Source organism: Pseudomonas sp. UW4 (genome assembly GCF_000316175.1).
Taxonomy (GTDB): domain Bacteria; phylum Pseudomonadota; class Gammaproteobacteria; order Pseudomonadales; family Pseudomonadaceae; genus Aquipseudomonas; species Aquipseudomonas laurylsulfatiphila.
This window is the reverse complement of the sequence record NC_019670.1, coordinates 3,143,123-3,257,749: the sequence shown is the minus strand read 5'-3', so window position 1 is coordinate 3,257,749 and position 114,627 is coordinate 3,143,123. Positions and strand designations below refer to the sequence as shown.

Below are 114,627 nucleotides of genomic sequence, written 5' to 3'. Positions count from 1 at the left end.
CGGCTGGCCAGAATTTCCAGTTGCGCATCACTCATGGACGCTCTCCATACGAACTAGCAAAGGGGCTGCGGCGGTGAGGCTGACGAGCGCGCAATACGGGGCAAGGATGCCCTGGTCCAGCAAATCGGCGCTCTGTGGCGGGTATTCGAACAACCGCGCAGCACCGGTCTGTGGTGTGTGGACTACGGGCTTGTCGCTGAGGTTCAGGTCAATGCGCAGCTCGCTGCCATCGCCCAGGCGCCAGGCGGCACTGACCGCGCCTTCGCCCAGCTCGTCAGCCCCCAGTGCCTGGGTGCCCGGCAAGCGGGGGATGAGGACTCGGTGACGGATCTGCAACAGCCGGCAATACAGCTCGTGCATCTCTGTATGGCCGGTCGAAGGCAGGACAGGGCGGGACGCTGCAAACGTCTGCGGATCGTTCGGGTCAGGAATGTGCTCGCGCAGGAGTGGGTCGGCAAACACGCTGAATGCCGCGAACTCGTTGCGCCGGCCGTCCCGTACCAACTTGGCCAACTCACCGTGATGGCTGGTGAAAAACAGGAAGGGTTGCTCGACGGCGAACTCGTCGCCCATGAACAGCAGCGGAATCATCGGTGACAACAACAGCAACACCGTGGCGGCCCGCAGCGCTTGCGGGTGGGCGAGTTGATGCAGGCGCTCGCCGAAGGCCCGGTTGCCGATCTGGTCATGGTTCTGCAGGAACAGGATGAAGGCGCCGGGTGGCAAGTGCCCGCTGGGTTCACCGCGCGCCACGCCATGGCGATTGACATGACCCTGGAACACGAAACCCTGACTCAGGCAACGCGCCAGTTGTTCGGTGGGGTTTTGCGCGTAGTCGGCGTAATAGGCCTCGGTTTCGCCGGTCAGCAACACATGCAGGGCATTGTGGCCGTCATCGTTCCACTGCGCGTCGTAACCCTGTTCGAGCAGGCCGGCCTGGTTATGTTCGTTCTCCACCATCAGCCACACATGTCGCGCCGGTCCCGTCTGCTGGCGCACCCGTTGCGCCAGTTCCTGGAGAAAATCCGGATCTTCGATGGCGTGCACCGCGTCCAGGCGCAAACCGTCGAAACGGTATTCGAGCAGCCACATCAAGGCGTTTTCAATGAAGAAGTCCCGTACTTCGCGGCGGCGGAAGTCGATGGCCGCGCCCCACGGCGTCTGTTTGTCTTCGCGAAAAAAACCCTTGGCATAACGATGCAGGTAATTGCCGTCCGGACCGAAGTGGTTGTAGACCACGTCGAGAATCACCGCCAGACCATGACCGTGGGCGGTGTCGATCAAGTGTTTGAGCTGCTCGGGTGACCCGTATGAAGCCTGGGGCGCGTAGGGCAGGACGCCGTCATACCCCCAATTGCGCTCACCGGGAAACTGCGCGATGGGCATCAGTTCGATCGCGGTGACCCCCAGTTCGACCAGGCGCGCCAGATGCTGCTCGACGGCACTGAAGCCGCCGAGGGCACCGACGTGCAACTCGTAGATCACCGCTTCGTTCCACGGCCGTCCCGACCAGGCACTGTGTTGCCAGGCATAGGCCAGCGGATCGACCACCACACTGTGCCGGTCGATATCGCCGTCCTGTGCGCGGGAAGCCGGGTCGGGCACTTCCAGTTCGCCGTCGATGCTGTAGCGGTAACGCGTACCCGCCGCGCATCGGGTGTCGCTCACGAACCAGCCGTCGGCCTGGGGCAGCAACGGCAAGGACTGTCCATGTTCCAGTTCGACACTGACGTAAAACGCATCTGGCGCCCACAACGCGAATCGCGTGTGCTCTGCGTCCAGCATGATTGCGCCGTGGGGCCAGGTCTCAAGGGTCCGTAACGGCATCTTGAAAGCCTCTTACTGTTTGTTCGATTTCCCCAACGCTTTTGCCACAAGCTGTTCATAGAGTTCGGCGTAGGGTTCGACCGCTTTGCACCAGTTGAACGGCGCTGCCATGGCCCGGCAGCGCATGGCGTGCAGCAGGTCGGGGAAGGCGAACACCTTGAACGCGCGGCTCAGGGCTTCCTGATAGCTCTGCACGGTGGATTCATCAAACAGGAAGCCGGTCACGCCGTTTTCGATGGTGTCGGCCAGGCCGCCGGTATTGCGCGCCACCGGCAACGAGCCGAAGCGCTGGGCGTACATCTGGCTCAGGCCGCAGGGCTCGTAACGCGAAGGCATCAGCAGGAAGTCGCTGCCGGCGAACATGCGCCGGGCATCGGTTTCGTTAAAGCCGATGCGCACGCCGATCTGCCCGGGGAAACGCAGGGCCAGTTCGCGCATCGACTGTTCTTCTTCCGGCTCGCCACGGCCGATGATCGCGATCTGCCCACCGGATTTGACGATGTACTCGGAGACCGCCTCGGTCAGGTCCAGGCCTTTCTGATAGACCAGGCGCGACACCACGGCGAACAGCGGCCCTTCGGAGTCTTGCAGGCCGAACAGCTCGCGCACATGGGCGGCGTTCACCGCCTTGCCATCCCAGTCGCCGATGCTGAACGGGCAGAACAGGTGCGGATCGGTGGCCGCATCCCAGCTTTCATCGATGCCGTTGGGAATCCCGCTGAGCAGGCCTTGCTGGGTCTTGGCGGCGAGGAAACCGTCGAGCCCGCAGCCGAAATCCGGGGTGGTGATTTCCTGGGCGTAGGTCGCGCTGACGGTGGTGATGTGGCTCGAATAGGCCATGCCGGCCTTGAGGAACGACATCTTGCCGTAGAACTCCATGCCTTCCTGTTGCAGTGCGTGATGGGGAATGCCCAGTTCGGGGCACGAACCCAGGCTGGTCACGCCTTGATAGGCCAGGTTGTGAATGGTGAACAGCGTTGGTGTGCGCTGCCCACGCCAGTGCATGTAGGCCGGGGCCAGACCGGCCGGCCAGTCGTGGGCGTGCACCAGATCCGGGCACCAGTGGATTTGCGCGAGGTTGGCGGCGATATCGGCCGCCGCCAGGCCCAGGCGGGCGAAACGGATATGGTTGTCCGGCCAGTCGCGGCCGTTGTTGGCGCCGTAGGGTGAACCTTCGCGCTCGTAGAGTTCGGGGCAGATCAGTACGTAGATGACCAGACCATCGGGCATGTCCATGCGCCCGATCTTGCACGGAGGCAACGCGGCATGACCGCCGAGCTCACCGATGATATGAATGGGGTTCTCGCTGTGCAGCACCTGCGGGTAACCCGGGATCAACACCCGCACATCGTGCAGATGGGCCATGGCCCGTGGCAGCGCCGCGGAAACGTCGCCCAGGCCACCGGTTTTCACCAGGTCGGCAATTTCCGAGGTCACGAACAACACTTTCTTACGGTTCGGATTCTGGTGGGCTGCCGGGGTCAGCGTCCTGGTGCCGGGCACGCTGACGGGTTGGGTGTTCGCGGCAGTTACGGCGCTCGATTCGCCGACCTGATGAGCACGTTCTCCCTGTATTTCCAAAGCCGTACTGATCATATGAATCTCCCGTGCTATTGATCTAATTCTTAGGTCTGGCAAACGGTGTTTCATGGCCAATTCCCGTGGCCGGGCAAAAAAACGCTGCGCATCAGTGAGCAAGCGCTGCCCGATGCGTCGAAGCAAAAGGGGTGAATGAGCCGTTGCAAGGATTGCACCAGTCGCAACGCACCTTCTTGTCAGAGGACCGATCGGGAATGGAAAAAGTTTCGACTGTTTTTCCACTTTATGACCGATCGGTTTCGCTTTGAGAAAATGAGTCTAGGCCAGAACTTAGAGCGGTAAAGGGCAGATGGCAAAATTGTTCGACAATCGGTTTGTAACGGTACGGACGTGCCTGATCGAGGTGCAAACGCCCCGACGAAGTGCATGTTTTTTTGCGTTTTTGCCGCAAAAAGTCACCGGGCCGTCACATCAATGTGCGACGTGATCGAGCGGTTGCGCACCAATGTGGTGCGCGTGCCAAGTCCCGGATTTGGCTGAACCGCTGCCTTACTGCCGGTCGCGATGCCTTGTTATAGTTCGGGCCTCGTTTTCTGCCCGCAAAAGGATCAATGGAATGTCTCAGTACAGCGCGTTCAACGTCGAACTGGTTGATAAAATCGCCCATGTGCAGATCAACCGACCGGAGAAGATCAACTCGATGAACGCTGCGTTCTGGAGCGAGATCGTCGAAATCTTCCAGTGGATCGACGACACCGATGAAGTGCGCGTGGTGGTCCTCAGCGGGGCAGGCAAGCATTTCTCCTCGGGTATCGACCTGATGATGCTGGCCGGTGTGGCCAATGAACTGGGCAAGGACGTCGGCCGCAATGCGCGGCTGTTGCGGCGCAAGATCCTTACCCTGCAAGCGTCGTTCAATGCCGTCGACAACTGCCGTAAACCGGTGCTTGCAGCGATTCAGGGCTACTGCCTGGGTGGCGCCATCGACCTGATTTCCGCGTGCGACATGCGTTATGCCGCCGAGGACGCACAGTTCTCGATCAAGGAAATCGACATCGGCATGGCCGCCGACGTGGGCACGCTGCAACGCTTGCCGCGAATCATCGGTGACGGCATGCTGCGCGAACTGGCTTACACTGGTCGCACCTTTGGTGCCGACGAAGCGCGGAGCATGGGCCTGGTCAATCGCGTCTACAGCGACAACGCCAGCCTGCTCGACGGCGTCATGGGCATTGCCTCTGCAATCGCCAGCAAGTCGCCGATCGCCGTCACCGGCACCAAGGAGATGATCAGCTACATGCGTGACCATCGCATCGATGACGGCCTCGAATACATCGCCACCTGGAACGCCGCCATGCTGCAATCCACCGATCTGCGCGTGGCCATGGCCGCCCATATGAGCAAACAGAAACCCGAATTTCTGGATTGATTAACCATGATTCCTCGCTGGACCACTGCAGTACTGGACACCGACCAACCCGGCGGCTGGGCCGTCGCGCGCAGCCCCGAAGGCTTTCTGTTCGATGACAATGGCGCACTGTTTCCACGCGAATGGTTGAAGCGTCAGGACCTGCCGATTCTTGCCGAACATGGCATCGGTCATCTCGATGGCGAGCCGGTCTACCTGCTGGAGCTGCGCAGTCACAGCGAGGTGTCGGGCTGCAACTGGAAGGGCTTGCGGGCGTTCATGCTCGAAGGCGATCACACGGTCTACAAGGTGCTTGGTTACGCCGCACAGATCGGCACCTGGGCCCGCGAGCACCGCTTTTGCGGTAACTGCGGTCAGGCCATGACCCAGGTGCCGCGCGAACGGGCGATGTATTGCCAGCCGTGTGATCTGCGCAGCTACCCACGGATTTCGCCGAGCATGATCGTACTGGTCACCCGAGGCGATGAAGTGCTGTTGGCACGCTCACCGCGTTTTGTCAGCGGTGTCTACAGCACATTGGCGGGGTTCGCCGAACCGGGCGAATCGGCCGAGGACTGCCTGATTCGCGAGGTTCGTGAAGAGGTGAGCATCGAGGTCAGGAACATCCAGTACATGGGCAGCCAGTGCTGGCCGTTCCCGCACTCGATGATGCTCGGCTTTCATGCCGAATACGCCAGTGGCGAGATCGTCTGCCAGGAAGACGAGATCGAGGACGCCCAGTGGTTCAACGTGCATGCGCTGCCGCCGTTGCCGGCGTCGCGCTCGATTGCCCGTTACCTGATCGATGTCTACGTGGCGCGGCGTTTAGGCCACGCTGAACCAGTGCTGCCAGGCTAGGCGCACGGTCAGGCCCAACACCACGGTGATGAACACCGGACGAATGAATTTCGCGCCGCCGCTGATGGCGGTGCGGGCGCCGAAGAAGGCGCCGACCATCAATGACGAGCCCATGCACAGGCCGATGATCCAGTCCACCTGACCGGAAAAGATGAAGATCGACAACGCCGCCGCGTTGCTGACGAAGTTCATGCTGCGCGCCACGCCGCTGGCTTTCACCAGGTCGATGGGGTAGAGCAACAGGCTGCTCACGGTCCAGAATGCGCCCGTGCCGGGACCGGCCACGCCGTCATAGAAACCGAGGCTGAAGCCCTGGGTCGACTGCCACGTTTTCTTGATCGGTGCGTCGCTGTCCGTCGGCGCTTTCGGCGTACCGCCAAACAATAGATAAACGCCGCAGGCGAAGACGATCACCGGCAGCATTTTGTTCAACCATTCCGCCGGCAGGTAATGCGCGACCACGGCACCGGTCAACGCGCCGACCAGGGTGCCGACGATGGCGTGCACCCATTGCGCGGGGTGGAACAGCTTGCGCCGGTAGAAGGTGAAACTGGCAATCGCCGAGCCGAAGGTCGAACTGAGCTTGTTGGTGCCCAGCACCAGATGCGGCGGCAGGCCGGCGGTCAACAGGGCCGGGGTGGTCAACAGACCACCGCCACCGGCGATGGCGTCGATGAAACCGGCAACAAAAGCGACAAGGGCCAGGATGGCCAGGGTGGAGAGGTCAACGCTGAGTTCGAAAGGCATGGGATCGGCTTATTCGGCGGGTGCAGAAAGAGGCTGCGGGGAAGGGCAGCATCTTAACCACCTGCACAGCACAAAACCAATGTGGGAGCGAGCCTGCTCGCGAAGAGGCCGTCAGATCCAGCATAAATGCTGGCTGACACACCGCTATCGCGAGCAAGCTCGCTCCCACAGGGATTAGTGTGGATTTAAATTACAGACCCAGATCCGACAGCCCCGGATGATCGTCAGGGCGACGTCCCAACGGCCAGTGGAACTTGCGCTCGCTTTCCTTGATCGGCATGTCGTTGATGCAGGCGAAGCGGCGGGCCATCAGGCCGTCCTCGTTGAACTCCCAGTTTTCGTTACCGTAGGAGCGGAACCAGTTGCCCGAGTCATCGTGCCATTCATAGGCATAACGCACGGCGATGCGGTTGTCGGTAAAGGCCCAGAGTTCCTTGATCAGTCGATAATCCAGCTCCTTGGCCCATTTGCGGGTCAGGAAGCCTTTGGCTTCTTCGCGGTTATAGGCGAACTCGGCGCGGTTTCGCCACTGGGTGTCCAGGGTGTAGGCCAGGGACACGCGCTCCGCATCGCGGGAGTTCCAGCCATCCTCAGCCAGGCGAACTTTTTCAATGGCCGATTCACGGGTGAAAGGAGGCAATGGCGGACGAACTTCGGCATTAGACATTTCAAGTCTCCGTATCAAGTTAAAGTTAAAACAATTGTCGAGCTTGATCTGGTTGCTACAGGTCCAATAACTTGCGCGCCATGCATTGCGCATTATCGGCGGCACTGTGATCACCCGTTACAAGCGCCACGGTAATGGCACCATCGATCAGGATCAGCAGTTGTCTGGCCAGCGTCTGCGGATCCTCGGCGCCATGTTCGGTACACAGCTCGCACAGGTAGTCGAGCAGTTTCTGTTTATGTTCTTTGGCGACCAGGCGCACCGGGTCTTGCGGGTCGCCGGTTTCGCCACTGGTGTTGATGAAGGCGCAGCCGCGGAAGCCTTCGCTGTCGAACCACGACTTGAGTACGGTAAACAGGTTGAGCAGCCGCCCGGCCGGGGTCTGTGCCTGGCCGACTTCGCTGCGATACCAGTGCATCCAGCGCTGATCGCGGCGTTGCAGGGCGGCCACGACCAGTTCGTCCTTGTTGGCGAAGTAGCGGTAAATGCTTTTTCTCGAGACACCGGCGGTTTTTACCAGGAGATCCATGCCAGTGGCGGCAATGCCACTTTTGTAGATCAACTTTTCGGTGACATCCAGAATGATGTCGCGTGTGTCATTGCTATTGATTTCGTTCATGCGGTTAACAGTAGAACGATCGTTCTCCTTGGTCAATCAGTTTTTTGTGGTGTGTGACAATAAGTCTTCGCGAGCAGGCTCGCTCCCACAGGGGGGAATGCATTTCAATGTGGGAGCGAGCCTGCTCGCGAAGAGGGCATTACAGACAGTAACAAGACCCGAACCCAGCGATGGTGTAAGCTCTCAGGTTCTTCGGATTCGACCCATTGCGAGCCCTATGCCGTCGCTTTTCAAACGCTCCCTGCTGCCCAAGCTGCGCAGTTTTCCGCTGACGGCCGATGCCGTCGGCATCCTCTCCGGCGCTGCCGAGTTCCGTCGTTGCCTGCTGGAAAAAATCGCCAGTGCGACCCGGCGCATCTACATCGTTGCGCTGTACCTGCAACAGGATGAAGCCGGCCAGGAAATTCTCGATGCCTTGCACGCGGCCAAACTGGCGCGTCCGGAACTGGACGTGGTGGTGGTCGTCGACTGGCTGCGCGCCCAGCGCGGTCTGATCGGTGCCGGCAAGCAACCGGGCAACTCGGCCTGGTACCAGGAGATGACCCGCACCCACGCAAGTGAGGTGCCGATCTATGGCGTCCCGGTACAAACCCGCGAACTGTTCGGTGTGTTGCACCTCAAAGGCTTCGTGATCGATGACTGCGTGATCTACAGCGGTGCTAGCCTGAACAACGTCTACCTGCACAAATTCGACAAGTACCGCTACGACCGATACCACGTGCTGCACAATCGCGAACTGGCCGATTCGATGCAGCACCTGGTGCAGCACGGCCTGGTGGCCTCCAAAGCGGTGCACCGCCTCGACCTGCCGAACCTGCCGACGACCCGTAGCCTGCGCAATGACATCGGCGACCTGCGCAGCCGGCTCAAGCACGCGGCGTACGACACCACGCGAGGCTCCACCGACCGGACCGGTCTGTCAGTCAGCCCGTTGCTTGGTGTCGGCAAGAACAATCCGCTGAACCGGGTGATCTGCGAGCTGATCGCCAGCGCCCAGCAGCAACTGACCATTTGCACGCCGTACTTCAACCTGCCGCTGGCGATCATCCGAGAGATCAACCGCGCGCTGGCCCGTGGGGTGAAGATCGATATTGTGGTCGGTGACAAGACGGCCAATGACTTCTACATTGCGCCGAGCGAACCGTTCCGGGTCATTTCGGCGCTGCCGTACCTGTACGAAATCAGCTTGCGCCGGTTTGCCAAGCGTCATCAGCGCAACATCGACAGCGGTCAGTTGAACCTGCACCTGTGGCTTGATGGTGACAACACCTATCACCTCAAGGGCATGTGGATCGACCGGCGCTATACCTTGCTGACCGGCAACAACCTCAACCCGCGGGCGTTCCGGCTCGATCTGGAAAACGCCTTGTTGATCGATGATCCACACGGCGAATGGCTGGAGCCGCGCCGTCAGGAACTGGCGGAGATTTTCCAGCACACCCGGCGGATCGAGCACTTCCAGAACCTGGAAACCCTCGCCGAATACCCGACGGGCGTGGCCAAGTTCCTCAAGCGCGTGAGTCGTGTGCGGATCGAGCGTTTGCTGTACCGGATTCTCTAAAGATTAAAATCAAAAGATCGCAGCCTGCGGCGACTGACGCCTTCGCGGGCAAGCCCGCTCCCACAAGGATCTTTGTCGTACACAAACTCTGTGTTCGCTGAATAACCTGTGGGAGCGGGCTTGCCCGCGAAGGCGTTTTCACTTTCAGTACATCAACGACAGGCACACTGCTTTCGCGAGCAAGCCCGCTCCCACAAGGGATCTGCGTTGAGGTAGCGGTTTCAGCTAATATGCCCCCCACTCGAACAAGAACAGGGCTTGCCGCAATCCATGTCGGAAAAAGACACCATCTCCATCCAACTGGTGCGTGAAGCACTGTTGCAAAGCTGTGCGCCAGGCATCGACAAGGACGAGGTGTTGATCAAGGTTGGCATCGATCCGCAGCTGTTGGGTAACGCCGGCGCCCGGGTTCCAGCCACCGCTTATGCGCGTCTGTGGCGGCTACTGGCGCGGCGTGGGGATGACGAGTTTTTTGGCATGGACCCACGCAAACTCAAATCCGGCAGCTTCGCATTCCTGTGTCGCAGCGCCATGCTCCAACCCAACGTGGCGGCGGGACTGGCTGGCGGCCTGGCGTTTCTGTCGTTGATCCTCGAACACCTGCCGGCGCAGTTGGTGCGTCAGCAAAGCCTGGCGGAAATCGTCCTGCTCGAAGACGACAAAGAGCCACGCCGGGCCTTCACCTATTTCACCTACTGGATGATCGTCCACGGCGTTGCCTGCTGGCTGGCAGGGCGGCGAATTCCGATTCTGGCCATTGAACTGCGCTGTTCGAAACCGGATTTCTGCGATGATTATCAGGTAATGTTTTCCGAGAACCTGCGTTTCGACCGTCCGCGCACGCGGATGATTTTCTCCGCCGATTGCCTGGATTTGCCGATCAAGCGCAGCCCCGAAGAGCTCAAGCGATTCCTGGCCCACGCGCCGGCGAACATTCTGGTGAGGTACCGTGATCCGCAGAGCCTGGCCAGCCGTATCAAACACGATCTGCGTCACCTGCCGGCCGAGCACTGGCCGGAAACCGAGGCCCTGGCGCAACGTCTGTGCATGTCGGCATCGACCTTGCGTCGCCGGCTGGCCGAAGAAGGGCAAACTTATCAAGGTATCAAGGACAGCGTGCGCAAGGAACTGGCGATCGTCTGGCTGGCCGAGCCGGCGATCAGCTTCAGCGAAATCGCCACGCGGCTCGGGTTCGCTGACACCAGTTCGTTCTACAAGGCCTTTCGCAAGTGGTCGGGGTCAAATCCGGGGCATTACCGCAGCCTGATTCTCAATGACGTCGAGTAAATTCAGCGCCAGCCTGACCCTCTCTCTCTAGCGACTGCCAGTGGTCGATCCCGGCAGATTGAGTGTGCCGCTGTCGACGAAACGCTTCGTGTTGAACACCCCGCCCGAGAGCTTGCCGCGCAGGATGTAAGGCATGTTGTTGAGGGTTTTCATCTGGCTGATGCCATAGGTCTGGCGGATGAAAGAAAATGCCGAAACGCTGACCGGCACGCTCACGACGGTGTCGGAAAAACGCCCGATCTCGCCCCTCTGATCGCTGACGCCCGAGGCGAATGGCTGGCCGTTGATGTCCAGATCCAGGGCCACGCCGCTGTAGGTGAGGTTGTTGTCATTGGGGTTCTGCACGCGGATTGTCACGGCAAAGCGTACTTCCATGCCCTCGCCCTGCAGGGGCTCGATACCCACGACGTTGATTTTCAGCGGGTCTCGATTGGGCAGCGAGGAACAGGCGCTCAGGCAGAGCAGGAGGGAAATCAGGACCGCGTGAACGCTGCGCATGGACGTGCTCTCATCTGAAAAGGGCTGTTCCGCTACCGGCTCAGCCCCTGAGCCCGTCCGGCGGTTCTACGGTGCGACCACCGCAGCTTTTGCGGGTTCATCCCTGGTGGTCACATCGGGGTTCTGCATCACTTGAAGCACAGAGGCTTCCGGATCGAATTCGTCCTCCTCCAGCTCGATGAACTCCTCAGGCAGGAAGATATTAAGAACGATAGCGCACAGCGCGCCGACAGTGATGGGCGATTCGAAAATGTTGTGCAGGGCCTTGGGCAGTTCACGCAAGACTTCCGGCACGGCGGCCACCCCCAGGCCCATACCGATGGAAATCGCCACGATCAGCATGTTGCGCCGATGCAAGCCGGCCTCGGCGAGAATCTTGATCCCGGCCACGGCGACGGTGCCGAACATCACCAGCTCCGCGCCCCCCAGCACCGGTTTGGGCATCAATTGCAGTACCGCGCCGATCATCGGGAACAGGCCCAGCACCACCAGCAAACCGGCAATGAAAAACGCCACGTAACGACTGGCCACGCCCGTGAGCTGGATCACCCCGTTGTTCTGGGCGAAGGTCACCATTGGCATGCTGTTGAACACCGCCGCCATGGCCGAGTTGAGACCATCGGCGAGCAGGCCGGACTTGATCCGGCGAATGTACACCGGGCCTTTGACCGGTTGCCGGGAAATCATCGAGTTGGCCGTGAGGTCACCGGCAGCCTCCAATGGCGAAACGAGGAAGATCACCGCCACCGGAATGAACGCCACCCAATCGAAGGAAAAACCGTACTTGAACGGCACCGGTACGCTCATCAGCGGGACGTCGGGCAGGCCGTTGAAATCCACCTGGCCCATGAGCCAGGCCGCCACGTAACCGAGGGTCAGGCCGATGACAATCGCCCCCAGGCGCAGAAACGGCACGTCGACCCGGTTCAACACCACGATGGTTCCCAGCACCAGCGCCGCCAGGGCCAGGTGACTGGCGGCCCCCAGGTCTTGGGCGCCGAAGCCTCCGGCGATGTCGGTCATGGCCACCTTGATCAGCGACAAACCCATCAACGTGATGATCGTCCCGGTCACTACCGGGGTGATCAGCATGCGCAGTTTGCCGATGAACTGGCTCAACACCACTTCAATGAACGCGGCAAAAAAACACACGCCGAAGATGGTCGAGAGAATCTCGTCGGTGCCGCCGCCCCGGGCCTTGACCATGAAGCCGGCGCTGAGAATCACACTGATGAACGAGAAACTGGTGCCTTGCAGGCACAACAGGCCCGAACCCACCGGGCCAAAGCGCCGCGCCTGTACGAAGGTGCCCAGGCCCGAGACGAACAGCGCCATGCTGATCAGATAAGGAATTTCGCTTTGCAGGCCCAGGGCGCTGCCCATGATCAGCGTGGGGGTGATGATGCCGACGAAACTCGCCAGCACGTGTTGCAGGGCGGCGAAGACGGTGGCGGTCAGGTGCGGGCGGTCATCGAGGCCGTAGATCAGGTCATTGTTACGTGGCGCGGGGGCTTTTTCGGAGGCGGTCATGGAGGTTTGCGTGCCAGTAGGCGGCCGGGTCAGAAAATGGAGGCGCAGGATGCCAGAACCGCCCGGCCACGGCAAAAGTTCCACCAGAACAGGGGCTTACGGACGCGGGGCGAACACCTCGGCGACGCTGCGGCGTTTGGCGTGCAATTGGCTGGCCTGGATCAGCTGTTCGAGGTCCTCGGGCGTGACGTCATAGAAGGCTTCCATGTCCGCCAGCGCCAGTTTCAGGTCTTCGGCGGTGATGGCCTGGCTGTCGATTGGCGGGTGATCGGCCGGGACCGTGACGGCCGGTTCGCTGCTGCCCTTGGGGTAACGAACGCGGGTCAGGTTGTTGTAGGCAAGGGCGCTGAGCAGCATCGTCGCTGCGCTGAGCATGACTGGCTCAATGGCTTTCCAGTCCATGGCAATGGTCACCGGATCGGCCAGTACCAGGGTCAGGGCCAATGCCCCGGCCGGTGGATGCAGGCAGCGCAACCAACACATCAGCAACACCGCCATGCCCGCCGCCAGACAGGCGCTACCGAGGGTTCGGCCCAACACATGGGCCACCAGCAGCGCAATCACTGCGGCGCACAGGTAACCACCCAGAATCGACCAGGGCTGGGCGAGCGCTCCCGAAGACACCGCAAATAACAGTACCGCAGACGCCCCCAGCGGGCCGATCAGGTGCTGGGCCACCTCAATGCCAAACACCAGGCTACAGAGCCAGACGCTCAGCAACGTGCCCAAGGCCATGCCGATGGCGGCGCGGCTCCATTCTGTGGGGCGGGTGTTGATGGCGACGGGCAACCAGCGGGCAAGCATTGCGAGAAAACTCCGGCAGAAAAAGTCGAGGTAAAAAAAGGGCTTAGCTGGCAAACCCAGAAAGCCCTTGAAGGTGTTCCAACTGTTGGGGGAGGAACAGGCACAGTGTGCCGTTCAATCCAGCTACTGACAAATTCATATTAATGAGCTTTCAGTGCATTAATTTTGCTTTAAGTGGCCCCGTCGGCCACTCATGTAACAGAGCAGGCCGCCCAGCGCAGCGAGCGCACTCAAGGCATAAAACATCGTCGGCGCCGGGGTGTGCATCAGCATGAAGCCGCAAATCACCGGGCTCACCGCGCCGCCAAGCGCCGCCAGGTTTTGCGCGCCGTAGTAACTGCCGCGCAGTTCTTCCGGAGCGAGGGTGTCGACAAAGAGAAACTCGGCCGGGTAAATGATGATTTCACCCAGGGTGAAGATGAACATTGCCACGCACCAGCTCACCAGGCTGTCCGCCAGGCTGAAACCGATCAGGCCGAGGATGAACAGGCCGGTGCCGGCCACAATCCACTGGCGCAATTGTTCACGTTTGAGAAAACGCCCGACCTGGTATTGCAACAGGATCACGCTGATGGCGTTGCAGGCGAGCAGGGCAGCCATGATTTCCATGGTGTGCTGGGGATTACTGGTCACCAGCAGGTACTGCGACAAGTAAAAGGTAAATCGCCCGTGCACCACGGTGCTGAGCAGGCAACCGGCGGTGAACATGATCAGGGTGCGGTCGTTTTTCAGGGTGATCAGGGTTTTCAGAAAACTCTGCGCTTGACCCGCAGGAGCCACTTTGGCCGGATCCGCGGGAATGCCGGTCATCAGGAAAATACTGAAAAAAGCGATGGCCGCCGCGATCAGGAATGGCGCACTGGCAAAGGCGCCGGCAATCAGCACGCCAAGCATCGGCCCGACCGCGTAGCCAATGTTGGTCAGCGTATAGCTCAAGGAAAACGCCTTGGCTCGCTGGCCCACGGGCAGATTGTCGCTGAGGATCGCTTTTGAACCGATCAGGAACAGCGCCGAGGCGGTTTCGGTGACGATCAGGGTGATCGTGGTCAGGTAGAGGTTTTCGGCAAAGGTCAGCAACACCAGGCCGACCGCGCTGGACGCCATCGACAGCACCAGCAATCGGCGTTTTTCGAAGCGATCGATGATGTAGCCGCCGTAGAGGGAGAGCAGGGTGGCGACGAACACCGCAATGCCGAGCAACAAGCCGACGTCCTGCTGGTCAAGGCCAAGCTTGTCGCTGACGAACAACGTGAGTAACGGGCTGGTGATGGCGCGGCTGACGACGATGGTCAACGAGCAGATCAGCAGGCGGCGGATGAGGGGGGAGTAGGTGGTCACAGCGTGAATATCCTTATTCGATCGGGTCGGCATCAGGCCAATCGTGCGCGCTACTCTAGCAGTCGGACACTCGCTCGTTGCTATGCAATTTACTGGCAGTTCAGCAACACCCAGTCATTCCCGTCGAAGCGCCCGCTACGCAGCATTGCAGCAAGCGCAAGGCGGGCCCGGTTTTCCGTGAGCCTGACAACGCAGCAGCGCCGATGCCGGCAATCCGAAGAAAAACAGCCGGGAGCATGAGGCTTAAGCGACCACTGACTCGGCCAGCCATTGCTGGTAAGGGATCGGCAACTTGTGCGACTCACCCCGACCGATCGGGAAGTAGGTAAAGCCGATGCGTGCCAGGCGGTCCGCGTCGTACAGGTTGCGGCCATCGAAGATCACCGGCGTGTTAAGGCGTTGGCGGATAAACTCGAAGTCCGGCGCCTTGAACTGTTGCCATTCGGTGCAGATGATCAATGCATCGGCGCCGGCCAAGACTGACTCAGGCGTACCCATGAGCATCAGTCTCGACTCATCCGGATACAGCTTCTGGGTTTCCTGCATGGCTTCCGGATCGAACGCACGGACATTCGCCCCGGCGGCCCACAACGATTCGAGCAACACCCGGCTCGGTGCATCGCGCATGTCGTCGGTATTGGGTTTGAAGGCCAGGCCCCAGACGGCAAAGGTCTTGCCGCGCAAGTCGCCCCGGTAGAACGCGTTGATGCGCTCGAACAGCTTGTGCTTTTGCCGCTCGTTGATGGCTTCCACTGCCTGTAGCAGGTCACTGGAGCAATGGGCCTCTTCGGCGCTGTGGATCAGGGCGCGCATGTCCTTGGGGAAGCACGAGCCACCGTAGCCGCAACCGGGATAGATGAAGTGGTAGCCGATACGCGAGTCGGCGCCGATGCCCAGGCGTACCGATTCGATGTCGGCACCCAGGTGTTCAGCCAGTTCGGCGATCTGGTTGATGAAGCTGATCTTGGTCGCCAGCATGCAGTTGGCGGCGTATTTGGTCAGTTCGGCGCTGCGCAGGCCCATGAACATGATGCGTTCGTGGTTGCGGTTGAAGGGGGAGTACAGGTCACGCATCACGTCACGCACTTCATCGCGTTCACAGCCGATGACGATACGGTCCGGGCGTCGGCAGTCGGCCACGGCCGAACCTTCTTTCAAGAACTCCGGGTTCGAGACAATATCGAACTGCAATACCCGCCCGACACTGAGCAGGCATTTGTCGATGTGCGCGCGCAAGGCGTCGCCGGTGCCGACCGGGACGGTGGATTTCTCCACCAGGATCGCCGGCTGTTCGCGATACCGTGCTACCGCTTCGCCCACCGACATCACGTAGCGCAAGTCTGCTGAACCATCGTCCCGGGACGGTGTGCCGACCGCGATGAACAGCACCTGGCCGTGCTGGACCGCTAATCTTTCGTCGCTGGTGAACTGCAACCGTTTGGCGTCAAGACCTTCGCGTACCAGGCTGGCCAGGCCGGGTTCGAAAATACTCACGTGGCCCTGTTGGAGCAGTTCGACTTTTTTCTCGTCAACGTCCATGCAGATCACGTCGTGGCCGACTTCCGCCAGTACCGCTGCCTGCACCAGGCCAACATAGCCGCTACCAAACACACTGATTTTCATGGGGCACTCCTTTGTTCGGGCGCACGAGAAGGTCGGGAATTGATGGTGATGACGCCGAGGATGACCAATGCCACGCCTGGGCTCTTTGTAAGGCTGGACGCTTCGATGAACAGCGGCACGCCGGCGACCAGCAGGCCCAGGCCCAGGCAGGTCAGCAGGATAGGCAAGGCCATATTTCAATTTGCTTATCGTGTTGAAAAAAGCCACGTGCGGCCGTGTCATCCGCCAGGACAACGTCGAAGCGGCGCCCAGGTCGTTGCTCGGCAATCTGACGCTCTGGTTGAGTGACTGCGGCGTGGGTAGCGTCTTGGATCACGGCAATGCCGTGTTTGTCGGCGAGGGCGTAAAGCGGATCGAGATCGAATGCCGCACCGGCGTAATGCACCGGGATGATGGCTTTGGTGCGCGGTGTGATCGCCGCTTCGATATCAGAACCTGCATCAAATCAAATAGTTACCGGTCGGCGGTAAAAAAGCTGCATCGATTGACTTTTTTCGCCGTGGGCGGCAGGTTGGACGTCCATTCGGGTTGCTTCGACTTCATGGGAGGTTATGCCCGATTTTGTGAAAGGGGCATGAAAAGCGGTGGGGGAATCGTTTATCTGAAGGCTATTTAATCTGCTGTTCAGACTTCCCGCGGTTATGGTGTTTTCAGGAAAAGTTCTACAGAACTGATGTCCTTTATATGATCGTTATTTCTCTTCTTGGTTGCTTCATTGACCTGTTTTCATTCAAGGCCGTTTCGTTTGATTGACTTACCTGTAGCTGATTCTCGCACGCCCCTCACCAATCCGCTGACCCTGTATCTGGCGCGGCTGGCACCCTCCAGCCAGCTGACCATGCGCTACGTGCTGCAGGACGCCGCCGACCGCCTGGGCTTCGAAGACTGCGATATCGAGGAGATACCCTGGCACAACCTGCAGCCCGAAGATGTGATCGCACTGGTGGCCACATTGCGTTCAGACGGCTATGCACCGAACACCTCTTCACTGTATGTCAACGCGGTGCGCGGGGTGATGAACGAAGCGTGGCGCATGAGCCTGATCTCGCAGGAGCACCTGTTGAAGATGCGCTCGGTGAAGGGCATCGCCGGTACACGGCTGTCCCAGGGACGCAACCTCAGGCGTACGCTGATCCAGGAGCTGATGGCCGTCTGCGCCGCCGATCCGCGGCCACAAGGCTTGCGGGATGCCGCGATCATCGGGATTTTGTACGGCTCGGGAATGCGCAAGTCCGAATCGGTGAACCTGGAGCTGAATCAGGTCGACTTCACCCAGCGCAGCCTGCAGGTGACGGCCAAGGGCAACAAGCAGTTGATCAAGTACGCGCCGGCCTGGGCTTTCGCCAAACTGCAAGCCTGGCTTGAACTGCGCCGCTCCCTGCTCAAGGAAGGCGAGTCGGACGATCCGTTCCTGTTCAATCGCATTCGCCGTGGCAGCCATATCACCCGTGAGCGCATCACCAAGCATGCGATCTACTACATCGCCCGGCAACGGGGGGCGCAGGTCGGAGTGAAAATCATGCCCCACGACTTCCGGCGTTCATTCATTACCCGGGTGATCGAAGAGCATGACTTGTCGATTGCGCAGAAACTGGCGCACCACAGCAACATCCAGACTACGGCCAACTACGATGTGCGCGACGACAACGAGCGGCGTCGGGCAGTGGATCGTTTCGACCTGTGAACGATTACAGCTCGCTCAGCACGTGGGCGTGGCCAATGGTCGAGACCTGAACCGCGCTGCCGGCGGGTGGTGCGTACATGCCGGAACTGCGCACCAGCAGTGATCGGCCCGGTTGCTCGCGGCTGGTCAATGACTGGAGTTCGACCGTCAGCGTGCAAGTGTTGCCGCTGAAATCCCGATCGGTGACCACGGCCCGGCAACCATCGGCTTGCGGGTCGCCGGGAAGGATACCGGCCAATTGCAGCTGTTCAGGGCGCAGCATGATCTGCGCCGAGTTGTTGTTGCGGTGGTTGTTGACCGGGATCCGCCCCAGGTCGCAATGAGCCCAACCGGCCTCGATGCGCGCCGGCATCACCACGGCATCCCCCAGGAACAGGGCGGTCTGTTCGTCTTCGGGATAGCGGTAAAGGTCCAGCGGATGCCCTGACTGTACCAGTCGGCCCTGGCGCATCACCGCCAGCTGGTCGGCGAACGACAGGGCTTCACTCTGGTCATGGGTGACCAGGATGGTGGTGACGCCCGCGTCTTCCAGCAGCCGCGCGACCATCTTGCGCATCGCGGCGCGCAATCCGGTGTCGAGCGCCGAGAACGGCTCGTCCAGCAGCATCAGCCGTGGTTGTTGTGCCAATGCCCGGGCCAGGGCCACGCGCTGTTGCTGGCCGCCGGACAATTCGTGAGGCCAGCGCTCGGCCATCTTCGCGTCCAGCGCCACGCTGTCCATCAGTTCGGCGACGCGCTGTTGTTTTTCAGTGCCCTTGGTCGATAAGCCGAAGCCGATGTTCGCCGCCACGGTCATGTGCGGAAACAGCGCGCCGTCCTGTGGCACGTAACCGATCAGGCGTTGATGGGCCGGCACTTCGTGGGTGCCGTCGACCAGTGTCTGGCCATTGAGCGACAGGCGCCCGGAATCGGGGAATTCGAAGCCGGCAATCATTCGCAGCAAGGTGGTTTTGCCGGAGCCGGACGGGCCGACGATGACCGTGCGACTGCCGCTTGGCACCGACAGGCTGACGTTGTCCAGCGCGCAATGGGCGCCATAGGACTTGTAGAGGGCATTGAGTTCAAGTGTGTTCATCGGCCAGCCGTTTTTTTCGATTGGTGATAAAGAAGTCCGGTCAGCGGCAGCGACAGCACAACCATCAATAAGGCGTAGGGCGCCGCGGCGGCGTAATCGATTTCGCTGGTCATGGCCCAGAATCCGGTGGCCAGAGTGCGCGTGCCGTTCGGGGCCAGCAGCAGGGTGGCGGTCAATTCGTTGGTGATCGCCAGGAACACCAGCGCCGCGCCGGCGGCGGCCCCGGGGGCGGCCAGGCGCAAGGTGATCAGCCACAGTGCCCGGGCTGGCGAACGACCAAGGCTGCGGGCGATGTTCTCCAGTTCCACCGGTGCCTGGGCAATGCCGGCGCGCAGGCTGACCAGGGCGCGGGGCAGGAACATCAGCAGGTACGCCAGCAACACGGTGAAGGTGGTCTGGTAAATCGGCCGGGCAAAATGGATCGTGACGGTGACCAGGGCCAACGCCACGATAATTCCGGGCAAGGAACTGGTGATGTAGTTGCAGCTTTCCAGCACGCGTTGCATTCGGCCGGGGTAACGTATCGACAGCCAGGCAATCGGGATCGCCGCGAAAGTTGTCAGCGCGGCACCTGCGACGCCGAGCAACAGGGTTTGTTCCAGAGCAGGCAACAACTCGGCCATGTCCCAGACTTCCACGCCGCCGGCGATCAGCCATTTGCCCAAGGTGATCAAGGGCACGCCCAGGGCCAGGGCACAGGTCACGATTTGCAGCGTCAACGAGAGCAGGGTGGATGCCGGTTTCAGGCACACGACCCGTTGCTCCCGGGCGCTCCCCGAACCGACGCGAGCGTAACGTGCCGAACCCCGGGCGGCGGACTCGGCCGTCAACATGGCCAGGCAACACAGCGCCAGCACACTGGCCAGCATGTGCGCCGCTGCGCCGTTGAAGGTCGATTTGAACTGGTCGAAGATCGCGGTGGTAAAGGTGTCGAAGCGGATCATGGCGTACAGGCCATATTCGGCCAACAGGTGCAGGCCGACCAGCAACGCGCCGCCGCAGATCGCCAGGCGCAATTGCGGCAACACCACACGGAAAAACACTTTCCAGGGTTTGAGCCCCATGGACTCGGCGACGTCTTCGATGGCCGGGTCGAGCCGACGCAACGTGGCCGCCACCGGCAAATACAGGAACGGGAAGTAGGCGATGACCGAGACCAGGACACCGGCAAACAAGCCGTGAATCGGTGGCACCAGGCTGACCCAGGCGTAACTGTGAACGAACGCAGGCACTGCCAGCGGTGCGGTGGCCAGCAACGACCACCAGCGCCGCCCCGGCAGATTCGTGCGTTCGGTCAGCCATGCCAGCGTCACTCCCAGTGCCACGCACAAGGGAATCGTCAGCAGCACCAGCAACACGGTGTTGACCAGCAGCTCACCGACCCGAGGGCGGAACACCAGGGTCACGACGGTTGACCAGCCTGTCTGCAGGGACACGCCAATAACGTAAGCGATCGGCAGCAGTGCCAGTAATGAAACCAGCACCGACAAACCGATCACCCATACACCGCCACGCCCGGCGAATAGTCCGCGGGATCGTCGACGCAATGGTGCGGGAGTCGCCTCGGCGACTCCCGCAGGCAGGGTTTCAGGCATCAATTAGAGCAGTCCGGCCTGTGTCATCAGCTCCACGGCTTTTTTGCTGTCGAGTTTTGAAGCATCGACAGTCGGCGCATCGAGCTGATTCAGAGGCACCAGTTTAGGGTTGGATTCAGCGCCTTTGCCGACGGCGTATTCAAACGACTTGCCGTTCTTCAGCACAGCCTGGCCGTCCTTGCCGGTAATGTACTTGAGGAACGCCTGGGCTTGTTCCTTGTGTTGGCTGGAAGCGAGGACGCCGCCGCCGGAGATGCTGACAAAAGCGCCCGGATCCTTGTGCTTGAAATAGTGCAGGGCGGTGTTCTTGCTGTTTTCTCCGGTCTTGGATTGATCCACCAGGCTGTAATAGTGGTAGATCACACCGCTTTCGATCTGCCCGGCATTCACCGCCTTGAGAACTGCGCTGTTGCCACGGTAGCTGGTGTAGTTGGTTTTCATCCCCTTGAGCCATTCCAGCGTGGCGGCTTCGCCCTTTTGTTGCAGGATGGCCGCGACTATGGCCTGGAAGTCAGCACCGCCTGGCGACGCGCCCCAGCGACCTTTCCAGCTTGGGTCGGCCAGGTCCATGATCGATTTCGGCAGGTTGGTTTCCGAGAGTTTGCTCGGGTTGTAGACAAACACCGTGGATCGCGCGGCGATCCCGACCCATTTGCCGTGGGCCGGACGATAGGCCGGGTCGACCTGCTCCTGCGTGGCTTTGTCGACAGGTGCGAACAGCCCGGCGTTGTCGACCAGCACCATGGCCGGGGAGTTTTCGGTCAGGAATACGTCTGCCGGAGAGGACGCGCCTTCCTGCACGATCTGATTGCCCATTTCGGTGTCATCGCCGTTGCGCAAGGTGACAGGGATACCGGTTTCCTGGGTAAAGCCCTCGACCCAGGCCTTGGTCAGGCCTGCATGTTGCGCGTTGTACACCACGATGCCGACGGAATCGGCAGCATAGACCTGGCCAACGCTCAGCAAAGCGGTGGCCAGCAGGGCTTTTTTCAAGAACGAAGGGATTTTGGGAATCATTCTGCGGGCTGCTCCTGGTGCATTTTTTGAAAGTCATGCGCATTGAAACGCCAGTTAACCAATGCGAATCATTTGCATGTCTGCAATTGCAGGGAATGTAGAGATCCAAATGAGAAAATAACGTCAAAAAAACCGTTAATACATGTAATTTTCATTCAGATTAGCAGCACTGTGCCAGCCGTGGTGCGACTCGTCGATTAAACGATGTCGTCGATCAGAATGCGACGCTGCCCACGACAGCCTTTTTTCAATCACCCGATGCCAGTTGCTGCTGGTCCCGCGCGGAGTTCATCGGGGTTGCGAAGGGATAGCTCGGTGATTGCCGGTGTGCCGAGGAACGGGTCGCTGAAACTACTGTAGGAGCCAGCCTGCTGGCGATGGACTCCAGTGCGCCGCGTTCATCCAGCTCACCCGCGTTATCGTTAACCACCATCGCAGGCAAGCCAGCTCCCACAAGGGACCGCGTCCACGCTGAAACTGTAGGAGCCAGCCTGCTGGCGATGGACTCCAGTGCGCCGCGTTCATCCAGTTCACCCGCGTCATCGTTAACGACCATTGCAGGCAAGCCAGCTCCCGTAAGTGACCGCACCTGTAGGAGCCAGCTTGCTGGCGATGGATGGCCTTCAGGACGAAGGGCAACTCGCCTGGGGACGGGTGGCCGCCTGGCTGATCAGCGCGGCCAGGCGTTTGATGTTGTTTTGGTGGGCAAGTACCAGTTCATCGACACTTGCGCCTGATGGCGTTTGCAAGGTGCTGCGGCAAATCACCTGTGTCTTGTCGCCTGGCTCGGCACTGCGCAGTCGCCATATCACGTCCATCAGCGCGTATTGACCGGGGACAGAGTCAAAACGCTGCACATCGACCCGCACCGAATACCTGCCCTGTACGGGACTGTTGCCCAGTTGATCGGCCAGCGCACTGCTCAATTCGTCGACGAGGGTTGCGCCCCACCAATGGGTTTCGAGGATCGCCAGGGTACTGTTGCCCTCGCGAATGACGATCTGCGCACGATCGACCTGGGGCGGCAAGCTTAGCGTCTCGATCTGAATCACCCCGACGGTGGTCCTGGAATGATTGCCCACTTGGGCCGGGGTCAGGGTATGGAACTGAATCGGGTCACTGCGGCAAGCGGCGAGCAGCAACAACGCGGTGACCAGTGTGAACTTCAGCGGAAAAGCCATGGGTGTTGCTCCTGTGCTCAATTGCGCGGTGGCCCTTGCAGATCCATGGGCGGGGCATTGTTCGGGCGGCCGCGAAGCAGCGATTCCGGATGCCGTCCCAGGTAATCCGAAAGATCACGCAAGGATCTCGACGTGCGTCCCAGTTCATCCAGGGTCTGGCCCAGTTTTTCCCGTTGCGGCGAGTCGTCGGCCAAGGTCGAACCGGCGGATTTCAGGGTCGTATTGGCGGTTTCCAGCGTCTTGCTTAAGTCCGCCAGAGTGGTTTGCACGCCGGGCATGATCTTGCCGTTGAATTGCGCCATGCCCTTGCGCAGTTCGACGAGATTGCCATCGAGATTGCCGGCGATTCGCTCGATCGGCAGTTTGTTGATCTTGTCGACCATGGCTTCGAGTTTTTCCTGCAACTGCTCGAGGCTGCCGGGAATGGTTGGAATCATGACCGGACGCGCCGTTGTATCGAAGGCGACTTTTTCTGCCTTGGGGTAGAAGTCCAGGGCAATGTACAACTGGCCGGTCAGGAAATTACCGGTGCGCGCCTGGGCACGCAGGCCGTTTTCGATAAAGGTGCCGATCAGCCGTACGCCACCGGCTTCGTCATTGGGGTCATGATTGAGCGCCTTGAGCATCTTTTCGTGGGCCTTGCCCAGGCGTTGTGGGTAAATCACGATGCCGACGTTGACCGGAAAGGAACGAAGCTTCTCGTCGTAATCCAGATTGACCGACACCACCTTGCCGATTTCCACACCGAGGAATTCCACCGGAGCATCGACCTTGAGCCCGCGCATTGCCTGGTCGAAGCGCATGGCCAGGTACTGCGGCTTGCCGTTTGGCGGGGCGAGGGCGGTTTGCTGGTCGTCGAACAGTTCGTAGGCGTACTCCGCAGCGGCCGGTTTATCGCCAGGGCTGTAGTCGGGTGCGCGGAAGGCAATGCCGCCCACCAGCAGGGAGGACAGCGATTCGGTCTTGACCGCAAAACCGTTGGCGCCGACGTTCACGTCAATGCCGCTGGCATTCCAGAAACGGGTGTTTTCGGTAACGTACTTGTCGTTGGGGGCGTGGATGAACAGCTCGATGTTCACGCCTTTGCCATCCGGGTCCAGCGCATAGGCCACCACCTGGCCTACCGGGATCTTGCGGTAGTAGACCGGGGAGCCGATATCCAGCGACCCCAGGTCGTGAGTGAACAGGGTGAAACGCTTGCCCGGCTCGCCGTAGGTGATGGGCGGCGGGTTTTCCAGCCCCGTGAAGCGTTTTGCCCGGCCGTTGGCCTGGCCGATATCGGCGCCGATGTAATCGCCCGACAGCAGGGTGTCGATGCCGGATACGCCGCCAGCGCCGATGCGCGGGCGCACGACCCAGAACTGCGAATCCTCGCGGGTAAAGCTTTCGGCCTGCTTGGCCAGCTTGATGGTGGCGTTGACACTCTTCTGGTCATCGCTCAGTTCCACGTCCGAGACTTGGCCAATCACCACATTACGGTACTTGACCTCGGTTTTATTCGCCGTCAGGCCGCTCCCGGTCTTGAACGTGACAACGATGGTCGGGCCTTGCTGCAGAATGCTGTGAACCACCAGAGAAATACCCACCAGCACCGCGACGATCGGCACGATCCAGACCAGTGAAACGCTGAAACGGCGGGTCTTGATCGGTGCCTGCCCAGGGGCTTGCGGCCCGTCAGTGGCTTGCGACTTCATCCGTGACCTCCTCATTGTGCGGGTTTTCCCGCTCTTTATCCCAGATCATGCGTGGATCGAAACTCATTGCCGAGAGCATGGTGAACACCACAACCAGACCAAAAAACAGAATGCCCGGGCGCGGCTCGATGTCGGCCAGGGCCTGGAATTTCACCAGCGATGCCACCAGGGCCACGACTATCACATCGAGCATCGACCAGTAGCCGATGACCTCGACGAAGCGGTACAGCGTCGAACGCTCTTTGCGTGCCCACGCGCTGTCGCGCTGGACGGTGACCAGCAGCAAGGTGATGGCGACGAACTTGATGCCCGGCACCGCGATACTGGCAATGAAAATGATCAGGGCGATGTCCCAGGCCCCGGCTTCCCAGAACTCCAGCACGCCGCTCATGATCGTGCTGTCGGCACCATGGCCGACCATCTCGGTGTTCATCACCGGCAACAGGTTGGCCGGGATGTAAAACACCAGGGCCGCGATCATGTAGGCCCAGGTGCGGGTCAGCGAATTGGTTTTGCGCCGGTGCAGCGGTGCACCGCAACGCTCGCATTCGTGAGGTTCGCCAGTCATGTCGCAAGCCAGGCCGCAGGTGTGGCACAGGCACAGGTTGAGCTCGTCGGCGTACGGAGGCGTGCTCATACAATGTCCCATAGTTCGCGGATGTCGCGTCCGGCGATGCGGATCATCATCAGGCTCAACACGGCCAGGGCAAACAACCCGATACCGGGCAGCACATCAAGCAGCCCGGCGAGTTTGATCACGGCGACCATGGCGCCCAGCAGGCAGACTTCGAGCATGCTCCAGGGCCTCAGGGTTTCCAGCCAGCGCATGCAGAATTTGAAGCCGGGTGAGCGTTGCCCGGCGAGTGCGAAGCCCAGCACCCAGATCAGCAGCAATAACTGGAAGATCGGCGCGATGATCATGGCGATCGCCGCCACCATGGCGATGAAGGTGATAGGCCCCAGGCTCAGGGCCAGCACCGAATCCCAGAGGGTGGCGCTGTGCTTCGAGCCTTTGAGGCTGATGCTCATCACGGGATAGAAGTTGGCGAAAATCCACAGCATGAGCGCGGTGAAGGTCAATGCCAGACGCTGTTCGACTGTCAGGCCGTTATAGCGCTGAAGCACGCCGCCGCAGCGCGTACACAGGGTTTTCTGATGTTTGGCGAGCGTCACTTTTTGGTAAACGCTGTCGCAGTGCTCGCAGATGATCAGCTGATCGGTAGTTGCCATGGGTCAAGCTCAACAAGAGGCAGGAAATTCAGAGCACCCCCTCAATATAGAAGTGCCTCGCGATTGAGCAAATCGAAAGTCGAAACAAGGGGATGGAGGGGGTACCGGATGTTGCCCAAAGCATTGTGGGAGCGAGCCTGCTCGCGAAAGCGGTGTGTCAGGTAGCCCATTCTCTGGCTGCCAAACCGTCTTCGCGAGCAGGCTCGCTCCCACAGGATGAATCTACTTTTCTGGAGGATTGTGTCAGCCCAGCATTTCCCGCATCCGATACCAGAACATGCCAAGGGCCAGCAGTGGCGAGCGCAGGGCGCGCCCACCGGGAAAGGTCATGTGCGGCACGGCGCTGAACACGTCGAAGCCTTTGCTTTGTCCGGCATGGATCGCTTCGCCCAACAACTTCGCGCACCAGTGGGTCACGTTCAGGCCATGGCCCGAGTAGCCCTGGGCGTAGAACACGTTCGGGTGCTGGCTCAGGCGCCCGACCTGCGGGAAGCGGTTGGCCGAGATGCCGATCATGCCGCCCCACTGATAGTCGATGCGCGTTTTGGCCAGTTGCGGGAACACCTTGAGCATCTGCGGGCGCATGTAGGCGGCGATGTCCGCCGGGTCGCGCCCTGAGTAATGACAGGCACCGCCAAACAACAAACGCCGGTCAGCCGAGAGCCGGTAGTAATCCAGCCCGACTTTCTGGTCGCACAGCGCGACGTTGTGCGGGATCAGTTGCCTGGCGGCGTCTTCCGACAAGGGTTCGGTGGCGATGATGTAGCTGCCCGCCGGGAGCACCTTGCCGCTGAGCTTCGGTTCCAGCTCTTCCAGGTGGGCATTGCAAGCCAGCACCAGCGTGGCCGCACGCACGGTGCCCCCGGCACAGCGCACTTGCACCGTGCTGCCGTGGATCAATTCCAGCACCGGGCTTTGCTCGAAGATCTGCACGCCAAGGGACTCGGCGACTTGCGCTTCGCCCAGTGCCAGGTTCAACGGATGCAGGTGGCCCGAGCCCATGTCGACCAGGCCGCCCGCGTAAACGCCGGAGTTCACCACCTGCTCGCGGATCTGGCCAGGTTCGATCAGGCGCGTTTCATGGGCGTAACGGGACTTGAGCAATTGGGCGTGTTCGGCCTTCAGCCCGGCAAAATGCGCCGCGGTGTTGGCCAGTTCACAGAAGCCCCAGCGCAGGTCGCAATCAATGCCGTGTTCGCGGATGCGATTGGCCACGACTTGCACCGATTCGACCCCGGCCTGTTCCAGGTACTGCACGCCTTCGGCGCCCACATGTCGGGCAAATCCGCTGACGTCATGGCCGATGCCGCGTATCAACTGGCCGCCGTTGCGCCCGCTGGCGCCCCAGCCAATCCGCCGGGCCTCCAGCAGGACCACCGAGAGCCCGCGCTGGGCCAGTTCGATGGCGGTGTTGATGCCGGTGAAGCCCGCGCCGACCACGCAGACATCGGCCACCAGGTCCGAGGCCAGCGCGGGGCGCTGCCTCATGCCCTTGGCGGACGCTGCGTAATAGGAGTGGGTATGTTCCTGGGTGTACTGATTCATTGGTTGGACTTCACTTTGCTCCACGAGCGGGTCATCAGGCGCATGATCGACTGTGGTGGCGTAGTGGAGATGTAGAGTTTGTCGAGGACCTCCTGGGGCGGATACACCTCGGGGTTGCTGACCAGTTCGGGGTCCATGTACTGCTTGGCGGCCGGGTTCGGGTTGGCGTAGCCGACCGACGCGCTGACCTTGGCAATCACTTGCGGATCCAGCAGGTAGTTGATGAAGGCGTGGGCTTCTTTCGGATTGCTGGCGTCGGCGGGGATGGCCAGCAGGTCGAACCACAGGTTGGCGCCTTCCTTGGGAATGGCGTAGGCGATGTTCACGCCGTTGTTGGCTTCCTTGGCGCGGTTGGCGGCCTGGAACACGTCGCCCGAGTAACCGAACGCCACGCAGATGTCACCGTTGGCCAGGTCCGAGACGTACTTGGAGGAGTGGAAGTAGGTGATGTAAGGGCGGATCTGCAGCAGCTTGGCTTCGGCCTTCTTGAAGTCTTCGGGGTTTTCGCTGCGCGGGTCCATGCCCATGTAGTTGAGGACCGCCGGGAACACCTCATCCGCCGAGTCCATCATCGACACGCCGCAGGCACTGAGTTTCTTGATGTTTTCCGGTTCGAACAGCACGGCCCAGGAGTCGATCTTGTCGATGCCCAGCACCGCCTTGACCTTGTCGACGTTGTAGCCGATGCCGTTGGTGCCCCACAGGTAGGGCACCGAGTGGGCGTTGCCCGGATCGTTTTTCTCCAGCAGCGCCAGCAGTTTCGGGTCCAGGTTCTTGAAGTTCGGCAACTGCTCGCGATCCAGTTTGAGGAACGCGCCGGCCTTTACCTGGCGGGCGAGGAAGTGGTTCGACGGCACGACCACGTCATACCCGGTGCGACCGGCAAGCAGTTTGCCTTCCAGGGTTTCGTTGGAGTCGAAAACGTCGTAGATCACCTTGATCCCGGTCTTGGCCTGGAAGTCGGCGAGGGTGGTTTCGCCGATGTAGTCGGTCCAGTTGTAGACACTGACCTGGGGTTGAGCCTGGGCAACGGCGCTGAACAGAACCGCCAGTGCGGCCGGGACCACGGATTTCAGTAGACGCATATCGATACCTTCTTGGAATTATTGGATTCTTCAGGTGATTCTTTAGTGGTCTGTCGGCCCTCATCGCGAGCAAGCTCGCTCCCACAGGGGAACGCATTTCAAATGTGGGAGCGAGCTTGCTCGCGATGGGGACATTACGGACGGTGAAGATCTCAGACGCTGAGCATCAGAAACTCACGCTCCCACGAACTGATCACGCGCTTGAAGTTCTCGTGCTCGGCGCGTTTGACCGCGACGTAGCCCCGTACGAACTTGCTGCCCAGGTAGCGGCTGATGGTGTCGCACTCTTCCATCTGGGTCAGGGCGTCTTCGATGGTGATCGGCAGGCGCAGGTTGCGACGCTCATAGGCACGGCCCTGTACCGCGGCACTCGGCTCGATGCGCTCGACCATGCCCAGGTAACCGCAAAGCAGGCTGGCGGCGATGGCCAGGTACGGGTTGGCGTCGGCGCCCGGCAGACGGTTTTCCACGCGCATGGCATCCGGGCTGGAAGTCGGTACGCGCAGGCCGACGGTGCGGTTCTCTTCGCCCCATTCGACGTTCACCGGTGCCGAGGTGTCCGGCAGGAAGCGGCGGAACGAGTTGACGTTCGGCGCGAACATCGGCAGCACTTTCGGGATGTACTTCTGCAAGCCACCGATGTGATGCAGGAACAGCTCGCTCATGTTGCCATCGGCATCGGCAAAGATCGGCTGGCCGGTGGCAATGTCCACCACGCTCTGGTGAATGTGCATGGCGCTGCCAGGCTCGTCGCCGACCGGCTTGGCCATGAAGGTTGCCGCCACGTTGTGCTTGAGCGCCGCTTCACGCATGGTGCGCTTGAACACGGTGATCTGGTCGGCCAGGTCCAGTGCGTTGCCATGACGGAAGTTGATTTCCATCTGCGCCGGGCCGTCTTCGTGGATCAGCGTGTCGAGGTCCAGGCCTTGCAGTTCGCACCAGTCGTAGACGTCTTCGAACAGCGGATCGAATTCGTTGGCCGCGTCGATGGAGAACGACTGACGACCGCTTTCGGCGCGGCCCGAACGGCCCATCGGCGCCTTGAGCGGCAAGTCCGGGTCTTCGCAGCGCTGGGTCAGGTAGAACTCCATTTCCGGCGCGACAATCGGCCGCCAGCCTTTGTCGGTGTACAGTTGCAGGACTTTCTTCAGTACGTTGCGCGGCGACAGTTCGATCGGGTTGCCGAACTTGTCGAAGGTGTCGTGAATCACGATGGCGGTCGGCTCGATGGCCCATGGCACCACGTAGACGGCGTCGGCGTCCGGCTTGCAGACCATGTCGATGTCGGCCGGGTCGAGCAGGTCGTAGTAGATGTCGTCGTCGACAAAGTCCCCGGTTACCGTTTGCAGAAGGACACTTTCCGGCAGGCGCATGCCTCGCTCATGCAGGAACTTGTTGGTCGGTGCAATTTTGCCGCGTGCAATGCCGGTCAGGTCGCTGACAACGCACTCGACTTCGGTAATCTTGTGATCTTTCAGCCAAGTGAACAGCTGATCGAAAGGGACATTCATAAAGACCTCGTTATTGGTTTTATTAACGCCAGGAGAAGCCGGTTTCATCCGCCGGACACTTCCCCTGTAGCGCGTTGAGGTCTATCTTGGGCGACCCTTGCGGTTCCATCTATCCACTTTAAGCAGCACAAAGCGCACCAAAAGAGTGCGTAAGGTCATCCCATGACAGGTTCCAACGCCCTCCAGGTCCAAGCCTTCAACACCGCCGATGTCGCCGAGCAAATCCGCGCCACACCGGGTTGGACTCAGCATTACCAGCAGATGTCGCCGGGGCATTTCGCGGGGCTGGTGCGCTACCTGGATCTGCAGGGCGTGGAGATTTACGAAGAGTCGATGAATACCCGGGTCGAGCAGAATTTCAGTGCGCCCCAGGGCTCGTTGTCGTTCTGTTTCGATCGCGGCGACAACGCGCTGTACGTGTTGAACGGCGAAAGTCGCAACATCTGGATCACCCCGGAGAACTACCAGGAAATCGCCGTGGTGTTCGGGCCGGAGTTCGTAAAACGCCACAGCCTCGACATCGCCCGGCTCGAAGGGCTGTTCATGGCGCCGCTCAACTCGCAGCAGAACGCGCTGTTCTGCCGCTGGCTCAGCGGGACCCTGACGCGGCTGTCGCAGACCTTCGATCCACCGAGCCGCGAAGCGCTGACCCAGCAATTGCTGGAAGACTGTCTGTTCATTCTCGACAACGCCTGTGTCGGTCTCGACCAGGGCGCATTGCAGCGCCGTGCCGGAGAGCGGGCGATCATGAAGCGGGTAGGGGAGTGGGCGGCGGACACCCCGGAAGAACACCTCAACCTGCTGGAGCTGTCCCAGGTGGCCGGGGTTTCATTGCGCCAGTTGCAGCATGCGTTCAAGACCTACACCGGCATGGCGCCGACCCAATGGCTGCGCCTGCGCCGCCTCAACAGCGCACGCCGCGAACTGCTGAGCCGCACGCCCACGCAAACCACCGTGGCTGAAGTGGCGATGCACTGGTCGTTCTGGCACCTGGGGCGGTTTTCCAGCAGCTATCGCGCGCTGTTCAAGGAACTGCCGAGCGACACCCTCAAACGTGCGAGTGTCACCCCGTCAATCGGGCGCGGCCGGCGTTAAAACGTCGGCGGCGTAATCACCCAGATTACCACCGCGTCCACATCGCCGGGGTTGCCGTAGCGGTGCGGCTCCTGGCTGGAAAAGCTGAAGCTGTCGCCTTCATTGAGCTGGAAATGGCGTTCGCCAACCCACAGTTCGAAGCTGCCGGACAGCAGATAACCGGCTTCTTCGCCATCGTGGCTGTAGCTTTGCTGGCTGTAGGTGCCGGGCGGGAACCGTGAGTGGAGCATTTCCAGTTGGCGGTTGGCTTGTGGCGTCAGCAACTGATCGACGATACCGTCTTCGTAATGCACGTTCAGGCGGCTGTTCTTGCGCACCACGACGCCATCGTCTTCGGGGGCGGTGACCGCTTCACTGGCGAAGAACCACTGGATGGTGACGCCGAGGCTGCGGGCAATGTTGAACAGCGCCGGAATCGACGGGTAGGCGAGGTTGCGCTCCAGCTGGCTGATGTAGCCGGCGGTGAGTTCGCTCTGTTGCGCCAGTGACGCCAGGGTCATGCCCCGACGTTTGCGCAGGCCGCGAATGCGCGTGCCGAGGAAATGCGGTTCGGCGCTGCCGGGTGCGGGCTGTGTGGTGCTGCTGTTGCTCATGGTCAAATCCGAACCGGGAGGAGTGGCGCAAATCCCTGTAGGAGCGAGCCTGCTCGCGATGGTCGCCAACGATAACGCTGCAAGCCTGACACCCAGCGGTGTTCTCGGGTTCATCGCGAGCAGGCTCGCTCCTACAGGGGTGGTGTTAGCCGTCTAAGCCCCGGAGTATAAACAGCCTTAAAGCTCCCACGCGACTTTCAAACCTTCATAAATCGCTTCTTCGGCGGTGCGCGGCGCCAGGCAGTCGCCGATGCGGCGAAACTCCACCAGCCCTTGCAACTCGGCGCCCAACGTATCCACTGGTTGATGACCCTGGCACAGCACCAGCGTATCGATGTTCTCCATCAGCATCGGCTCGCCGCTGGCGGTGTGTTGCAGGTAGACCGTGTTGTCATCGCAGCCATACAGCCGCGCGTACGGCGTGATCGGCACGCCCAGTTTATGCAGCTCGCCGGCCAGTTGATCGCGCACGTACAGCGGCAGGTTTTCCCCGCAGTGGGTGCCGTTGACCGCCAGTTGCACCTGATGCCCGGCACGCACCAGGCGCTCGGCGATGCCGGGGCCGATCCAGTCGCAGCGCCAGTCGACCACCACCACCGAGCGGCCGATCCGTACCTCGTCGCGCAACACCTGCCAGGCATCCACCACCTGCAATTCACCGCCACGCTCGAAGGTTGGCCAGTAGGGCTCGGCACCGGTGGCGACGATCACCATGTCCGGTTTTTCCTGCTCCACCAGCGCCCGGTCGACCCGGGTATTGCGCACCACGCGCACGCCGGCCAGCTGCATTTCCCGCTGCAGGTTGGTGCTGGCGCCGCCAAACTCACTGCGCCGTGGCAGCAACTGCGCGAGCAACACCTGGCCGCCCAGTTGTGAACCGGCTTCGTACAGGGTCACGTCATGTCCGCGCTGGGCGGCGACAGCGGCTGCTTTCATCCCGGCCGGACCGCCGCCGGCGATCATGATGCGTTTGCGATTTGTCGCTTGTCGGCGTTCAGCAAAAATCAGCTCGCGACCGGTTTCCGGGTGCTGGATGCAGGAAATCGGCAAGCCCTTGTGGAAGCGCCCGATGCACGCCTGATTACAGGCAATGCACGCGCGCACGTCTTCGACGCGGCCGGTGTCGGTCTTGTTGGGCATCTGCGGATCGCAGATCAGCGCCCGGGTCATGCCGCAGACGTCGGCCTGGCCGCGAGCCAGAATCAGCTCGGCTTCCTGGGGCTGGTTGATGCGCCCGGTGACGAACAGCGGAATGTTCAAAGCGGCCTTGAACGTCCCGGCTTCCTTGGCCAGGTACGCCGCTTCGATCGCCATGGGTGGCACGATATGCACCGCGCCGCCCAGGGAGGCCGAAGTCCCGGCGACGATGTGCACGTAATCGAGCTGCGCTTGCAGTGACTGTACGGCGGCCAGGGACTCGTCTTCGGTCAGGCCTTCGGGATCGCGCTCGTCGGCAGAGATGCGCAGGCCGATGATGAACTGCTCGTCGGTCGCCGCACGCACGGCTTTGATGATTTCACGCAGGAAACGCAAGCGCTGGTCCAACTCGCCGTTGTAACCATCGGTGCGCCGGTTGACCCGCGGATTGATGAATTGCGCCGGCAGGTAACCATGGCTGGCAACCACTTCGACGCCATCGATCCCGGCCTGATGCAGGCGGCTTGCGGCAGCGGCATAACCGGCGACGATTTCATCGATCATGGCCTGATCGAGTGCGCGGGGCATCACCCGGAAACGTTCGTTGGGCACTGAAGATGCGGAGTAGGCCACCGCCAGCAGGCCATCGCTGGACTCCATGATCTCCCGACCCGGATGGAACACCTGGGACAACACCAGGGTGCCGTGGGCGTGGCAGGTTTGCGCCAGTTTGCGATAACCCTCGATGCACGCATCGGCGGTGGCCATCAGCACATGGGAGGTGTAGCGCGCACTGTCGTGCACACCGGCCACTTGCAGCACGATGAGCCCGGCACCGCCTTCGGCACGTGCCCGGTGGTAGGCGATCAGTTGTTCATTGACCAGGTTGTCGGTGGGCATCGAGGTGTCGTGACCGCTTGACATGATGCGGTTTTTCAGGCGCTTGCCACGGATTTCCAGGGGTTCGAACAGGTGCGCGAAGGCAGGTGTCGAGGTCGGCATGGTGCAGGTACTCCAGGCAGGCTGACCTGTGTAGGAGCGAGCTCGCTCGCGATGGACGTCAACGATAACGCTGGGTACCTGACACCCCGCGGCGTTCTCAGGTCCATCGCGAGCAGGCTCGCTCCTACAGAGGTAACAGGTTTTGAGTGTTGTTATTATTGGTCTATAGAAATTTACCTTCAGTAAAAAATCAACTTGTTTTTTTACTGAGGCGTGGAGTAATTTCATTTCGAGCCCGCTCCCGGGCCGTACCTCACAACAATAAAAAAGGGCTGCGCCGGCCTCTGTCCGGGCGGCACCTGCAAGAGGAACCCTTGATGAAATCGCACACGCTCAAGCACGGTTTTTATCCCTTGGTGTTGTCCGTGGCCATGGGCCTGGGCAGCGCTCAGGCAGCATCGGACATGGTGGTGGTCGGATACGGCGGAGCCGGACAAAAAGCCCAGGACGTGGCGTTCTTTCAACCCTTCGCCGCCGTGGATCACAGCAAGGTGATCCAGAGCGAATACAACGGCGAGATGGCCAAGATCAAAGTGATGGTCGACACCGGCAACGTCGATTGGGACGTGGTGCAGATCGAAGGCCCGGACCTGATGCGCGGCTGTGAGGAAGGCATGTACGAGCGCCTGGACTGGACCCGCCTGGGCCACGCCGACCAGTTGATCCCCGAAGCGGCACAGGAATGCGGTTCCGCCGCACTGGTGTGGAGCGTGGCGATTGCCTACGACACCGACAAACTGGCCCAGGCTCCGACCTCCTGGGCGGACTTCTGGGACGTGAAGAAAACCCCCGGCAAGCGCGGGCTGCGTAAACGCGCGGTGTACAACCTGGAGTTTGCCTTGCTCGCGGACGGCGTGAAAACCGAAGACGTCTACAAGGTACTCGGCACCCCGCAAGGCGTGGACCGGGCATTCGCCAAACTCACTGAACTCAAGCCCTACATCCAGTGGTGGGAAGCCGGCGCGCAACCGCCGCAGTGGCTGACCGCCGGCGACGTGGTGATGACCTCGACCTACAGCGGACGCATCGCCGACGCCGCGCAAAAAGGCAGTCACCTCGGCCTGGTCTGGCCCGGCAGCCTGTACGGCATGGACTACTGGGCGATCATCAAAGGCTCCAGACACGTGGATCAGGCCAAGCGCTTCATCGCCTTCGCCAATCAGCCGGACGCCCAGGTCAACTACGTGCAGCAGATCCCGTACGGCCCGACCAACATCCAGGCCGCCGCACGGCTGGACGACAAGCTGGCGCAATGGGTGCCCACCGCACCGCAGAACCTCAAGGGCGCGCTGTCGATGAACGTCGGCTTCTGGGTCGATCATGGCGAAGAGCTGGAAGAGCGCTTCAACGCCTGGGCCAGTAAATAAATGCGGATGGCTGGACGTGCCCAAGCGTCCAGCCTTACTGTCTGCCCAGCCGATCAGCCTGGAGAACCACGACAATGAATAAAATCGCCAGCCACCTGGCCCCTGAGCGCAGCACCACCGAGCAGCGCCTGCGTGAGGAATTGGCGGCCTGCTATCGCCTGATTGCGCACTTTCGCATGACCGATCTGATCTTCACCCACATTTCGGTGCGCATTCCGGGGCCGGAGCATCACTTTCTGATCAACCCCTACGGGCTGATGTTCGACGAAATAACCGCGTCCAACCTGGTGAAAATAGACCTCGATGGCCACGCTGTGGAGCCATCGCCATACCCGGTCAACCCGGCCGGTTTCGTGATCCACAGCGCCATCCACGGTGCTCGTGAAGATGCGCAGTGCGTGCTGCACACCCACACCAAATCCGGGTGTGCGGTGGCGGCGTTGAAGTGCGGATTATTGCCGGTGAACCAGATTTCCATGGAGTTCTACGGTCGCGTTGCCTATCACGACTACGAAGGGGTGGCGCTGGACCTGAGCGAGCAACAACGGCTGGTGGCGGACCTGGGCGACAAGTCGGTCCTGATGCTGCGCAACCATGGTCTGCTGACCGTGGGCGAGACCGTGAGCCAGGCGTTCCTGCGCATGTACTACCTGGAAAAAGCCTGCGAAATCCAGTTGGCCGCGCAAGCTGCCGGTGAAGTTGTTCTGCCGTCGCACGAGGTCTGCGCGCACACCGAGCGGCAGTTCAATGATCCGGGGCGGCCGTTGGAAGACGGCGAGTTGAGTGATCCGGATGCCATGCAACTGGCCTGGGCGGCGTTGTTGCGGATGCTGGATCGGGTGGCTCCGGGTTATCGCGACTGATCCGGATTCTTGGTTGTTTGGGCTGGCCTCTTCGCGAGCAGGCTCGCTCCCACAGGGGATTTGCGTCGTACACAGAATGTGTGGAAACCCGAATCAACTGTGGGAGCGAGCCTGCTCGCGAAGGGCGCGCCACGGTCTGCCAGACTGGCAACTGACTGGAGACAAGGCCCACTCTTGCTGTACAGTCGTTCAGCCCGCCGCCAACCCGCGCCGGCCCAAACGATTGAACCAAGGAGCGTGTCGCCCATGAACCAGGAAGCCCGTTTTTCCCGTATGGAACCGGAGCTGCGCAAAGCCAACCTGATCGAGGCGACGCTGGTGTGCCTCAAGCGTCACGGCTTCCAGGGCGCGTCGATCCGCAAGATTTCCGCCGAGGCCGGGGTCTCGGTGGGGCTGATCAGCCATCACTATTCCGGCAAGGATGAACTGGTGGCCGAGGCCTACATGGCAATCACCGGGCGGGTCATGACCCTGTTGCGCGACGCCATGGAGCAGGCCGCACCGAATGCCCGGGAGCGTTTGTCGGCGTTTTTCCGCGGTTCGTTTTCCGCCGAACTGCTCGATCCGCAACTGATCGATGCCTGGCTGGCGTTCTGGGGCGCGGTGAAAACCGCCGAGGCGATCAACAAGGCCCACGATCATTCCTATGGCGAGTATCGCGCCATCCTGCGCAAGGTGCTGGCGGAACTGGCCCAGGAGGAGGGGTGGGAGAACTTCGACGCCGACCTCGCCGCCATCAGCCTCAGCGCCTTGCTCGACGGCCTGTGGCTGGAGTCCGGGCTGAACCCCGGGACCTTTACCCCGGAACAGGGCATCCAGATTTGCGAGGCCTGGGTCGATGGTTTGCAGGCCGGTGGACGCCAGCGCTTTTGCGTGCAGACGAGCGACTGTTGATCAGTTGTTCAACACTGGATACTCTCTGGCGCCGATGCGGGAAAACACTCTAATAAGAAACTGGCCTTCGGGCCTGAGCCGGACACCAAGCGATGACTCCTCGGGTACTGATCGTCGATGACGATCCGCTGATTCGCGATCTGCTGCACGCCTACCTGTCCCAGGAAGGCTACGACGTCCATTGCGCCGCCACGGCGGAACTGGCGGAAACCTTCCTCGCCAGCCAGACCGTCGACCTTGTGATGCTCGACATCCGCCTGCCGGGCAAGGACGGCCTGACCCTGACCCGCGAGCTGCGGGTGCGTTCGGAGGTCGGGATCATCCTGATCACCGGGCGCAACGACGAAATCGACCGCATCGTCGGCCTCGAATGCGGCGCCGATGACTATGTGATCAAACCCCTCAATCCAAGGGAACTGGTGTCCCGGGCGAAAAACCTGATTCGCCGGGTACGTCATGCGCAGATACCACAGCCAGCCGTTGCGCAGGCCAAACCGGTCAAGCAGTTCGCTGATTGGGCGCTGGACACCGACCGCCGTCGCCTGATCGATCCATCGGGCAACGAAACCCTGCTGACCCACGGCGAATACCAGTTGCTCAGCGTGTTCCTGCGCAACAGCGGCCACACCCTCAGCCGCGATCAATTGATGGACCAGATCCGCAACCGCGAATGGGTGCCCAACGACCGCTCCATCGACGTGCTGGTCGGACGCCTGCGTCGCAAATTGCACGACGATCCGGCCGAACCGCAGTTGATCATCACCATTCACGGCGCCGGTTATCTGTTCACCGCCGGCGTAGCGGCGTGATTTTCATTGGTGTACTACAGGCATGTCAAAACTAGCCACATATAACTACAGATGTCACGCGTGCACTTGGTTTTTGTTGATGCAATAAAATGTAATTTTCTTTCAGGAGCTTCATGCAGCAGGTTGCGCTAACTTCTTGTTGTGCATGAAAAAACTGTCTGAGTCATTAGCAGGATTTCGAAATGTTATGAAATGCTTTGAAGACTCGTTAGATGGTTCATGTGTTAATGCGAGGGCGCCAGCGTCTACGCCTGTACAAAAAAGCAAAACAACCTGTTTCAGGAGGTATAATGCCCATAGCATTTAATTCTACAGTTAAGATTCCTGCTGTTGACTCATCAAAGCTCTCATCTACCGAAGTGCCTGGTGTTATTTCTCGAGAACTCGTATCGGCTTCGAATGCCAGTACGGGCTTCGCACCATTATCAAAGTCAAAGTCGTTACCCAGTTTAGCTATTGATAACTCGAACTTTGCATCCGCAAAAAATAGCGGGGCAGGGACGCTTTGGAGAGCTCAGCCAGCAGTGTTTAATGAAATACGCAGAGCGCTTTACCAACTTGAAAATGAAAAAGCCCTACAGTTCGCAATAGAGCCATCAGCGTATGAGGTGGATCTATCAAGTGGTAACTCTGTCACAGCTCTGAGCTACACACAACCAACTCCCAGGACTTGCCATCTCACTTCTTTTTTAGCTGCCGCGCATGATCTATTGGCGCCGAATTTTATCGCGCAGGAAACTGTTGTCGATAAGTTGGATTTTGCCATTGGATTCTTAACCGATGAAGAGCGAGCACATGTATTTACGGATGGCTTCAGTCTACAGCAATTAACAAACATTGGTGGTCGCCTCCTTGATAGTTGCGGTATTTCATGGGGCGCGGAATATTTTCCAGTTCCCAACACCTCTTTTGAGGATTTTGCAAAACAGTTAAACCAGTTAGATGGGAAGAGGTTGATCGTGAACTTTGGTGGGGCGCAGTTGTATCAGCTGGGAAAGGTCGAACAGCCTCTAGATCAATATGCACCCGGCTTTACTAGTAAAAATACTGGGCATTTTACATATGTTGACAAAATGAGGGTTGATGAGGAAGGTCGTTGTTATCTTCATCTTGTTGAACATGCAAATTATAAGTATGGCGATAATCCTTGGGTGCCCTTGGCAGAGCTGTATGATTCAATGAAGCGTCCCGGTACAACCGGAGAGAGCAGAGGGTATATGCTTCTTTCTCCAAAGTCCTGATGTAAAAAACGAGTACAGGCATATCGGGCATGATAGTTACTGCTGCCAATCTGCCTGGGAGTTCTCCAATCCATCGTAAGCGTGAGGGCGTGTTGGCGCCGAGCTTGCCGAAGGTTTGGCTCTGAACATCAAGCACATTCCCTATGGGTAATAACCTGTATGAGCCAGGCTGCCGACGAAAGCGTTCTTGAGATCACCTTCGCCGGCAAGCCTGGTTCATACGAGGTTGTGTGTTGTGGTATGAGCGTGTCTCCAGTTGTTCATAGTTGTAACAGCGCGATCGTCTCCAAATCCATCTTTCACAAAAAAACCATGAACACAGTAGATAGTTTGCTTTAAGCTGTTTCAGTCAACACCATCTCCCACTTTTCTGAACGCGTGCTTAGTCTGACCTCAGACACATCACCTCTGACCAATCACACTAATTCGAGGGCTCGCATGACTACTCACTGTTCTCTGCTCGGTTTGGTCGAAGCAGACGCTGCGGGGAACACCCTCAATCACCCCGTCCAGAGCAATTCGCTGGACACCGACCGCCGTCGCCTGATCGATCCATCGGGCAACGAAACCCTGCTGACCCACGGCGAATACCAGTTGCTCAGCGTGTTCCTGCGCAACAGCGGCCACACCCTCAGCCGCGATCAATTGATGGACCAGATCCGCAACCGCGAATGGGTGCCCAACGACCGCTCCATCGACGTGCTGGTCGGACGCCTGCGTCGAAAATTGCACGACGATCCGGCCGAACCGCAGTTGATCATCACCATTCACGGCGCCGGTTACCTGTTCACCGCTGGCGTGGCGGCCTGAACCGGATGGCGCGATGGCTTTGCCTGCTGGCGTTGCTGGTGGCCGGCCAGGGCGTTGCGGCGGACAAGGTTCGCTATTGCGATTACCCGGTGTACCCGCCGGTCTCCTGGAGCGATGGCAAACAGGTGCGTGGCCTGGCGCCGAGCGTAGTGAAAACCTGTTCGGTCGGCTGGGTTATGAGGTCGAGATGGTCGTGCTGGGCAACTGGAAACGCTGCCTGCTGGACGCCGCCGAAGGTCGGGTCGATGTGGTGCTGGCCTACAGCACCGCGCAACGGGAGCAGAGCATGCTGTTCTCGACGGTGCCGGTATTGCGTGAAGAAGTGGCGCTGTTCATCAACCGTCAACACCCGGTGAAATTCGAACAACTGGACGACCTGGCCCATTACCGCGGCGGCCTGTTGTTCGGTGAGAGCTACGGTGTGGAGTTCGATCGCATGGTCGCGCGCAACAACAACATCGAATGGGTGTCCGACAGCCACCAGAACTTCGGCAAGCTGATTCGCGGGCGCATCGACTTCATCACCCAGGAGCGGCGCACCGGCCAGTTGTACGTGGAAAACCTGCCCGGCGGCCAGGACATCGTCGCCTTGCCCAGGGCCTTGAGCGTGGACTATCTGCGGGTTGCCGTGTCGCGGCGCTCGCCCTTGGCCAATCGCATGCCCGAGATCAACGCGCAATTGCAGCGCATGGTCGATGCCGGCGACATCGAGCGCTGGCTCAATGAAAGCGAAGTGACCTACCGCGACATGATCAACCTGCCGGCGGATGCGCAATGATTGGTGCGCGTCCCGGTGGACTGTTGCGACGTCTGTTGCTGTTCATTCTGTTGTTCAGCCTGTGCTTCACCGTGCTGGCCAGCAGCGTGCAACTGTACATCGAGTATCGACGGGAAATGCGCGACATCGATTCGCGCATGGAACTGATCCGCGCCGGCTACCTGGCCAGCCTGGAACGCAGCCTGTGGGACTTGAACCAGGAGCAGTTGAACGTGCAGTTGCGCGGGCTGGTGGACTTCTCCGACGTCGCCCGGGTGCACTTGACCAGCGCCGATTTCGACCTGATACAGGGCAATCCCGAGCCGGTCGGACCGCTGCGCATCGAGCGCTTTGCCCTGGACTATCAGCCGCCGTCCGGCCCCTTGCGCCACCTGGGTGAACTGGAAGTCAGCACCGATCTGGGCGCGGTGTATCAGCGTCTCTACGCCACCGGTTTGACCAGCCTGCTGTGGATGGCGGTGTTTCTCTGCGGTCTGGCCGTGGCGTTGTCGGGCTTGTTCTATCGCCTGGTGACCCGACACCTGAAAGTCATGGCCGAGTTCGCCCGGCGCATCGCCGCCGGTGAATGGCAGGAACCCCTGCAACTGGACAAGCGCCGCGGCAGCGACGAAATCGACACCGTGGCCCATGCCCTGGACGACATGCGTCGGGCGATCCTGCGCGACATCGAGCGCCGGGAAAGCGATCGCCTGGCCTTGCAGGACAACCGCGACGAGCTGCTGAAAATGGTCGAGCGCCGCACCGCCAGCCTGATGCGCGCCAAGGATGAAGCGGAAGCGGCCAACCTTGCCAAGTCGCGGTTCCTGGCGACCATGAGCCACGAGCTGCGCACGCCCCTCAACGGCATCCTCGGCATGGCCGAACTGTTGCGCGGCGCGCGCCTGGATGCCCAGGATGGCAAGCGCCTGGATGCCTTGCACAAGGCCGGCGAAGGCTTGCTGACGATCCTCAACGAAGTGCTGTATTTCGCCAAGCTGGAGGAGGGCGTCAGCCATCCCGAGCCGGTGGATTTCTCGCTGCGCCAGTTGCTCGACGAGGTGCTGACACTGCTCGAACCGCGAGCGCTGAACAACGACACGATCCTCAGTTGCCGGGTCGACCAGCGGATTGCCGAACATCACCACGGCGCCGAACAATTCCTGCGCCAGGTGCTGAGCAACCTGTTGGCCAACGCGATCAAGTTCACCGAGGGCGGCGAAGTCAGTGTCCAGGTGGCGCTACTCAGCGAAACCGGCGAACAGGCGGGGCAGCGACTGCGGGTCAGTGTCACTGACGACGGCATTGGCATTGCCCCGGCGATGCAGGCGAAGATTTTCGAGCGTTTCACCCAGGCCAGCGAAGAAGTCGCGCAACGTTTTGGTGGCACCGGGCTGGGGTTGGCGATCTGCAAACACCTGGTGGAGCAGATGGGCGGCTGCATCGGCGTGGACAGCGAAGAGGGGCGCGGCAGTTGTTTCTGGTTCGAGCTGTCCCTGCAGCCGGCCAGCGGCGTGGCAGAGGCCCCGCCGGTTCGGGCGGCGGGGCCGGCACTGGATATCCTGGTGGTCGAAGACGTGGCGCTCAACCGCGAAGTGGCCAAGGGGTTGCTGCAGCGAGACGGCCACCGGGTGTGGCTCGCCGAAGACGCGGAGCAGGCGCTGCAACACTGCACAACGCAGGTTTTCGATTTGCTGTTGCTGGACGTGCATCTGCCGGGCATCAGCGGTGTCGAGTTATGCCGGCAGATCCGTCACAGCGACGGGCCGAACCGCCATACGCGCATTTTCGCCCTGACCGCCAGCGTGCAACCGGCACTGGTGCGCAGTTATCTGGAGGTCGGCATGGACGGTGTCCTGGCCAAGCCCTTGAAGCTGGAAAACCTGCGCCAGGTGCTGGAGGGGCGTACTCACATCGCCGGGGCGTTGATGAGTGATGAAGCGATGGACTGGCCGCTGTTGCAGACTCATCGCACCTTGCTCGGTGAGCAAAAGGTCCAGGGCCTGCTGGCGGTGTTGCGCGATTCGATCCTGCAGCACCGCGATGCGCTGCATGAAGCCATGGCCGCCGATGACTGCACAGAGGTCGCGCAACTGGCGCACCGTCTGGCCGGCAGCTGCGATTCCCTGGGTTTCAGGGCCCTGGCCAGCACCTTGAGGACGCTGGAAACCCTGGCGTTGGCCAACGATGAGTCGGACATCCAGCGCATGAACCCGGCGCTGGATGAGCAATTGCAGCACTCGCTCGATACCCTCAAAGGCCTGTTGCAGAGCTGACGTACAAATTTGTTACGACTTTGTACAACTTCGATCCTTACGGTCAACGCGAACTTACATGGCTTTCCAATAATCGACGCAACCGCCGCAGCGCGGTCTTCGAAGCTTATTGGAGATAATAATAATGAATTGCCGTAAAGCTGATCCCTCCCTGCGCCGTGACGTCCTGTCGCGCGCTGTTCACCTCAACGACTGCTGAGGTGCCGACATGAACGAAAACACTGATCGCAGCACCCATCAAAAAGGCATACAGCTGACCCGCGCCCTCAAGAGCCGGCACATCTTCATGCTGTCCCTGGGCGGCGTCATCGGCACCGGGCTGTTCATGGGCTCCGGCGTGACCATTAACCAGGGCGGCCCGGTGGGGGCGATCCTGGCTTACCTGGTCGCGGGTTTCCTGATGTACCTGGTGATGGTCTGCCTGGGCGAACTGTCGGTGCAGATGCCGGTGTCCGGTTCGTTCCAGACCCACGCCACCAAATACATCGGCCCGGCCACCGGGTTCATGATCGGCTGGGTGTACTGGATGAGCTGGGCCACCACCGTCGGCCTGGAATTCACCGCCGCCGGCATGTTGATGACCCGCTGGTTCCCGGCGGTGCCGATCTGGTACTGGTCGGCGCTGTTCGTGGTGGTGCTGTTCGGCATCAACGCCATGGCCACCCGCGCTTTCGGTGAAGCCGAATACTGGTTCTCGGGGATCAAGGTCGCGGCCATTCTCGGTTTCATCGTGGTCGGCGTGCTGGTGATCTTCGGCGTGATGCCCCTGAGCAGCGGCGCACCGGCACCGATGGCGACCAACCTGATCGGCGATTCGCTGTTCCCCAACGGACTGTCCGCCGTGTTCGCAGTGATGATGACCGTGGTCTACGCGTTCCAGGGTTGCGAGATCATGGGCGTGGCCGCCGGTGAAACCGACCAGCCGGAAAAGAGCATTCCCCGCGCCGTGCGCAACGTAGTGTTCCGCGTGCTGATTTTCTACGTGCTGGCGATTATCGTGCTGTCGGCCATTGTGCCGTGGCAGCAGGCGGGACTGATGGAAAGCCCGTTCGTGCAGGTGTTCGATATGGTTGGCATTCCCTACGCCGCCGACCTGATGAACTTCGTGATCCTCACCGCGATCCTGTCGGTGGGCAACTCCGGCCTCTATGCTTCGACGCGCATTCTGTGGGCGATGTCGAAAACCGGCATGGCGCCGAAAAGCCTGTCGCCCTTGAGCAAGCGTGGCGTGCCGTTGCGGGCCCTGAGCATCACCTTGTGCTTCGCGCTGGTATCGCTGATGACCAGCTTCGTCGCCGCCGACACTTTGTTCATGGTGCTGATGGCGGTGAGCGGCATGTCCGGCACCGTGACCTGGATCGTCATCGCCCTGGCGCAATACAAGTTCCGCAAGGCGTTCCTGCGTGACGGCGGCAAACTCAGCGACCTGAAATACCGCGCACCGTGGTTCCCGGTATTGCCGCTGATGTGCATCACGCTGTGCTGCTCGCTGTTCGTGTTCCTGGCCCTGGATGAAACCCAGCGTCCGTCGCTGTATTGGGGCTTTGGATTTATTGCGCTGTGCTATGGCGCGTACTTCCTGATTCATCGCAAGCGTCAGGGCGTGCTGGCACCGAGCTTGCCGACTGTTTAATTCCTTCAATCCAACACATTCCCTGTGGGAGCGAGCTTGCTCGCGATGGCGGCATCAGGTTCAACATCACTGTTGACTGGTCTACCGCTATCGCGAGCAAGCTCGCTCCCACAGGGGTTTGCGGTGTTCGGTAAATTTGCGACCGGTCTCCTGTCGTCAGTTGTTCGAAGTTGTAACAGCGCAAACGGCTTATGCTCACGCATCTATAAAAAACACAATAAAACCAATGTGTTACAGATTTTTTTGGCTTGTTACAGCCTATTTCCCCACCGATTGCCGCCTTACTGAACAGTCGTTTAGTATGGCCTCAAGTCGCATCACCTCAGACCAATCACAATAATTCGAGGATTCCCATGACCACTCAATCGTCGCTGCTCAGCCAGGTCGAAGCAGGCGTTGCCTGGATCACCCTCAATCGCACTGCCCAGCGCAATGCGCTGGACGTTCCGACGCTGAAAAACCTGCACGCTTTGCTCGACGGTTTCAACGCCGATCCAGCGGTGCGTGTGGTGGTATTGACGGGCAGTGGCCGCAGCTTCTGCGCGGGCGCCGACCTCGATGAATGGGCGGATGCCGAAGCCCGGGGCGCACTGGAAACCTACGGCTGGACCGAGACCGCCCACGCCTTGATGACTCGCCTGCACAGCCTGGAAAAACCGACCATCGCCGCCATCAACGGCACCGCTGTCGGCGCCGGGATGGACCTGACCCTGTGCTGCGACCTGCGCATTGCCGGGCAGTCGGCTCGCTTCAAGGCCGGCTACACCAGCATGGCGTACTCGCCGGATGCCGGCGCCAGTTGGCACCTGCCGCGCCTGATCGGCAGCGAAAAAGCCAAGCGCCTGCTGTTCCTCGATGAACTGTGGAGTGCTGACCGTGCCCTCGACGCCGGTCTGGTTGGCGATGTCTGTGCCGACGATCAGTTGCTGACGGTCACCAGCGAACTGGCCGCACGCCTGGCCGCCGGGCCGACGTTCGCTTTTGCCCAGACCAAAAAACTCATGCGCGAAGGTGCCGATCGCAGCCTGGCGGAACAACTGCAAGCCGAACTCGCCGCGGGCCTGCTCTGCGGTCGCAGTGAGGATGGCAACGAAGCCCTTCGCGCCGCCATGGAAAAACGCCCGGCACGTTTCGTCGGCCGTTGATTTCCACACTTCTTTCAGCACACGAACAACAGGTAGCAGCATGAATTTCCAACTGACCCAAGAACAAGAAATGTTGGTGGACTCGGTACGCAGCTTCGTCGAGAAGGAACTGCTGCCCTATGAAGAGCAAGTCGACCGCGCCGACGAAGTGTCCCCGGAGCTGGCGGCGCAGATTCGCGGCAAGGCGATCGCCGCCGGGTTCTACGCCTTCAACATGCCCGAAGAAGTGGGCGGCGGTGGCCTGGACTACCTGTCCCAGGCACTGATCGAACGTGAGCTGTCCAAGGTCTCCTGGGCACTGCACGTGTTTGTCGCGCGGCCGTCGAAAATCCTCATGGCCTGCACCGGCGAGCAGATCAACGACTACCTGTTGCCGTGCATCCAGGGCGAGAAAATCGACTGCTTCGCCTTGACCGAGCCGGGTGCCGGTTCCGATGCCAATGCGATCAAGACCCGCGCCGTGCGTGAAGGCGACGACTTCATTCTCAACGGCAGCAAGCATTTCATCAGCCACGCTGGGCATGCCGATTTCGCCATCGTCTTCGCCGTGACCGACACCTACGAACACAACGGCAAAAAGCGTAACGCCGTGACCTCGTTCCTGGTCGACCGCAACACCCCGGGCATGACCATTCGCCGTGGACCCAAGTGCGTGAGCAACCGGGGTTACCACACCTTCGAAATGTTCTTCGACGACTGCCGCGTACCGGCCAGCAAAGTGCTGGGCGAAGTCGGCAAGGGTTGGGACGTGGCCAACGCCTGGCTGACCGCCGGTCGCGTGATGGTCGCGGCCAACTGCGTCGGTCAGGCCCAGCGTGCACTGGACGTGTCGCTGCAATGGGCAGCTGACCGCAAGCAATTCGGCCAGCCGATCGGCACCTACCAGGGCGTGTCCTTCAAGTTGGCCGACATGGCCACGCAGATCCGCGCCGCCGAACTGCTGACCCTGCACACCGCGTGGAAAATGGACCAGGGCACTATGACCGATGGCGAGGCCGGCATGGCCAAGCTGTTCGCCAGTGAGGTGCTCGGCCGTACCGCCGACGAAGCGGTGCAGATTTTCGGCGGCATGGGCCTGATGGACGAAGGTCCGGTGGAGCGCATCTGGCGCAACGCACGGATCGAACGGATCTGGGAAGGCACCTCGGAAATCCAGCGCCACATTATTTCCCGCGAACTGCTGCGGCCGCTGCTGCGCTGACCGGCCCGGAGAATTCCCATGTCCCAATCCATTCGTGACAACCTCAAACGCATGCTCGCACCGCAACACGTGGCGTTCGTCGGCGGCCGCAGCATGGCACGCGCCCTCAAGCGCTGTGCCGAGGGCGGCTACCCAGGGCAGATGTGGCTGGTCAATCCACAGCACGACAGCCTTGAAGGTGTGCCGTGCGTGCGCAGCGTCGCGGAGCTGCCTTGCGGCCCGGACGCCGTGTTCATCGCCACCAACCGCGAACTCACCCTGACCTGCGTCGCTGAACTGGCCGCCATCGGCGCGGGCGGCGCGATCTGCTACGCCTCGGGTTTTGCCGAGACCGGCGCCGAAGGCCAGGCCCTGCAACAGCAACTGCTCAAGGCCGCTGGCGACATGGCCTTGCTCGGCCCCAACTGCTACGGCCTGCTCGACTACCTGCACAGCTGCGCGCTGTGGCCGGTTGCCCATGGCGGCAAAGCGGTGCAGAAGGGTGTGGCGGTGCTGACCCAAAGCGGCAACTTCGCCTACAACCTGTCCATGAGCGACCGCTCGTTGCCGGTGGCCTACATGGCGTCGGTGGGCAATCAGGCGCAACTGGGTGTGGCTGAATTGATGGACGTGTTGCTCGACGAACCTCGGGTCACCGCCATCGGCTTGCATCTGGAAGGCCTGAAAAACGTGCCGGGTTTTGCCCGCGCCGCGCACAAGGCGCTGGAGAGGGGCATCCCGATCATCGCCCTGAAAACCGGCGTTTCGCAGATCGGCGCAGAACTGGCCTTGAGTCACACCAGCTCGCTGTCCGGCTCCGATGCGCTGTACGACGCACTGTTCGACCGTCTCGGGGTGATCCGCGTCAGCGGCCCGGTGAGTTTTGTCGAAACCCTCAAGGCCGCGGCCTGTGGCAACCTGCCAGCGGGTAACAGTCTGATCGCGCTGGCCTGTTCCGGTGGCGACGCCGGGCTGATTGCCGACTACGCCGAACGCAACGACCTGGGCCTGCCGAAACTCGATCAAGGACAGGTCGGCGAACTCGCGCAGGTGCTGCCGAGTTACGCCAACCTGGTCAACCCGCTGGACTTCACCACGGCCATCTGGGGCGATGGCGAAGCCTTGAACCGCATGCTCGACAGCGCCCTGCGCACCGAAGCCGACGCGGCGATGCTGGTGCTCGACTACCCGTCGGAGTTCACCGGCGAGCGCAAGGAGTGCGACCTGCTGCTGGAGCTGTACTGCGCGGCACTGCAGCGCCACGGCAAGACCGGTTTCGTCACCTCGGCCTTCCCCGAATTGCTGCCGGCCCACGCCCGTGAGCGTCTGCACGCACAAGGCGTCGCGGCATTGCAGGGGGTGGAAGACGGGCTGGCCGCGTGGGGCCGCATTGCCGGTTATCAGCGCAATCGCCAGGCCTTGCTCGCTCTGGGTGAATCGGCACTGGTGCCGCTGTGCCCGCACGCGCTGGAAGGCGAGGGGCGCTTGCTCAATGAATGGGATTCCAAGCAGGCGTTGAAAGCCTTTGGCCTGCCGACGCCAGACGGCGTATTGAGCACCCCGGACCAAGCCCTTAAGGATGCCGAGTCACTGGGCTATCCGCTGGTCTTGAAAGCCGTCAGCGCACAACTGCCACACAAGACCGAAGCCGGCGCCGTGGCTCTGAACCTCAAGGATGGCGCTGCGTTGAGTGCGGCGCTGGAGAAGATGCGCGCCAGCATTGCCGCCTACGCCCCGGGCGTAGCCTTCGATCAACTGTTGCTGGAGCCAATGGCCAAACCGCCACTGGCTGAACTGATCGTCGGCATCAAGCGCGAAAACGATTTCGGCCTCGCGCTGGTGATCGGTGCCGGCGGCATTCTGGTGGAGCTGCTCAAGGACAGTCGCAGCCTGTTGCTGCCGACCACCGACGGCGCAATCCGCAATGCCTTGCTCAGCCTGCGCAGCGCCCCGTTGCTGCAAGGTTTCCGTGGCCGCGAGTCTGCTGACCTCGACGCCCTGGTGACGGCGATCCGCGCCGTGGCCGACTACGCCTGCGAAAACGCCGCGCAACTGCTGGAACTCGATGTGAACCCATTGTTGGTCGGTGCCCAGGGCACGACTGCGGTCGATGCGTTGATTCGCCTCGGCCAGGAGTGAGGACATGAACATGCAAAGCAAAACCTTGACCGGCGGCCAGGCCCTGGTGCGCCTGTTGGCCAACTACGGCGTCGATACCGTGTTCGGCATCCCCGGCGTACACACCCTGGAGCTGTATCGCGGCTTGCCCGGCAGCGGCATTCGCCACGTGCTGACCCGTCATGAGCAGGGCGCCAGCTTCATGGCCGACGGTTATGCCCGGGTCAGCGGCAAACCCGGCGTGTGCTTCGTCATCACCGGCCCCGGCGTGACCAACGCCGCCACCGGTATCGGCCAGGCCTATGCCGATTCGATTCCGATGCTGGTGATTTCCAGCGTCAACCACAGCGCCAGCCTCGGCAAGGGTTGGGGCAGCCTGCACGAGTGCCAGGACCAGCGGGCGATGACTGCGCCGATCACGGCGTTCTCGGCCGTGGCGCTGACCGCCGAAGACCTGCCGGAACTGGTCGCCCGTGCCTACGCGGTGTTCGACAGCGAGCGGCCGCGCCCGGTGCACATCTCGGTGCCGCTGGACGTGTTGGCGGCGCCGATTGCCCGTGACTGGAGCAATGATGTGGTGCGTCGTCCGGGCCGTGGTCCGGCATCCGCCACTGCGCTGGATCAAGCCGTGGCCAAACTCAAAGGCGCGAAACGGCCGATGATCATCGCCGGTGGTGGTGCACTGAATGCCGTGCAGGAACTCAGTGAACTCAGCACGCGTCTCGCTGCGCCACTGTTCACCAGCGTCGCCGGCAAGGGCCTGCTGCCACCGGATGCACCGCTCAACGCCGGTTCCTCGCTGTGCGTGGAGCCGGGCTGGAACCTGATCGCCGAGGCCGACGTGGTGCTGGCGGTCGGCACTGAAATGGCCGACACCGACTTCTGGCGCGAACGCCTGCCGCTCCAGGGTGAACTGCTGCGCGTCGATATCGACCCGCGCAAATTCAACGACTTCTACCCCTGCGCAGTGGCCTTGCAGGGCGATGCACAACAAACCCTCAGCGGTTTGCTTGAGCGCCTGCCATCGGACGTGCGTGATGCCGGCACGGCGATAGCCTCGGTTGCCGCGTTGCGCGAAGTGGTCAAGGCCAGCCATGGTCCGTTGCAGTCGATCCATCAGGCGATTCTCGAGCGTATTGCGGCGGAGCTGCCGGACAACGCCTTCATCAGCACCGACATGACCCAGCTTGCGTATACGGGTAACTACGCCTTTGACAGCCTGGCCATCCGCAGCTGGTTGCACCCGACCGGCTACGGCACCTTGGGTTATGGCTTGCCTGCGGGGATCGGCGCCAAGTTCGGCGCTCCGCAACGGCCCGGTCTGGTGCTGGTCGGCGACGGTGGTTTCCTCTACACCGCGCAGGAACTGGCGACGGCAGTCGAAGAGCTGGACAGCCCGCTGGTGGTGCTGCTGTGGAACAACGACGCCCTGGGGCAGATCCGCGACGACATGCTCGGCCTGGACATCGAACCCATCGGCGTACTGCCGCGCAATCCGGATTTCGCCGCCCTCGCGCGTGCGTTCGGTTGCACGGTGAACCAGCCGCAAAGCCTGGCCGAGTTGCAGACCGACTTGCGCCACGGCTTCAAGCGCAACGGCGTGACCTTGATCGAACTCAAGCATGCCTGCGCGCACTGATCTGTATTTGAAGGGGACGAAGCCATGCGCTTTTCCGATCTGACTCAACGTATCGCCGGTGATGGCGCTGCCGCCTGGGATATTCACTACCGCGCCCTGGCGCTGCGCGAGCAGGGCCAGGACATTTTGCTGCTGTCCGTGGGCGACCCGGATTTCGACACGCCACAGCCTATCGTGCAGGGTGCCATCGACAGCCTGCTGAGCGGCAACACCCATTACGCCGAGGTGCGCGGCAAGCGTGCCCTGCGTGAAGCCATCGCCAGGCGTCATCAACAACGCAGCGGCCAAGCCGTTTCGGCCGATCAGGTGACCGTACTGGCCGGGGCGCAATGTGCGCTGTTCAGCGTGGCCCAATGCGTGCTAAATCCCGGTGACGAAGTGATAGTCGCCGAACCGATGTACGTCACCTACGAAGCCGTGTTCGGTGCCTGCGGCGCCGTGGTGGTGCCGGTGCCGGTGCGTTCGGAAAACGGCTTCCGGGTGTTGCCTGAAGATGTCGCCGCGCGCATCACGCCGCGCACCCGGGCCCTGGCGCTGAACAGTCCGCACAACCCGTCCGGCGCCAGCCTGCCGCGCAGCACCTGGGCCGCTCTGGCCGAATTGTGCATCGGCCACGACCTGTGGCTGATTTCCGACGAGGTCTACAGCGAACTGCTGTTCGAAGGCGAGCACGTCAGCCCGGCGAGCCTGCCGGGCATGGCCGAGCGCACCGCGACCCTCAACAGCCTGTCGAAATCCCACGCCATGACCGGCTGGCGCGTCGGCTGGGTGGTGGCGCCACCGTCCCTCGCTGCGCACCTGGAAAACCTTGCGCTGTGCATGCTCTACGGCTCGCCGGACTTCATTCAGGACGCTGCCGTGGTGGCCCTGGAAAGCAACCTGCCGGAACTGGAGGCCATGCGCGAAGCCTATCGCCAGCGTCGCGATCTGGTATGCGACAGCCTGGCCGATTGCCCCGGGGTGCGGGCGTTGAAACCCGATGGCGGCATGTTCGTGATGCTCGATATCCGCCAGACCGGGCTCAGTGCCCAGGCGTTTGCCGACCGTCTGCTGGATCGCCACGGTGTGTCGGTATTGGCCGGCGAGGCCTTTGGTCCGAGCGCGGCGGGGCACATTCGCCTCGGTCTGGTGGTCGGCGCCGAACCCTTGCGCGATGCCTGCCAGCGCATTGCCCGTTGTGCCCGAGAACTGATGGAGGCTCAGGTTCATGCTTAATCACAATGCACTGTTTATTGATGGCCGCTGGCAAAAACCGTCGGGGCAGGGCATCGCCGAGGTGATCAACCCTGCCACGGAAGAAGTGGCTGGCAGCGTGCCGCTGGGCGATGAGCGCGATGTTGAAAACGCCGTGGCGGCTGCACGCCGGGCCTTCGATTCATGGTCACGCACACCCTCCAGCGTGCGTGCCGGTTACATTCGCGCCCTGGCCGGGCAATTGCGTGCCCGCGCCGATGAGATGGCCGCGGTCATCACCAGCGAACTGGGCATGCCGGTGCAATGGTGCCGCTCGGTGCAGGTCGACGGGCCGATCGCTGGCCTTGAGCAGTACGTCGAACTGGCTCATCTGATGGACGAGGTGCGCGAAGTCGGCAATTCGCTGGTGATCCGCGAGGCCGTGGGTGTCTGCGCGTTCATCAACCCGTGGAATTACCCGCTGCACCAGTTGATCGGCAAACTCGCCCCGGCTCTGGCCGCCGGTTGCACCGTGGTGGTCAAGCCGAGCCAGGAAACCCCGTTGCATGCCTTCCTGCTGGCGCAGATGATAGAAGACATCGGCTTGCCGGCCGGGGTGTTTAACCTGGTCAGCGGGCCGGGCTCGAAAGTTGGCGAAGCGCTGGCCAAACACCCTGACGTGGACATGGTGTCGTTCACCGGCTCCACCGGTGCCGGCGTTCGCGTTGCGCAAGCGGCGGCGCCTTCGGTGAAAAGGGTGTGCCTGGAACTGGGCGGCAAGTCGCCGCTGCTGATTGCCGAGGATGCGGACCTGGACGCTGCCGTGCGCTACGGCGTGCAGGACGTGATGATCAACTCCGGCCAGACCTGCACCGCACTGACCCGCATGCTGCTGCCGGCCAGCCGTTATGCCCAAGCCGTGGAAATCGCCCTGCAGGAGACCCTGAGCCTGCGCATGGGCGATCCCCTGGACCCGCAAAGCTTCCTGGGGCCTATGTGTTCAGCGGGGCAAAAACGCACCGTGCTCGATTACATCGAGGCCGGCCAACAGGAAGGCGCAAGGCTGCTGTGCGGCGGTGACGCGCCGTCGGCATTCGAGCGCGGCTTCTATGTCAGCCCGACGCTGTTCGCCGATGTCGACAACCGCATGCGCATCGCCCAGGAAGAAATCTTCGGCCCGGTGCTGTGCCTGATTCCCTACACCGATGAAGCACAGGCCATCCAGATCGCCAACGACTCGCCGTTCGGCCTGTCCAGCGGCGTCTGGGCCGGCAGTGCCGAGCGTGCCTTGCACCTGGGCCGGCAGATGCGCGCTGGCCAGTGCTTCCTCAACGGCGCCGCGTTCAATTACCAGGCCCCGTTCGGTGGCTACAAACAATCGGGCAATGGCCGGGAGTGGGGCGAGGAGGGACTCAACGAGTTCGTCGAAGTGAAGGCGATCCAGGTGTGACGGTTGGCGATTCAGACTGTTCATCACCCACGATGTTGCTACTCCACACCTTCACTCGATACGCTGGAACAAATCTAAGGAACCACCATGAAAGTACTGATCGTCCACGCTCACCCGGAGCCGCAATCCTTCACCGCCGCCCTGCGTGACCAGGCCGTTGCCACGCTTGAGGCCCAGGGCCATGAAGTGCAGGTCAGTGACCTGTACAAAATGAACTGGAACCCGGTGGCCAGCGACGCCGACTTCTCGAATCGGGAAAACCCCGAGTACCTGGTCTATGCCCTGGAACAACGCCTGGGCGTGAAGAGCCAGTCGCTGGCACCGGACATCCAGGCCGAGCTGGACAAACTGCTGTGGGCCGACCTGCTGATCCTCAACTTCCCGATTTTCTGGTTCTCCGCCCCGGCCATGCTCAAGGGCTGGATCGACCGGGTGCTGGTGTCCGGCATCTGCTACGGCGGCAAGCGCTTCTACGATCAGGGTGGATTGGCCGGCAAGAAAGCGCTGGTGACCGTGACCCTGGGTGGGCGTGAGCACATGTTCGGTGAGGGCGCGATCCACGGTCCGTTGGAGGACATGCTGCGGCCGATCCTGCGTGGAACCCTGGCTTACGTCGGCTTCGATGTGCTGGAACCCTTCGTGGCCTGGCATGTGCCCTACATCAGTGAAGAGGCGCGCCAGCAATTTCTGGTTGATTACGGCCAGCGTTTGCAGCACCTGAGTGATGATCAGCCCCTGGTATTCCCGAAGCTGTCGCAGTTCGATGACAAGCTCTATCCGCTGACCACCACTGCCTGATCAACACCGCTAACCCTGTGGGAGCGAGCCTGCTCGCGAATACGATGGCACAGTCAACATTGATGTCGGCTGACCCACCGCCTTCGCGAGCAGGCTCGCTCCCACAATGATCGGCGCTGCCGCAGATGCCTGACCAACGCCACAAAACCTGTGGGAGCGGGCTTGCCCGCGATGAGGGCATCAGCTTCAACATCTATGTTGACCGAGCCTCTGCCATCGCGAGCAAGCTCGCTCCCACAAAGACCTGCATTGTTCTGAATACGCAAACACTGAAGTCGCCGAGAATGGAATTGTTGGTGCAGTGGCGGGCTTGTAGCCTCCATTACGCCGAACACCACGATCCGCCAACGATCGGGTGGAGCTCAAGCCAGGGCTCATCAAGACGTCATACCTTGCTTTCGGCCTCATGCCCCTTCGGGGGATTGGCGCCTAATAAAAATAAGGAAGGCAGGTATGAGTATTCGTGCATGGGTTTGCGCAGCAACCCTGTTCGCGCCCGTTTTGGGTGCCGACGTTTTGTTTCCCTCTATGGCTCTGGCAGCAGACGATCCCATGGGCTCGCTGGTGCGCAATGTCTTCGGCGACAGCCTTGAGCGTGAACATGGGATCAAGATCTACGGCTGGGCTCAGGCCGGAGTGATCTATAACAACAACGGCACGGATGACGTCAGCAAGCAGAGCTTCTTCAATACCGACGAAGGTGTGAACCTCAACCAATTCGCCCTGGCCGTGGAAAAGAAACCCAAGAGCAATGTGATCGGCCGCGTCGGACCGTTTCCCGGAGCGATGCCGCAAGAAGCTGATTGGGGTTTCAACGTCACGGCGCTGTACGGCAAGGATGCGCGGTTCTTCAAGACCTACGGCTGGGACGAAGACCTGAGCGTCAACCGCGACAACAAGCCTGAAGATCCGGCGTTCACCGTCGCCCAGGCCTACGTCAACTTCTACTTCCCCGTGCTCGGCGGCTCTGAGCTGATGATCGGGATTTTCCACACGCCGCTGGAAAACGAAATCGGTTTCGCCTTGCCATCTCCGGCACCGACTGACTTCTACACCCACACCTATTCATTCATGCACGGCCCGGCCAAACATGCCGGTGCACTGTACTCGTTCAAACTGCCTTCGGAACCGGGCGAAAGCATGCTCGGCTTCGAACTGGGCGTGGTGCAGGGCTGGAACAACCTGCAGGACCCCAATCACTCGCCGGACGTGATCGCCAACGTGCGCTGGCGCTCGGCGGACTTCGGCACCTGGATCGACTGGGAAAACATCTACGGCAATGGCGCTGGCGACAGTTTCGCCGAATGCAGCTGTGGCTCGCCGCTGCCGGCGGGCACCAAGGATGACGACTACAAGCGTTTGGCGTCCTACCTGACCCTGTCGCAAGTGCTCGACCCGAACAACCGCGTGGCGCTGGAGTTGAACTATGGCAAGCAGGAGCAGGGCGCCTTCGCCGGGTTCGCCAACAAGAACGACGCGACCTGGTATGGCACGGACGTGAACTGGTACCACAAGCTCAGCGATAACCTGATGTGGAACAGTCGCGCCGAGTGGTTCTACACCGACGCCCCGGTCCACGTGATGATGGCCAACATCGACCCGAACACCGGGATTCCCGATCCGACCTGGGGCAGTTTCTACGGCGTCACCACCAACCTGGCCTGGACGCCGACACCCAATGTGCGCCTGCGCCCGGAACTGCGCTACGACATTCATTCAGGCCCCGGCCGCGATGCCTATGCCGACGGCGAAAAGGATTCGCAAGTGGTCGCGTCGTTCGACATCAGTTTCTTCTTCTAAACGGATATCCCTGCTTTACCCCTGACCCTGCGTGATGCCCCGGCCACACGTGGTGACCCCGTTCGTCCAGGCTTTTGGAGTACTTACATGACAGACAACAACGATAAAAACCTGTTTGGCCGCGACTTCTCCCGCCGTGACTTCCTGCGCAGTACCGGTATTGCCGCCGGTGGCGTGGCGCTGGCGAGCATGCCGTTCACCTTTGCCATCGGCGGTGAGCGGGTGATCAAGCTCGGCTATGTCAGCCCGCAGACCGGGCCGTTGGCGCCCTTTGCGGCAGCCGACAACTACATCATCGAGTCGCTCAAGCAAGTGCTGAAGAACTCGATCAATGTCGCAGGCAAGGCCTATCGCCTGGAGGTCATCGTCAAGGACAGCCAGTCCAACCCCAACCGCGCGGCGGAAGTGGCGAGCGAACTGATCCTGTCGGATCAAGTCGACCTGATGCTGGTGTCGTCGACCCCGGAAACCACCAACCCGGTTTCCGACCAGTGCGAAATCAATGAAATTCCCTGTATCTCCACCGTTGCCCCGTGGCAGCCATGGTTTTTCACCCGGGGTGGCAAACCGGACCAGGGCTTCGAGTGGACCTACCATTTCTTCTGGGGCCTGGAAGATGTGATCGGCACTTACAGCACGATGTGGGGGGCGATGCCGTCGAACAAAGTGGTTGGCGGTCTGTTCCCCAACGACGGCGACGGCAATGCCTGGGGCGACCAGAAGCTCGGGTTCCCACCGGTACTGGCGCAAAAGGGCTTTCAACTGGTCGACCCTGGCCGCTTCCAGAGTCTGACCGACGATTTCTCCGCGCAGATCGCCGCGTTCAAAAAGGCTGATGTCGAGATCGTTACCGGCGTGGTCATCCCGCCGGACCTGAGCACGTTCTGGACCCAGGCCCGGCAGCAAGGCTTCAATCCGAAAGCCGTGTCGGTGGGCAAGGCCTTGTTGTTTCCGACGGCAGTCGAGGCATTGGGCAAGGCCGGCAACAACCTGTCGACCGAAATCTGGTGGAGCCCGACTCACCCGTTCAGCTCGTCATTGACTGGCGCCAGCGCCGGCCAATTGGCCCAGGGTTTCACCCAGGCCACCGGCAAGCAGTGGACGCAACCGTTGGGCTTCGTGCATGCCTTGTTCGAACTGGCAGTGGATATCCTCAAACGCACCGAAGAAATCGGCAACGCCCAAGCGGTCCGCGATGCCTTGCTCAAGACCAACCTCAACACCGTTGTCGGCCCGATCAACTGGAATGGCGGACCGGTGAAGAACGTCGCCAAGACGCCTCTGGTCAGCGGCCAGTGGCGTCTGGGCAAGGACAATAAATACGACCTGATCGTGACCAGCAATGCCACCGCCCCGGCGATTCCGCTGGGCGGCGAGATGCAGGCCATTACGTATTGATCGCACAACAGGGCACGGGTGCACCATGCAACAACCACTTCTGCAAATGATCGATGTGCACAAAAGCTACGGCTCGGTGAAGGTCACGGACGCTATCGACCTGACCCTGCAACCGGGTGAAGCACTGGGCATCATCGGGCCCAACGGCGCGGGTAAAAGCACGCTGTTCAACCTGATCGCCGGTGGCGTGGCGGCCGACAAAGGACAGATCCATTTCGAAGGCCGCAACGTCACCCGCGAACCTGTGTTCAAACGCTGCCAGCAGGGCATCGGCCGTTCCCATCAGATTCCGCATCCGTTCGTGAAAATGACCGTGTTCGAGAACCTGTTGGTGGGCGCAACCTTCGGTGCACGGCTGCGTGACAACGAAGCCAGCCAGTGGTGTGCGCAGACGCTGGAACTCACTGGCCTGATGCGCAAGGCCAACGTGCTGGCCGGCTCACTGACCTTGCTCGACCGCAAGCGCCTGGAAATGGCCCGGGCCTTGTCGACCCGACCGCGCCTGTTGTTGCTCGACGAAATTGCCGGGGGCCTGACCGAACCGGAATGCCTGGCACTGGTGGAAACCATTCAGGGCATCCACAAGTCCGGTGTCGCCATTATCTGGATCGAGCACATCGTGCACGCCTTGCTGGCGGTGGTCAGTCGCCTGACGGTGATCAACTTCGGTGCCAAATTGGCCGAAGGCGAACCGCGCAGCGTGATGGCCGATCCTCGGGTACAGGACATTTACATGGGCATCGGGAGCTGACGCATGCTGACCATCGAAAAACTCTGCGCCGGCTACGGCGACTTTCAAGCGCTGTTCGACATCAGCCTGACCCTTGAGGCGGGTGAAACCGTGGCGATCATCGGCTCCAACGGCGCGGGCAAATCGACGTTCCTGCGTTCCCTGGCCGGGTTGATCAAGAACCAGCCGAGCGCCATTACTTTCAAGGGGCAGACCATTGGCGACATGGCAGCCAATCAGGTGCTGGAGCGCGGCATCGCGCTGGTGCCGGAAGGTCGCAAGCTGTTTCCGTCCCTGAGCGTCGAAGAAAACCTGCTGATCGGCGCCTACAGCAAACGCCCGGGACCGTGGACGCTCAAGCGTATCTATCAGCTGTTCCCGGTACTGGAAAAACTGCGCAAGCGTCCGGGCACCGCACTGTCTGGCGGCCAGCAGCAAATGGTCGCGATTGGCCGGGGCCTGATGGCCAACCCGCACTTGCTGTTGTGCGACGAAATCAGCCTGGGCCTGGCGCCGACGACGATCAAGGACATCTACGCCGCATTGCCCTCGATCAAGGCCGACGGCACCACGGTGATTCTCGTCGAGCAGGACATCAATCAGGCACTGAGTGTGTGCGACCGCTTCTATTGCTTCCAGGAAGGGCGGGTGTCCCTGACCGGTCGGCCTGGGGATGCGGACAAAGCACAAATCAAAGCCGCGTATTTCGGGATCTAGTGATGGAATGGCTCAATACTTTGCTTCAAGGCGTGTTGCTCGGCGGCCTGTACGCGATGTTCGCGGTGGGGCTGTCGCTGATGTTCGGCATCATGCGACTGGTCAACATCGCCCATGGCGACTTCATCGTGCTGGCGTCGTACCTGGCACTGCTGGTGGTCAATCACCTGGGGTTCAGCCCGTTGGCGAGCTTGCTGATCGTGGTGCCGCTGATGTTCTGTTTCGGCTATCTGCTGCAACGGCTGTTGCTCAACCGCACGCTGGGCACGGACATCCTGCCGCCGTTGCTGGTGACCTTCGGCCTGTCGATCATCGTGCAGAACGTGCTGCTGGAATTCTTCAGTGCCGACAGCCAGAAACTCGCTCAAGGCGACCTGGAGGTGGCCAGTGTCGGCATGGGCAGCCTGAACGTCGGCGTGATGCCGCTGATCGTGTTCTGCAGTGCGCTGCTGATCATTGGCGGCCTGCAATTGCTGTTCTACAAAACCTCGTTGGGCCGGGCGTTTCGTGCCACCTCTGATGACCAGCACACCGCACGGCTGATGGGCGTCAACAACGCGCATATTTTCGGCCTGGCCATGGCGCTGGCGATGGCCGTGGTATCGATTGCCGGCGTGTTCCTGGCGATCCGCACCAGTTTTGACCCTACGGTCGGGCCGGCGCGGCTTTTGTACGGCTTCGAAGCGGTGATCATCGGCGGCCTGGGCAGCCTGTGGGGCACGCTGGCCGGAGGGGTGATTCTCGGCGTTGCGCAAACCCTGGGGGCAAAAATCGATCCCGGCTGGCAAATCCTCGCCGGTCACCTTGTATTTCTGCTGATCCTGGTCGTGCGTCCGCGTGGCCTGTTCCCCCGGAGTGTCGACTGATGAATGCCTTGAACAATCCCGTGCCGGTTTATCGTGTACAACGCACGACCACCAGCAGCACCATCGGCCTGTCGTTGCTGGGCCTGTGCATATTGATCTTGCTCAGTGCACCCTCGTGGGCCGATCGGGCGAGCCTGCGCGTGGTGGTGGAGTTCGCCTATTACCTGGCGTTGGCGCAAATGTGGAACCTGCTGGCGGGCTACGCCGGCATGGTTTCGGTAGGGCAGCAGGCCTTCGTCGGTCTGGGCGGCTATCTGCTGTTTATGCTGGCGAGCCAGTTCGGTGTACCGCCCTTGGTCGCGGTGCTGCTTTCAGGCGTGTTGGTGGCGTTGCTGGCGATTCCCACGGCGCTGATCGTGTTTCGTCTGCGTGGCGCCTACTTCGCCATCGGCACCTGGGTGGTGGCGGAGGTCTTCCGTTTGGGCCTGGCGCAGATGAGCAGCCTGGGGGGCGGATCGGGGCAAAGCCTGCCGGCAGCGATTGTGCGGCAGATCGGCAATGACCGGGACGGACGCGAAACGCTGATCTACTTCACCGCGCTGGCCATCGCCATCGGCGCCGTGGCCGCCGTGTATTTTCTGCTGCGCTCGCGTCAGGGGCTGGCCCTGGCGTCGATTCGTGATTCTGAACCGGCGTCCGGCAGCCTCGGCGTGGATACGTTCCGAACCAAGTTGATGGTTTACGTGCTGGCCGCCGGTTGCACCGGTGTGGTCGGGGCGCTGATCTTCCTGCAAAAGCTGCGTATTTCCCCGGACGCCGCGTTCAACCTGCAGGACTGGACAGCGGTGGTGATCTTCATCGTGATCATCGGCGGCATCGGTACCCTGGAAGGGCCATTGATCGGCACGCTGATTTACTTCGTATTGCGCGGCTGCCTGGCGCAGTACGGCGCGGTGTACATGATCATCCTCGGCGTGGTCGCGGTGGTGATGATGCTCAAGGCCCCGCAAGGGGTGTGGGGGCTGATCAGCGAGCGCCTGGGCTGGCAGGTGTTCCCGATGCAGCGACGATTGTCCGCCCGGCCATGACCTGTAGGAGCGAGCCCGCTCGCGATGGACGTTAACGATAACGCTGGGTACCTGACACCCCGCGGAGTTCTCAAGTCCATCGCGAGCAAGCTCGCTCCTACAGGCAGGTTTTCGCCCTGGAAGTGGAGCGACAGGCTAACCTCGCTGTTCATACAAGAACAAAAACATCCAGAGAACCTGCCCCATGGATCGTTTACTCAGTGTCGAAGCCTTTGTGCGGGTTGCCGAAACTGGCAACTTCGCCAAGGCGGCCCAGCAACTGGGCGTGACCCGTTCGGTGATCACCCACCGCATCCAACAGCTGGAGCAATTCATCAACGCGCCGCTGTTCCACCGCAGCACGCGCCATGTGCGGCTTTCCGAAGTGGGCGAGACCTACTACAAGGAATGCGCCGACATGGTCGCCGGTTTCAACTCGCTGACCGAACACATGCGCGAACTGCGGGCCAAACCCACCGGCAAGCTCCGGGTGCAGATGCTGCCGGGTTTTGCCATTGGTCACTTCGGCCGCATGCTGGCCGAGTTCACGCGCCTGTACCCGGACATCGAAGTGGACGTGATCGTCAACGACCGGGTGGTGGACCCCATCGAAGAAGGTTTCGACGTGGCGTTCCAGATGTTCCCGCCCATGGCCGAAACCCTGATCGAGCGCAAGCTGTTCAGCGTGCGCCGATTGTTCTGCATGTCGCCCGATTACGCCGGCCAGTTCGGTGTACCGACCCATCCCCAGGAGTTGCTGCAACACAAGATCGCCCTGTACGAAGGCTATCCGTCACGCAACCGCTGGATCTTCACCCGCGACGACGAGCAAGTGGAGCTGAGCCTGCCGGGCCAGGTGCGCTCCAACTCCGTGCACTTGCTGCGCGATTACGCGCAGACCGGGGTGTGCATTGTCTGCCTGCCGACCCTGGTGGCCAGTGATGACTTGCTCAGCGGCCGGCTGATTCCGGTGCTGCCGGAGTATGCGCTGTCCTCGTTCAATTTTTCGGCGGTGTATCCCGCCACCCAGCGTCGGGCCTTGAAAGTGCGTACGTTGATCGACTTTCTGGTGGACAACTTCGGCGATGAGCCATGCTGGGACAAGCCCCTGCTGGAGCGTGGCTGGGTACGCTGAAAGGCAGGGTCTTGGCTAATACACGAAACCTGTGGGAGCGAGCTTGCTCGCGATGGCAGTGTGTCAGTCAACATCAATGGTGGATGACAGGCCGCTATCGCGAGCAAGCTCGCTCCCACAAGGATTGTGGTGTTCAAAGCATTAGCTGATCGGCATTAGACCCATGGTTTCAATGTTCGCGTTTCGCAAACACTGTTGTCGCCGGTCCTCTAATTGTTCGCAGAGCGGGTGCGACGTACTGTTGGCTCACTGTTACTACAACAACAAAACGGTGAAAACCATGAGTAGCGCTGCAATCGAAACGGTCTTCGGCTCGCTGGACAACTACACCAAAGGGTCGGTTGAAATCATCAGCGGCCAGGCCAGCCACTACGCCTTTTCCAACATTTTCGAAGTGGCGGATAAATCCCGCCCTTACGAAAAAGTCGTGGTGGGTTTCAACCTCGGCTACGTCGTTGAGTCCATCCGTGCCGAAGGCCAGTCGCCCTGGTACACAGCAGCACACGACGAATTCGCCATCGTCATGGACGGTGAGGTTCGCGTGGATTTCCTCAAGCTCGATGCGCCGTTGAAAGCCGGCGAGGGCACGCATCTGGCCGGTGACGTACCTGCCGGCAAACCGATGGGTTATGTGTTGCTCAAGCGCGGCCATCAGTGCCTTTTGCCAGTCGGCACCGCTTATCGCTTCGAAGCCAGCCGCCCGGGTGTGATCCTGCAGCAGACCATCAAAGGCCCGTTGTCGGTCGAGAAATGGGCCGATATCTGCTTCAAGTGATCTGCCACGCCCGACCGCCCAACCCAAAAAAACAAGAGGAATCCCGCCATGGCCATGCTTGAAGCCGCTGTTGACACCGCCCACCTTGCCGACGATGAAGTCCAGGCCAGTGCGCCCCATACCGTTACCGGCTACCGCTCGTTCAAACTCGGCGCCTTCGAACTGTCGCGAGACGAGTATTTCGCCCGCATCACCTGGCCGGCCAAGGGCCAGACCCGCTCGCACCTGATTCCGGTCGACGCCTTCCTGCGCGCCATGATGCGTGACGTGGCCTGGGGCTTTTTCTATGGCTGGGTCAACTTTGACCACGTCATCGGCACCCGCAACTACTACGGTAAGGTCGACCTGTACGCCGGCACCTTCAACGGCACGCTCAAGGCGGCCGGGGTCAATTACACCGAAAACTTCGAAACGCCGCTGATCATGGCCACCTTCAAGGCCATCCTGCGCGACTGGACCAATGCCACCTTCGACCCCTTTGCCGCCCCGGAAGAAACCGGCAGCGCATTCGGTCGCAAGAACGGCGACAACATCGAAGCCATCGAGCGCTCGCGCATCGCCACCAAACGCATGCCGGGCCTTAAGGATGACTCGCCGCTGCGTGACGACCTGCCGGTCAACCGCCAGTTCATCGATGTGCCGCAGGACGAACCGGAGGTCCACGCCGCCGAAGGCTTCGAAGGCGAACTGCATGCCTTCAACCTGTTCAAGTACCTGTCGCGCTCCGACGTGACCTGGAACCCGTCGGTGACCTCGGTGTGCAAGGCCAGCCTGTTCTGCCCGACCACCGAGGAGTTCATCCTGCCGGTGTTCCACGGCAACGACCGCATCGAGTGGTTCTTGCAGATGTCCGACGAAATCATCTGGGACGTCGGCGACAAGGACGACGGCAATCCCCGTGCGCGCATCACCATGCGTGCCGGCGACATCTGCGCCATGCCCGCGGACATCCGTCACCAGGGCTACTCGACCAAACGCTCGATGCTGATGGTCTGGGAAAACGCCACGCCAAACCTGCCGCAACGCTACGAAAGCGGTGAGCTCAAGCCGTATCCGATCGAGTTCTAGGACCTCATGTCCGGCCCGGCCCGGCGCCGGGCAAAGCGTTCAGCAATCACTTCGTCAAACACTGCGCCAGCCGCGCGGTGCGAGGAAACCATTATGCAAAATCAGCTCTATATCGATGGCCGCTTCGTGGATGCCGTCGGCGGCGGCACCATCGACGTGGTATCACCCCATGACGGTTCGTTGATCACCCGCATCGCGGCTGCCGAAGCCGCTGACATCGACCTCGCCGTGGCCGCCGCCAAACGTGCGTTCCCGGCCTGGTCGGCGCTGGGCGCCGCCGAACGCGGACGCCTGTTGCTCAAACTGGCGGACAGGATCGAAGCGTGCAGTGAGGAACTGGCGCAGCTCGAATCCCTCAATACCGGGCACCCGATCCGCGATTCCCGTGGCCTCGACGTACCGCGCACAGCGGCGTGCTTCCGTTATTTCGGCGGCATGGCCGACAAGATCGAAGGTTCGGTGATTCCGGTCGAAGCGGGGTTCCTCAACTACGTGCAACGCAAGCCGATTGGCGTGGTGGGGCAGATCGTGCCGTGGAACTTCCCGCTGATGTTCACCAGCTGGAAAATGGGCCCGGCGCTGGCGGCGGGCAACACCATCGTGATCAAGCCTTCGGAAATAACGCCGTTGTCGACCTTGCGCATTGTCGAGCTGATGACGGAAGTCGGCTTCCCCAAAGGCGTGGTCAACGTGGTGCCGGGCTACGGCCATACCGCCGGGCAAGCGCTGGCCGAACACCTCGACGTGGGCAAGATTGCCTTTACCGGTTCGACCGCCACCGGGCGTCGGATCGTCGAAGCCTCCAAAAGCAACCTCAAGCGCATCCAGCTGGAACTGGGCGGCAAGGGCGCGAACATCGTGTTCGAGGACGCCAACCTGGACGCGGCGGTCAACGGTGCGGCCTGGGCGATCTTTCACAACCAGGGCCAGGCCTGCATCGCCGGTTCGCGGCTGATTCTGCACAAAGACATCGCTGATCAATTCCTTGAGCGTTTCATTGCGTTGGCCAAGTCCATTCGCCTGGGCGATCCGCTGGACCCGGACACCGAAATGGGCCCGCTGACGTCGGCGCTGCATCGCGACCGGGTGATGGCGTACATCGATATTGCCATCGAGCAGGGTGGCAAGGTCCTCGCTGGCGGCAAGGCACCGGACGATAAAGCGTTGGCCAATGGATTTTATGTCGAGCCGACAGTGATCGAGGCCAGGCCCGGTGACCGCGTTTGCCAGGAGGAAGTCTTCGGCCCGTTTGTGACCGTGGTGCGTTTCAGCACTGACGAAGAAGCGTTGGCCATCGCCAATGGCTCCGAATACGGGCTGGGCAGCGGCCTGTGGACGCAGAATTTGAGCCGCGCGCACAAGATGGCCGACGCGATTCACGCCGGCATGTGCTGGATCAACTGCTACAAACGGGTCAACCCGGGCAGTCCGTTTGGCGGTGTCGGTCAGTCCGGTTATGGCCGGGAAATGGGCTTCGAAGCGATCCACGACTACACCGAAGCCCGTTCGGTCTGGGTCAATGTCGACGCCAACATCCCGCCGTACTACAAGCGCTGAGGCCAGTCATGAATCCCTTTGTCTATCAAAGCCTGCCGACCCGTGTGGTGTTCGGCTGGGGCAAGCTCTCGGCGCTGGCCGAGGAAATCGAACGGCTGGGTGCGCGGCGTGCGTTGATCCTGACCACACCGGAACAGCACGGGCTCGGCGAAAAGGTCGCGGCGTTGCTCGGTGATCGTGCCGCCGGTGTCTATCCAAAGGCCGTGATGCACGTTCCGCTGGAAGTGGCGCAAGCGGCGCGCCTTGAGGCAGCGCGGCTGGATGCCGATTGCTGCGTGGCCATTGGCGGTGGCTCGACCATCGGCCTGGGCAAGGCGATCGCGATGGATTCCGGCCTGCCCATAGTGGCGGTGCCGACCACCTACGCAGGCTCCGAGATGACGCCGATCTACGGGCTGACCGAAAATCGCCTGAAAAAAACCGGACGGGATCTGCGGGTTTTGCCCAGGACCGTGATCTACGACCCGCAGTTGACCCTGACCCTGCCAGCGCACATTTCGGCCTGTTCGGGCATGAATGCCATGGCCCACGCGGTCGAGGCGCTGTACGCCCAGGATGCCAACCCGATCATCGGCTTCATGGCCGAAGAGTCGATTCGCTCGCTGGCGCAGGCCTTGCCGGGTGTGGTCAACCATCCCGATGACCCCGAGGCACGCAGCCAGGCGCTGTACGGCGCGTGGCTGGCGGGCATTTGCCTGGGGTCGGTCGGCATGGCCTTGCACCACAAGCTCTGTCACACCCTGGGCGGGACGTTCAATCTGCCCCACGCCCAGGCGCACGCCATCGTCTTGCCCCACGCCGCGCATTACAACCGCGAAGCAGCGGCCGGGCCTTTGCAACGGGCTGCACGCGCGTTGGGTGGGAGTGAGGCGAGCGAGGTCGGTGCCTTGTTATACGCACTGAATCAGAAACTGGGTATTGCACTGGCCCTGGCGGACATCGGCTTCCCGGCCAACGGCCCGGCCGAAGCCGCACAGATTGCCTGCGCCAGCCCTTACTACAATCCGCGGCCGTTTGAACAAGGCCCGATTGAGGCGCTGCTCAACCGTGCTCTGACAGGTCAGGCCCCAGCCTGATCAGCCAGTCACCCTTATCCTCGTCGGAATAACAACAATGACCGATCAAGACAAATCCATGGAATCACTGATCTCCCGACAGGCAGTGAACAGCTTCAACGATGCGCCGAATGCGCGTTACAAACAGATCATGCAAAGCCTGGTGCGCCACCTGCATGGGTTTGTCAGCGAGGTCGAATTGACTGAACGGGAGTGGTTCGAAGGTATTGGCTTTCTGACCGATACCGGGCACAAATGCGACGGCCTGGTGCGCCAGGAATTCATTCTGCTGTCGGACACCCTTGGCGTTTCGATGCTGGTCGACGCGATCAACCATCGCCACAGCGCAACCGCCACTGAAACGACAGTGTTCGGGCCGTTCTACATTGATGGCATGCCGGATCGCGAGTTCGGCGAAAACATGGCCTTCACGCCCGGGGAAACCGCGCTGGTACGCGGGCGCGTGGTCGACATTCATGGCAATGCCCTGGCCGGCGCGGTGCTGGACGTGTGGCAGACCGCCGAAAACGGCATGTATTCCGGGCAGGACACCGAACAGCCTTACGGCAACTTGCGCGGGCGCTATCGCACCGACGCGGATGGCTGTTTTGCGATTCGCACCATTGTCCCGGTGGCCTATCCGATACCGACCGATGGCCCGGTAGGGCGCATGCTCGATGCCGCCAACCGCCATGCGTGGCGGCCAGCTCACCTGCATTTCATGATTGATGTGCCGGGCTATCGCAAATTGGTGACGCACCTGTTCAACCACGATGATCCGTATCTGCAATCCGATGCAGTGTTTGGGGTGAAACAGTCGTTGCAGGTGATTTACGAAGACTTGACCTGTCACGACGATGTGTCCGCCAGGCTAGGTATGGACGTGCCGTTCAAGCGTGCGTGTTATGAATTTGTCATGGAATCTGCGTGAATCATGGGTCAGTTCTTTGCAGTGTTTGCCACTGATCATTTGGACTGCCAGGCGCTGCGCCAGCGTCTGCGGCCCAGTCACCAGGCGCATTTGCGTGCGACAGGGGATCATCGGGTCGTCGTGCGCCTCGGCGGCCCGATCCTTGATGATGCCGGCGCGGCGATGACGGGGACGTTGCTGGTCATCGAGGCGGGCAGCCTGCCGGAGGTGGAAGCGTTCATGCGCGACGATCCCTATGTCCAGGCGGGGCTGTTCGCCAGCCTGCAGATTCGCCCCTGGCACTGGAGCCTGGGCAACCCGGAATTGCGCGGTTTTCCATGACCACCATTACCTTGTGCCGACTGGACGACATCGCCGACGGCGGGGCGTTGGGATTGCCACAGCACCAGCAACTGCATCCCGCAGGGCTGGTGGCGGTGCGCCAGGGCGCACAGGTGTGGGTTTACATCAACCGCTGCCCGCATTTCTCGGTGCCGCTGGACTTCAATCCGCAGCAGTTCTGCACCTGGCGTGGCAAGGTCCTGATGTGCGCCCATCACAGCGCGATGTTTCGTTACGACGACGGGCACTGCATCGACGGCCCGTGTAAAGGCGCACAACTGGAGGCCGTGCCGGTACGTTGGGTCGAAGACCAACTGGTCATGGAGATCGAGCCCACCGCCGGTCAGCAATCGGGTGGCTGATGGGGGCTGATCTAAACTCCTGTTGGGGGTGAGCCAGGTTCATCCGGAGGTCATCATGAAAAAATTGTCACCCATCAGCCTATGTCTCGCCTTGTCGGTTTTGAGCGCCCCGGGATGGGCGCAATCGGTGGTGCCGATGAAAGGGCAAAGTTCACAACAAACCCAGGCCGACATCAACGAATGCAACAGCATCGCTGCCAGCCAAAGCACCTCGACGGCTTCCACGCCTTCCGGCGGGCGGATCAAGGGTGCCGCTGTGGGGGCCGCCGCCGGCGCGGCTGGGGCCCAGGTGCGCGGCAATCAACGAGACGAGGTCTATGATCGTGTCGACGACGACACCAAACAGGACTATCGCCAGAACCGCGCCAAGGAGACGGCGGCAGCCGGTGCCGTGGTCGGTGCGTCACGTCAGCGCCAGGAACGCCGGGAGCAATCGAAAACCACCCAGGCGAACACCACGTCGGCTTACACCAGCTGTTTGCAGGGCAAGGGTTACCAGGTCAATCCTTGAATCAGGTACTGAACGGTGCCCCGCGGTGTTCTCCGGTTTATCGCGAGCAAGCTCGCTCCTACAGAAGCACCCATCTGACAACCGTTCATCGGTGGACTACGCTGCGGTACGTACACTCGACCAGAAATTTGTGAAGTAGGGATCTGACAGATGCGGAGCAGGCTGCTCGTTGTATTGTTCACTGTTTTCGGGTTGTTCTGGTCGTTGCAGCTGTGGGCCGAGGATTCACCAAAGGTGGCTGATGCGCCTGCTGAACTGAAAGTGGCCAACCGCAGTGTCATGGTGTTTCGCGCGACCCTCCTCGGTGAAGCCCCGGCCTCGCGGGTCAAACGGGCGAAAGCGGTGATCGGGGAGGCGCTGGACGAGGCCGACGACCTGAAGGTTACCCTCGACCCGATCATGACAAACTACATGGTGCTGCTGGGTTCTCGCCGCGCTTTCATCGTTACGCCCAAGGATTTCGACGCCACCGAATTCGACTCGGTGCAGCAAGCCGCGGAAGCTGCGGCTGAAAAACTGCGTCAGGTGGTGGCCGAAACCCAGGAAGCTCGCAGCCTGCACTTGATACTCCGCTCGGTGGGCGCCGCGCTGCTCGCCACCGGAGTCTATCTCGGCCTGCTCCTGGCCATGGTTGTTCTACGGCGCAAATTGCTGAAAAAACTGCCCGACCTGATGCATCGGCACACCCAGGCCCTGAAGGTCGGGCGGGTGCCGCTGATCGACGCCAACTTCCTCTATCCCTTGGTCAGCCGCGTGCTGGAAGTGCTGCGCTGGGTCATCGTGCTGCTGCTCACCTACGAGTGGCTGGGGTTTGTCCTGTCGCGTTTTCCCTATACCCGGCCCTGGGGTGAAAGCCTTAACAACTATCTGCTGGAAGTCGCCGACTATTTGCTGCAAGGGATTCTCGGGGCCATCCCCGGGCTCGGCGTGGCGCTGGCGATCTTCTTCATTGCGCGCGGCGTGACCGTCTTCTCTCGCCGGATACTGCAGCGCATGGCCACGCCCGGCACCTTCAACTGGCTGAACCATGAAACCCTGAAGCCCACCCAGCGCCTGACGTCGCTGGCGATCTGGCTGTTTGCCCTGGCCATGGCTTATCCCTACTTGCCGGGTGCCGGAACCGATGCGTTCAAAGGCCTGTCGGTGCTGGTCGGCCTGATGATCTCGCTGGGTGCTTCCAGTGTCGTTGGGCAGGCGGCGGCCGGGTTGATCCTGACGTACACCCGAACCCTGCGCCCCGGTGAATTCGTGCGCATTGGCGAGCACGAAGGCACGGTCACTGAACTGGGCATGTTCACCACCAGCATTCGTACCGGCCTGGGCGAGGTCCTGACCCTGCCCAACTCGATGATCACTGGCACCGTCACCAAGAACTACTCACGGGTCGTACAAGGCCCCGGTTATGTGGTCGACACAGTGGTCACCATTGGCTATGACACCCCCTGGCGACAGGTCGAAGGGATGTTGCTGGAAGCCGCCAGACGCACGCCCGGCGTCCTCGAAACCCCACCGCCGCAGGTGTTCCAGACAGCGTTGTCGGACTTCTACCCCGAGTACCGGTTGGTGGCCCAGGCCATCCCCAGCCAACCACGGCCGCGAGCGGATCTGCTGAGCATGCTGCACGCCAACATCCAGGATGTGTTCAACGAGTACGGCGTACAGATCATGTCGCCGCACTATCTGGGTGATCCGCAACAGGAGAAATGGGTGCCCAGGGACAAGTGGTACATGGCGCCGGCGCAGGAATCGAAGGAGCCTTGATTTACGCCTGACCGCTAGTCCGCGCCATGCTTGAATTCATACTCCACGGCCTGCGCACTGTTCCCGAAATCGCAGTCGTCGCTACCGCCCGGAGAGGCACGTAAGCAATACATCATGTCACGTCATCAGCCCTCCTGAGGGGTAGCTTATGCCTCGCGTCAGGGGTCACAACGATTCCGATCACGTACCGGTCAGATGACGATGTCGTCTTTTAGCCTGACATGCAGCATACGCACTAACGCGTCGATGGAGATCGTTCGCTCGGCCGAAGTCAACATACCGGTCTGGATGTCGAGTGTCGCTTCCAGTCGGCTGAAGAGCTGCTCCCAGTCACGTGTACTCAATTCAACCCTGTCGAGGGCTGTTACAGCTTCAGGGGGTTCGCCGGTCACATTGCAGAGCGTGTGAATGACGAGTTGGCGAATGAAATGAGGTGTCAAGAGTGTGACCCCTTGCTGATTGGTTTTTAGTTAGCGAATTTAACTTGGCTGGTTTCGAAGAGTAATTAATCTCTTTGATAAAGGCACGATATTTAATTCAGGTCAAATCTCGTCGGGCTGCAAGTTCCGAATCTAACTCGGAATAAAATAGTGGCGTAGTATTTTTCTTTAGGCTTTGTAGGACTCTTCTCCAGTAAGGCTTTTCGATCTCATCGGGTATTGCAAGAGCTCCTGTCACATGAAAATGTAACATGCTATCTCCAGCTGTTGTCGGCACAGCTTTCTCAACCTCATTTACATGTTTAGTGTTTGCGACTTGCTCGGCGTGATGCACATAACGAAAGTAACCAACTTACTTCATAAAGCTTTATTTCTGTGCGAAACGCGCTCGTCGTAGGGGTACGGTGACGATTAGCGCCATGTTGCACCATCCCATTCATCGAATCTTGCGTGCTAAACCATGACTACAGACGAAGAACAGCTCTACGGACCCAAGGTGGATCGGCTTCTGCGCATTCGGAAGATCGATTCCCTGAGTAATCTTGTGCTGCCCATCTTCCCGATTGCTCCTTTGTCAGCTGCGGTTGCGGGCGGGCAGGCAATGGCGGATGACGCGGTATCGATTTACGCAGCCGCTTTGGAGGTGGCTTTTCCGGGGTTGGCGCGAAGCGTAGAAGATGTCTGTGGTCCGGCGCCCTGGATCGTGCGTAGCGCAGGCAACGAGGATCTGACGGATCACGTCAATGCCGGTGGTTACGAAAGCCTGATCTGTCCCGAGCCAGAAGCGCTGATACAGTGCATTGCCGCGGTGGCCATGAGTGGATCTACCGAGCATGCACGACTCCAGCTCGCGCTTTCGGGGCATAACGATCATGTCGAGGCCATTCCATGCTTTGTGCAGCCACTGCTACAGATCGATGTCTCCATCGATGTTGGTCATGACCATTCACCGTATCTGGACACGGCAGTTCTTGAACACATGGAGGCGGTTTGCAACGAGCTGATGCAGACGTTTGACTTCATGGCTATCGATTGCGAATGGGGCATCGATACAACGCTCGGCTTTGTGTCCGTGACGACCATCATGCCGAGAAACCCAAAGCTGATGAATGTCGCACATACGATCGGTTTTGGTTTTGCCAGCGCTCAGAATACCGGCTCGATGGCGACGTCCTTGGTCCTGCGTCCGGCTTGTTCAGACCTTAGGCTCTGGCGCGGACGCCATTTATGCGCCACGACAGTGCGACGGTTACATCTGCTGCAGGTGCGGCCGGCGTATCTTGATGATGCCTTTCGCGACCGTGATGTGTTGACCGACGCATGCCGTGAAGCGTTGATCGGGCGCTACGATGTTGTGGATGCCTGCTTGTTGATGCTGGGCGCACAATCTTCGGGCCGCGCATTAGTGGCACCGGATCTCATGAGCGCTTGGCGCCGGTATCTTGCGCTCAACGCACGGGAACAGGCCAACGTGGCGGTAGTGATAGTGGACGAAGGCAGTGCGGAGGAACACGCCGGTATCATGTTCCGTCAGCAGAAAATTACCTGCGTCAGGATGGACACTCGACGCATGCCAGCCGGAGCAGACAGCGTTGTATTTGACCGTGGCACCTGCATTCTCGGTGACGCGACAATGCTGCGATCAGTTCAGACTGAGCTACGACGAGAGTTGGTGGTGCCCGATGATTGCGCTCTTGTCTTTACCGATGAGGTGTTGGCACCGGGTGGCAAGTTGTCGCGAAACTGCAGCGAAGTCCTTGCCCAATTGCGTCGTCTGCCGATCGCAAGAGAAGCCAGGGAACGGCTGTTCGCACGTACCGAACAACCGATGCCGGAAAGGTGGATGCGTCGTGCAGATGGCGTAGTGGAGTCACCTTCTTTGCTCGCGGCAATCTGGCGGTCAAAGAATCCAGGGTATGCCGATGAGTACCGCGCGCTCACGGATTTTTCGAGAGACTACGAACGTGCCGTTCAAGTATCTCGGGATACGCAACAGAACCCATTGCGCGCACTGTTCGCTCTGTCGTCCTTGACACGCACCTTGGTCACAAGCGGTGACCTTCGAATCATCATGGCATTGCTCGACTGTGAAACGGCGATGTCTTGGGTGCCGCCGCAAACGTTGCGTCGTCTGCTCGGCTCGGCCGCTGCGCAACTGACGTCGCTTCGGCGAGAAAACGCCGTGTTGATTCTAGAATGCGTGGCCTTCGTCAGGACGGAATGTGCGCAACTGCCCGTTTATGTGCAGGATGATGCCATCTCCTATCTCGAGGCATTGTCGCGAGATCTTGAAGAAGGCTTGCTTGTCGAGGCGATGATATCCATCCGTTCCTTGGAGTTGCCGATATCGAGTGCAATCTTGCTTACGCGGCAGGCTCTCAATAATCCCGTCGTCCTTGAACCGGTGGATGCATTCCGGCAATCAGTAGCGTCGTTTAGAGGCATTGTGTCGGGTGGCGGTGCAACGGCGCGACTTCCTCAACAACTCAACCATGCCTACTTGACGCTGCGAGGCGCATTGTATAAGGCCGGTCTGGAAAACGTTGCCGAGCAGATCAGAGGATCATTAGTCGAAACTTACGACGCCTCATTAAAAGGGATGCTAGCGCGCGCGGTGGAGGAGGGCGATCTTGGCAGTTACCGCGACTACCTCATGGCGATGCAATGCTGGATCGATTTTTTGAGCATGGGATCGCTTTCTGAGGGCGATACTGCAGTGCTCCAGTGCTTTCAAACTTGGCTGAGTCAGTGGGTTGATGAAGCGATCCCGGAGTCATTCGAGATACAGGACCGCAACTGGCAGTTCGAGTTTGGCGCCATTGTGCTTTCCAGCGGGGCAATTCAGCGGTACGAAAATCCTCACGTTCTACACAACCTCCTTCATCAATACTCCCTGGCGGGGCTGCGGCTTGATACACAGCAGCTACCAAGGCGCGTACAAGCGCTCGAACACTTCTGTTCGACGTTCAGCAGTCGCTCGACAAAGGTACTGCGTTTCGAGCGAGAGTTGCTCGAGATCCAGATTCCTATGGGAACGCACAAAGCCAGCTACGTCTTCACGCCGCGGAGGATTTCGGTTGAGTGGACGGAACCACCGGACTGCACCGGGGGTGAAATCGCGCGGATACTGGCGTTTGAGGTATTCCTGGATCGATTCCGTGCCTGGATGTTCCCAGCACTGACAATCAGGCGAGAACAGGTGCTGGGTACCTGGACACTGTTTATCCGTCTGCACGCGCAAGAATCAGATCCTTGGGATTACGAGAATCTCAGGCATTTTGTGGTCGCCACGCGTTTGCTATTCGACGCCTCTTACGATTTTTCGTATGTTGCCAACGAAGCCGTCGACGGCTTCGCCGAACGTTTCGATGGGCCGAAATGGAAGGCGATTCTCACAACACTGATCCATCATCGGGCGATGCTCGATGATGCGTCGCAGTACGTCGCCTTGCACGCCCTACCTTTGTCGTCGACGGTCGCCGCGATAGCGCGGAGTCGACTCATTCGTGGTTTGCTCTTGCGTTGCCTTCGCAGGGGATTCGATTATTGCCGCGGAATAATTGACGGGTATGCGCACTGGCTGAATGAGGAGTCCGAGGACGATGGACTGTGGTCAGAACGCTATGAGTCGCTCCGTCAAGCCAGCCTTTTTCTGGCAGCCAAGTGGCCAAGAGAAGCACTTTCGGAACTCGCCAGGCGGGACGTCTTCAATGTCGGCGATGATCTGATTGCAGCCTGCCTGTTCAAACGTTCGGACCTGGCGGATGACCTCCAGCGACTCATGGCGGCGGGATCGTCAACGCTATCGGGAATGCGCGGGATGATCGTGCGACATGTCCCCGAAATTGCTGTGGCGGGCAGTGGCGCATCTCCCTTGGCTGCGCAATTAATTGGTACCGGAGTTCGATTTCGCCGAGCGAAACATTACTTGGTCGCTCAATTTGGCGATCGTCTTGATCAGGACATATTGGCGGGTCTGCTGCGGGACCTGGACACGGTTCCGTGGGGACATACCGCTGACGCTGAGCAGACCATCCAGACGCAGATAATGATGCGCGGACCTGTTTGTCGTTTTGAATTAGAAAAAGGCATCGATTGGACGACGTTGGATTCCTGGCGGACTCTTGTACAGAGGTGTCCAGTCTACTTGGGGCAGACCGAGTGTTGATTTATCGCGCGGACCCAGTGGCCGGCTTTCCAGTTATTGAGCGTAGGACGATTCTGTAGTTCTAGTGTGTTAGCGGGGGCTTTCAAAAACCCGGGAAGGACTTCGGGATTTTGGTGTCGTTGGCTTTTTGGCACTTGGCGGGGAGGGAGTGCGTCTTGCGGGTGCAAAGGCACACGTGAGCATCGGTGATCGGGTCCGGTGCCAGGGGGGGGACGTTGCGACGAGTGCGATGAGCGACCGGGGCCGGTCGCTCAGTTGTAGCGGTATTAAAAAAGCATGTAGGCGGATGCAGTCGTCTGATTCAGGTCGATCTCTCCGACCTCCAGCACTTCGTATTCAGCGCGCACACCGATGTTGCGAAAGACATCGAATTCCACGCCGACACCGTAGGTCAGGTCAACCCCGGTATCGTCGTCGGTGGCATTGCCGTCGGCGTCCCAGGCGTGGGCACCGACACTGCCGAACAACCGCACCCGATCACCCAGCGGAAAGCCGACATGGGCGGCAGCCTGAGCCGACTTGCCGTCGAAATCGATGTTCTTGTCCTTGAATTGACCGAGATCAACGTAGGCACCTTCGAAGGCCAGGTAGCTGTTGACGCGATAGCCGGCATAAACTTTGTAGCTGGTGTCCTCGTCGTCCAGCCGGGATTCTTCGGTCTGGATGTTGCTTACGCCAGCTCCAAGATACAAACCTTTGTCATCAGCGAGCGCCTGGAAAGACAGCAGCGATAGCAGTGAAGCGAAGCCAAGGTTTCGAAGTAGCATGTGTAGTGGAGTCCTTGTACAGGTTTGTCAGGTGTTAGGGTTCGGCGAGCATTTGAGGGGCCATGAGGCGTTAATAGAAGTCATTGATTGATATTTTCGGGTCATGAGGCGGGTTGTTTGCCGGGCACTGAAAGTAGCGCCTTGCCAGTGCCTGGACAGGCAGCGCGTTGGAGAACAACCAGCCTTGTGCCAACAGAACGCCCTCTGAAACCAGATGCGGCAGTTGCTCCGCAGTCTCGACACCTTCGGCCACGACCTTGAGTCTTAGCGACCTGGCCAACTGGGCAATGTGTCGCCACAGGGCATCCTCGGCCACGATCCTGTCGCCAGCGATGAACGAGCGATCTATTTTCAGAATGTCGAAAGGCACTGAGTCGAGGAGCGAGAGGTTGGAATAGCCGATACCGAAGTCGTCCACGGCGATGCGATGACCGCACGCCCGAAGCCGTCGCAATTGCATGGCGGCAGGCTTCTGGTCGAGCATGGTTCTTTCGGTGATTTCAAAGGCCATGGCTGACACAGGCATGTTGTAGGTTGCCAGCACGCTGGCCACATAGTCTGGAAAGTCCGGGTCCTGAATATCCTGGGCGGACAGATTGACCGTAATGTAGAAATCCTTGCACGCCCAAAGGTAAGTGCTGTAATCCTCCGCTACTTGTCGAATCACCGAACGTGTCAGTTTGCGGATCAGGTCAGACTTCTCCGCCACCGCTATGAACACGTCCGCAGGCACAGGGGTGCCGTTGTCGCTCCAGTGGGACAGTGATTCGGCGCCAACCAGATAGCCTGTCGTCAAATTGACGATCGGCTGATAGTGAACGCCCAGCGTGTTGGCTTTCAGGGCTTTGCGAAGTCGTACGGCAGTAGAGGTGTAATGCCGTTGGATACACCTCGCGAGCAACAGCAGTGCTGCGAACACGCACGCAAGGCCAATGAATAATTTGAATTTGAGACCTGTCAGGTAACTCGACGGAAGCGAAATGACCGAGATCAGTTCATTTCGGTTGCCTGCAAAGGCGATGAGGACCTTGTCTGCCGAGGCAACCAGTTCTTCAAGATGGAACGGCTTCAGCATCTGCAGGGGCTTGAGGCCTGTGGAGGCAATGGGTACTGCGCCGCCGGGACCGATGAGGTCCAGTTGCAGGTCCTCAGGAAACTTCAAGTTGTCGAGCAGGATCTTCTTGTTTGCCCAGACGTAGGTCGACTGTTCCGAGACGATGATAAAGTCGGTGTCCGCAGAAACGGCGTGGCCGGAATCGACCCAATAGGTTCGTCTTCCAACGGAGAACTTGCGCTTCTCATTACCGGCCAGTATCGACGGCAGTTCTTGTCCATAGGAGGAGCAGATCTTGCCATTGGGCAACTGGATTGCCGCTTGATCAACAAATCGCAGGTCTTTGACCAGGTCGGCCAGTTGTGAATACTGCTCGACGGAGCATTCCTGACCTGAGCGATCAAGATCGCCGAGGGCTTCCAGTACCTTGTCGATCTGCGCATTGGGCTCCACTTGAGCCGCACGCAGATCGGCATAAACGTTATTCAACTTCCGTGCAACGACTGACTCCGCCAGACCTGCGGCGCAGAACCATGCGGCCCAGCCCGCTGCAGCAATCAGACATACAGTGATTGCGTGCCTTCCAGATAACGCTTTATATACGGCAATCATCGAAAACCCCGAGGTATCATTTTTTCACTGTGCACCTTGCAGTCGCGAGTTAAACCTCTTCAGTACCAGTCGATGACCCAGGCCAATAAGATGCCGCTGACATAGGCGGTCATGCACAGCATGATTTTTTGCTTGAGTGGCAGCGTATTTATTCGATGAAGCATGCTTATCTCCTTGAGTGGGAAAACAAGCAATTGTCGGCATCCATGGCTAATCAACGGAAATTATTAATCCTCATTTTCAGGGGGTTGATGGAAACGCGCCAACGACCTGGTTGTATAGGGATGAGGTGGTATTCCTGGGCCTGGCTGAGTTGCGCCTGGCCGTTTCTGACGGTGTCTCTCCGTAAGCAGTCTGATAGGCCTTGGAAAAGCGGCCCAGATGATGAAAGTTCCAGAACATGGCGGTTTCCGTCACGGTGGGCCATGTTTTATTGATCAGGTCGCGGCGGGCACTGGCGAGTCTCAAGTTTCTGATATAGGCGATTGGCGACATCCCGAATGTCTCGATGAAGCCAAAATGCAGGGTGCGGGTTGTAGTCTCAAGTTGCCTTACAAGCGACTTGATGGTGAGCGTTTTTTTGACATTGTCATGAATGTACTCGATGGCTTCTATCGCCACCTTCCGTCTGGTGGGGACTTTACGTTTAAAGCCGCCAGCGGGGGTCAATGATTGCAATACAGACGCAAGTACCGCGGTTTCAATAGTTGAGCGATCTGCTTGAGCGTACTGTGGGGAAGCCGCGTCATTGATGTCGACACAGCAGGCGCTGATGGCTTGAATGGCAGACTGTATGAATTGAAAGTTATCAACCTGGTAGCTGTGTTTTGTTCTGTTCGCAAGTATGTCTTTGACAGGGTGAAGTTGGCGGCACCGGTCATAGTGCTCCAGTGTTGTGGTGATGGTGAACAGTGTTTCATTCGGTTCGCAGGTGTAATGCACCGATTCGTCGCTGTGCAGTACGATAATTTCGTCAGGCCGTAGTTTGTGATTGTTCACGACGGGGCGGCCAATCGGGGCCTGCGAGATGGCGAATGTGACGAATCCGGCGGGAACGGAACTGACCAGGGTGATGGATGAGTCGAACTCAAGGCGACTGCACTGCAGTTCAGGGCTGTGAAAGAGCTTGTGTTGCCGGATGCGCGCCTCATGCTCGGTCGGGATAAGGCTCATTTCCCAGTTGCCTATGGTTCTGTTCAGTTGACTTGGCAACGCAGTAGACAAATGAAAGATTTCATCGGGAGGTGCGATACTCATGAAATTGAAAGCTCACCTGTTGAATGATTAGGGTCAGGCAATGACTGTCCGTGCAGCGATGACGGTCACATGCCGGATGAAGGTACAGCCGCGTCGGGAGGGTTGTCAGAGCCCGCGGATTATTTCCAGTTCCGCTGAAAACGCGTAATTGCTGTGCGATGGTGAGTCGTCCAGCTGCTGTACGTTGCGCGGGTCAACCATCGGACTGAATATTTTCGACTGGGGTTTCATCGGGTCAATGGCTGCCGCTGTAAAGGAATAAAAGTCGTCAATACGGTAACCCGTTTTTACCTGATAGCCAGTTTTCACAGAATCCGGAGCCTTCTTGTTGGTTTCGACACTCGCCAATTTTGCGCTGTAGATGCCCTTGTCGTCGGCCATGGCCTTGAGCGAAAGCAATAAACCAAACGACACGGTGACGAAGTTTTTCAGTAGCATCGAGGCGATTCCCTTATTTACAGTTCATTCAGGCAGAACCTGGTGTCAGCTGTATCTCTGCCACGACGTGGTCTGAAAATAATCTCACCCCGACTGCGCCTTCCAAAGTCAATAACTCATATTTGCCAGGTTCAAAGTAATATGAGCGAAGTGGCGTAGCTCATTCCGGTATCACTTTGTGGAGGAGGGAGGGCTGAATCACTGTCCTGCTCGTCCGCATGATACTCATTCTCACTATGAATTTTCAGATGCGATAACTTCTGAGTGTCATCCGAGTTTGTTTGGATTTCATAATATTCAATGGTCGTGCTTTCGACGGAGTGTTCGTCGTTCGCTAACGAACAAAATGGCAGGGCAGACAGAAATAGAACCGCCAGCCATCCGAAGGTCGTCGATTTATTGCTTCGCAGGAAATGCATTGTTTTCACTTGATTCCCCTGTGTAGGGCATTGTCCCGGACGAGAATCAAGCAGGCTCGATTCCAGAGATTATTGGCGGGGGATTTTTTTCCGGGACGCCATCTGATTCAAGTCAATAACTGTTATTTTTATCAGGAGTGATTTTTGATATGAGCCTGTGCCAGGCGAGTGTTGAGTCAATTAATGGTTCAGGCAGCGCAAACGGCCAAGATCATGTATGTAAAAGCATACGGCGTTTTTATTCTGCGTGGGAATCAATTCGTAGTTCAGAATGGCACCTTCTTGCAAGACGTATTGGCGTCTGAAGAACAGGTCAGGGGTTTTTTCAATGGCAAAGAGTTCATTGTCCTGGCTGAGTTTGACGTTACTGATTTTGATCTGTACCTGCGTTTTGCTTTCTTTGATTATATTTGCCGATATGGTTGCATTGCGGATTTTCCCATTCAGGCTTTCCAGCGTGGTCCCGGTGAGTCGACCATGCCCGATAGTGAGATACTCTTCGGTGTTAAGTTGATTGAGATCTTCCAGCCATTGCCGGGTCTTTGTTTGATAGCTGGTATTTTCCATGTAGTGCGAAGGAGAATAAAAAATGGAGAAAACACAGAGTGCATTGATCAAGGCGATAACCGGCCAGTGAACCGCTTGCGGAATTTCAAACTTCATAAGGTGACTTCCAAGCATTGACGAATCATCATGGCAAGGTCTTTTTCGGCGCTGTTTAATTGTAGATTTGCAGTGCTTAGATCCGGGCGAATGCACGAAACGGAATAGTTGGTTTTATACAGGTTGATCCAGACTTGCCCCTTCAGGTTGGGTGGAAGCTGTTCTGATTGTTTGGCCGATAGCTCCAACAACGCTTGTGCCTCGGCAAGATCATTGCCTACGGCGTGGATGATCAGTCCATTCTTGTCGACGCTGGATATTTCAATTTTTGGCGCTTCGAAGTCGAACTGAAAGACCGTCAAGGCAACGACTGCCAAGGTAACGATATAAGCGATCAGTTGGGCCTTGGTAATGCGGGTGGATTTTTCAGTTTTACTCGAGGGCGCCAGCGACTCATCGCCATCCGGCGGCGGTCGTTGTCCAGCAGTGGCAGCCGGTGGCTGCACAGCTTCTTCTGAGGGAGCCGGTACGTCGGCTGCTGCATCGACGATAAAGTGCCGGTTGAAGCAATATCCCCGGCGAGGAACAGTCATCAGGATCTCGTGATCGCGACTGTCATTCAAAATGTTTCGTAGTGAGAAAACGGTTTGATTCAAACTGCCGGAAGCAACCACGCGGTCATTCCAGGTGTAGTCGATGATTTCATCGCGGCTTTTAGTGACACCTGGCTCCATGAGCAGCAGGTCCAATAGACGCGATTCGGCTCTGCCTAGCGTGGAATTCTGTACATCTCCATGGGGTGTTGTAAGGGAGAGCATGGCGCTGTCCGGGTCGAATATCGCCACGGCGCCATTTTTCAACTTGAAGGTGTAGCTCATAGAAATCTTCCGATCAGGCGGTACTGGCCTGAGTATAGGGGCCGGATTTGGCTCGGTACATTCTGGACTGGGAGGAGAACGAAGATGGGGACCGTGCGCAAGTCGCGCTGTGTGTCGCCTTTACACTGCGGGACCGGCTCGTTTCAAGAGCGTGCAGTGCGGTAAACAGCCCTGCCTGTCAGAGGCATCAGTTGAATCAGACAAAGGAAAAGCATTGCTGGATGACCCACGGTTTTTGATTTTGACAGCATGAATAATGCTTTGAATGGATGTTCTGCGCTATCCGAAAACTGCAAGCTCGGGCGGGTGAGTTTGCGCGTAGCCAGGGTCTGGGCGGATTGCCTGCGCTGTCCGGGCAAGGCATTGGTTACTCCTGAACGGGTCAAGTGCTTTCACAATACAAGTCAATGATTGTTGTTTGTGCGCCCGGTTAACTGCAGATTATTTTTGACTCCAATTAGCTTTGAACCAGGCTCGTTAGCGCTTTTAATGGATCTCGAGGAGCGTTGACACTCATCGCGTTCATGCGCGGCGTAAACGATCCTCACCTCTCGTTCAACGGCTTTTGCCCCGCGCCCTTCATGGAGGACGCGGGGTTTTTTTTGGGGGCTCGAAAAATTGTAGGAGCTGGCTTGCCAGCGATGGTCGTAAACGAAAACGCGTGTGACCTGATGAACGCGGTCCCTTGTAGGAGCTGGCCTGCCAGCGATGGTCGTCAACGATAACGCGTGTGACCTGGATGAACGCGGCGCACTTGAGTCCATCGCCAGCAGGCTGGCTCCTACAGTTTCAGCGTGGGCATGGTCCCCTGTGGGAGCTGGCTTGCCAGCGATGGTCGTTAACGATAACGCGTGTGATCTGGATAAACGCGGCGCACTGGAGTCCATCGCCAGCAAGCTGGCTCCTACAGTTTCAGCGTGGGCATGGTCCCCTGTGGGAGCTGGCCTGCCAGCGATGGTCGTCAACGATAACGCGTGTGACCTGGATGAACGCGGCGCACTTGAGTCCATCGCCAGCAGGCTGGCTCCTACAGGTTCCCGGGATGCGTGAAGAACCTTTTTTTTCGGGGTGTATCGGCGTTACAGGCATTCCTGCGCGGCACGCTCGATGCTCGATGGCCTGAAGGTCGAGGCCAGCAGTTGGCGCTCGTACAGATACACCTTGCCTCCATCCTGTGCCCTGTGGGTTTCCAGCACGGTGTCTACGGCAATTTTGCTCGAAACGACAACCCGGTAACTGCGTTCGCTGCCAGATACAACCGGGCTCATCGCGTTGTCCTTCAACTTCGGTACAAGGCAGTCGACATACTGCTCGGGCGATTTGTCCGTTTGCAACGATGAAGTCGGGCTGTTAGGGGAGGCGGTGCAACCGGCCAGGAGCCAGGAAGCGAGGATCACGACTGGAACACCTGCTAGGCGCATCGGTGAAGCCCTCAAATTCGAATCGGTTCGTTGAGTCATGGTGAAGAAGGTCGGCCAATGTTTCTGATCATTGTCGCCGCCGATCAAGGCAAGACATCGTAGCCACGCTGCTGCAGGCAGCTGCTATAGACGGAGTTGTTGGCGGTGACGCTTTGCTCGCTCGCCGCATCATTCTGCCGGCGCGCCTGGCGTTGCCTGGAAGCCCCCACCACGGCACCGGCCGCCGCGGCACTGCGCGCGTGGTTCTGGCGATAGTCTTGCCGGGTGTCGTCGTCGATCTGGTCATAGACGTTTTCATGTTGGCGGCCCCGGACCTCGGCGGCAGTCGCCCCTGCTACGGCGGCGGTTGCGGCGCCCTTTACCCGACCACCGGTCGGCACGGTGCTTTGTACCGGATGTTGTGCGTTGGCCTGGGATTGGCAGGCACTGGTGTCCTGTTGGATGGCCTGGGAAGTCTGACCTTTGAGGGGGATCACCGTCACTGCCAGGGCGCTGGTGCTCGGCAACAGCATGAGCACCGCCAGGGTATGGGCCAGTATTTTCATGATGGGGTCTCACGTCAGGCGTCGGCACGGCTGACGGTTTTGTTAGAGAACAAGCACGGTTCAAACCCCATGCCAGCCTGCGTGCGATGGGGTTTATCCGGGCATCAGTGCTTGAGGAGCAGGGCCTGCATATCGTCTGTCATGCTTTTGAGCGCGACCTTGAAGTCACTGGCAAGCACCGGCTGTTGGGCATTGTCGAGTGTCGCGCCAAACACCTTGCGAACGATCTTCGCGACCGGCATACCGGTCTTGGCATCGATCAGGTTGGCTTCGATGTACATCTCGGCAGTCTGATCCCGATGGCCGGTGGCTGCTTGTGTTGCCCCGACAATGGCGCCGATCGGAACGGCCTCATACCAGTGCATGCCTTCGTTGTTGGCGCTGACGTGAGTGATCGCCGCTTGCAGGATCAGCGATCGCGAATCGGTTGGTGCCAGTTGCGGATAAGGGACGATCGCATAGCGGCGGGCAAAGGCGAGCTTGACGCTGTTGCTGGCCATCAATTGCAGGTCCTGCAGGGTCTTCAGGCTGACGCGCGCGGTTGGTTTCGGCGCTGGATACAGTTCCATCTGCCTGAACACCACAGTGGAGTACGCGCGAGGATCGAACCCCGGCGATACCCAGCGCAGGACCTTCTGTTCACTCGGCGTAGTTTGCTCCTCCAGGCCCTGGTAATTGCCCAGGAAACCGGAGTATTGCTCCTGTTGCGCCACTTTCGAGACACAGCCGACCTGAAATACACAGCTCAAAGCAATACCCGCAATCCATTTATTCGACATGCCCATGTGTTCTGTTCTCACGTGATGAAAGTTGTCATTCGGGTACAGGTGTTTGCACGCCGGTCAATGCGGGCCGAATGCTGCCTGCAGCAGCGGGATAATCCGAATCAAAAACTCTCAAAAACCGTTAATCACACGGCCGGCGAGGGGCAGGGCAGGGTTGCACATCGATCACAGTTGCCTACGCTAACCCTGTGCTACCCGGCTCTGACCTTTACAGGTGAGTGAGAATGGATGTGAAAATACGGTGGATGGGTACCGCTTCGACATTCGTCGTGGTGTTGGGTTTTGTCCCGGTGACTCAGGCCGAGGACTCTGCGGAACTGGCGAAGAAAGCCCTCAACCCGGTCGCAGCGATGTACAGCCTGCCGGTGCAGTACAACTGGGACCAGAAAATGGGGCCGACCGGGGAGGGCATGCACAGCGTGACCAATCTCCAGCCGGTGCTGCCGTTTGCCTTGAACGAGGACTGGAATCTCATTTCTCGCACCATTCTGCCGATCATCGACCAGCACGGCTTGGCCCCCAATGGGGCGGCGGACAAATCCGGCACCGGCGATATCACCCAGAGTTTTTTCTTCTCGCCGACCAAGCCGACGGCAAGTGGCTGGATACTCGGTGCCGGCCCGGCGTTGCTGATACCGACCGGCAGTGATGAGTTGCTCGGCAGCGAGCAATGGGGTCTGGGCCCGACGGGGGTGGCGTTGAAACAGTCCAATGGCTGGACCCGCGGCATTCTGGCCAACCATATCTGGGGCCTGGACGACAGCCCGCCGGACGACAAGGAAAAGGTCAACCAGACCTTCCTGCAACCCTTCCTCTCGTACACCACCCATACGCTCACGACCTACGGGGTCAACACCGAGTCAACCTACAACTGGCAATCGCGGGAATGGTCGGTCCCGGTCAACCTCACGGTCACCCAATTGTTGAAGATCGGCGGTCAACCGCTGACGGTGCAGGCCGGCCCGCGCTACTGGCTCGACAGCCCGGAGGACGGCCCGCAAGGCTGGGGCTTTCGCGCCGCGGTGACGCTTCTGTTTCCACGCTGATACGCCGTATCGGACGGCCTGGAGGAGATACCCCATGGACCGATTCACCGGCGGTTGCTTGTGCGCAAAGGTGCGCCTTGTCGCATCGGGGCGCCCGTTTCGGGTTGGCGTTTGTCACTGCCTCGACTGCCGCAAGCATCATGGGGCGCTGTTTCACGCGTCTGCGATATTTCATCAGGATGCCGTGACGATCGAAGGCGAAACACGTGACTACGCCGGGCGGTATTTCTGTCCGCACTGCGGTTCCTCCGTGTTCGCGCGCAGTGCAGATGAAATCGAAGTGAACCTCGGATCCCTGGATGCCCCGGACCAACTGACGCCGACCTACGAGAGCTGGGTCGTGCGGCGTGAGGCCTGGCTGCCGGCGTTTGCGCTCACACGACGCTACGAGCGCGATCGGGATTCTACGGGGCGTTTTGAAGACTAGCGGTCACGCATTGCGGTACGCCAGGTCTTGAGGCTCCGGGTGTCCGGTTCAACGCTCAGTGAGTGTTCAGCACCGCCGCGCAGAACGATCGATGCAGCGAATCTCTCGCCGCTACTCAAGCAGCTGATCGATCAACACCGCGTTGGTATAAATCAGGCTGCCATCGCTCGCACGATGCCCGACCAGATGAAACTGACCGCGTTCGTGGTGCAGATAGACGCGCATCTGACAGTCGGACAAGGGCGCGTATCCCTCGGGCATGATCAAATCCATCGAATCCATATCGACATCGACCATGGCTTCACGCTCGTGGGTCTTCTGCAGACGCTCTTCGGCCTCTTCCAGACGCAGATGGAGAGGTCCGTCGACGTAGAAATGGACTTCCCCCATCGGGGTGGACTTTTGGTCGCTGCTGGTTTTGCACCAGCCTTCGATCGTCAGGGCACTCATGACGAAACCTCCCATGTGGATTGCTGGACCCTGTGGCTATCGTCCCTGCTCAATGTCACCACATTCGTTTGACGACTCTACAAGGGCAGGGTTCGAAAGCTGCCATCCGTCATCAAAAATCAAGTATAGCTGGCAACCGGAATTCCCTTGCCGGCCTCACGGTACAAGGCGATGGCTCTATACTTCTTACTGACTTTAACGCCCGGACGGGTGGTATTTGTCAGCCCTGCTTGGACGTCAGTGGCGATGCTTTTTGCATAACCAATGAACAACAGGAATAGGATGAAGAGCAAATGGCAATAGCAATTGTCTTGATACTCATCGTTATTGCCTCCGTGCTATTCCACATACTGGCGCCCTGGCATGCGACACCGGCAGCGTCCAACTGGGGATCCATAGACACCACCCTGTTCATCACCCTGATCATCAGCGGAATATTTTTCATTGCCATCACGGTATTCATGGCGGTAGCGGTGATTCGGTATCGTCACAAGGCGGGCGCCAGGGCGGCCTACCAGCCGGAAAACAAAAAACTGGAAACCTGGTTGATCATCGTTACCTCGGCAGGCATCGCCGGGATGTTGGCGCCAGGTCTGGTTGTCTACAACGATTTCATCCGGGTACCGAAAGATGCCTACGAACTTGAAGTGGTTGGCCAGCAGTGGCAGTGGGCCTATCGTTTTGCCGGGCAAGATGCAAAGTTGGGCAAGTCGGATATCAAGTTTGTCGACTCCACCAATCCCCTCGGCCTTGATCCCAAGGATCCTGCAGGCCAGGACGATGTGCTTGTCATGAATAACGAAGTTCGCCTTCCGCTCGATCGGCCGGTGAAAGTTCTACTGCGCTCTAAAGATGTCCTGCACGATTTCTATGTACCGCAAATTCGCAGCAAGATGGATATGGTGCCAGGGATGGTGTCGTACTTCTGGTTTACGCCGACTAAAACCGGAAAATACGAAGTCCTTTGCGCTGAATTTTGTGGTGTGGGTCATTACAACATGCGTGGCCACATGATCGTGGAAGAGCAGGGCGTCTTCGATCAATGGCTAAAAGGCCAGCCGACCTTTGCACAGACATTGACCACAGCTGCCAAACCCGGTCGAGACAGCGTGCTGGAAAAAGGCCGCCAGTTGGTCGAGCAGTACGGCTGCAAGGCCTGCCATAGCCTGGACGGCAGTGCCAGTCTCGGCCCGGGATGGAAGGGGCTGTACGGTCGCACCGAACAGCTTGCCGATGGCACCAGCGTGCGGGTCGACGAGGCCTACCTGAAAGAGTCGATTCTCGATCCGAAGGCTCGCCTGGTACAGGGCTACCCGCCGGTCATGGTGGCCTATACTCTCAAAGACGACGAAATGGGTGCCGTCATCGCCCTGATCAAATCATTGGGTGCTGATCAAAATTCGACTGGCGAAGCGTCGAGTCCGGGTGAAGACCTGGTGGCGCAGGGACAGCGACTGGCCGGGTCGCTTGGCTGCCTGGTCTGCCACAGTGTCGATGGCAACAAGGGCGTAGGCCCCAGCTGGAAGGGCCTGTATGGCAAGACGCAAACCCTTGCCGACGATACGAGCGTAAAGGTCGATGAGGGCTATTTGAAAGAGTCGGTTCTTCATCCCAATGCCCAAATCGTCAAGGGCTATGCAGCCGTCATGCCGACTCTTGCTCCGAGTGACGAGGAGCTGAATGCACTGATCGCTTTTATCAAATCCAAAGCGAATGCTGACGCTGATGCGACCAAGGCGGAGCCAGGGAAACAGCCGTAAAGCAGCCAGAAGCACACTGAAACTTCGGAACGAGGATGACGTGATGGCCTATGCGGAGCAAGCCGAAACAGAAGCACTGCACGAGCCCAAAAGCTTCCTGACCAAATATATCTGGAGTCAGGACCACAAGGTCATAGCCATTCAATATTCCTTGACGGCTCTGTTCGTGGGGCTTATCGCCCTGGTGCTGTCCGGCTTGATGCGCATGCAGATAGGCTTCCCCGGCAGTTTGGCGTTCATGGATGCCAGTACTTACTATCAGGCGATGACCATGCACGGCATGATCATGGTCATCTACTTGCTGACGGCCTTGTTTCTGGGGGGCTTTGGCAACTATCTGATCCCGCTGATGGTGGGCGCCCGCGACATGGTCTTCCCCTATGTCAACATGCTCAGCTACTGGTTTTACCTGCTGGCGGTAGTGGTCTTGCTCAGCAGTTTTTTCGTCCCGGGCGGCCCCACGGGCGCCGGCTGGACGCTCTATCCGCCACAGTCCATCGCTCAGGGGACACCGGGCGTCGAGTGGGGCATTGTCCTGATGCTCGTCTCACTGGCGATTTTTATTGTCGCCGCGACCATGGGCGGGTTGAACTACGTCACCACGGTGTTGCAGGCGCGCACGCACGGCATGACATTGTTTCGCATGCCGCTTTCGGTATGGGGCATCTTCATGGCCTCGATCATGGCCTTGCTGGCCTTCCCGGCGTTGTTCGTCAGCGCGGTCATGATGTTGTTTGACAAGCTGTTGGGCACCAGCTTTTTCATGCCGGCGATGGTCTCGCTGGGGCAGCAGCTCGATCACCAGGGTGGCAGCCCGATATTGTTCCAGCACTTGTTCTGGTTTTTCGGCCACCCGGAAGTCTACATCGTTGCTCTCCCTGCATTTGGCCTGGTCTCCGACCTGATCAGCACCCATGCGCGTAAAAACATCTTCGGCTACCGAATGATGGTATGGGCCATTGTTGCGATCGGGGTACTGAGTTTTGTGGTCTGGGCGCACCATATGTATGTCAGCGGAATGAACCCGTACTTTGGCTTTTTTTTCGCCGTCAGCACCTTGATCATCGCAGTGCCGACCGCGCTGAAAGTCTATAACTGGGTGCTGACCCTGTGGCGCGGCGACATCCATCTGACCGTGCCGATGCTGTTTGCCCTGGCCTTTATCGTCACCTTCCTGGTCGGCGGTCTGACCGGGTTGTTTCTGGGCAATGTGATCGTGGATATTCCGCTCTCGGACACCTATTTCGTCGTCGCCCATTTTCATATGGTCATGGGGGTCGCACCGGTACTGGTGGTGTTCGGTGGTATTTATCACTGGTTCCCGAAAGTCACCGGGCGCATGTTCAACGACACCCTGGGCAAACTGCATTTCTGGATTACCTTCCTGGGCACCTACGCCATCTTCTTCCCCATGCACTACCTGGGTTTCCAGGGCATGCCACGCCGCTACTACGCCTATGAAAACTACGCGTTCATCCCGCAGTCGGCGCAAGAGCTGAATGCTTTCATTACGGTGGTCGCATTGGCTGTCGGGGTTTCCCAGTTGCTGTTCGTGTTCAACATGGTCTGGAGTGCATTCAAGGGCAAGCCCGCAGGCAGTAATCCCTGGGGTGGGGCCAGCCTGGAATGGCAAACGCTGCACACCCCGCCGAAACACGGTAACTGGGGAGAGAAGTTACCGGTCGTGCATCGCTGGGCCTATGACTACAGCGTACCGGGGATAGAACAGGATTTCGTGCCGCAAACGGTCTCCGCCGAGGAGCTGGAGCAGATGCGGCAACTCAGTGCCGGAACTAAAATAGCGGACGTCAAGACATGAACAGGCTGCTATTGAGAAACGCCGACGGTGCTGACCCCGGCGGTAGTTGGAATCGCGATCCTGAGGGTGTTCAGGCCGCCGAGGGCGCCAATAGAAGTCAAATCGCAAGAGTGGGCTTGCGCTTGTTTCTGGTGGTGGTGAGTTCGTTATTCTTCCTCTTCCTGATCGCCTTTGTCGCCCGTTCGCAAATGGTCGACTGGCTACCCCTGACCGAGCCTTTGGCGCCGTTAGGCAATCTGCGGCCGCTATGGCTGAATTCGGCTTTTCTGCTATTGAGTTGCATCGCACTGCAGTGGTCGCGCATGGCTGCCCGAAAGGCTCGGCCGGGCGCAACCGTCATTGGTTTCGCATTGGCGGGTGTCTTTGCAATTGCCTTTCTGGCGGGGCAACTCTGGGTCTGGCAGCAGTTTGTCGCCTGGGGCTACCTTGTCGCCAGCAATCCGGCCAACAGTTTCTTCTACCTGTTGACCGGCCTGCATGGACTCCACCTGCTGGGCGGACTGATCGCCTGGTGCTGGATCGTCGCCAGATTTGTGCGTCATGCGCCATTAGCGCAATTGAGCGCCAGCGTAGAGCTCTGTGCCATCTATTGGCATTACTTGCTGGGTCTCTGGTTCGTGCTGTTCGCTCTGCTGGCCAGCTCGCCGCAAACCTATGAAGCCATCGCCAGATTCTGCGGCCTGAGGTGAACAGCCATGGCATCGCACCCGCAAGCCCAAGTCCACGCCCAGGTCCAAGCCGAGACCAGTTCGTCCAATCCAACAGGCTCGCCACCTGCGCCGGGATGGCAAGGCATCGCCAGCGACTGGTCCTCGGACAAAGACGCCTTCAAGCAGGTGCCCTGGGGCAAGGCGATGATGTGGATATTCCTGCTCAGCGATACGTTTATATTCACCTGTTTTTTAACCGGCTACATGTCAGTACGCATGACCATCACTACGGCCTGGCCGAATCCGAGTGAAGTGTTTGCATTGACGATCGCAGGAGCGGAAATCCCGCTTATTCTGATTGCCATCATGACCTTCGTGCTGATCAGTAGCAGCGGCACCATGGCCATGGCCGTTAATTTCGCCTATCGCCGTGATCGCGCGAAAACGACTGCCATGATGCTGGCGACCGCTGCCTTGGGTGTGGCTTTCGTCGGCATGCAGGCATTTGAATGGAGCAAGCTCATTGCAGAAGGGGTGCGTCCGTGGGGGAACCCCATGGGGGCGGCGCAATTTGGTGCCAGCTTCTTCATGATTACCGGTTTTCACGGGCTGCATGTGTCAATCGGCGCCATCTACCTCAGTATTGTGGCGCTGAAAGTAATGCGCGGGGATTATGAGCGCTCCGGAAACTATCAGAATGTCGAGATAGCCGGGCTTTACTGGCACTTCGTGGATTTGGTGTGGGTGTTTATTTTTGCTTTCTTCTATTTATGGTAGAGGAGCACAGGTGATGGCACATGCTCAGGGACAGCAACATCCAATCAGTTTGTACCTCAAAATCTGGGGGCTGTTATTCGTCCTCAGCACGCTGTCGTACCTGGTCGACTATTTCCACTTCCAAGGTTACCTTCGGTGGTCCCTGATCATCATTTTCATGCTGTTGAAGGCAGGTTTGATTGTCTCCATCTTCATGCATATGGCCTGGGAACGGCTGGCTATGGTCTACGCCATATTGGTGCCGCCTTTGTGTTTGCTGGTGCTCGTCGGACTGATGGCCACCGAGGCCGACTATATTTTCCTCAGCCGGGTCATTTTCTTTGGCCAGTAAGCAGTTTTCGGATGGCCTTGAGTCTCCAGGCGCTAACCCGATATCACTCGCTTGAACTGATGCCATTTGTGCTGCCAGGCCACTGTCCAATGGGGGGCTGCCGCTCCAGTGCCGGCGATCGTCAGCTTTGGATGTTGTTTGATGACCTGATCCAGTACCGATTCCTGGTTCGGCTCAACATCGACGAAGAAGATATGTTTACCCTCGCTGACTACCTGCTTGAAATTGCGGAAGTGAGTGTTCGGCACCTGGAACCCGAAAAAACCGCCTTCCCAGATGCAGAAGCCCAAGATGACAATGGAAAGGAAGATAAAAGGCATCCAGCCTGCGGCGGATTCGGTCCAGCCCATCCAATAGGCGCCACCCAGAACCAGTGCCGCCAGTGGCAAACCGATCACCGCGCCAATTTCACCCGAGTGAACAGCATCCTGTTCCATTAACGAGTTGACCTCGTGCAGGTGATGTTGTTCGACATCAGCAACGTTTTCACTGAGCACATGAATCTGTTCAGAATTGATGCCGCTGGCTTCCAGTTCATATTCAACGGTTTCAAGATCGTTGAGATTGTCACTGATGTAATAGTGCCGATTCATGCCACACCTCCCGACTCGCGTTTGCTGTAGACCTCCTTTGTCCGGCAGCGGTCAACCTGGGTTGCACACTTCATGCAATCTGAAAAAAAGTATAGCACTCGCCTCCCTGCGGGCCGGTCGCTAGTTGATCTGCACTATGACCGGACCTTCCGTCACGATCGGCGGGTTCGCGTGGATATGCGAAGTGTTTTTCTGAATCCACTCGCGCGCAACTTTCAGGCTCGCATCACTGCCAGCCTTGTCCTTGCACACAGTGATCGAAGTACCACCGTCACCCGTATTGAGCAGTGTGTAGCTAACGAGGCCAGGTACTGTGCGCAAGGTCGCTTCGATGTCGACGCGGCGCTCTTCCAGAAGCTCGAATAGCTGCTTGGCTCCAGCACCCAGGTAGGTTCTTATCACCGCATACATGGTCGTCTCCTTTGAGAGTACCGTCTTGATGCCAATACAGATCCGTTGAAGTGCGCAAATCCCCGGATTTCAGGTCGCCCTGATTCAATAAGCTTAGCCAAACGCCGACGACAATCGACATGCAACGACCACCGGCCACATGGGGCCGATTTCTGCCTGTCCGATCGGAGGCGAAACACCAGCTACATCGAACATCTCGATGGGTTTAACCAACATTTCACTGTTTTTCCGATAACGCCATGTCGCGATAATTCGCCTTCAAAAGTGACGGGAAGGGCAGCGTGATGGCGAAGGAAGGAAGTTATACCGGTACAGCCAAGTGGCTGCATTGGGGCATGGCCCTGATCTGGTTGGGGGCCTGGGTCATCGGATTTGTGGCGACGCATTGGCGCGACGAATTCAATGCCCACCATGAACTCACCTACGTGCACAAGGCGATTGCCAGCACACTGCTGTTCCTCATCGTCGCGCGTATCGCCTGGCGATTGAGTCACCCGGCTCCGGCGCTACCCGATTCGATGAGCCCGACGATGAAGCGTGGTGCGCTGGTCGGGCATGTGTTGCTGTACGCCGTGGCCTTGATCGGGCTGCCGTTGTCCGGCTGGTACTGGAGTTCGGTCGCCGACAAACCCGTCATGGTGGCGGCGCTGTTCGTGCTCCCGCCAATCGTTGACCCCGATCAGAGCCTGTACGGTCTGGCAAAGTCGGTTCATACCTACATGGCGTGGTTGTGTGGCGCGCTGGTTGGTGGCCATCTGCTGGTTGCGCTCAAGCATCACTTCGTTGAAAAGGATGATGTGCTCAAGGGCATGCTGCCCGCACGCAACCGCTGATTTACCTGGCGTTTCATTATCGACGCAATTGCACCGGACTCACGCCGAGGCGTTGCCTGAAGGTGGTCGCCATGTGCGCCTGGGAATTGAAACCGCAGGCGTAGGCGATCTCAGCCAGGGTTGCGGTCGAGTCGCGCATCAGGGCACGGGCCCTGGCCAGGCGTCGGTCGATCAGGTAAGCGTGGGGGCTTTTGCCGGTGGCGTTTTTGAAGGCCCGCATGAAATAGCCTTCGGACAAGCCCAGCAGGCCCGCCATCGCCGGTACGCTCAACGGGCCATCGAGGCCCGCGTCAATGAACTCATCGAGCAAGCGCATCCGGCTGCCGGTTATCGAGCCATGGGGCGGTGTCGACACGGCTTCGCTGGCCGTCGCCCGCTCGCACAATGCCATTGCCCAGGCCTCCCAATCGTCCTCCACGCGAGCGTGCAACAGTGCGGCGCGCATTCGCCATGCGAGGGCCGTGGCTTGCCGGTCGATGCGATTGTTGAAGGCGCGATTACCCTCCAACGCGATACCGTCGGTGCGTATCACCCGCAGATATTCACCGCCCTTGGGCGATTCGGACAACACGTCACACCCGACCGGAACGAACGCCAGGCCGTTGGGCATGGCATCGAAGGGTTGTACCCGGTCGCTGCCGATCGCGTGCAGGCCTCGTTGGCTGTCGAAGGCAAAGCCGATGCCTGCCTGGGTCGCTACGTATCGGGTCGCGTAGGCGCAGCCGGGGAGCAATTCGATCGCCCAGGGGCCGGCCTCGATGCGGCGGACCGGTTCGGACAGCAGGGGTGGATGCACACGGTTTCGATGGCTCATGAGCACCATAGTAGTGAAGAGGGGACACAAAAGTCAGGTCGGTTTTTTGAAAGCCTGCGTACTGCGCCCCTGTTCAGACTGGGCAAAATCCCGGGGAGACCACTCATGCACAAACTGACTCGCGACGACATCGAACAGGCCACACGCCACGTTTACCAGGTCATGCCCGCCACCGCCCAGTACCCTTGGCCCTTGCTGGCCAGGCGGTTGGGTTGCACGGTGTGGGTCAAGCACGAAAATCACACGCCTACCGGTGCTTTCAAAGTGCGCGGCGGCATCACGTTCATGCACTGGCTCAAACGCGAGCATCCGGGCGTGAAGGGCATTGTCAGCGCGACCCGCGGCAACCATGGCCAGAGCCTTGCACTGGCGGCTGGCGCACTGGGTTTGCGGGCGCTGATCGTCGTGCCGCAAGGCAACTCGGTCGAAAAGAACAACGCCATGCGCGGCTTTGGCGCTGAAGTGGTCGAGTATGGGCGCGATTTCGATGAGGCCCGTGAAGAGGCGGCACGGCTTGCGCAGGAGCACGACCTGTTCCTGGTGCCGCCGTTTCACACCGAACTGGTCAAGGGTGTGGCCACCTATGCGCTGGAGCTGTTCAACGCCGCGCCGGATCTGGATACCGTCTATGTACCGATTGGCTGTGGATCGGGGATTTGTGGCGTGATCGCCGCTCGCGATGCACTGGGCCTGGACACCCGGGTGGTGGGCGTGGTTTCCACAGAGGCGGCGGCCGCACAGTTATCGTTCGATACCGGAGCCCTGTGCGAAACGGCCTCGGCGACCACCTTCGCCGACGGTCTGGCCGTACGCAAGCCGGTGCCTGAAGCCTTTGCCGTCTATGCGGCAGGTGCGACGCGAATCGTTGCAGTCAGTGACGCGCAGATAGCCGAGGCCATGCGCGTGTATTACACCGATACCCACAACCTGGCGGAAGGGGCCGGTGCGGCGGCGCTGGCGGCGCTCATGGCCGAGCGTGAGGCCATGTCGGGAAAAAGGGTGGGGGTCATCCTGTCCGGTGGAAACGTCGACAGATCGGTGTATGCGGGCGTGATTGCGTGAAAGGGAGCTGAAACCTGGTCGCATAAATTTGAAATGCACGGCATTGCCCGACACAATCGCGCCCCGATCCGGCCAAAGGCGCCGGACGTTCGTGGTGAGAAGGGGCCGCAGTTGAACGAACAGACATTGTCCATGCGCCTGGAACGCGTGGCGGCGCATGTGCCGGCCGGTGCGCGCCTGGCCGATATCGGCTCGGATCACGGCTACCTGCCGGTGGCATTGATGCGCCGTGGCGCCATCACGGCGGCGGTGGCCGGGGAGGTGGCGTTGACGCCGTTCCGCGCAGCCGAACGCACCGTGCACGAGAACGATCTGGAGCAACGGATCAGCGTGCGCCTGGCCAACGGCCTGGCGGCAATCCTGCCGGGGGACGGGATCACGGCGATCAGCCTCTGCGGCATGGGCGGCGAAACGATCCGCGATATCCTCGACAGCGGCAAGGCCTACCTGAGCGGGCAGGAGCGCCTGATCCTGCAACCCAACGGCGGCGAGCAGCCACTGCGCCTGTGGCTGATGGAAAATGGCTATCGCATTCTCTGGGAGGAAGTGCTGCGGGAAAATCGTTTCGACTACGAAATCATCGTCGCCGAGCGCGCCGCGCCGGTGATCTACACCGCTCAAGAGTTGTACTTCGGCCCGTTGCAGTTGCAGGCCCGCAGCCCGGCGTTCCTGGTCAAGTGGCAGCGCAAGCTGCGCCAGAAGCAGAAGACCCTGAGCCAATTTGCCGGAGCGCAGCGGGCCGTGCCTGAGGAAAAGGTGCAGGACATCGCGCGCCAGGTCCGGTGGATCGACCAGTTGCTGGCTTGATCCTGTTGCGCAAGGTTCGTGTCTGCACTTACGCGGGCGATGGATCCGCCTTTTTTCCGGCCCCGGCATTGCCTTTGGCCTGACGGGCACTGCGCCGCAGTTCCTGCGGCGTGCGCCCGACGACTCGCACGAAACTGCGCAGCATGTGATCGGCATCGCCGAATCCGAAGCACCTGGCGATCTCCTCGAACGTCTGGTGCCCGTCTTCGACCAGCGGCCGTGCCGACTCGATTCGCAGGCGCTCGATAGCTTTCGCCGGCGTCACACCGACTGATGCCGCGAACACGCGGCCAAACTGGCGCACGCTCATATGGGCAACGTCTGCCAGGCGTTCAACCGACAGATCATCACGCAGATGATCGCGCACGTAGCTCAGCACCGTGCGGATCCGGTCCGAGCCCGGGTCGAAATCCAGCAGCGAAGAGAACTGGTACTGACCACCCGGTCGCCGGTAGTAAACCACCAGCATGCGTGCGACAGCGCGTGACACTTCCTTGCCCAGGTCCTGCTCGATCATCGCCAGGGCCATGTCGATGCCGGCTGACATGCCGGCGGACGTCCAGACATTGCCGTCTTCGGTCCAGATTCGATCACCGTCCACGCGCAGCGCCGGATAGCGTGCCTGCAATTGCGGCGCGTAGTTCCAGTGCGTGGTCGCGACACGACCGTCGAGCAGACCGCTCTCGGCCAGCAGGAAGGCGCCCGTGCAGACGCTGGCAGTGCGGCGGGCGCGCGGCGACATCTGCCGTATCGCCGCTGCCATCGGCATCATCCTGTCATCGATCGGGGCGGTGGGGGCGCCGACGATGATGAGCGTGTCGAGCGGGTCGACAACCTGCAGGGCTTGCGTCGCGACTTGCACGCCGCTGGAAGCTTCGATCAATCCGCCTGCAAGGGAGGCGACCGTGAATCGATAGCCCGAAGGGCGCGCACGGCTGGCGTTGGAGAAGGCTTCGAGCGGGCCACTCAGATCCAGCAGCACGAAGCCCGGGTAGACCAGGAAACAGATGTGACGTTGCATGAACGGAGCGCCCAAAGTCTGCATGGGAGGGGAGCCATGGTACGCGCTTGCCGTTTGCAAGGTCAGGGGGGGCATCAAGCCCGTACACCTCACGCGACATGGCTGTGCGTGTCGGCCGAAATCCAGGGATTAATGTCCATTTGCTGATGCCTTCTCGCCGTACCGTACATGCACCCCCCACATTGAGGACGTGCAAATGACCTTCAACAGAATTCAAGCCGCGAGAATGATCTCCTGCGCCACGTTGCTGACGGCTTTCCTGATGGCGCCCGGCATTGGCTTCGCCGCAGAGAACCCTTACGCCGATCCGGCCAAACCCGCACTCCCGGCATCCACCTTCGAATGGGATTCCAGTCGAACCGCGCTGGTCGTGATCGACCCGCAGATCGACTTCATGAGCCCGGAGGGGGCGGGCTGGTCGGTCTTCGGACAGAGCGTTACCGAGCAAAATCTTGTGCCGAACCTGAACCGGCTTTTCGCGGCGTTCAAGCAGGCCGCAGCGACGGTAGCCATCTCGCCGCACTACTACTATCCCCACGATCATAAATGGGAGTTCGAGGCGCCGGCGGAGACCGTGCAGCACAAACTGGGGCTCTTCGATCGCAAGGGCGCCCTGACGCTGGATGGATTTCGCAATTCGGGTGCCGACTTCATGAAGGAGTTCAAGCCCTTCATCGAAGACGGCAAGACTATCGTCGCCTCACCGCACAAGTTGTATGGCCCGCAAAGCAACGACCTGATGCTGCAGTTGCGCAAGCAGCGGATCGACAAGATCATCCTGGCCGGCATGGCATCCAACCTGTGCGTCGAATCGCACCTTCGCGAGTTTCTGGAGCGCGGTTTCGAGGTGGTTGTCGTACGTGATGCCATCGCCGGCCCGAAGCTGCCTGACGGCGACGGATACGGTAGCGCGCTGGTCAATTTCCGCTACATTGCCAACGGCGTGATGACCACAGACGACGTCGTGAAAAAACTGGAAGGGCGCTGATCTGCGGTATGGCCCATCCGCTGACCAGGCACGGGAGTCCTTGTGGCTTCCGTGCCTGATGACTGACACTGAATGACCCATGAGCGATGGATCGCCCTCATCACTCTTCTTCCCTGAGTGCCTGGATCCGCCCTGACTTTTCTGCTGCCAGCAGCGCGGCATGGTCTTTTGCATTTTGATTGGCATAGGCAATGGAAAATTTTCCGATGGCCTGGTCGAAGGAGTCCGTTTTGCCCAGGTAGCCACTGATGAGCGCGGCATCTCCGGATTTGGCATGGGCGCGGGCCAGGGTTTGCCCGCACCACTCGGCGTACATCTTCATTCTTGCGGCGCAAATCCCTTCGATGGGGGCTGACATTTTCATGTCGCGCAACTGGCGTACAAAGAAATGCCGGCCATTTTGTCCGCGTGTCCAGCCCAGAAAGATGTCACTGGAGGACTGCATCAGCCGCTGACCCGTGACCACACGCTGCCCCTGGTTTTCGTATTCGCTGTCGCCTGCATAAGGCGCCAAGACCGAGGGGCAGGCTTCCTTGAACTGCAGAAGCAAGGGGTGGTTTTCCGCAGAAAAGAACAGGCCGACGAAACAGTAGGTGCCCACGCTGCCAATGCCGACAGCCTTGACGGCAACGTCTTCGAGGCGGTACCGATCGAAGAGCACACGTCGTTCATGGGGCAGCGACAAACGATAATCCTGCAGGGCGATACGCACTCGCTGCTTGAAGCCCTTTTCATACACATGAAAAAGCAGGGGCGGTTGATCGATCAGTCGCCGTCGCCCGCCGACTTCGCTGCTGATCTTGGGGTAGAGGTAATCCCCCAGACGCATCTTCGCCTTTGCCACCACTTGCTCGCGAATTTTCCTGATCTGGGCATTGGGCGCCATGTCGATGATCGCCTGGGCATCCAGACGGTCATACCAGACCTCCAGCGGGCCCATTTTCGAGAATTTGCGCAGGCCCTCGCGGTAAGCACAAACGCATTTGACGGCAATGCCCCGTGCCTCTTTATCGGTGAGCCGGTTATCGCGTGCGGCCACGACAAAACTGATTGCCAGGCGTTTGACGTCCCATTCCCAGGGGGCAGGGAGTGTTTCGTCGAAATCGTTGATATCAAAAATCAGATTGCGCTCAGGTGTCGCGAACAATCCGAAGTTCATCAGGTGACAGTCCCCGCAGGCCTGCACCTCAATGCCTGTGGTTGGGGTAGTGGCCAGGTCATGGGCCATCAAACCCGCAGAACCGCGTAAAAAGGTGAACGGGCTGCGCAGCATCCGGCCGTAGCGCAGCGGCACCAGGTTGGGCAGTCGATAGCGGTTGGATTCTTCGAGGCGTTCGATAGGGTCGCGGTGTTTGCCCGGCGGTTTCCATTCGGCGTGAACCGAATGGGGCAAGCGTTCGCGTAATTGCTCACCTGCGAACAAGCGCTCCTTGCGCGAGAGAAAGACGGACTCGTCTGCGCTGTCGTCCGATTGTTTTGCCAGGCCGTCGGCAGACTTGCTTTTGCGGGGGGGCATGTCCACTCCTTTGCTCAACGAAGGCTGACTCCCTCGGGCACAGGATCTGCTAATGCGACTGTTCCATCAGCCTTCAGGGTGACCTGCACTGGTGTTTCGCAAAGAGTCGAAGCCGTTGTTGAAGCGTAGCAGTTCCGTTCCGGGATGCTGTATTGCCAGCATTGAATGGCGTGGCTGCGAGGGAGGCAAAATTCGCTGTTTGCAGCATCAGATGGTGTGAGTTCCGCGGGAAACCCGCTTTTTTTTTCGGTACGGAAAGTGAAACGATTCAGCCGCTTTGCAACGGTGGTTTCAGCCAATGAAACCGGCCTTTTAAGGGGGCGTCGTCAGTACCGTTTGTCGTGGTTTTTGTTCGAAAAATGAACAATTGGGGTATTCTGGGCTCTGATCTTCCAGCAGGCGGATCCCTTGAGCTTCGCACTGCACTCCCTAGTAAAATGGACGTATACCTCATCTGCATTGAATGGAATGCACATGGGGATTTTTTTTACCTGAGACCTGGAGTGATATTATGCCGTCATCACTGACTCGCTGGGCGAGTCGCTCTCTCTTGTAATACCCAAACTATTTGAGTTGCTTCAATCAATGTGAACTTTGATTGTGCAGGCGTGATTATTTAATTCACGTGCCTGGGGCATGGTCAATTCACACTGCCGCAATAAGTGGAGATGTAAGCGTGGATATTAATACAATGATCGGCCTGCTTGGCCAGAAAGAATCCATGGAGTTTATGCGTTTAGGAGTGGTTTACGTACACCTGTTGGCATGCTGCGTAGCCATTGGCCTGGTGTTTGCCAGCGATGTCGCAATGGTCAAGGATCTATTGAAAGGCCGTGTGTCGTCCGGGCACGATAATGATCATATGGCCAGTCTCCAGAAGTCTGTTTCCAATGCGTTGCTATTCTTGTGGATTACCGGTGCGGCGATTATAGGCATTGACTACCTTGAAAAAGGGATGACCTATTTTGCCAACCCGAAACTTCAAGCCAAAGTCATTATTGTGTTGTTGCTGACATTCAACGGCATGCTGTTGCACCGCTATGTATTGCCCGCCATGCTCAAGGCCGGTTCCTTGCTTGATCTGCCTATCAATGTGCGAATGTTTGCCCTGTTCTCTGGTGCACTGTCGGGTGTTTCCTGGCTGTATGCCGCGATGCTCGGTGTCGGTCGACCGCTGGCCTGGAAATACTCGCTGACCGAGTTGCTGATGGCCTATCCGGTATTGATCGTGCTCGGCTTTGCGACGATGGTGGCGCTGACCCAGTGGGCGCGCAATCGCAACGCGGCAGCGCCGGCTGAGGAGACTACCTGGCTGTTCGCCGGAATTCCTGCGCGATGAGCTGACGAAAGTCCAGGTGAAGACGGGTTAAACCGTTAGAACCCTGCAAACACCAGACCCCCTCCCTGTGAGGGGGTTTTTTTTGGGTTCTTCACGCATTCCCGGGGAATTGCAGGCGCTGGTTTGCCAGCGATGGTCGTTAACGATAACGCGGGTGAACTGGATAAACGCGGCGCACTGAAGTCCATCGCCAGCAGGCTGGCTCCTACAGTTTCAGCGTGGGCACGGTCCCTTGTGGGAGCTGGTTTGCCAGCGATGGTCGTTAACGATAACGCGGGTGGACCGGATAATCGCGGCGCACTGAAGTCCATCGCCAGCAGGCTGGCTCCTACAGCTTTAGCGTGGGCACGGTCCTTTGTGGGAGCTGGCTTGCCAGCGATGGTTGTGAACGATAACGCGGGTGAGCTGGATAAGCGCGGCGCATCTGAGTCCATCGCCAGCAGGCTGGCTCCTACAGTTTCAGCGTGGGCACGGTCCTTTGTGGGAGCTGGCTTGCCAGCGATGGTCGTCAACGATAACGCGGGTGAGCTGGATAAACGCGGCGCATTTGAGTCCATCGCCAGCAGGCTGGCTCCTACAGTTTTAGCGTGGGCACGGTCCTTTGTGGGAGCTGGCTTGCCAGCGATGGTCGTTAACGATAACGCGGGTGAACTGGATAAACGCGGCGCATTTGAGTCCATCGCCAGCAGGCTGGCTTCTACAGTTTTAGCGTGGGCACGGTCCTTTGTGGGAGCTGGCTTGCCAGCGATGGTCGTGAACGATAACGCGGGTGAGCTGGGTAAGCGCGGCGCATTTGAGTCCATCGCCAGCAGGCTGGCTCCTACAGTTTTAGCGTGGGCACGGTCCTTTGTGGGAGCTGGCTTGCCAGCGATGGTCGTGAACGATAACGCGGGTGAGCTAGATAAGCGCGGCGCATCTGAGTCCATCGCCAGCAGGCTGGCTCCTACAGTTTCAGCGTGGGCACGGTCCTTTGTGGGAGCTGGCTTGCCAGCGATGGTCGTCAACGATAACGCGTGTTAACCGGATAACCGCGGCGCATCTGAGTCCATCGCCAGCAGGCTGGCTCCTACAGTTTCAGCGTGGGCACGGTCCTTTGTGGGAGCTGGCTTGCCAGCGATGGTCGTTAACGATAACGCGGGTGAACTGGATAAACGCGGCGCATTTGAGTCCATCGCCAGCAGTTCCCGGGAATGCGTGAAGAACCTTTTTGTCCGTGGCCGAATGTTGTCCGCTCACCCCTTGATTCGGCGAGGGGGAGGGCAGCACGCTCGGTTGTGAACCTGCCGTTCATCGCCAAGGCATAAAATAAACTTTGACATCATTGGGGCTTTGGTTGAATATTCATCCATCGCATGCGATCAAGTCGAGTGCGATAACAAACAAAACAACCCTTGCCGTTTGGAGATTCAGCCATGAACACCGGAAGCCGTCGCACCCTGTTGATCGCTACCGCTCAAGCTTCCCATGGCCATAACGGCAACAACTGGATCGTTGCACACGCCAATTGACGAACGTTGTCTTTTTGAAGGTTACACACATCGCATGCGATACAATCGCACAAACTTTAAACCCTGAGGAAATCCCCATGAGCAAAATCGTAAAAGTACTGGCAACCGGCAAAACCCACACCACCCGCAGCAATGTCGGCGGTCACGGCAACCTCGATATCGTCCTGTCGTCACCGGGTTCCACCCAGCCAGCCCACGTCTTTGCCGCCACACAGCCGCATCCGAAAGCCGAGCAACTGTTCGCCGGAGCCTGGTCGGCCTGCTACACCGCAGCAGTGGGGCTGGTGGCCCAGGAGCGCAATATCGTTTTGCCGGCGGACATGGCCGTCGACATTGAAGTGGACCTGGGCCAGACTGGTCCGGCCTACTTCCTTCAGGCCCGACTGACCCTGCGCGTGCCCGGGCTGGCACAGGATGTCGCGACTGAACTTGCGCACATCGCCGACTCCATCTGCCCTTACTCCAAAGCGACACGCGGCAATATAGATGTTGCCCTGAACGTGATCACGGCGTGACGTGCGGACGCATCATTGATATCGCATACGATGCAAGCGCATACGAATTTAACTGATTGTAATCCTGAGGGAATCATCATGAGCAAGATCGAAAAAGTGCTGGCCAGCGGCAAAACCCACACCACCCATAACAGCGCAGGCAATACGTCGCGCGGTCATAACGGCAACCTCGACATCGTGCTGTCGTCCCCCGGCAACGACACACCGGCACACGTGCTGACCGCCGTCCAGCCGCACCCGAAAGCCGAGCAACTGTTCGCCGGCGCGTGGTCGGCCTGCTACATCGCAGCGGTAGGGCTGGCCGCCCAACAAATGAAGGTGACACTGCCGACCGACACGGCCGTCGACATTGAAGTCGATCTGGGCCAGACCGGCGCGGCTTACTTCCTCCAGGCTCGACTGACGTTGCGCGTGCCGGGGCTGGATCATGGAGTGGCGACTGAACTGGCCCACAACGCCGATGCCATCTGCCCGTACTCCAAGGCCACACGCGGCAACATTGATGTCGACATCAATGTCTTGACGGCCTGACCCGCTGCACGGCCGGTTCAACGGGAATTTTCCCGGTGAACCGGCCGTCGGTGTTTATGCACACTTCCGATACCATCGTGTACGACGTATAGTTTCAGTCTCGCAAGATTGCCCCTGGGAACGTCCATGAAAAACACCGCCAAGATATCCGCCCTGGATCTCAAACTCTCCGACTTCCTGTGTTTTGCCGTCTATTCCACCAACCTGGCCTTCGGCAAGGCCTACAAGCCGATGCTCGAACGGCTCGGCCTGACCTACACGCAATACATCACCCTGGTCGCGCTGTGGGAAGAAGACAATCAGACCGTCGGCAGCCTCGGCGAAAAGCTGTTTCTGGAATCCAACACCCTCACGCCGATCCTGAAGAAGCTCGAAGCGATGGGTTATTTGCAGCGCCAGCGTGACCCGGAAGACGAACGCCAGGTACGGATCAATCTCACAAAAGAGGGGCGAACACTGCGTGAAGGCCTGCGCGAAGACGGCTTCCCGCAAACCGGCCTCGATCCCGACGATTTCGTGCAAATGCAGAAGGCCATCGTGAAGTTACGGGGTAATCTCATCCGTACGACGAAAGACAGGGAGTAGGGGGCATCGACTCAAGAGACGCAGTGGCCCCCGATTTCGGTGTGAGCGCCCCCACAAACGGGGCGCTATTCCCCAGCCGTATTCAAGCCTCCATCAGCACGGCATTTCAACTTTCGACGAATGTTTGCAGGGACCTTCCGGCCCTTGCTCATATTTTGTTACAGCGATGGCAGGGTAATTGCTGAGTGAGCGTGTCCCGTTCATGAAAGGTGCAGCGTCGGCAAGCTGTGGAGCTGTAAGTACCCCATTGAGTGATTGCATGTAACCATCGGGTTGCATCACGAAATACCTCTGGCGACTCAATAGAAGTACTGCAGTCATCCTCTGCAAACCGTCCAGAGGAAATGCCATGAGCCACACCAGACCAACGTGTGCACAGTTAGTGCTGCACGGGCTATCGGCCTTGATTGTTCTATGGACGATCAGCGCCGGGTCTTACATGGCAATGTTCAACGTACCGCCAGGGGTCAAGCTGGCCATTGTCGACTTGAACATTTCCCTGGCGTCATTGTTCATACCGTTGTTCCTGGCGCTCAAACCTCTGGCTCGCCGTTTATTCTTGTTCCTGGCCTGCCTGCTGACGGTAACGCTGGCGGCGGCCGACGAACCGCAGAGCAGCAACAATCAGGGCAATGACAATCAGAGCAATGACAAGTGGCTGGAGCCGGCACGCTCCAGGCTCATGCGTGTGACGGGCGGGATGCCGTTCTTTCCGCACCGGGCCAATACCACCGGTAACCTGGTGTTGAATGTGAAGGACTTCGACAATGCCCAGGTCTGTGGCGCTTGTCATACGGAGATCTACAGGCAGTGGCGCTCGTCGATGATGTCCCAGGCCTGGGATGAACCCATCTATCGGGCCTTGCTCAAGCGTGCGAGTGCGGCCACCGAGGGCAAGGTCGATAACTTCTGTACCGGCTGCCATACCCCGATCGGTCTCACGACCGGGCAGATCACTTCGCAAGTCAACCGCTCCTCGATTGAAGACAGTGAGAAGAATCATCCGATGCCCGGGGTCGACTGCGAGACCTGCCACAACATCAGTGCCCGCACGGGCCTCGATAACGGGGCCTATGTCATGAGCCCCCGGGCACACGGCAAACCGACCAAGTTCGGCCCGCGCAAAGACGCCGTTTCGCCTTATCACGACACTGTTTACTCGGCTTTGCACACCCGCTCGGACTTTTGCGGCACCTGCCACAACGTCACGCACCCGTTCAGCAGCGTGGCGGTGGAGCGCACCTATGACGAATGGCAGGAGAGCACCTACAGCCTTAACGACATCACCTGCCAGAGTTGCCACATGCCGGGGTTCAAGGGCAAGGCCGCGATCATGGGGCCGGAGCGCGAGTCGGTCGCCTCGCATTGGTTCAGCGGGGCCAACGCGATGATGCTCAACCATCTCGGTCAGGAGGAGGGCGCGCAACGGGCTCGCAACATGCTCGCGCGCGCGGGGGAAATAACCTTCGAGCAATTGCCGGCAGCGATCGTTGCCGGGCAATACACCTCGGTCGCCGTCAAGGTTTCCAATGTCGGCGCAGGGCACAAACTGCCGACCGGCTTTCCGGAGGGACGGGAGATGTGGATCGATTTCCGGGTGCTGGATGCCACGGGTCGCGAGATCTACCGGCTGGGTTCGATCAAGGACGGCAAGACCGAAGTCAACACGCGAAATTTCAAAGTGCACATAGGCGACAAAGACGGCAACCCGCTGGACGTCGAGGTCTGGAATGCCACGCAGATTCTCTCGGACAACCGCATTCTGCCCAAGGGCTACGATATCGGGGAGTTCTCCTTCCTGGTGCCGACCGACGCCGTCGGGCCGCTGACCCTGACGGCCGACCTGAACTACTGGCCGTTTTCGCAGAAGCTGGCCGACTACCTGCTCGGCAAGGACAAGGTGCAGGTGGAAATCACCCGGATGGCAAACGTCACGCAGAGCGTACCCCTGTCGACCCGCCTGCCGGTTGCCGGGGCGGATACGGGTGCAGTGTCGACGCCCGGGCCGGCCAAGGTAATGCAAGGTGACAATCAGAAGGCCACTGAAGAGAATCGTCTTGTCACCTTCAGACTTCGTTAAGAATTGTCTTTGATACTGCTCCCCAATTGATCCGGGGAGATGTTTTTCAATGTCCGATTTCAACTGGAACGTTCAGTTGCCACTGCGCTTTGGCCTGACCGAAGCACAGCAGATGCATCTTGTCAGGGCCTTGCCTGGCGCCCCGCAAAGGGGGGGCTTCGAAGCCTTTATCCAGCAACGGTTTCGCAGGGCCCACGGTGCCGATGTTCGTCACTTCATGCCGCAGCTGTTTGGCATGAGCGATGCGTGCGGCACGCTTTGTGCGGTGGTTGGCGTGCGTCTGGCGAGCGACGGACCGCTGTTTCTGGAAGGTTACCTGGACGAGGCGGTCGATGCGCTGATCAGTGTCGCGGCCGACCATACCGTAAGCCGCTCAGCCATCGTCGAGGTCGGGAACCTGGCGGCCAGCGACACCGGCAGCGCACGGATGAGCATCATCGCGATGACTTACCTGCTGGCCATGGGGGGGCTGGAATGGGTCGCGTTCACTGGAAACCTGGGGCTGGTCAATAGCTTTCATCGACTTGGCTTGAAACCCGTGACCCTGTGTGCTGCCGACCCGGCGCGTCTTGGCGAAGACCGCCACGCCTGGGGCAGTTACTACGAAAGCAAACCGTGGGTTCATTTCGGCAATATTCGTTCCGGTTTCATTCATTTACGCAACACGGGCCTGTTCAGTCGCCTGGGCTTGCCGACTTCCATTGAAGGGGCCTGCCATGTCGCCTGAAATGGAGCGTTTCAAACAGACCCTGCGTCATCATGCTGAGCAAAAAACCAACGCCATTGCCTTGTGGGATGACCATCGCAAGCTTGACTACGCCACGCTCTATGCCGAGGTCAGTTATCGTCAGCAGCGCCTGCGCGATGAGCGGGTCAGGGTGGTCGCCCTGGCACTGGACAATGGTATCGAGGCCATGCTGTGGGACCTGGCCGCGCTGTTCGAGGGTTTGACCTGCGTGGCCTTGCCACCGTTTTTCAGTCCGGCGCAACGCAAGCATTGCCTGGAGCAAAGCCAGGCCGAACACGTCATTGCCGAACCGCCATTGCAGGACGAACTGCAAGCCGCTGGATATCAGAAGTGCGGCGAGTTCTGGCACCGCACGTTCAGTGGCCCGAACCGGATGCCTGAACGCACCGCCAAGTTGACCTTCACCTCCGGCACCACAGGCACACCCAAAGGCGTGTGCCTGAGTGCCGACAGCATTCTGCGGGTCGCTCGCGAGCTGGATCAGGCCAGCAAACCCACTGATCCGCAACACCACCTGGCGCTGCTTCCCCTGGCCATTTTGCTGGAGAACATCGGTTGTTACGCCGCACTGTATGCCGGGGCCACCTTGAGCCTGCCCAGCCAGAAAACCCTGGGGATCGCAGGCGCCAGCGGTGTGGAGGTGCCGAAACTGTTGGGATGCCTGGCCAGCCGCTCGCCTCAGAGCCTGGTCCTGGTGCCGCAGTTATTGCTGATGCTGGTCGGTGCTGCCGAGCAGAAGGTTTTCGATCCACAGCACTTGCGTTTTGCCGCCGTGGGCGGTGCCCGGGTCAGTGAAGATCTACTGCATCGCGCTGAACGCGTGCGCATACCCGTCTATGAAGGTTACGGGCTGTCCGAGTGCGCATCGGTGGTGTGCCTCAATCGCCCGCAAGCTCGGCGCCCCGGCAGTGTCGGACGGCCATTGCCCCATGTGGAGATTCGCCTGGCGCAGGACGGAGAAGTGCTGATCAAGGGTTCAACCTTGCTGGGCTATCTGGGAGAGGCGCCGCACACCGCCCAGTGGTGGCCCAGCGGCGATCTCGGCGAGTTCGACGCCGAAGGTTTTCTCTACCTCAAGGGGCGCAAGAAGCATCAGTTCGTGACCAGTTTCGGGCGCAATGTGAACCCCGAGTGGGTGGAAGCCGAGTTGACCCAGCGCGGGCCTGTCGCCCAGGCCTTCGTCTATGGCGAGGCGATGCCTCACAACCATGCGCTGCTCTGGCCGCATCGCCCGGACTGTACCGACGAACAACTGGCCACCGCCGTGGCCCAGGCCAACGAAGCTTTGCCCGAGTACGCCCAGGTCCGTCACTGGAGTCGGCTGGACCAACCCTTCACCGCCACCAACGGCTTGCTGACCGCCAATGGCCGGCCCCGCCGTGACGCCATCATCGAGCGCTACCGGCGGCAATTGACCGAATCTGCATTTTCCGAGGAATCCGCACCATGAGCTTTTTTGACACCTTGCAACAAGCCACTGAGCAAGAACGCAATGAGTTGTTCAACCTGCCGATCATCCGTGATGCGCTGCAGGGCGATGTCAGCCTGGAAAGTTACCGGGCCTTTCTGGCACAGGCCTATTACCACGTGCGCCATACCGTGCCGTTGATGATGGCCTGCGGTGCGCGCCTGCCATTGCGTCTGGAATGGTTGCGCGAAGCGGTATGTGAGTACATCGAGGAAGAGTACGGCCACGAACAATGGGTACTCAATGACATTCAAGCCTGCGGCGGTGACAGGGACGCAATACGGGACGGGCGCCCGTCATTGCCGATCGAATTGATGGTCAGCTTCCTCTACGACCTGATTGCCAGGGACAATCCGGTGGGACTGTTTGGCATGGTCAACGTGCTTGAAGGCACGAGCATCGCCCTGGCGACCCACGCCGCCGGCAGTATTCGCCAGCGCCTGGACTTGCCGGAAAGCGCATTCAGCTACCTCAGCTCCCACGGCTCGCTGGATATCGAACATATGCAGACCTACCGTCGACTGATGAACCGTCTGGATGACCCGCAAGACCAGGCCGCCGTCATTCATGCCTCCAAAGTGGTGTACCGGCTCTACGCCGATATGTTTCGTGGCTTGCCGCGTAACGGGGAGAGCCTGCATGCGCCTGTCTGAAGCCCGCGTCGTGTTGACCGGTGCCAGCGGCGGCATCGGCCTGGCCATCGCCACTGCACTGTGCGCCAGTGGTGCCCAGGTGCTGGCCGTGGCTCGCCATCGGGAGCCTCTGGTGCCGTTGCTCGAGCTTTATCCCAATAATCTGTGTTGGATCCGTGCAGACCTGACGTTGCTCTCCGACCGCCGCGAGGTGCTGGCGCGGGCCCAGAACATCGGCGGCATCAACCTGCTGATCAATGCCGCCGGAGTCAATCATTTCGCCATGCTCGAACAGCTCGACGACAGTGAGATCAATTCGATGCTCGCGGTGAACATCAGTGCGCCGATGTGCCTGACAAAACTGATGTTGCCGCTGCTCAAGCAAGCCGACAGTGCCATGGTGGTGAACGTCGGTTCGACCTATGGCTCCATTGGCTACCCAGGCTACGCCAGTTACTGCGCCACCAAGTTTGCCCTGCGCGGGTTCTCCGAAGCCCTGCGCCGAGAGTTGGCAGATACCCGGGTCAGTGTGCTCTACGTCGCCCCGCGAGCGACCCGTACCGGCATGAACAGCCCGGCAGCCCAAGCGCTCAATGATGCGCTCAAAGCCAATGTCGACGATCCGCAAACTGTGGCGGCCGCGGTGACTCACGCCATTGCCGGTGACCGTCGCGACTTGTACCTGGGCTGGCCCGAGCGTTTTTTTGTACGCCTGAACAGCCTCCTGCCCCATCTGGTGGACCGTGGATTGCGCAAGCAATTGCCACTGATCCGCCGCCTGAGCCAGAAACCCAACCACGAGAATCTCGAACCATGAAAAAGATCATCGCTTGCCTGCTGCTGGGCGCATTGAGCCAGGGTGTCTGGGCGCTGGATGCTGCCGACCAGCAGCGTCTCAACGGTATCCAGCAAAGCTGGGCGCACATTCAGTACGAGCTGCCCGAGGGCCAACGCACTGCGGCTTTCGAGAAGCTGGCGGCCCAGGCTTCGAGTTTCAAGCAGGAGCGCCAAGCGGCGGCGGAGGCGTGGATCTGGTCTGGCATCGTCACCAGTAGCTGGGCGGGTGCCCAGGGTGGGCTGGGTGCGCTGAGCAAGGTCAAGGATGCCAAGGCCGATCTGGAAAAAGCCCTGGCCCTGGACCCCAAGGCCCTGCAAGGCTCAGCCTATACCAGTCTGGCGGCCCTCTATGACCGCGTACCGGGCTGGCCCATCGGTTTCGGCGATTCGGACAAGGCCGAGCAGTTGCTCAAGCTGGCATTGCAAATAAACCCCAACGGCATCGACAGCCTGTACTTCTGGGGCGATCACCTCTACCGTCAGAAGCGCTATGGTGAAGCCAGGGCAGCATTGCAAAAAGCCTTGCAGGCTGCGCCCCGACCTGGCCGCGAGAGCGCGGATGCCGGGCGCCGCAAGGAGATCGAAGCGTTGTTGGTGGACGTGAACAAGAAACTCGGCTGACAGGAGACCCTGTGCGTTTATTACTCGTAGAGGATGACGTGGCGCTCGGCGAGGGCATTCATCAGGCCCTGCGCCGTGAAGGTTATACCGTCGACTGGTTGCAGGACGGCAACAGTGCCTTGCACTCGCTGCTCAGTGAAATCTTTGATCTGGCGGTGCTCGACCTTGGCCTGCCACGCATGGACGGTCTCGAAGTGCTCAGGCGCTTGCGTGACAGCGGCTCCAACCTGCCGGTGCTGATCCTGACGGCACGCGATGCCACCGAAGACCGCATCGCCGGTCTGGATGTCGGCGCCGATGACTACCTGATCAAGCCCTTCGACCTGGCAGAGTTGAAGGCGCGCATACGTGCGTTGCTTCGGCGCAGCGCCGGGCGTGGGCAATCGCTGATCGAGCACGCGGGCATCAGCCTCAACCCCGGTACCCAGCAAGTCAGCTACAAGGGCGAACCGGTGGCCCTGACACCCAAGGAATACCAGTTGCTCCACGAACTGCTCTCGCCACCGGGCCGGGTAATGACTCGCGATCATCTGATGCAGTTGCTGTACGGCTGGAGCGAGGAGGCCGAAAGCAACACGCTGGAAGTGCACATCCATCACCTGCGCAAGAAGCTCTCCACCGATCTGATTCGCACCGTCCGTGGTATCGGTTATCTGGTGGAGGAGCGTCGATGACCTCGATCCGGCGTCGCACCCTGACCCTGATCATTGGCCTGATGCTCGCAGGTCTGGCGGTGATCAGCGTGCTGAACCTGCATGACAGCAACCATGAAATTGCCGAAGTCTATGATGCCCAACTGGCCCAGAATGCTCGCCTGCTGCAAGGCGTCATGCGTATGCCCATGGTGAGCGAGGATCACGCAGATCTGTACAGGGCTTTCAACCAGGCCCTGAACGAGGCGACGCCCAGGGCCGACGGGCATCCGTATGAAACGAAGATTGCGTTTCAGGTCTGGAATGCCAGGAATGAAGTGCTGGTACATACCGCCAGTTCTCCGTCTTTCAGCCAACCCCCGGTCACACCAGGCTTCAGCGATGTCGTCGACCTGAACAACCGGCACTGGCGCGCCTTCCTGCTTGAAGACAAGCAGAACAACCTGCGCATCTGGGTGGGGGAACGGGACGACGTGCGCACGGACCTGGTGGACCGCATCGTACGCCACACCTTGTGGCCTAACATTCTGGGGAGTTTGATACTGGCCGCAATGCTCTGGCTGGCCATCGGCTGGGGATTGAAACCTCTGGTCAACATGGCTGCGACACTGCGGGCGAGGCATCCCGGTTCACTCGAACCCCTGCAATTGACGCCGCTGCCTACCGAGCTTGAGCCGATGCAGGCAGCCCTTAACCGTATGCTTGCGCAGATTCAGGAAGTCATGGGACGTGAGCGACGTTTTATCGCCGATGCCGCCCACGAAATGCGCACACCACTGGCCGTGCTCAGGGTGCATGCGCAGAACCTGATGGAAGCGGCGAGCGAAGGGGAGCGTCGTGCGTCGCTTGAACACTTGATTGCCGGGGTCGACCGTACCAGCCGGCTGGTCAATCAATTGCTCACGATGGCTCGTATCGAGCCTCAAGCAGGCGCGCAACCGCCTGCACCGATTGACCTGGCAGCCACGGTTCGCGACAGCCTGGTTCAATTGACACCCTGGTTGTTGAGCCAGGATCTTGAATTGGTTTTCGATGTCGGCGACAACATCGGCCTTGTGAGGGTCGACCCTGCGGCTATCGACATTGCCTTGAACAACCTGGTCACCAACGCGGTGAATTTCTCCCCCCGGCACGGCGTGATCACGGTAAAGCTGGTCGAAAAGAGAAACGGCTACGAACTGTCTGTCGAAGATGAGGGGCCGGGTATCGATGAGCAGGATCGTGATCGGCTCTTCGAGCGGTTCTACAGTCGCGCAAACGATCAGGGGGCAGGGTTGGGGCTGACCATCGTCAAGGCCATTGCCGATCGCCTGGGTGGACAGATCAGACTGGAGAACCGCATCGCTGGCGGTTTACGCGCCACGTTGGAAATCTGTCGCGTTTGACATTGTGCCTGGTCATGCCGGGTGCATGGCGTCCATGCGGCGGTAACCGGGAGGCACCGGTTACCGCCGCACGGCGTTGCGTCAAGACGCCTGGACGCGGTCCAGGGTCAGGCTTGCGCGGCGCTGACCTGGCCCGTGACCGCGGAGTTCTTGCGCACCGCTTGATACAGCAGGCTCGATACCAAGAACCCGACAATGGCCAGCAGACTCATCAACGAGAAGACGTAGTTGTAGCCTTGTTGACCCGGGAAGTGGTCGAGTATCGCGCCATAGATGACGTAGGCGAACATGCCCGGCGCATAGCCGATCAGGCAACCAATGCCAAAGGCCGAACCCGTGATGTGCTGGGGAATGCCGACTTCACCCATCGGTGCCCAGAACACACCGCGCATGGAAAACACAATCAGCGCGAAGGAGAGGGTGGCCGCCATGCCTGCGTAGATGTAATCCGGGCTTTTCGGGATGAGCATGATGACGCCCATCAGCGGCAACAGCGCCAGGAAAGCCCACTTCAGATAGCGGCTGGAACTCTTGAACTGCTTGTCGGCAATGAAGCCGCCAGCGGGGCCGCCGAGGATCTTGAGGAAGTACTGGTTGATGATGCCGTAGGCGCCCACCAGGGCCACGGGCAGTTCGTACATTTCCTTGAGGTAGGGAATGAAATAGGTCAGGCCGCAGTACACGATGTAGACCATGAACACGTTGAGGCTGACCAGCCAGATGCCCGGCACCTTGATGGCCTCGAGCAGGTTCGACAGTCCGTTCTTCGGCTCGGCGGTCGACTGGGTTTTGCCGCTCTTGAGCAACAGCCAGGTCAGGGTACCGGCAAGAATGTCGATGACCGAGTAGAACAGGATCGCCGACTTCAAACCGTTTTCACCGGAGCCCATGGCGACGAAGACGCCCAGCGCAGAGAAGGCGACCAGGGTATCGATGACGCCACGCCCGCCTTCGAGCAGACCGAACAGGCGCCCCTGTTCCTTATCGTCACCCAGGTTGCGGATGGCCTTGAGCAGCGATGGCCAGAAGAGGCAGTCGGCACACACGGCCAACAGGCAGAACACAACCAGCAGATTGCTGAAGGGCGGAAAGGTCGCCAGGTAAAGCCCCAGGCCCCCGGTGCCGATCAGGCCGAGGGGGATCAGTTTGCGCGTGTCGTAACGGTCGGCGAGCATGCCGCCCACCACGAACAGCGCGGTGGCGATGATGGCGTTGGCGCTCAGCAGCACGCCGATTTCAGTGTGGGACAGCCCCATGAATTCCTGCATGGGGATATAGAAGGCGTCCTTGAGGCTCGCCAGCTTGTAGATGGTGCCGCCACCGAGGATGAGAATCAGGAATCTGAGCCATTTGGCCTTGTCTTGGGATGTCATTATTGTTCTCCAGGCTTGATTGGGTAGGCAGTGCCGATCGGCACGTCAGGTTCAGGCGTCAGCGCAATGGGCCAGGGTCAACTCGGCCAGGGTTCGGAACTCGGCCAGCAGACCTCGTACATAGGCGACCTGGTTGTTTGCCCAACGGTGTTCATCGGCCAGCATTCGCTCCAGCGAGTAGCCTTGTGGCAGCGCTGTTTCACTCATTTCCCGGTACGCAATGAACGGGTCGGCGGCTTCGTCGAGCTGGCGGAACGCCGGTGCCACGTAATGGTTTTCCTGCTCGAGAATGAAGGCGATCACTTGCGGGGTTGATTCGCCGAGCATCAACAGTTCGAACAACATGCGAGCGCTGGGCAGGTCGTCTTCGTCGCTGCCTTGCAGCACGCCGTAATGCCCGAAGCCGTTTTGCTCGGGCACGATGCGCACACCCTTGAGGTGCGTCTGGCGTATGTGCGGACCCAGGGTGCGCAGTGCCGCAAGGGGCTGTTCGCAGGCATTGATCATGTTGCCGAAGTCGAACAGGGCGTGCAGGCGCGGGTGGTTCAGCCGGCTCAGCAGTTGCGCGATCTCGCCGCTCTTGAGTTCCTCGTGCTGCTCGAAATCGAAGAACAGGTCGTGTTCGTCTGCCTGTTGCGCGAGGTAGTGCAGGTCCGACTCGATCACGTCCATGACCCGGGACAGCGCCCCTTCGTAGCGTGAGTAGACACGGATGTTGCGGGTACCCAGCGCATTGGCGATGGCGATCACTTGATCGACATCTTTTTTCAGGGTGCTGCTGATTTCCAGATGCACATCCAGCCCGAGTGATTTGGCCTTGTCTGCAAACACCTGAAGCTGCGTGGGTGTCATTTGGCTCAGGCTGTTTTCCTCACCGTCGAGCAGGTGCAGGCTCAGGCCCTGGAGTTCATGGCGATAGGCAAAATCCAGCAGGTCGCCAGGGGTGACACGGCCGTGAGTCAGGTTGGTCAGCAAGGGGTAGGCATGGGCAAACAGACGCAGTTGCCCAAGTCGGTCGAGCAACTGGCGGGCCAGTGCCTCGGTCAGTTGAGGGGGAGCCTCGGCCTCGACAGCCTTATGGCTGAGCAAGGCGTTGAATCGTTCCTGGATCTTATTGTTCATTCGAGTCGTTCCTGGTTCAGACACCGGGTCTACCGGCGCAGCCTTTATCGCGCCAGTCAGGAACTCTCGATAGATCCATTATCGGTTAAATCATAAGACCACTTGCCCAGCATCAAGTGGCCGGCTGCAGGTAACCCATTTTGTCCAGGGCCTGGGCCAGCTCTTCGACCCGCGCCTGGGCCTGGTCCTCGGGGGTGCTGGCAAAGCCGATCAGCAGCGCCGGCGGCAAGACATGTTCGACGCAGTAGTCGCTCAGGGGGTAGGTGTGAATGCCATGCTGGTCGAGCTCCCTGGCCAGGGCATCGTCATCGAGATGCGCAGGTAACCAGGCGATCATGTGCATGCCGGCTTCCACCGGGGTGATCCTGAAGAAAGTCCCCAGTTGTTTCTGCAGCTGTTCGACCAGTGCCTGCTGGCGAGCCTGGTACAGGGCGCGCATCCGGCGAATATGGCCGAGGAAGTGGCCTTCGCGCATGAAGTCCGCGGTGGCGGCCTGAAGCAGGGTAGGCGGGCTGCGATCCATGACCGCCCGCAGGGTGCAGAAGGGTTCGACCAGGGCGTTGGGCAGTATCACGTACCCCAGTCGCAGCGAGGGGAAGAGCACCTTGCTGAAGGTCCCGGCGTAGATGACCCGGGTCCACTGG

Annotated in this window: 104 protein-coding genes and 4 pseudogenes (2 of these 108 only partly in view); 62 read left to right on the top strand and 46 right to left on the bottom strand. The window is 59.8% G+C overall.

The window, feature by feature from the left end:
- The 3 genes in view from malQ to glgA are tightly spaced (at most 12 nt apart) and all read right to left on the bottom strand, a layout consistent with a single transcriptional unit that may run on beyond the window.
- A protein-coding gene (gene malQ / locus PPUTUW4_RS14180; protein ID WP_015095290.1) for a 4-alpha-glucanotransferase crosses the window boundary here: on the bottom strand, nt 1-35 show its 5' portion. It extends 2,044 nt beyond the left edge of the window; only the first 35 of its 2,079 coding nucleotides appear in the window; the start codon lies at nt 33-35; its stop codon lies beyond the left edge, outside the window.
- Nucleotides 28-1,827: a malto-oligosyltrehalose trehalohydrolase gene (gene treZ, locus PPUTUW4_RS14175; protein WP_015095289.1), complete on the bottom strand. Its 1,800-nt coding sequence runs from the start codon at nt 1,825-1,827 to the stop codon at nt 28-30. The genes malQ and treZ overlap by 8 nt, the downstream gene beginning before the upstream one ends.
- Nucleotides 1,828-1,839: 12 nt before the next feature.
- Nucleotides 1,840-3,423 carry a glycogen synthase GlgA gene (gene glgA, locus PPUTUW4_RS14170; RefSeq protein ID WP_015095288.1) on the bottom strand — a complete coding sequence of 528 codons (1,584 nt, stop codon included), beginning with the start codon at nt 3,421-3,423 and terminating at the stop codon, nt 1,840-1,842.
- Between the two features lie 559 nt (nt 3,424-3,982).
- Between glgA and PPUTUW4_RS14165 the strand changes: the two genes are divergently transcribed.
- Nucleotides 3,983-4,795: a crotonase/enoyl-CoA hydratase family protein gene (locus tag PPUTUW4_RS14165; protein ID WP_015095287.1), complete on the top strand. Its 813-nt coding sequence runs from the start codon at nt 3,983-3,985 to the stop codon at nt 4,793-4,795.
- A 6-nt stretch (nt 4,796-4,801) separates the two neighbouring features.
- The gene (gene nudC / locus PPUTUW4_RS14160; RefSeq protein WP_015095286.1) at nt 4,802-5,632 is read left to right on the top strand and encodes an NAD(+) diphosphatase; all 831 of its coding nucleotides are present in this window, start codon (nt 4,802-4,804) and stop codon (nt 5,630-5,632) included.
- Here nudC and PPUTUW4_RS14155 read toward each other — a convergent pair.
- The 3 genes from PPUTUW4_RS14155 to PPUTUW4_RS14145 form a co-directional block, all read right to left on the bottom strand.
- Nucleotides 5,600-6,379: a TSUP family transporter gene (locus tag PPUTUW4_RS14155; protein ID WP_007974280.1), complete on the bottom strand. Its 780-nt coding sequence runs from the start codon at nt 6,377-6,379 to the stop codon at nt 5,600-5,602. The two genes, nudC and PPUTUW4_RS14155, sit on opposite strands and share 33 nt — an antisense overlap.
- 190 nt (nt 6,380-6,569) lie before the next feature.
- Nucleotides 6,570-7,046, bottom strand: coding sequence for a nuclear transport factor 2 family protein (locus PPUTUW4_RS14150; RefSeq protein ID WP_015095285.1), 477 nt, complete (start codon nt 7,044-7,046; stop codon nt 6,570-6,572).
- 55 nt (nt 7,047-7,101) lie between these two features.
- Complete coding sequence (locus PPUTUW4_RS14145) at nt 7,102-7,665, bottom strand: TetR/AcrR family transcriptional regulator (protein WP_015095284.1); 564 nt, start codon at nt 7,663-7,665, stop codon at nt 7,102-7,104.
- Between the two features lie 217 nt (nt 7,666-7,882).
- Here PPUTUW4_RS14145 and pssA point away from each other — a divergent pair, with 217 nt between their 5' ends.
- Both pssA and PPUTUW4_RS14135 read left to right on the top strand, forming a co-directional pair.
- Nucleotides 7,883-9,226: a CDP-diacylglycerol--serine O-phosphatidyltransferase gene (gene pssA / locus PPUTUW4_RS14140; RefSeq protein ID WP_015095283.1), complete on the top strand. Its 1,344-nt coding sequence runs from the start codon at nt 7,883-7,885 to the stop codon at nt 9,224-9,226.
- Between the two features lie 270 nt (nt 9,227-9,496).
- Nucleotides 9,497-10,513 (top strand): AraC family transcriptional regulator, encoded by a 1,017-nt coding sequence (locus tag PPUTUW4_RS14135; protein WP_015095282.1) that lies wholly within the window; start codon nt 9,497-9,499, stop codon nt 10,511-10,513.
- A gap of 27 nt (nt 10,514-10,540) precedes the next feature.
- Here the strand turns inward: PPUTUW4_RS14135 and PPUTUW4_RS14130 are convergent, their stop codons facing one another.
- The 7 genes and pseudogenes from PPUTUW4_RS14130 to PPUTUW4_RS28145 form a co-directional block, all read right to left on the bottom strand.
- Nucleotides 10,541-11,011: an LEA type 2 family protein gene (locus PPUTUW4_RS14130; RefSeq protein WP_015095281.1), complete on the bottom strand. Its 471-nt coding sequence runs from the start codon at nt 11,009-11,011 to the stop codon at nt 10,541-10,543.
- 66 nt (nt 11,012-11,077) lie between these two features.
- A complete protein-coding gene (locus tag PPUTUW4_RS14125) occupies nt 11,078-12,541 on the bottom strand; it encodes a nucleobase:cation symporter-2 family protein (RefSeq protein WP_015095280.1) in 1,464 nt (487 codons plus the stop codon).
- A 96-nt stretch (nt 12,542-12,637) separates the two neighbouring features.
- Entirely contained in the window at nt 12,638-13,345 is a 708-nt protein-coding gene (locus PPUTUW4_RS14120; RefSeq protein ID WP_015095279.1) for an HPP family protein, read from the bottom strand.
- 159 nt (nt 13,346-13,504) lie between these two features.
- Nucleotides 13,505-14,683 carry an MFS transporter gene (locus PPUTUW4_RS14115; protein ID WP_015095278.1) on the bottom strand — a complete coding sequence of 393 codons (1,179 nt, stop codon included), beginning with the start codon at nt 14,681-14,683 and terminating at the stop codon, nt 13,505-13,507.
- 243 nt (nt 14,684-14,926) lie between these two features.
- Nucleotides 14,927-16,306, bottom strand: a complete 1,380-nt coding sequence (locus PPUTUW4_RS14110; RefSeq protein ID WP_015095277.1) for a UDP-glucose/GDP-mannose dehydrogenase family protein — start codon at nt 16,304-16,306, stop codon at nt 14,927-14,929.
- A pseudogene (locus tag PPUTUW4_RS28150) lies at nt 16,303-16,440 on the bottom strand (4-amino-4-deoxy-L-arabinose-phospho-UDP flippase); the annotation flags it as partial. The gene PPUTUW4_RS14110 and the pseudogene PPUTUW4_RS28150, both read right to left, overlap by 4 nt.
- 149 nt (nt 16,441-16,589) lie before the next feature.
- Nucleotides 16,590-16,739 (bottom strand): annotated as a pseudogene (locus PPUTUW4_RS28145) (DegT/DnrJ/EryC1/StrS family aminotransferase); the annotation flags it as partial.
- A gap of 312 nt (nt 16,740-17,051) precedes the next feature.
- Between PPUTUW4_RS28145 and PPUTUW4_RS14095 the strand changes: the two are divergent.
- Nucleotides 17,052-17,990 carry a tyrosine-type recombinase/integrase gene (locus PPUTUW4_RS14095; protein ID WP_015095276.1) on the top strand — a complete coding sequence of 313 codons (939 nt, stop codon included), beginning with the start codon at nt 17,052-17,054 and terminating at the stop codon, nt 17,988-17,990.
- A gap of 4 nt (nt 17,991-17,994) precedes the next feature.
- Here the strand turns inward: PPUTUW4_RS14095 and PPUTUW4_RS14090 are convergent, their stop codons facing one another.
- The 10 genes from PPUTUW4_RS14090 to PPUTUW4_RS14040 all read right to left on the bottom strand — a co-directional run bounded on the left by PPUTUW4_RS14090 (nt 17,995) and on the right by PPUTUW4_RS14040 (nt 29,923).
- On the bottom strand, nt 17,995-19,065 hold the full coding sequence (locus tag PPUTUW4_RS14090) for an ABC transporter ATP-binding protein (protein ID WP_015095275.1): 1,071 nt from the start codon (nt 19,063-19,065) through the stop codon (nt 17,995-17,997).
- The gene (locus PPUTUW4_RS14085; RefSeq protein WP_015095274.1) at nt 19,062-20,660 is read right to left on the bottom strand and encodes an iron ABC transporter permease; all 1,599 of its coding nucleotides are present in this window, start codon (nt 20,658-20,660) and stop codon (nt 19,062-19,064) included. Before PPUTUW4_RS14085 ends, PPUTUW4_RS14090 begins: the two co-directional genes overlap by 4 nt.
- Before the next feature lie 3 nt (nt 20,661-20,663).
- Nucleotides 20,664-21,677, bottom strand: a complete 1,014-nt coding sequence (locus PPUTUW4_RS14080; RefSeq protein ID WP_015095273.1) for an iron ABC transporter substrate-binding protein — start codon at nt 21,675-21,677, stop codon at nt 20,664-20,666.
- Between the two features lie 623 nt (nt 21,678-22,300).
- The gene (locus PPUTUW4_RS14070; RefSeq protein ID WP_015095271.1) at nt 22,301-22,858 is read right to left on the bottom strand and encodes a PqiC family protein; all 558 of its coding nucleotides are present in this window, start codon (nt 22,856-22,858) and stop codon (nt 22,301-22,303) included.
- 17 nt (nt 22,859-22,875) lie between these two features.
- Nucleotides 22,876-24,552 carry an MlaD family protein gene (locus tag PPUTUW4_RS14065; protein ID WP_015095270.1) on the bottom strand — a complete coding sequence of 559 codons (1,677 nt, stop codon included), beginning with the start codon at nt 24,550-24,552 and terminating at the stop codon, nt 22,876-22,878.
- Nucleotides 24,533-25,189, bottom strand: a complete 657-nt coding sequence (locus PPUTUW4_RS14060; protein ID WP_015095269.1) for a paraquat-inducible protein A — start codon at nt 25,187-25,189, stop codon at nt 24,533-24,535. Before PPUTUW4_RS14060 ends, PPUTUW4_RS14065 begins: the two co-directional genes overlap by 20 nt.
- Nucleotides 25,186-25,782: a paraquat-inducible protein A gene (locus tag PPUTUW4_RS14055; RefSeq protein ID WP_015095268.1), complete on the bottom strand. Its 597-nt coding sequence runs from the start codon at nt 25,780-25,782 to the stop codon at nt 25,186-25,188. The genes PPUTUW4_RS14060 and PPUTUW4_RS14055 overlap by 4 nt, the downstream gene beginning before the upstream one ends.
- Before the next feature lie 243 nt (nt 25,783-26,025).
- Entirely contained in the window at nt 26,026-27,327 is a 1,302-nt protein-coding gene (locus PPUTUW4_RS14050) for an FAD-binding oxidoreductase (RefSeq protein ID WP_015095267.1), read from the bottom strand.
- Nucleotides 27,324-28,412, bottom strand: coding sequence for a polyamine ABC transporter substrate-binding protein (locus PPUTUW4_RS14045; protein ID WP_015095266.1), 1,089 nt, complete (start codon nt 28,410-28,412; stop codon nt 27,324-27,326). The genes PPUTUW4_RS14050 and PPUTUW4_RS14045 overlap by 4 nt, the downstream gene beginning before the upstream one ends.
- A gap of 152 nt (nt 28,413-28,564) precedes the next feature.
- The gene (locus tag PPUTUW4_RS14040; RefSeq protein WP_007974329.1) at nt 28,565-29,923 is read right to left on the bottom strand and encodes a glutamine synthetase family protein; all 1,359 of its coding nucleotides are present in this window, start codon (nt 29,921-29,923) and stop codon (nt 28,565-28,567) included.
- A 162-nt stretch (nt 29,924-30,085) separates the two neighbouring features.
- Between PPUTUW4_RS14040 and PPUTUW4_RS14035 the strand changes: the two genes are divergently transcribed.
- Entirely contained in the window at nt 30,086-31,018 is a 933-nt protein-coding gene (locus tag PPUTUW4_RS14035; RefSeq protein ID WP_015095265.1) for a helix-turn-helix domain-containing protein, read from the top strand.
- On the opposite strand, the gene PPUTUW4_RS14030 is transcribed toward PPUTUW4_RS14035, so the two are convergent.
- Nucleotides 31,015-31,611 carry a cupin domain-containing protein gene (locus PPUTUW4_RS14030; protein WP_015095264.1) on the bottom strand — a complete coding sequence of 199 codons (597 nt, stop codon included), beginning with the start codon at nt 31,609-31,611 and terminating at the stop codon, nt 31,015-31,017. The two genes, PPUTUW4_RS14035 and PPUTUW4_RS14030, sit on opposite strands and share 4 nt — an antisense overlap.
- Nucleotides 31,612-31,788: 177 nt before the next feature.
- Complete coding sequence (locus tag PPUTUW4_RS14025) at nt 31,789-33,750, bottom strand: FAD-dependent oxidoreductase (RefSeq protein ID WP_015095263.1); 1,962 nt, start codon at nt 33,748-33,750, stop codon at nt 31,789-31,791.
- A gap of 317 nt (nt 33,751-34,067) precedes the next feature.
- Here PPUTUW4_RS14025 and PPUTUW4_RS14020 point away from each other — a divergent pair, with 317 nt between their 5' ends.
- From PPUTUW4_RS14020 to PPUTUW4_RS13870, 32 genes and pseudogenes are all read left to right on the top strand, one after another.
- Complete coding sequence (locus tag PPUTUW4_RS14020) at nt 34,068-35,117, top strand: ABC transporter substrate-binding protein (protein WP_015095262.1); 1,050 nt, start codon at nt 34,068-34,070, stop codon at nt 35,115-35,117.
- Between the two features lie 74 nt (nt 35,118-35,191).
- Entirely contained in the window at nt 35,192-35,980 is a 789-nt protein-coding gene (locus PPUTUW4_RS14015; RefSeq protein WP_015095261.1) for a class II aldolase/adducin family protein, read from the top strand.
- A 246-nt stretch (nt 35,981-36,226) separates the two neighbouring features.
- The gene (locus PPUTUW4_RS14010; protein WP_007974341.1) at nt 36,227-36,874 is read left to right on the top strand and encodes a TetR family transcriptional regulator C-terminal domain-containing protein; all 648 of its coding nucleotides are present in this window, start codon (nt 36,227-36,229) and stop codon (nt 36,872-36,874) included.
- A gap of 92 nt (nt 36,875-36,966) precedes the next feature.
- On the top strand, nt 36,967-37,683 hold the full coding sequence (locus PPUTUW4_RS14005; protein ID WP_015095260.1) for a response regulator: 717 nt from the start codon (nt 36,967-36,969) through the stop codon (nt 37,681-37,683).
- 290 nt (nt 37,684-37,973) lie between these two features.
- Nucleotides 37,974-38,924 carry a hypothetical protein gene (locus PPUTUW4_RS29295; protein WP_015095259.1) on the top strand — a complete coding sequence of 317 codons (951 nt, stop codon included), beginning with the start codon at nt 37,974-37,976 and terminating at the stop codon, nt 38,922-38,924.
- A 522-nt stretch (nt 38,925-39,446) separates the two neighbouring features.
- A pseudogene (locus PPUTUW4_RS14000) lies at nt 39,447-39,734 on the top strand (winged helix-turn-helix domain-containing protein); the annotation flags it as partial.
- Nucleotides 39,735-39,739: 5 nt separating this feature from the next.
- Nucleotides 39,740-40,512, top strand: a pseudogene (locus PPUTUW4_RS13995) (transporter substrate-binding domain-containing protein).
- Nucleotides 40,509-42,764: an ATP-binding protein gene (locus PPUTUW4_RS13990; protein ID WP_015095256.1), complete on the top strand. Its 2,256-nt coding sequence runs from the start codon at nt 40,509-40,511 to the stop codon at nt 42,762-42,764. Before PPUTUW4_RS13995 ends, PPUTUW4_RS13990 begins: the two are co-directional and overlap by 4 nt.
- 208 nt (nt 42,765-42,972) lie before the next feature.
- Nucleotides 42,973-44,397: an amino acid permease gene (locus PPUTUW4_RS13985; RefSeq protein WP_015095255.1), complete on the top strand. Its 1,425-nt coding sequence runs from the start codon at nt 42,973-42,975 to the stop codon at nt 44,395-44,397.
- A 353-nt stretch (nt 44,398-44,750) separates the two neighbouring features.
- Nucleotides 44,751-45,542, top strand: a complete 792-nt coding sequence (locus tag PPUTUW4_RS13980; RefSeq protein ID WP_015095254.1) for an enoyl-CoA hydratase-related protein — start codon at nt 44,751-44,753, stop codon at nt 45,540-45,542.
- 40 nt (nt 45,543-45,582) lie between these two features.
- Nucleotides 45,583-46,743, top strand: coding sequence for an acyl-CoA dehydrogenase family protein (locus PPUTUW4_RS13975; protein ID WP_007974349.1), 1,161 nt, complete (start codon nt 45,583-45,585; stop codon nt 46,741-46,743).
- 18 nt (nt 46,744-46,761) lie between these two features.
- On the top strand, nt 46,762-48,861 hold the full coding sequence (locus PPUTUW4_RS13970) for an acetate--CoA ligase family protein (RefSeq protein WP_015095253.1): 2,100 nt from the start codon (nt 46,762-46,764) through the stop codon (nt 48,859-48,861).
- Nucleotides 48,862-48,871: 10 nt separating this feature from the next.
- On the top strand, nt 48,872-50,479 hold the full coding sequence (locus tag PPUTUW4_RS13965; protein WP_015095252.1) for a 5-guanidino-2-oxopentanoate decarboxylase: 1,608 nt from the start codon (nt 48,872-48,874) through the stop codon (nt 50,477-50,479).
- Between the two features lie 24 nt (nt 50,480-50,503).
- Complete coding sequence (locus PPUTUW4_RS13960; RefSeq protein ID WP_015095251.1) at nt 50,504-51,694, top strand: aminotransferase class I/II-fold pyridoxal phosphate-dependent enzyme; 1,191 nt, start codon at nt 50,504-50,506, stop codon at nt 51,692-51,694.
- On the top strand, nt 51,687-53,102 hold the full coding sequence (locus PPUTUW4_RS13955; protein ID WP_015095250.1) for an aldehyde dehydrogenase family protein: 1,416 nt from the start codon (nt 51,687-51,689) through the stop codon (nt 53,100-53,102). The genes PPUTUW4_RS13960 and PPUTUW4_RS13955 overlap by 8 nt, the downstream gene beginning before the upstream one ends.
- An 87-nt stretch (nt 53,103-53,189) precedes the next feature.
- A complete protein-coding gene (locus PPUTUW4_RS13950) occupies nt 53,190-53,900 on the top strand; it encodes an NAD(P)H-dependent oxidoreductase (RefSeq protein ID WP_015095249.1) in 711 nt (236 codons plus the stop codon).
- A gap of 453 nt (nt 53,901-54,353) precedes the next feature.
- Nucleotides 54,354-55,700 (top strand): outer membrane beta-barrel protein, encoded by a 1,347-nt coding sequence (locus tag PPUTUW4_RS13945; protein WP_015095248.1) that lies wholly within the window; start codon nt 54,354-54,356, stop codon nt 55,698-55,700.
- Nucleotides 55,701-55,787: 87 nt separating this feature from the next.
- Nucleotides 55,788-57,098, top strand: coding sequence for an ABC transporter substrate-binding protein (locus tag PPUTUW4_RS13940; RefSeq protein ID WP_015095247.1), 1,311 nt, complete (start codon nt 55,788-55,790; stop codon nt 57,096-57,098).
- A gap of 25 nt (nt 57,099-57,123) precedes the next feature.
- Complete coding sequence (locus PPUTUW4_RS13935) at nt 57,124-57,849, top strand: ABC transporter ATP-binding protein (protein WP_015095246.1); 726 nt, start codon at nt 57,124-57,126, stop codon at nt 57,847-57,849.
- A gap of 3 nt (nt 57,850-57,852) precedes the next feature.
- A complete protein-coding gene (locus tag PPUTUW4_RS13930; protein WP_015095245.1) occupies nt 57,853-58,545 on the top strand; it encodes an ABC transporter ATP-binding protein in 693 nt (230 codons plus the stop codon).
- A gap of 2 nt (nt 58,546-58,547) precedes the next feature.
- The gene (locus tag PPUTUW4_RS13925; RefSeq protein WP_015095244.1) at nt 58,548-59,411 is read left to right on the top strand and encodes a branched-chain amino acid ABC transporter permease; all 864 of its coding nucleotides are present in this window, start codon (nt 58,548-58,550) and stop codon (nt 59,409-59,411) included.
- A complete protein-coding gene (locus tag PPUTUW4_RS13920) occupies nt 59,411-60,439 on the top strand; it encodes a branched-chain amino acid ABC transporter permease (RefSeq protein WP_015095243.1) in 1,029 nt (342 codons plus the stop codon). Before PPUTUW4_RS13925 ends, PPUTUW4_RS13920 begins: the two co-directional genes overlap by 1 nt.
- Nucleotides 60,440-60,623: 184 nt before the next feature.
- Entirely contained in the window at nt 60,624-61,553 is a 930-nt protein-coding gene (locus PPUTUW4_RS13915; protein ID WP_015095242.1) for a LysR family transcriptional regulator, read from the top strand.
- 280 nt (nt 61,554-61,833) lie between these two features.
- On the top strand, nt 61,834-62,328 hold the full coding sequence (locus PPUTUW4_RS13910; RefSeq protein ID WP_015095241.1) for a hypothetical protein: 495 nt from the start codon (nt 61,834-61,836) through the stop codon (nt 62,326-62,328).
- Between the two features lie 48 nt (nt 62,329-62,376).
- Complete coding sequence (locus tag PPUTUW4_RS13905) at nt 62,377-63,396, top strand: hydroquinone dioxygenase large subunit (RefSeq protein WP_015095240.1); 1,020 nt, start codon at nt 62,377-62,379, stop codon at nt 63,394-63,396.
- A gap of 93 nt (nt 63,397-63,489) precedes the next feature.
- On the top strand, nt 63,490-64,953 hold the full coding sequence (locus PPUTUW4_RS13900; protein ID WP_015095239.1) for an aldehyde dehydrogenase family protein: 1,464 nt from the start codon (nt 63,490-63,492) through the stop codon (nt 64,951-64,953).
- A gap of 8 nt (nt 64,954-64,961) precedes the next feature.
- On the top strand, nt 64,962-66,029 hold the full coding sequence (locus PPUTUW4_RS13895) for a maleylacetate reductase (RefSeq protein WP_015095238.1): 1,068 nt from the start codon (nt 64,962-64,964) through the stop codon (nt 66,027-66,029).
- Nucleotides 66,030-66,066: 37 nt separating this feature from the next.
- The gene (locus tag PPUTUW4_RS13890) at nt 66,067-66,939 is read left to right on the top strand and encodes a dioxygenase (protein ID WP_015095237.1); all 873 of its coding nucleotides are present in this window, start codon (nt 66,067-66,069) and stop codon (nt 66,937-66,939) included.
- A 3-nt stretch (nt 66,940-66,942) separates the two neighbouring features.
- Nucleotides 66,943-67,260: a YciI family protein gene (locus tag PPUTUW4_RS13885; protein WP_015095236.1), complete on the top strand. Its 318-nt coding sequence runs from the start codon at nt 66,943-66,945 to the stop codon at nt 67,258-67,260.
- Complete coding sequence (locus tag PPUTUW4_RS13880; RefSeq protein WP_015095235.1) at nt 67,257-67,622, top strand: Rieske 2Fe-2S domain-containing protein; 366 nt, start codon at nt 67,257-67,259, stop codon at nt 67,620-67,622. Before PPUTUW4_RS13885 ends, PPUTUW4_RS13880 begins: the two co-directional genes overlap by 4 nt.
- A gap of 55 nt (nt 67,623-67,677) precedes the next feature.
- Complete coding sequence (locus PPUTUW4_RS13875) at nt 67,678-68,133, top strand: YMGG-like glycine zipper-containing protein (protein WP_015095234.1); 456 nt, start codon at nt 67,678-67,680, stop codon at nt 68,131-68,133.
- Nucleotides 68,134-68,283: 150 nt separating this feature from the next.
- On the top strand, nt 68,284-69,894 hold the full coding sequence (locus PPUTUW4_RS13870) for a mechanosensitive ion channel domain-containing protein (protein WP_015095233.1): 1,611 nt from the start codon (nt 68,284-68,286) through the stop codon (nt 69,892-69,894).
- Between the two features lie 191 nt (nt 69,895-70,085).
- Here the strand turns inward: PPUTUW4_RS13870 and PPUTUW4_RS13865 are convergent, their stop codons facing one another.
- Complete coding sequence (locus PPUTUW4_RS13865) at nt 70,086-70,334, bottom strand: DUF6137 domain-containing protein (protein ID WP_041474875.1); 249 nt, start codon at nt 70,332-70,334, stop codon at nt 70,086-70,088.
- Nucleotides 70,335-70,794: 460 nt separating this feature from the next.
- Between PPUTUW4_RS13865 and PPUTUW4_RS13860 the strand changes: the two genes are divergently transcribed.
- Nucleotides 70,795-74,502, top strand: coding sequence for a hypothetical protein (locus PPUTUW4_RS13860; RefSeq protein ID WP_015095232.1), 3,708 nt, complete (start codon nt 70,795-70,797; stop codon nt 74,500-74,502).
- 266 nt (nt 74,503-74,768) lie between these two features.
- Here PPUTUW4_RS13860 and PPUTUW4_RS13855 read toward each other — a convergent pair whose 3' ends face one another.
- The 10 genes from PPUTUW4_RS13855 to PPUTUW4_RS13810 all read right to left on the bottom strand — a co-directional run bounded on the left by PPUTUW4_RS13855 (nt 74,769) and on the right by PPUTUW4_RS13810 (nt 83,281).
- Nucleotides 74,769-75,269, bottom strand: coding sequence for an outer membrane beta-barrel protein (locus PPUTUW4_RS13855; protein ID WP_015095231.1), 501 nt, complete (start codon nt 75,267-75,269; stop codon nt 74,769-74,771).
- A 70-nt stretch (nt 75,270-75,339) separates the two neighbouring features.
- Entirely contained in the window at nt 75,340-76,935 is a 1,596-nt protein-coding gene (locus PPUTUW4_RS13850) for an EAL domain-containing protein (protein ID WP_015095230.1), read from the bottom strand.
- 240 nt (nt 76,936-77,175) lie between these two features.
- Entirely contained in the window at nt 77,176-78,192 is a 1,017-nt protein-coding gene (locus PPUTUW4_RS13845) for a helix-turn-helix domain-containing protein (RefSeq protein WP_015095229.1), read from the bottom strand.
- A 105-nt stretch (nt 78,193-78,297) separates the two neighbouring features.
- Nucleotides 78,298-78,630 carry a hypothetical protein gene (locus PPUTUW4_RS13840; RefSeq protein ID WP_015095228.1) on the bottom strand — a complete coding sequence of 111 codons (333 nt, stop codon included), beginning with the start codon at nt 78,628-78,630 and terminating at the stop codon, nt 78,298-78,300.
- 131 nt (nt 78,631-78,761) lie between these two features.
- Nucleotides 78,762-79,049, bottom strand: a complete 288-nt coding sequence (locus tag PPUTUW4_RS28135; RefSeq protein WP_083884569.1) for a hypothetical protein — start codon at nt 79,047-79,049, stop codon at nt 78,762-78,764.
- A gap of 180 nt (nt 79,050-79,229) precedes the next feature.
- A complete protein-coding gene (locus PPUTUW4_RS13835; protein ID WP_015095227.1) occupies nt 79,230-79,712 on the bottom strand; it encodes a hypothetical protein in 483 nt (160 codons plus the stop codon).
- Complete coding sequence (locus tag PPUTUW4_RS13830; RefSeq protein WP_015095226.1) at nt 79,709-80,530, bottom strand: winged helix-turn-helix domain-containing protein; 822 nt, start codon at nt 80,528-80,530, stop codon at nt 79,709-79,711. The genes PPUTUW4_RS13835 and PPUTUW4_RS13830 overlap by 4 nt, the downstream gene beginning before the upstream one ends.
- Before the next feature lie 1,079 nt (nt 80,531-81,609).
- Complete coding sequence (locus tag PPUTUW4_RS13820) at nt 81,610-81,951, bottom strand: hypothetical protein (RefSeq protein WP_015095224.1); 342 nt, start codon at nt 81,949-81,951, stop codon at nt 81,610-81,612.
- An 83-nt stretch (nt 81,952-82,034) separates the two neighbouring features.
- Nucleotides 82,035-82,496 carry a hypothetical protein gene (locus PPUTUW4_RS13815; RefSeq protein ID WP_015095223.1) on the bottom strand — a complete coding sequence of 154 codons (462 nt, stop codon included), beginning with the start codon at nt 82,494-82,496 and terminating at the stop codon, nt 82,035-82,037.
- Between the two features lie 104 nt (nt 82,497-82,600).
- Nucleotides 82,601-83,281: a DUF3313 domain-containing protein gene (locus PPUTUW4_RS13810; RefSeq protein ID WP_015095222.1), complete on the bottom strand. Its 681-nt coding sequence runs from the start codon at nt 83,279-83,281 to the stop codon at nt 82,601-82,603.
- A 245-nt stretch (nt 83,282-83,526) separates the two neighbouring features.
- On the opposite strand from PPUTUW4_RS13810, the gene PPUTUW4_RS13805 reads away from it, so the two are divergent.
- A complete protein-coding gene (locus PPUTUW4_RS13805; RefSeq protein WP_049810835.1) occupies nt 83,527-84,327 on the top strand; it encodes a hypothetical protein in 801 nt (266 codons plus the stop codon).
- 34 nt (nt 84,328-84,361) lie between these two features.
- Nucleotides 84,362-84,754 (top strand): GFA family protein, encoded by a 393-nt coding sequence (locus PPUTUW4_RS13800; RefSeq protein WP_015095220.1) that lies wholly within the window; start codon nt 84,362-84,364, stop codon nt 84,752-84,754.
- A gap of 111 nt (nt 84,755-84,865) precedes the next feature.
- On the opposite strand, the gene PPUTUW4_RS13795 is transcribed toward PPUTUW4_RS13800, so the two are convergent.
- Nucleotides 84,866-85,204, bottom strand: coding sequence for a hypothetical protein (locus PPUTUW4_RS13795; protein ID WP_015095219.1), 339 nt, complete (start codon nt 85,202-85,204; stop codon nt 84,866-84,868).
- A 293-nt stretch (nt 85,205-85,497) separates the two neighbouring features.
- On the opposite strand from PPUTUW4_RS13795, the gene PPUTUW4_RS13790 reads away from it, so the two are divergent.
- The 5 genes from PPUTUW4_RS13790 to PPUTUW4_RS13770 are packed head-to-tail and all read left to right on the top strand — an operon-like array spanning nt 85,498 to nt 90,541.
- Nucleotides 85,498-86,964: a c-type cytochrome gene (locus PPUTUW4_RS13790; RefSeq protein ID WP_015095218.1), complete on the top strand. Its 1,467-nt coding sequence runs from the start codon at nt 85,498-85,500 to the stop codon at nt 86,962-86,964.
- A gap of 43 nt (nt 86,965-87,007) precedes the next feature.
- Nucleotides 87,008-88,783, top strand: a complete 1,776-nt coding sequence (ctaD, locus tag PPUTUW4_RS13785) for a cytochrome c oxidase subunit I (protein WP_015095217.1) — start codon at nt 87,008-87,010, stop codon at nt 88,781-88,783.
- Entirely contained in the window at nt 88,780-89,472 is a 693-nt protein-coding gene (locus PPUTUW4_RS13780; protein ID WP_015095216.1) for a cytochrome c oxidase subunit 3, read from the top strand. The genes ctaD and PPUTUW4_RS13780 overlap by 4 nt, the downstream gene beginning before the upstream one ends.
- 6 nt (nt 89,473-89,478) lie before the next feature.
- Nucleotides 89,479-90,210 (top strand): heme-copper oxidase subunit III family protein, encoded by a 732-nt coding sequence (locus PPUTUW4_RS13775; RefSeq protein ID WP_015095215.1) that lies wholly within the window; start codon nt 89,479-89,481, stop codon nt 90,208-90,210.
- Nucleotides 90,211-90,223: 13 nt separating this feature from the next.
- Nucleotides 90,224-90,541 (top strand): cytochrome C oxidase subunit IV family protein, encoded by a 318-nt coding sequence (locus PPUTUW4_RS13770; RefSeq protein ID WP_015095214.1) that lies wholly within the window; start codon nt 90,224-90,226, stop codon nt 90,539-90,541.
- A 32-nt stretch (nt 90,542-90,573) separates the two neighbouring features.
- Here the strand turns inward: PPUTUW4_RS13770 and PPUTUW4_RS13765 are convergent, their stop codons facing one another.
- Together PPUTUW4_RS13765 and PPUTUW4_RS13760 are read right to left on the bottom strand one after the other, a co-directional pair.
- Nucleotides 90,574-91,134 (bottom strand): hypothetical protein, encoded by a 561-nt coding sequence (locus tag PPUTUW4_RS13765; RefSeq protein WP_015095213.1) that lies wholly within the window; start codon nt 91,132-91,134, stop codon nt 90,574-90,576.
- 120 nt (nt 91,135-91,254) lie between these two features.
- Nucleotides 91,255-91,545 carry a hypothetical protein gene (locus PPUTUW4_RS13760; RefSeq protein WP_015095212.1) on the bottom strand — a complete coding sequence of 97 codons (291 nt, stop codon included), beginning with the start codon at nt 91,543-91,545 and terminating at the stop codon, nt 91,255-91,257.
- Between the two features lie 284 nt (nt 91,546-91,829).
- Between PPUTUW4_RS13760 and PPUTUW4_RS13755 the strand changes: the two genes are divergently transcribed.
- The gene (locus tag PPUTUW4_RS13755) at nt 91,830-92,378 is read left to right on the top strand and encodes a cytochrome b (protein ID WP_015095211.1); all 549 of its coding nucleotides are present in this window, start codon (nt 91,830-91,832) and stop codon (nt 92,376-92,378) included.
- 16 nt (nt 92,379-92,394) lie between these two features.
- Here PPUTUW4_RS13755 and PPUTUW4_RS13750 read toward each other — a convergent pair whose 3' ends face one another.
- Entirely contained in the window at nt 92,395-93,201 is an 807-nt protein-coding gene (locus PPUTUW4_RS13750) for an AraC family transcriptional regulator (RefSeq protein WP_041474873.1), read from the bottom strand.
- Nucleotides 93,202-93,297: 96 nt separating this feature from the next.
- Between PPUTUW4_RS13750 and PPUTUW4_RS13745 the strand changes: the two genes are divergently transcribed.
- Both PPUTUW4_RS13745 and PPUTUW4_RS13740 read left to right on the top strand, forming a co-directional pair.
- A complete protein-coding gene (locus tag PPUTUW4_RS13745; protein WP_015095209.1) occupies nt 93,298-94,254 on the top strand; it encodes a threonine dehydratase in 957 nt (318 codons plus the stop codon).
- A gap of 111 nt (nt 94,255-94,365) precedes the next feature.
- Nucleotides 94,366-95,061 (top strand): tRNA (adenine(22)-N(1))-methyltransferase TrmK, encoded by a 696-nt coding sequence (locus PPUTUW4_RS13740; RefSeq protein ID WP_015095208.1) that lies wholly within the window; start codon nt 94,366-94,368, stop codon nt 95,059-95,061.
- Between the two features lie 28 nt (nt 95,062-95,089).
- Here the strand turns inward: PPUTUW4_RS13740 and PPUTUW4_RS13735 are convergent, their stop codons facing one another.
- On the bottom strand, nt 95,090-96,082 hold the full coding sequence (locus tag PPUTUW4_RS13735; protein WP_041475039.1) for a GlxA family transcriptional regulator: 993 nt from the start codon (nt 96,080-96,082) through the stop codon (nt 95,090-95,092).
- Nucleotides 96,083-96,344: 262 nt separating this feature from the next.
- On the opposite strand from PPUTUW4_RS13735, the gene PPUTUW4_RS13730 reads away from it, so the two are divergent.
- Nucleotides 96,345-97,070 carry a cysteine hydrolase gene (locus tag PPUTUW4_RS13730; protein WP_041475038.1) on the top strand — a complete coding sequence of 242 codons (726 nt, stop codon included), beginning with the start codon at nt 96,345-96,347 and terminating at the stop codon, nt 97,068-97,070.
- Between the two features lie 100 nt (nt 97,071-97,170).
- Here PPUTUW4_RS13730 and PPUTUW4_RS13725 read toward each other — a convergent pair whose 3' ends face one another.
- The gene (locus tag PPUTUW4_RS13725; RefSeq protein WP_263986888.1) at nt 97,171-98,364 is read right to left on the bottom strand and encodes a DUF2252 domain-containing protein; all 1,194 of its coding nucleotides are present in this window, start codon (nt 98,362-98,364) and stop codon (nt 97,171-97,173) included.
- Between the two features lie 236 nt (nt 98,365-98,600).
- Nucleotides 98,601-98,885, bottom strand: a complete 285-nt coding sequence (locus tag PPUTUW4_RS29285; RefSeq protein WP_144443099.1) for a hypothetical protein — start codon at nt 98,883-98,885, stop codon at nt 98,601-98,603.
- A gap of 392 nt (nt 98,886-99,277) precedes the next feature.
- Here PPUTUW4_RS29285 and PPUTUW4_RS13720 point away from each other — a divergent pair, with 392 nt between their 5' ends.
- From PPUTUW4_RS13720 to PPUTUW4_RS13660, 12 genes are all read left to right on the top strand, one after another.
- Complete coding sequence (locus tag PPUTUW4_RS13720) at nt 99,278-99,925, top strand: hypothetical protein (protein ID WP_041474871.1); 648 nt, start codon at nt 99,278-99,280, stop codon at nt 99,923-99,925.
- A 1,585-nt stretch (nt 99,926-101,510) separates the two neighbouring features.
- Nucleotides 101,511-101,948, top strand: coding sequence for an Ohr family peroxiredoxin (locus PPUTUW4_RS13710; protein WP_015095202.1), 438 nt, complete (start codon nt 101,511-101,513; stop codon nt 101,946-101,948).
- 78 nt (nt 101,949-102,026) lie between these two features.
- On the top strand, nt 102,027-102,479 hold the full coding sequence (locus PPUTUW4_RS13705) for an Ohr family peroxiredoxin (RefSeq protein WP_015095201.1): 453 nt from the start codon (nt 102,027-102,029) through the stop codon (nt 102,477-102,479).
- 126 nt (nt 102,480-102,605) lie between these two features.
- Complete coding sequence (locus PPUTUW4_RS13700; RefSeq protein ID WP_015095200.1) at nt 102,606-103,064, top strand: MarR family transcriptional regulator; 459 nt, start codon at nt 102,606-102,608, stop codon at nt 103,062-103,064.
- A 349-nt stretch (nt 103,065-103,413) separates the two neighbouring features.
- Entirely contained in the window at nt 103,414-105,144 is a 1,731-nt protein-coding gene (locus tag PPUTUW4_RS13695; protein ID WP_015095199.1) for a multiheme c-type cytochrome, read from the top strand.
- A 49-nt stretch (nt 105,145-105,193) separates the two neighbouring features.
- Entirely contained in the window at nt 105,194-105,871 is a 678-nt protein-coding gene (locus PPUTUW4_RS13690; protein WP_015095198.1) for a thermostable hemolysin, read from the top strand.
- The gene (locus PPUTUW4_RS13685; protein ID WP_015095197.1) at nt 105,861-107,342 is read left to right on the top strand and encodes an AMP-binding protein; all 1,482 of its coding nucleotides are present in this window, start codon (nt 105,861-105,863) and stop codon (nt 107,340-107,342) included. The genes PPUTUW4_RS13690 and PPUTUW4_RS13685 overlap by 11 nt, the downstream gene beginning before the upstream one ends.
- Nucleotides 107,339-108,013: an iron-containing redox enzyme family protein gene (locus PPUTUW4_RS13680; protein WP_015095196.1), complete on the top strand. Its 675-nt coding sequence runs from the start codon at nt 107,339-107,341 to the stop codon at nt 108,011-108,013. Before PPUTUW4_RS13685 ends, PPUTUW4_RS13680 begins: the two co-directional genes overlap by 4 nt.
- The gene (locus PPUTUW4_RS13675) at nt 108,000-108,809 is read left to right on the top strand and encodes an SDR family oxidoreductase (protein WP_015095195.1); all 810 of its coding nucleotides are present in this window, start codon (nt 108,000-108,002) and stop codon (nt 108,807-108,809) included. Before PPUTUW4_RS13680 ends, PPUTUW4_RS13675 begins: the two co-directional genes overlap by 14 nt.
- A complete protein-coding gene (locus PPUTUW4_RS13670; RefSeq protein WP_015095194.1) occupies nt 108,806-109,450 on the top strand; it encodes a tetratricopeptide repeat protein in 645 nt (214 codons plus the stop codon). The genes PPUTUW4_RS13675 and PPUTUW4_RS13670 overlap by 4 nt, the downstream gene beginning before the upstream one ends.
- A gap of 11 nt (nt 109,451-109,461) precedes the next feature.
- Nucleotides 109,462-110,124, top strand: a complete 663-nt coding sequence (locus PPUTUW4_RS13665; protein WP_015095193.1) for a response regulator — start codon at nt 109,462-109,464, stop codon at nt 110,122-110,124.
- A complete protein-coding gene (locus tag PPUTUW4_RS13660) occupies nt 110,121-111,488 on the top strand; it encodes an ATP-binding protein (RefSeq protein WP_015095192.1) in 1,368 nt (455 codons plus the stop codon). The genes PPUTUW4_RS13665 and PPUTUW4_RS13660 overlap by 4 nt, the downstream gene beginning before the upstream one ends.
- A gap of 107 nt (nt 111,489-111,595) precedes the next feature.
- Here the strand turns inward: PPUTUW4_RS13660 and PPUTUW4_RS13655 are convergent, their stop codons facing one another.
- The 3 genes from PPUTUW4_RS13655 to PPUTUW4_RS13645 form a co-directional block, all read right to left on the bottom strand.
- Complete coding sequence (locus PPUTUW4_RS13655) at nt 111,596-112,861, bottom strand: MFS transporter (RefSeq protein WP_015095191.1); 1,266 nt, start codon at nt 112,859-112,861, stop codon at nt 111,596-111,598.
- Between the two features lie 51 nt (nt 112,862-112,912).
- The gene (locus tag PPUTUW4_RS13650; protein WP_015095190.1) at nt 112,913-113,983 is read right to left on the bottom strand and encodes a TIM barrel protein; all 1,071 of its coding nucleotides are present in this window, start codon (nt 113,981-113,983) and stop codon (nt 112,913-112,915) included.
- A 112-nt stretch (nt 113,984-114,095) separates the two neighbouring features.
- Nucleotides 114,096-114,627: the final stretch of a PLP-dependent aminotransferase family protein gene (locus PPUTUW4_RS13645; RefSeq protein ID WP_015095189.1), read on the bottom strand. Its footprint extends 977 nt past the window's final position; 532 of the gene's 1,509 nt are visible here — the last part of the coding sequence; the start codon falls outside the window, past its right edge; its stop codon occupies nt 114,096-114,098.

Coding starts and splice junctions, on each gene's coding strand:
- treZ (WP_015095289.1), bottom strand. CDS start 1,827: ATGCCGTTACGGACCCTTGAGACCTGGCCCCACGGCGCAATCATGCTG.
- glgA (WP_015095288.1), bottom strand. CDS start 3,423: ATGATCAGTACGGCTTTGGAAATACAGGGAGAACGTGCTCATCAGGTC.
- PPUTUW4_RS14165 (WP_015095287.1), top strand. CDS start 3,983: ATGTCTCAGTACAGCGCGTTCAACGTCGAACTGGTTGATAAAATCGCC.
- nudC (WP_015095286.1), top strand. CDS start 4,802: ATGATTCCTCGCTGGACCACTGCAGTACTGGACACCGACCAACCCGGC.
- PPUTUW4_RS14155 (WP_007974280.1), bottom strand. CDS start 6,379: ATGCCTTTCGAACTCAGCGTTGACCTCTCCACCCTGGCCATCCTGGCC.
- PPUTUW4_RS14150 (WP_015095285.1), bottom strand. CDS start 7,046: ATGTCTAATGCCGAAGTTCGTCCGCCATTGCCTCCTTTCACCCGTGAA.
- PPUTUW4_RS14145 (WP_015095284.1), bottom strand. CDS start 7,665: ATGAACGAAATCAATAGCAATGACACACGCGACATCATTCTGGATGTC.
- pssA (WP_015095283.1), top strand. CDS start 7,883: ATGCCGTCGCTTTTCAAACGCTCCCTGCTGCCCAAGCTGCGCAGTTTT.
- PPUTUW4_RS14135 (WP_015095282.1), top strand. CDS start 9,497: ATGTCGGAAAAAGACACCATCTCCATCCAACTGGTGCGTGAAGCACTG.
- PPUTUW4_RS14130 (WP_015095281.1), bottom strand. CDS start 11,011: ATGCGCAGCGTTCACGCGGTCCTGATTTCCCTCCTGCTCTGCCTGAGC.
- PPUTUW4_RS14125 (WP_015095280.1), bottom strand. CDS start 12,541: ATGACCGCCTCCGAAAAAGCCCCCGCGCCACGTAACAATGACCTGATC.
- PPUTUW4_RS14120 (WP_015095279.1), bottom strand. CDS start 13,345: ATGCTTGCCCGCTGGTTGCCCGTCGCCATCAACACCCGCCCCACAGAA.
- PPUTUW4_RS14110 (WP_015095277.1), bottom strand. CDS start 16,306: ATGAAAATCAGTGTGTTTGGTAGCGGCTATGTTGGCCTGGTGCAGGCA.
- PPUTUW4_RS14090 (WP_015095275.1), bottom strand. CDS start 19,065: ATGAACACACTTGAACTCAATGCCCTCTACAAGTCCTATGGCGCCCAT.
- PPUTUW4_RS14085 (WP_015095274.1), bottom strand. CDS start 20,660: ATGCCTGAAACCCTGCCTGCGGGAGTCGCCGAGGCGACTCCCGCACCA.
- PPUTUW4_RS14080 (WP_015095273.1), bottom strand. CDS start 21,677: ATGATTCCCAAAATCCCTTCGTTCTTGAAAAAAGCCCTGCTGGCCACC.
- PPUTUW4_RS14070 (WP_015095271.1), bottom strand. CDS start 22,858: ATGGCTTTTCCGCTGAAGTTCACACTGGTCACCGCGTTGTTGCTGCTC.
- PPUTUW4_RS14065 (WP_015095270.1), bottom strand. CDS start 24,552: ATGAAGTCGCAAGCCACTGACGGGCCGCAAGCCCCTGGGCAGGCACCG.
- PPUTUW4_RS14060 (WP_015095269.1), bottom strand. CDS start 25,189: ATGAGCACGCCTCCGTACGCCGACGAGCTCAACCTGTGCCTGTGCCAC.
- PPUTUW4_RS14055 (WP_015095268.1), bottom strand. CDS start 25,782: ATGGCAACTACCGATCAGCTGATCATCTGCGAGCACTGCGACAGCGTT.
- PPUTUW4_RS14050 (WP_015095267.1), bottom strand. CDS start 27,327: ATGAATCAGTACACCCAGGAACATACCCACTCCTATTACGCAGCGTCC.
- PPUTUW4_RS14045 (WP_015095266.1), bottom strand. CDS start 28,412: ATGCGTCTACTGAAATCCGTGGTCCCGGCCGCACTGGCGGTTCTGTTC.
- PPUTUW4_RS14040 (WP_007974329.1), bottom strand. CDS start 29,923: ATGAATGTCCCTTTCGATCAGCTGTTCACTTGGCTGAAAGATCACAAG.
- PPUTUW4_RS14035 (WP_015095265.1), top strand. CDS start 30,086: ATGACAGGTTCCAACGCCCTCCAGGTCCAAGCCTTCAACACCGCCGAT.
- PPUTUW4_RS14030 (WP_015095264.1), bottom strand. CDS start 31,611: ATGAGCAACAGCAGCACCACACAGCCCGCACCCGGCAGCGCCGAACCG.
- PPUTUW4_RS14025 (WP_015095263.1), bottom strand. CDS start 33,750: ATGCCGACCTCGACACCTGCCTTCGCGCACCTGTTCGAACCCCTGGAA.
- PPUTUW4_RS14020 (WP_015095262.1), top strand. CDS start 34,068: ATGAAATCGCACACGCTCAAGCACGGTTTTTATCCCTTGGTGTTGTCC.
- PPUTUW4_RS14015 (WP_015095261.1), top strand. CDS start 35,192: ATGAATAAAATCGCCAGCCACCTGGCCCCTGAGCGCAGCACCACCGAG.
- PPUTUW4_RS14010 (WP_007974341.1), top strand. CDS start 36,227: ATGAACCAGGAAGCCCGTTTTTCCCGTATGGAACCGGAGCTGCGCAAA.
- PPUTUW4_RS14005 (WP_015095260.1), top strand. CDS start 36,967: ATGACTCCTCGGGTACTGATCGTCGATGACGATCCGCTGATTCGCGAT.
- PPUTUW4_RS29295 (WP_015095259.1), top strand. CDS start 37,974: ATGCCCATAGCATTTAATTCTACAGTTAAGATTCCTGCTGTTGACTCA.
- PPUTUW4_RS13990 (WP_015095256.1), top strand. CDS start 40,509: ATGATTGGTGCGCGTCCCGGTGGACTGTTGCGACGTCTGTTGCTGTTC.
- PPUTUW4_RS13985 (WP_015095255.1), top strand. CDS start 42,973: ATGAACGAAAACACTGATCGCAGCACCCATCAAAAAGGCATACAGCTG.
- PPUTUW4_RS13980 (WP_015095254.1), top strand. CDS start 44,751: ATGACCACTCAATCGTCGCTGCTCAGCCAGGTCGAAGCAGGCGTTGCC.
- PPUTUW4_RS13975 (WP_007974349.1), top strand. CDS start 45,583: ATGAATTTCCAACTGACCCAAGAACAAGAAATGTTGGTGGACTCGGTA.
- PPUTUW4_RS13970 (WP_015095253.1), top strand. CDS start 46,762: ATGTCCCAATCCATTCGTGACAACCTCAAACGCATGCTCGCACCGCAA.
- PPUTUW4_RS13965 (WP_015095252.1), top strand. CDS start 48,872: ATGCAAAGCAAAACCTTGACCGGCGGCCAGGCCCTGGTGCGCCTGTTG.
- PPUTUW4_RS13960 (WP_015095251.1), top strand. CDS start 50,504: ATGCGCTTTTCCGATCTGACTCAACGTATCGCCGGTGATGGCGCTGCC.
- PPUTUW4_RS13955 (WP_015095250.1), top strand. CDS start 51,687: ATGCTTAATCACAATGCACTGTTTATTGATGGCCGCTGGCAAAAACCG.
- PPUTUW4_RS13950 (WP_015095249.1), top strand. CDS start 53,190: ATGAAAGTACTGATCGTCCACGCTCACCCGGAGCCGCAATCCTTCACC.
- PPUTUW4_RS13945 (WP_015095248.1), top strand. CDS start 54,354: ATGAGTATTCGTGCATGGGTTTGCGCAGCAACCCTGTTCGCGCCCGTT.
- PPUTUW4_RS13940 (WP_015095247.1), top strand. CDS start 55,788: ATGACAGACAACAACGATAAAAACCTGTTTGGCCGCGACTTCTCCCGC.
- PPUTUW4_RS13935 (WP_015095246.1), top strand. CDS start 57,124: ATGCAACAACCACTTCTGCAAATGATCGATGTGCACAAAAGCTACGGC.
- PPUTUW4_RS13930 (WP_015095245.1), top strand. CDS start 57,853: ATGCTGACCATCGAAAAACTCTGCGCCGGCTACGGCGACTTTCAAGCG.
- PPUTUW4_RS13925 (WP_015095244.1), top strand. CDS start 58,548: ATGGAATGGCTCAATACTTTGCTTCAAGGCGTGTTGCTCGGCGGCCTG.
- PPUTUW4_RS13920 (WP_015095243.1), top strand. CDS start 59,411: ATGAATGCCTTGAACAATCCCGTGCCGGTTTATCGTGTACAACGCACG.
- PPUTUW4_RS13915 (WP_015095242.1), top strand. CDS start 60,624: ATGGATCGTTTACTCAGTGTCGAAGCCTTTGTGCGGGTTGCCGAAACT.
- PPUTUW4_RS13910 (WP_015095241.1), top strand. CDS start 61,834: ATGAGTAGCGCTGCAATCGAAACGGTCTTCGGCTCGCTGGACAACTAC.
- PPUTUW4_RS13905 (WP_015095240.1), top strand. CDS start 62,377: ATGGCCATGCTTGAAGCCGCTGTTGACACCGCCCACCTTGCCGACGAT.
- PPUTUW4_RS13900 (WP_015095239.1), top strand. CDS start 63,490: ATGCAAAATCAGCTCTATATCGATGGCCGCTTCGTGGATGCCGTCGGC.
- PPUTUW4_RS13895 (WP_015095238.1), top strand. CDS start 64,962: ATGAATCCCTTTGTCTATCAAAGCCTGCCGACCCGTGTGGTGTTCGGC.
- PPUTUW4_RS13890 (WP_015095237.1), top strand. CDS start 66,067: ATGACCGATCAAGACAAATCCATGGAATCACTGATCTCCCGACAGGCA.
- PPUTUW4_RS13885 (WP_015095236.1), top strand. CDS start 66,943: ATGGGTCAGTTCTTTGCAGTGTTTGCCACTGATCATTTGGACTGCCAG.
- PPUTUW4_RS13880 (WP_015095235.1), top strand. CDS start 67,257: ATGACCACCATTACCTTGTGCCGACTGGACGACATCGCCGACGGCGGG.
- PPUTUW4_RS13875 (WP_015095234.1), top strand. CDS start 67,678: ATGAAAAAATTGTCACCCATCAGCCTATGTCTCGCCTTGTCGGTTTTG.
- PPUTUW4_RS13870 (WP_015095233.1), top strand. CDS start 68,284: ATGCGGAGCAGGCTGCTCGTTGTATTGTTCACTGTTTTCGGGTTGTTC.
- PPUTUW4_RS13860 (WP_015095232.1), top strand. CDS start 70,795: ATGACTACAGACGAAGAACAGCTCTACGGACCCAAGGTGGATCGGCTT.
- PPUTUW4_RS13855 (WP_015095231.1), bottom strand. CDS start 75,269: ATGCTACTTCGAAACCTTGGCTTCGCTTCACTGCTATCGCTGCTGTCT.
- PPUTUW4_RS13850 (WP_015095230.1), bottom strand. CDS start 76,935: ATGATTGCCGTATATAAAGCGTTATCTGGAAGGCACGCAATCACTGTA.
- PPUTUW4_RS13845 (WP_015095229.1), bottom strand. CDS start 78,192: ATGAGTATCGCACCTCCCGATGAAATCTTTCATTTGTCTACTGCGTTG.
- PPUTUW4_RS13840 (WP_015095228.1), bottom strand. CDS start 78,630: ATGCTACTGAAAAACTTCGTCACCGTGTCGTTTGGTTTATTGCTTTCG.
- PPUTUW4_RS28135 (WP_083884569.1), bottom strand. CDS start 79,049: ATGCATTTCCTGCGAAGCAATAAATCGACGACCTTCGGATGGCTGGCG.
- PPUTUW4_RS13835 (WP_015095227.1), bottom strand. CDS start 79,712: ATGAAGTTTGAAATTCCGCAAGCGGTTCACTGGCCGGTTATCGCCTTG.
- PPUTUW4_RS13830 (WP_015095226.1), bottom strand. CDS start 80,530: ATGAGCTACACCTTCAAGTTGAAAAATGGCGCCGTGGCGATATTCGAC.
- PPUTUW4_RS13820 (WP_015095224.1), bottom strand. CDS start 81,951: ATGCGCCTAGCAGGTGTTCCAGTCGTGATCCTCGCTTCCTGGCTCCTG.
- PPUTUW4_RS13815 (WP_015095223.1), bottom strand. CDS start 82,496: ATGAAAATACTGGCCCATACCCTGGCGGTGCTCATGCTGTTGCCGAGC.
- PPUTUW4_RS13810 (WP_015095222.1), bottom strand. CDS start 83,281: ATGGGCATGTCGAATAAATGGATTGCGGGTATTGCTTTGAGCTGTGTA.
- PPUTUW4_RS13805 (WP_049810835.1), top strand. CDS start 83,527: ATGGGTACCGCTTCGACATTCGTCGTGGTGTTGGGTTTTGTCCCGGTG.
- PPUTUW4_RS13800 (WP_015095220.1), top strand. CDS start 84,362: ATGGACCGATTCACCGGCGGTTGCTTGTGCGCAAAGGTGCGCCTTGTC.
- PPUTUW4_RS13795 (WP_015095219.1), bottom strand. CDS start 85,204: ATGAGTGCCCTGACGATCGAAGGCTGGTGCAAAACCAGCAGCGACCAA.
- PPUTUW4_RS13790 (WP_015095218.1), top strand. CDS start 85,498: ATGGCAATAGCAATTGTCTTGATACTCATCGTTATTGCCTCCGTGCTA.
- ctaD (WP_015095217.1), top strand. CDS start 87,008: ATGGCCTATGCGGAGCAAGCCGAAACAGAAGCACTGCACGAGCCCAAA.
- PPUTUW4_RS13780 (WP_015095216.1), top strand. CDS start 88,780: ATGAACAGGCTGCTATTGAGAAACGCCGACGGTGCTGACCCCGGCGGT.
- PPUTUW4_RS13775 (WP_015095215.1), top strand. CDS start 89,479: ATGGCATCGCACCCGCAAGCCCAAGTCCACGCCCAGGTCCAAGCCGAG.
- PPUTUW4_RS13770 (WP_015095214.1), top strand. CDS start 90,224: ATGGCACATGCTCAGGGACAGCAACATCCAATCAGTTTGTACCTCAAA.
- PPUTUW4_RS13765 (WP_015095213.1), bottom strand. CDS start 91,134: ATGAATCGGCACTATTACATCAGTGACAATCTCAACGATCTTGAAACC.
- PPUTUW4_RS13760 (WP_015095212.1), bottom strand. CDS start 91,545: ATGTATGCGGTGATAAGAACCTACCTGGGTGCTGGAGCCAAGCAGCTA.
- PPUTUW4_RS13755 (WP_015095211.1), top strand. CDS start 91,830: ATGGCGAAGGAAGGAAGTTATACCGGTACAGCCAAGTGGCTGCATTGG.
- PPUTUW4_RS13750 (WP_041474873.1), bottom strand. CDS start 93,201: ATGGTGCTCATGAGCCATCGAAACCGTGTGCATCCACCCCTGCTGTCC.
- PPUTUW4_RS13745 (WP_015095209.1), top strand. CDS start 93,298: ATGCACAAACTGACTCGCGACGACATCGAACAGGCCACACGCCACGTT.
- PPUTUW4_RS13735 (WP_041475039.1), bottom strand. CDS start 96,082: ATGCAACGTCACATCTGTTTCCTGGTCTACCCGGGCTTCGTGCTGCTG.
- PPUTUW4_RS13730 (WP_041475038.1), top strand. CDS start 96,345: ATGGCGCCCGGCATTGGCTTCGCCGCAGAGAACCCTTACGCCGATCCG.
- PPUTUW4_RS13720 (WP_041474871.1), top strand. CDS start 99,278: ATGATCGGCCTGCTTGGCCAGAAAGAATCCATGGAGTTTATGCGTTTA.
- PPUTUW4_RS13710 (WP_015095202.1), top strand. CDS start 101,511: ATGAGCAAAATCGTAAAAGTACTGGCAACCGGCAAAACCCACACCACC.
- PPUTUW4_RS13705 (WP_015095201.1), top strand. CDS start 102,027: ATGAGCAAGATCGAAAAAGTGCTGGCCAGCGGCAAAACCCACACCACC.
- PPUTUW4_RS13700 (WP_015095200.1), top strand. CDS start 102,606: ATGAAAAACACCGCCAAGATATCCGCCCTGGATCTCAAACTCTCCGAC.
- PPUTUW4_RS13695 (WP_015095199.1), top strand. CDS start 103,414: ATGAGCCACACCAGACCAACGTGTGCACAGTTAGTGCTGCACGGGCTA.
- PPUTUW4_RS13690 (WP_015095198.1), top strand. CDS start 105,194: ATGTCCGATTTCAACTGGAACGTTCAGTTGCCACTGCGCTTTGGCCTG.
- PPUTUW4_RS13685 (WP_015095197.1), top strand. CDS start 105,861: ATGTCGCCTGAAATGGAGCGTTTCAAACAGACCCTGCGTCATCATGCT.
- PPUTUW4_RS13680 (WP_015095196.1), top strand. CDS start 107,339: ATGAGCTTTTTTGACACCTTGCAACAAGCCACTGAGCAAGAACGCAAT.
- PPUTUW4_RS13675 (WP_015095195.1), top strand. CDS start 108,000: ATGCGCCTGTCTGAAGCCCGCGTCGTGTTGACCGGTGCCAGCGGCGGC.
- PPUTUW4_RS13670 (WP_015095194.1), top strand. CDS start 108,806: ATGAAAAAGATCATCGCTTGCCTGCTGCTGGGCGCATTGAGCCAGGGT.
- PPUTUW4_RS13660 (WP_015095192.1), top strand. CDS start 110,121: ATGACCTCGATCCGGCGTCGCACCCTGACCCTGATCATTGGCCTGATG.
- PPUTUW4_RS13655 (WP_015095191.1), bottom strand. CDS start 112,861: ATGACATCCCAAGACAAGGCCAAATGGCTCAGATTCCTGATTCTCATC.
- PPUTUW4_RS13650 (WP_015095190.1), bottom strand. CDS start 113,983: ATGAACAATAAGATCCAGGAACGATTCAACGCCTTGCTCAGCCATAAG.